The 115,343-nt window shown below is 70.4% G+C and carries 102 protein-coding genes (2 of these 102 running past the window's edge); 70 read left to right on the plus strand and 32 right to left on the minus strand.

Going from position 1 to position 115,343, the window contains the following annotated elements; all coding sequences use genetic code 11:
* Positions 1-270, minus strand: the 5' end (the start) of a protein-coding gene (locus tag WA670_RS23000) for an alpha/beta hydrolase-fold protein (RefSeq protein WP_037806819.1). 966 nt of this gene lie to the left of the window's left edge; only the first 270 of its 1,236 coding nucleotides appear in the window; its start codon is at positions 268-270; the stop codon falls past the left edge of the window.
* A gap of 285 nt (positions 271-555) precedes the next feature.
* Entirely contained in the window at positions 556-1,995 is a 1,440-nt protein-coding gene (locus WA670_RS23005) for a bifunctional phosphatase PAP2/diacylglycerol kinase family protein (RefSeq protein WP_439098624.1), read from the minus strand.
* 205 nt (positions 1,996-2,200) lie between these two features.
* On the opposite strand from WA670_RS23005, the gene pafA reads away from it, so the two are divergent.
* The 13 genes from pafA (at position 2,201) to WA670_RS23070 (ending at position 16,062) form a co-directional block, all read left to right on the plus strand.
* On the plus strand, positions 2,201-3,559 hold the full coding sequence (pafA, locus tag WA670_RS23010; protein WP_037806466.1) for a Pup--protein ligase: 1,359 nt from the start codon (positions 2,201-2,203) through the stop codon (positions 3,557-3,559).
* A gap of 192 nt (positions 3,560-3,751) precedes the next feature.
* Entirely contained in the window at positions 3,752-4,789 is a 1,038-nt protein-coding gene (locus WA670_RS23015; RefSeq protein ID WP_336158798.1) for a WD40/YVTN/BNR-like repeat-containing protein, read from the plus strand.
* 156 nt (positions 4,790-4,945) lie between these two features.
* Positions 4,946-5,938, plus strand: coding sequence for a helix-turn-helix transcriptional regulator (locus WA670_RS23020; protein WP_336158799.1), 993 nt, complete (start codon positions 4,946-4,948; stop codon positions 5,936-5,938).
* Positions 5,935-6,915 (plus strand): helix-turn-helix transcriptional regulator, encoded by a 981-nt coding sequence (locus WA670_RS23025; protein ID WP_134731985.1) that lies wholly within the window; start codon positions 5,935-5,937, stop codon positions 6,913-6,915. Before WA670_RS23020 ends, WA670_RS23025 begins: the two co-directional genes overlap by 4 nt.
* 10 nt (positions 6,916-6,925) lie before the next feature.
* The gene (locus WA670_RS23030) at positions 6,926-7,138 is read left to right on the plus strand and encodes a bacteriophage holin (protein WP_037806458.1); all 213 of its coding nucleotides are present in this window, start codon (positions 6,926-6,928) and stop codon (positions 7,136-7,138) included.
* A gap of 37 nt (positions 7,139-7,175) precedes the next feature.
* Positions 7,176-7,490, plus strand: coding sequence for a Sec-independent protein translocase subunit TatA (tatA, locus tag WA670_RS23035; protein ID WP_043830417.1), 315 nt, complete (start codon positions 7,176-7,178; stop codon positions 7,488-7,490).
* Between the two features lie 88 nt (positions 7,491-7,578).
* The gene (tatC, locus tag WA670_RS23040; RefSeq protein WP_336158800.1) at positions 7,579-8,553 is read left to right on the plus strand and encodes a twin-arginine translocase subunit TatC; all 975 of its coding nucleotides are present in this window, start codon (positions 7,579-7,581) and stop codon (positions 8,551-8,553) included.
* 2 nt (positions 8,554-8,555) lie between these two features.
* On the plus strand, positions 8,556-9,446 hold the full coding sequence (locus WA670_RS23045) for a diacylglycerol/lipid kinase family protein (protein WP_336158801.1): 891 nt from the start codon (positions 8,556-8,558) through the stop codon (positions 9,444-9,446).
* Between the two features lie 33 nt (positions 9,447-9,479).
* Positions 9,480-12,263 carry a DEAD/DEAH box helicase gene (locus WA670_RS23050; RefSeq protein ID WP_199817167.1) on the plus strand — a complete coding sequence of 928 codons (2,784 nt, stop codon included), beginning with the start codon at positions 9,480-9,482 and terminating at the stop codon, positions 12,261-12,263.
* A gap of 127 nt (positions 12,264-12,390) precedes the next feature.
* Positions 12,391-13,104, plus strand: coding sequence for a DUF4333 domain-containing protein (locus tag WA670_RS23055; protein ID WP_037806454.1), 714 nt, complete (start codon positions 12,391-12,393; stop codon positions 13,102-13,104).
* A gap of 51 nt (positions 13,105-13,155) precedes the next feature.
* On the plus strand, positions 13,156-14,358 hold the full coding sequence (locus WA670_RS23060; RefSeq protein WP_336158802.1) for a GNAT family N-acetyltransferase: 1,203 nt from the start codon (positions 13,156-13,158) through the stop codon (positions 14,356-14,358).
* Between the two features lie 37 nt (positions 14,359-14,395).
* Positions 14,396-14,788 (plus strand): DUF4333 domain-containing protein, encoded by a 393-nt coding sequence (locus WA670_RS23065; RefSeq protein WP_336158803.1) that lies wholly within the window; start codon positions 14,396-14,398, stop codon positions 14,786-14,788.
* Between the two features lie 56 nt (positions 14,789-14,844).
* Positions 14,845-16,062 carry a GNAT family N-acetyltransferase gene (locus WA670_RS23070; RefSeq protein WP_336158804.1) on the plus strand — a complete coding sequence of 406 codons (1,218 nt, stop codon included), beginning with the start codon at positions 14,845-14,847 and terminating at the stop codon, positions 16,060-16,062.
* 45 nt (positions 16,063-16,107) lie between these two features.
* On the opposite strand, the gene WA670_RS23075 is transcribed toward WA670_RS23070, so the two are convergent.
* A complete protein-coding gene (locus WA670_RS23075) occupies positions 16,108-17,052 on the minus strand; it encodes a 5'-3' exonuclease (RefSeq protein WP_037806813.1) in 945 nt (314 codons plus the stop codon).
* Positions 17,053-17,279: 227 nt separating this feature from the next.
* Here WA670_RS23075 and WA670_RS23080 point away from each other — a divergent pair, with 227 nt between their 5' ends.
* From WA670_RS23080 to WA670_RS23095, 4 genes are all read left to right on the plus strand, one after another.
* Complete coding sequence (locus WA670_RS23080) at positions 17,280-18,422, plus strand: M24 family metallopeptidase (protein WP_037806449.1); 1,143 nt, start codon at positions 17,280-17,282, stop codon at positions 18,420-18,422.
* A gap of 70 nt (positions 18,423-18,492) precedes the next feature.
* Positions 18,493-18,945: an Lrp/AsnC family transcriptional regulator gene (locus WA670_RS23085; protein WP_009078207.1), complete on the plus strand. Its 453-nt coding sequence runs from the start codon at positions 18,493-18,495 to the stop codon at positions 18,943-18,945.
* Positions 18,946-18,982: 37 nt separating this feature from the next.
* Positions 18,983-19,219, plus strand: a complete 237-nt coding sequence (locus WA670_RS23090; RefSeq protein ID WP_037806448.1) for a hypothetical protein — start codon at positions 18,983-18,985, stop codon at positions 19,217-19,219.
* Complete coding sequence (locus tag WA670_RS23095) at positions 19,206-19,505, plus strand: hypothetical protein (RefSeq protein ID WP_037806447.1); 300 nt, start codon at positions 19,206-19,208, stop codon at positions 19,503-19,505. The genes WA670_RS23090 and WA670_RS23095 overlap by 14 nt, the downstream gene beginning before the upstream one ends.
* 525 nt (positions 19,506-20,030) lie before the next feature.
* On the opposite strand, the gene WA670_RS23100 is transcribed toward WA670_RS23095, so the two are convergent.
* Together WA670_RS23100 and WA670_RS23105 are read right to left on the minus strand one after the other, a co-directional pair.
* A complete protein-coding gene (locus tag WA670_RS23100) occupies positions 20,031-21,107 on the minus strand; it encodes a GDSL-type esterase/lipase family protein (protein WP_051728554.1) in 1,077 nt (358 codons plus the stop codon).
* A 102-nt stretch (positions 21,108-21,209) separates the two neighbouring features.
* Positions 21,210-22,661 (minus strand): amidase, encoded by a 1,452-nt coding sequence (locus WA670_RS23105; RefSeq protein ID WP_336158805.1) that lies wholly within the window; start codon positions 22,659-22,661, stop codon positions 21,210-21,212.
* Between the two features lie 91 nt (positions 22,662-22,752).
* Between WA670_RS23105 and WA670_RS23110 the strand changes: the two genes are divergently transcribed.
* Positions 22,753-23,355 (plus strand): TetR/AcrR family transcriptional regulator, encoded by a 603-nt coding sequence (locus WA670_RS23110; RefSeq protein WP_275291069.1) that lies wholly within the window; start codon positions 22,753-22,755, stop codon positions 23,353-23,355.
* On the opposite strand, the gene WA670_RS23115 is transcribed toward WA670_RS23110, so the two are convergent.
* Genes WA670_RS23115 through WA670_RS23135 form a run of 5 tightly spaced genes read right to left on the minus strand, consistent with a single transcriptional unit; the run spans position 23,333 to position 27,324 of the window.
* Positions 23,333-24,541, minus strand: a complete 1,209-nt coding sequence (locus tag WA670_RS23115) for an RNA polymerase sigma factor (protein ID WP_336158806.1) — start codon at positions 24,539-24,541, stop codon at positions 23,333-23,335. The genes WA670_RS23110 and WA670_RS23115 overlap by 23 nt on opposite strands.
* Entirely contained in the window at positions 24,538-24,876 is a 339-nt protein-coding gene (locus WA670_RS23120; RefSeq protein WP_336158807.1) for a YciI family protein, read from the minus strand. The genes WA670_RS23115 and WA670_RS23120 overlap by 4 nt, the downstream gene beginning before the upstream one ends.
* A 14-nt stretch (positions 24,877-24,890) precedes the next feature.
* Entirely contained in the window at positions 24,891-25,601 is a 711-nt protein-coding gene (locus tag WA670_RS23125; RefSeq protein ID WP_275291065.1) for an SDR family oxidoreductase, read from the minus strand.
* Positions 25,598-26,452, minus strand: a complete 855-nt coding sequence (locus WA670_RS23130; protein ID WP_275291064.1) for an oxidoreductase — start codon at positions 26,450-26,452, stop codon at positions 25,598-25,600. The genes WA670_RS23125 and WA670_RS23130 overlap by 4 nt, the downstream gene beginning before the upstream one ends.
* Positions 26,453-26,493: 41 nt before the next feature.
* Positions 26,494-27,324, minus strand: coding sequence for a helix-turn-helix transcriptional regulator (locus tag WA670_RS23135; RefSeq protein WP_336158808.1), 831 nt, complete (start codon positions 27,322-27,324; stop codon positions 26,494-26,496).
* Positions 27,325-27,543: 219 nt separating this feature from the next.
* On the opposite strand from WA670_RS23135, the gene WA670_RS23140 reads away from it, so the two are divergent.
* Positions 27,544-28,434 carry a glycoside hydrolase family 16 protein gene (locus tag WA670_RS23140; RefSeq protein ID WP_051171934.1) on the plus strand — a complete coding sequence of 297 codons (891 nt, stop codon included), beginning with the start codon at positions 27,544-27,546 and terminating at the stop codon, positions 28,432-28,434.
* On the opposite strand, the gene WA670_RS23145 is transcribed toward WA670_RS23140, so the two are convergent.
* Positions 28,421-28,999: a hypothetical protein gene (locus tag WA670_RS23145; RefSeq protein ID WP_134662951.1), complete on the minus strand. Its 579-nt coding sequence runs from the start codon at positions 28,997-28,999 to the stop codon at positions 28,421-28,423. The two genes, WA670_RS23140 and WA670_RS23145, sit on opposite strands and share 14 nt — an antisense overlap.
* Positions 29,000-29,144: 145 nt before the next feature.
* On the opposite strand from WA670_RS23145, the gene WA670_RS23150 reads away from it, so the two are divergent.
* Positions 29,145-34,595, plus strand: coding sequence for an RHS repeat-associated core domain-containing protein (locus tag WA670_RS23150; RefSeq protein WP_336158809.1), 5,451 nt, complete (start codon positions 29,145-29,147; stop codon positions 34,593-34,595).
* Between the two features lie 19 nt (positions 34,596-34,614).
* Here the strand turns inward: WA670_RS23150 and WA670_RS23155 are convergent, their stop codons facing one another.
* A complete protein-coding gene (locus tag WA670_RS23155; RefSeq protein WP_336158810.1) occupies positions 34,615-35,511 on the minus strand; it encodes a LysR family transcriptional regulator in 897 nt (298 codons plus the stop codon).
* Positions 35,512-35,608: 97 nt separating this feature from the next.
* Here WA670_RS23155 and WA670_RS23160 point away from each other — a divergent pair, with 97 nt between their 5' ends.
* The gene (locus tag WA670_RS23160) at positions 35,609-36,451 is read left to right on the plus strand and encodes an oxidoreductase (RefSeq protein ID WP_336158811.1); all 843 of its coding nucleotides are present in this window, start codon (positions 35,609-35,611) and stop codon (positions 36,449-36,451) included.
* Positions 36,452-36,537: 86 nt separating this feature from the next.
* Here the strand turns inward: WA670_RS23160 and WA670_RS23165 are convergent, their stop codons facing one another.
* Positions 36,538-38,352, minus strand: coding sequence for a hypothetical protein (locus WA670_RS23165; protein ID WP_037806431.1), 1,815 nt, complete (start codon positions 38,350-38,352; stop codon positions 36,538-36,540).
* Positions 38,353-38,582: 230 nt separating this feature from the next.
* Here WA670_RS23165 and WA670_RS23170 point away from each other — a divergent pair, with 230 nt between their 5' ends.
* Together WA670_RS23170 and WA670_RS23175 are read left to right on the plus strand one after the other, a co-directional pair.
* Positions 38,583-39,425 (plus strand): lysozyme, encoded by an 843-nt coding sequence (locus tag WA670_RS23170; RefSeq protein WP_051728577.1) that lies wholly within the window; start codon positions 38,583-38,585, stop codon positions 39,423-39,425.
* 50 nt (positions 39,426-39,475) lie between these two features.
* The gene (locus WA670_RS23175; RefSeq protein ID WP_336158812.1) at positions 39,476-40,099 is read left to right on the plus strand and encodes a hypothetical protein; all 624 of its coding nucleotides are present in this window, start codon (positions 39,476-39,478) and stop codon (positions 40,097-40,099) included.
* On the opposite strand, the gene WA670_RS23180 is transcribed toward WA670_RS23175, so the two are convergent.
* The 4 genes from WA670_RS23180 to WA670_RS23195 all read right to left on the minus strand — a co-directional run bounded on the left by WA670_RS23180 (position 40,080) and on the right by WA670_RS23195 (position 44,137).
* The gene (locus WA670_RS23180) at positions 40,080-40,898 is read right to left on the minus strand and encodes an arginase family protein (protein WP_336158813.1); all 819 of its coding nucleotides are present in this window, start codon (positions 40,896-40,898) and stop codon (positions 40,080-40,082) included. The two genes, WA670_RS23175 and WA670_RS23180, sit on opposite strands and share 20 nt — an antisense overlap.
* A complete protein-coding gene (locus WA670_RS23185; protein ID WP_336158814.1) occupies positions 40,891-41,592 on the minus strand; it encodes a GntR family transcriptional regulator in 702 nt (233 codons plus the stop codon). Before WA670_RS23185 ends, WA670_RS23180 begins: the two co-directional genes overlap by 8 nt.
* A 123-nt stretch (positions 41,593-41,715) precedes the next feature.
* Entirely contained in the window at positions 41,716-43,218 is a 1,503-nt protein-coding gene (locus WA670_RS23190; protein ID WP_336158815.1) for an FAD-dependent oxidoreductase, read from the minus strand.
* Between the two features lies 1 nt (position 43,219).
* Complete coding sequence (locus WA670_RS23195) at positions 43,220-44,137, minus strand: AurF N-oxygenase family protein (protein WP_037806429.1); 918 nt, start codon at positions 44,135-44,137, stop codon at positions 43,220-43,222.
* A 193-nt stretch (positions 44,138-44,330) separates the two neighbouring features.
* On the opposite strand from WA670_RS23195, the gene WA670_RS23200 reads away from it, so the two are divergent.
* The gene (locus tag WA670_RS23200; protein ID WP_158714393.1) at positions 44,331-44,885 is read left to right on the plus strand and encodes a hypothetical protein; all 555 of its coding nucleotides are present in this window, start codon (positions 44,331-44,333) and stop codon (positions 44,883-44,885) included.
* Positions 44,882-45,379, plus strand: a complete 498-nt coding sequence (locus WA670_RS23205) for a GNAT family N-acetyltransferase (RefSeq protein WP_037806426.1) — start codon at positions 44,882-44,884, stop codon at positions 45,377-45,379. Before WA670_RS23200 ends, WA670_RS23205 begins: the two co-directional genes overlap by 4 nt.
* Here the strand turns inward: WA670_RS23205 and WA670_RS23210 are convergent.
* The 5 genes from WA670_RS23210 to WA670_RS23230 are packed head-to-tail and all read right to left on the minus strand — an operon-like array spanning position 45,371 to position 50,702.
* Positions 45,371-46,600, minus strand: a complete 1,230-nt coding sequence (locus tag WA670_RS23210) for a multidrug effflux MFS transporter (protein WP_078870225.1) — start codon at positions 46,598-46,600, stop codon at positions 45,371-45,373. The two genes, WA670_RS23205 and WA670_RS23210, sit on opposite strands and share 9 nt — an antisense overlap.
* Positions 46,597-47,571, minus strand: a complete 975-nt coding sequence (locus WA670_RS23215; protein ID WP_238606581.1) for an alpha/beta hydrolase — start codon at positions 47,569-47,571, stop codon at positions 46,597-46,599. The genes WA670_RS23210 and WA670_RS23215 overlap by 4 nt, the downstream gene beginning before the upstream one ends.
* On the minus strand, positions 47,568-48,545 hold the full coding sequence (locus WA670_RS23220; RefSeq protein WP_238606580.1) for an alpha/beta hydrolase: 978 nt from the start codon (positions 48,543-48,545) through the stop codon (positions 47,568-47,570). The genes WA670_RS23215 and WA670_RS23220 overlap by 4 nt, the downstream gene beginning before the upstream one ends.
* A gap of 50 nt (positions 48,546-48,595) precedes the next feature.
* Entirely contained in the window at positions 48,596-49,561 is a 966-nt protein-coding gene (locus tag WA670_RS23225) for an aldo/keto reductase (protein ID WP_336158816.1), read from the minus strand.
* 31 nt (positions 49,562-49,592) lie between these two features.
* Complete coding sequence (locus tag WA670_RS23230) at positions 49,593-50,702, minus strand: zinc-binding dehydrogenase (protein ID WP_336158817.1); 1,110 nt, start codon at positions 50,700-50,702, stop codon at positions 49,593-49,595.
* A gap of 104 nt (positions 50,703-50,806) precedes the next feature.
* Here WA670_RS23230 and WA670_RS23235 point away from each other — a divergent pair, with 104 nt between their 5' ends.
* Positions 50,807-52,162 carry an amidohydrolase gene (locus WA670_RS23235; RefSeq protein WP_238606577.1) on the plus strand — a complete coding sequence of 452 codons (1,356 nt, stop codon included), beginning with the start codon at positions 50,807-50,809 and terminating at the stop codon, positions 52,160-52,162.
* Between the two features lie 63 nt (positions 52,163-52,225).
* Here WA670_RS23235 and WA670_RS23240 read toward each other — a convergent pair whose 3' ends face one another.
* Complete coding sequence (locus tag WA670_RS23240; RefSeq protein WP_078870200.1) at positions 52,226-52,948, minus strand: SDR family NAD(P)-dependent oxidoreductase; 723 nt, start codon at positions 52,946-52,948, stop codon at positions 52,226-52,228.
* A gap of 86 nt (positions 52,949-53,034) precedes the next feature.
* Here WA670_RS23240 and WA670_RS23245 point away from each other — a divergent pair, with 86 nt between their 5' ends.
* From WA670_RS23245 to WA670_RS23290, 10 genes are all read left to right on the plus strand, one after another.
* Positions 53,035-53,991: an aldo/keto reductase gene (locus tag WA670_RS23245; protein WP_238606576.1), complete on the plus strand. Its 957-nt coding sequence runs from the start codon at positions 53,035-53,037 to the stop codon at positions 53,989-53,991.
* A gap of 88 nt (positions 53,992-54,079) precedes the next feature.
* Entirely contained in the window at positions 54,080-55,057 is a 978-nt protein-coding gene (locus WA670_RS23250; protein WP_336158818.1) for a methyltransferase family protein, read from the plus strand.
* A 172-nt stretch (positions 55,058-55,229) separates the two neighbouring features.
* The gene (locus WA670_RS23255; RefSeq protein ID WP_336158819.1) at positions 55,230-56,753 is read left to right on the plus strand and encodes an ABC transporter substrate-binding protein; all 1,524 of its coding nucleotides are present in this window, start codon (positions 55,230-55,232) and stop codon (positions 56,751-56,753) included.
* Positions 56,754-56,822: 69 nt separating this feature from the next.
* Positions 56,823-57,764, plus strand: coding sequence for an ABC transporter permease (locus WA670_RS23260; RefSeq protein WP_037806414.1), 942 nt, complete (start codon positions 56,823-56,825; stop codon positions 57,762-57,764).
* The gene (locus tag WA670_RS23265) at positions 57,761-59,587 is read left to right on the plus strand and encodes a dipeptide/oligopeptide/nickel ABC transporter permease/ATP-binding protein (RefSeq protein WP_336158820.1); all 1,827 of its coding nucleotides are present in this window, start codon (positions 57,761-57,763) and stop codon (positions 59,585-59,587) included. The genes WA670_RS23260 and WA670_RS23265 overlap by 4 nt, the downstream gene beginning before the upstream one ends.
* The gene (locus WA670_RS23270; protein ID WP_238606571.1) at positions 59,584-60,399 is read left to right on the plus strand and encodes an ATP-binding cassette domain-containing protein; all 816 of its coding nucleotides are present in this window, start codon (positions 59,584-59,586) and stop codon (positions 60,397-60,399) included. The genes WA670_RS23265 and WA670_RS23270 overlap by 4 nt, the downstream gene beginning before the upstream one ends.
* Before the next feature lie 111 nt (positions 60,400-60,510).
* Positions 60,511-61,101 carry a TetR/AcrR family transcriptional regulator gene (locus tag WA670_RS23275; protein ID WP_238606570.1) on the plus strand — a complete coding sequence of 197 codons (591 nt, stop codon included), beginning with the start codon at positions 60,511-60,513 and terminating at the stop codon, positions 61,099-61,101.
* Positions 61,102-61,634: 533 nt separating this feature from the next.
* On the plus strand, positions 61,635-62,363 hold the full coding sequence (locus WA670_RS23280) for an alpha/beta fold hydrolase (RefSeq protein WP_238606569.1): 729 nt from the start codon (positions 61,635-61,637) through the stop codon (positions 62,361-62,363).
* 44 nt (positions 62,364-62,407) lie between these two features.
* Entirely contained in the window at positions 62,408-62,914 is a 507-nt protein-coding gene (locus WA670_RS23285) for a hypothetical protein (protein ID WP_238606568.1), read from the plus strand.
* A gap of 587 nt (positions 62,915-63,501) precedes the next feature.
* Entirely contained in the window at positions 63,502-64,368 is an 867-nt protein-coding gene (locus tag WA670_RS23290; protein WP_336158821.1) for a helix-turn-helix domain-containing protein, read from the plus strand.
* Between the two features lie 163 nt (positions 64,369-64,531).
* Here WA670_RS23290 and WA670_RS23295 read toward each other — a convergent pair whose 3' ends face one another.
* The gene (locus WA670_RS23295; RefSeq protein WP_336158822.1) at positions 64,532-65,926 is read right to left on the minus strand and encodes a PKD domain-containing protein; all 1,395 of its coding nucleotides are present in this window, start codon (positions 65,924-65,926) and stop codon (positions 64,532-64,534) included.
* Between the two features lie 259 nt (positions 65,927-66,185).
* On the opposite strand from WA670_RS23295, the gene WA670_RS23300 reads away from it, so the two are divergent.
* The 18 genes from WA670_RS23300 (at position 66,186) to WA670_RS23385 (ending at position 86,599) form a co-directional block, all read left to right on the plus strand.
* Positions 66,186-67,277, plus strand: coding sequence for a helix-turn-helix transcriptional regulator (locus WA670_RS23300; protein WP_336158823.1), 1,092 nt, complete (start codon positions 66,186-66,188; stop codon positions 67,275-67,277).
* Between the two features lie 92 nt (positions 67,278-67,369).
* Entirely contained in the window at positions 67,370-69,448 is a 2,079-nt protein-coding gene (locus tag WA670_RS23305) for a hydantoinase/oxoprolinase family protein (RefSeq protein ID WP_238606564.1), read from the plus strand.
* Positions 69,449-69,459: 11 nt separating this feature from the next.
* Positions 69,460-71,385 (plus strand): hydantoinase B/oxoprolinase family protein, encoded by a 1,926-nt coding sequence (locus WA670_RS23310; RefSeq protein WP_134662921.1) that lies wholly within the window; start codon positions 69,460-69,462, stop codon positions 71,383-71,385.
* A gap of 8 nt (positions 71,386-71,393) precedes the next feature.
* Complete coding sequence (locus tag WA670_RS23315) at positions 71,394-71,654, plus strand: hypothetical protein (protein ID WP_134662920.1); 261 nt, start codon at positions 71,394-71,396, stop codon at positions 71,652-71,654.
* 5 nt (positions 71,655-71,659) lie between these two features.
* Positions 71,660-73,225, plus strand: coding sequence for a class I adenylate-forming enzyme family protein (locus WA670_RS23320; RefSeq protein ID WP_134662919.1), 1,566 nt, complete (start codon positions 71,660-71,662; stop codon positions 73,223-73,225).
* 28 nt (positions 73,226-73,253) lie between these two features.
* Positions 73,254-73,973 (plus strand): hypothetical protein, encoded by a 720-nt coding sequence (locus WA670_RS23325; protein WP_336158824.1) that lies wholly within the window; start codon positions 73,254-73,256, stop codon positions 73,971-73,973.
* A 13-nt stretch (positions 73,974-73,986) separates the two neighbouring features.
* Positions 73,987-74,790, plus strand: coding sequence for an SDR family NAD(P)-dependent oxidoreductase (locus tag WA670_RS23330; protein WP_238606561.1), 804 nt, complete (start codon positions 73,987-73,989; stop codon positions 74,788-74,790).
* 54 nt (positions 74,791-74,844) lie between these two features.
* Entirely contained in the window at positions 74,845-75,186 is a 342-nt protein-coding gene (locus WA670_RS23335) for a hypothetical protein (RefSeq protein ID WP_238606560.1), read from the plus strand.
* Positions 75,187-75,205: 19 nt separating this feature from the next.
* Positions 75,206-75,964 carry an SDR family NAD(P)-dependent oxidoreductase gene (locus WA670_RS23340; RefSeq protein WP_238606559.1) on the plus strand — a complete coding sequence of 253 codons (759 nt, stop codon included), beginning with the start codon at positions 75,206-75,208 and terminating at the stop codon, positions 75,962-75,964.
* A 50-nt stretch (positions 75,965-76,014) separates the two neighbouring features.
* Positions 76,015-77,469, plus strand: a complete 1,455-nt coding sequence (locus WA670_RS23345) for a helix-turn-helix domain-containing protein (protein ID WP_336158825.1) — start codon at positions 76,015-76,017, stop codon at positions 77,467-77,469.
* A gap of 107 nt (positions 77,470-77,576) precedes the next feature.
* Entirely contained in the window at positions 77,577-78,998 is a 1,422-nt protein-coding gene (locus tag WA670_RS23350) for an MmgE/PrpD family protein (RefSeq protein WP_336158826.1), read from the plus strand.
* On the plus strand, positions 78,995-80,353 hold the full coding sequence (locus tag WA670_RS23355; protein ID WP_336158827.1) for an aldehyde dehydrogenase: 1,359 nt from the start codon (positions 78,995-78,997) through the stop codon (positions 80,351-80,353). Before WA670_RS23350 ends, WA670_RS23355 begins: the two co-directional genes overlap by 4 nt.
* A 40-nt stretch (positions 80,354-80,393) precedes the next feature.
* Positions 80,394-81,050 (plus strand): TetR/AcrR family transcriptional regulator, encoded by a 657-nt coding sequence (locus WA670_RS23360; protein WP_336158828.1) that lies wholly within the window; start codon positions 80,394-80,396, stop codon positions 81,048-81,050.
* A 145-nt stretch (positions 81,051-81,195) separates the two neighbouring features.
* The gene (locus tag WA670_RS23365; protein WP_336158829.1) at positions 81,196-82,017 is read left to right on the plus strand and encodes an N-acyl homoserine lactonase family protein; all 822 of its coding nucleotides are present in this window, start codon (positions 81,196-81,198) and stop codon (positions 82,015-82,017) included.
* Positions 82,018-82,051: 34 nt separating this feature from the next.
* Entirely contained in the window at positions 82,052-83,641 is a 1,590-nt protein-coding gene (locus WA670_RS23370; protein ID WP_134662910.1) for a class I adenylate-forming enzyme family protein, read from the plus strand.
* Positions 83,638-84,747, plus strand: coding sequence for a zinc-binding dehydrogenase (locus WA670_RS23375; protein ID WP_336158830.1), 1,110 nt, complete (start codon positions 83,638-83,640; stop codon positions 84,745-84,747). The genes WA670_RS23370 and WA670_RS23375 overlap by 4 nt, the downstream gene beginning before the upstream one ends.
* Before the next feature lie 32 nt (positions 84,748-84,779).
* On the plus strand, positions 84,780-86,246 hold the full coding sequence (locus tag WA670_RS23380; protein WP_238606551.1) for an aldehyde dehydrogenase family protein: 1,467 nt from the start codon (positions 84,780-84,782) through the stop codon (positions 86,244-86,246).
* 89 nt (positions 86,247-86,335) lie between these two features.
* Complete coding sequence (locus tag WA670_RS23385; protein ID WP_238606550.1) at positions 86,336-86,599, plus strand: hypothetical protein; 264 nt, start codon at positions 86,336-86,338, stop codon at positions 86,597-86,599.
* 104 nt (positions 86,600-86,703) lie between these two features.
* Here WA670_RS23385 and WA670_RS23390 read toward each other — a convergent pair whose 3' ends face one another.
* The gene (locus WA670_RS23390) at positions 86,704-87,774 is read right to left on the minus strand and encodes a LuxR C-terminal-related transcriptional regulator (protein WP_238606549.1); all 1,071 of its coding nucleotides are present in this window, start codon (positions 87,772-87,774) and stop codon (positions 86,704-86,706) included.
* A 200-nt stretch (positions 87,775-87,974) separates the two neighbouring features.
* Here WA670_RS23390 and WA670_RS23395 point away from each other — a divergent pair, with 200 nt between their 5' ends.
* From WA670_RS23395 to WA670_RS23420, 6 genes are read left to right on the plus strand one after another with little or no spacing between them, the layout of a single operon-like run.
* On the plus strand, positions 87,975-88,958 hold the full coding sequence (locus WA670_RS23395) for an ABC transporter permease (RefSeq protein ID WP_167756454.1): 984 nt from the start codon (positions 87,975-87,977) through the stop codon (positions 88,956-88,958).
* Between the two features lie 35 nt (positions 88,959-88,993).
* Complete coding sequence (locus WA670_RS23400) at positions 88,994-90,070, plus strand: sugar ABC transporter substrate-binding protein (protein WP_238606548.1); 1,077 nt, start codon at positions 88,994-88,996, stop codon at positions 90,068-90,070.
* Between the two features lie 10 nt (positions 90,071-90,080).
* Positions 90,081-92,243: an ABC transporter permease gene (locus tag WA670_RS23405; RefSeq protein WP_336158831.1), complete on the plus strand. Its 2,163-nt coding sequence runs from the start codon at positions 90,081-90,083 to the stop codon at positions 92,241-92,243.
* Positions 92,240-93,298 (plus strand): hypothetical protein, encoded by a 1,059-nt coding sequence (locus WA670_RS23410; RefSeq protein WP_336158832.1) that lies wholly within the window; start codon positions 92,240-92,242, stop codon positions 93,296-93,298. Before WA670_RS23405 ends, WA670_RS23410 begins: the two co-directional genes overlap by 4 nt.
* Positions 93,295-94,782: a sugar ABC transporter ATP-binding protein gene (locus WA670_RS23415; RefSeq protein WP_336158833.1), complete on the plus strand. Its 1,488-nt coding sequence runs from the start codon at positions 93,295-93,297 to the stop codon at positions 94,780-94,782. The genes WA670_RS23410 and WA670_RS23415 overlap by 4 nt, the downstream gene beginning before the upstream one ends.
* A gap of 16 nt (positions 94,783-94,798) precedes the next feature.
* The gene (locus WA670_RS23420) at positions 94,799-95,848 is read left to right on the plus strand and encodes a zinc-dependent alcohol dehydrogenase family protein (protein WP_336158834.1); all 1,050 of its coding nucleotides are present in this window, start codon (positions 94,799-94,801) and stop codon (positions 95,846-95,848) included.
* Positions 95,849-95,902: 54 nt separating this feature from the next.
* Here WA670_RS23420 and WA670_RS23425 read toward each other — a convergent pair whose 3' ends face one another.
* Complete coding sequence (locus WA670_RS23425) at positions 95,903-97,297, minus strand: MmgE/PrpD family protein (RefSeq protein WP_336158835.1); 1,395 nt, start codon at positions 97,295-97,297, stop codon at positions 95,903-95,905.
* A 12-nt stretch (positions 97,298-97,309) separates the two neighbouring features.
* Positions 97,310-98,773 (minus strand): aldehyde dehydrogenase, encoded by a 1,464-nt coding sequence (locus WA670_RS23430; RefSeq protein ID WP_336158836.1) that lies wholly within the window; start codon positions 98,771-98,773, stop codon positions 97,310-97,312.
* A 161-nt stretch (positions 98,774-98,934) separates the two neighbouring features.
* On the opposite strand from WA670_RS23430, the gene WA670_RS23435 reads away from it, so the two are divergent.
* Entirely contained in the window at positions 98,935-100,104 is a 1,170-nt protein-coding gene (locus tag WA670_RS23435; protein ID WP_336158837.1) for a CaiB/BaiF CoA transferase family protein, read from the plus strand.
* A gap of 20 nt (positions 100,105-100,124) precedes the next feature.
* Entirely contained in the window at positions 100,125-101,018 is an 894-nt protein-coding gene (locus WA670_RS23440; RefSeq protein WP_336158838.1) for an HpcH/HpaI aldolase/citrate lyase family protein, read from the plus strand.
* Positions 101,019-101,070: 52 nt separating this feature from the next.
* On the opposite strand, the gene WA670_RS23445 is transcribed toward WA670_RS23440, so the two are convergent.
* Both WA670_RS23445 and WA670_RS23450 read right to left on the minus strand, forming a co-directional pair.
* Complete coding sequence (locus WA670_RS23445; RefSeq protein WP_205669900.1) at positions 101,071-101,769, minus strand: GntR family transcriptional regulator; 699 nt, start codon at positions 101,767-101,769, stop codon at positions 101,071-101,073.
* Positions 101,770-101,827: 58 nt separating this feature from the next.
* Positions 101,828-102,658: a thioesterase family protein gene (locus WA670_RS23450; RefSeq protein ID WP_336158875.1), complete on the minus strand. Its 831-nt coding sequence runs from the start codon at positions 102,656-102,658 to the stop codon at positions 101,828-101,830.
* 138 nt (positions 102,659-102,796) lie between these two features.
* Between WA670_RS23450 and WA670_RS23455 the strand changes: the two genes are divergently transcribed.
* Entirely contained in the window at positions 102,797-103,948 is a 1,152-nt protein-coding gene (locus tag WA670_RS23455) for a CaiB/BaiF CoA transferase family protein (protein ID WP_336158839.1), read from the plus strand.
* A gap of 17 nt (positions 103,949-103,965) precedes the next feature.
* On the opposite strand, the gene WA670_RS23460 is transcribed toward WA670_RS23455, so the two are convergent.
* Positions 103,966-104,952 carry an AraC family transcriptional regulator gene (locus WA670_RS23460; RefSeq protein WP_336158840.1) on the minus strand — a complete coding sequence of 329 codons (987 nt, stop codon included), beginning with the start codon at positions 104,950-104,952 and terminating at the stop codon, positions 103,966-103,968.
* Between the two features lie 152 nt (positions 104,953-105,104).
* Here WA670_RS23460 and WA670_RS23465 point away from each other — a divergent pair, with 152 nt between their 5' ends.
* From WA670_RS23465 to WA670_RS23475, 3 genes are read left to right on the plus strand one after another with little or no spacing between them, the layout of a single operon-like run.
* Positions 105,105-105,581 carry a MaoC family dehydratase gene (locus WA670_RS23465; protein ID WP_134662885.1) on the plus strand — a complete coding sequence of 159 codons (477 nt, stop codon included), beginning with the start codon at positions 105,105-105,107 and terminating at the stop codon, positions 105,579-105,581.
* Positions 105,582-105,598: 17 nt separating this feature from the next.
* Complete coding sequence (locus WA670_RS23470; protein WP_336158841.1) at positions 105,599-107,548, plus strand: AMP-binding protein; 1,950 nt, start codon at positions 105,599-105,601, stop codon at positions 107,546-107,548.
* Positions 107,545-108,705 (plus strand): acyl-CoA dehydrogenase family protein, encoded by a 1,161-nt coding sequence (locus WA670_RS23475; protein WP_336158842.1) that lies wholly within the window; start codon positions 107,545-107,547, stop codon positions 108,703-108,705. The genes WA670_RS23470 and WA670_RS23475 overlap by 4 nt, the downstream gene beginning before the upstream one ends.
* Positions 108,706-108,772: 67 nt before the next feature.
* Here WA670_RS23475 and WA670_RS23480 read toward each other — a convergent pair whose 3' ends face one another.
* Positions 108,773-110,113 carry an MFS transporter gene (locus tag WA670_RS23480; protein ID WP_336158843.1) on the minus strand — a complete coding sequence of 447 codons (1,341 nt, stop codon included), beginning with the start codon at positions 110,111-110,113 and terminating at the stop codon, positions 108,773-108,775.
* Between the two features lie 309 nt (positions 110,114-110,422).
* Between WA670_RS23480 and WA670_RS23485 the strand changes: the two genes are divergently transcribed.
* A complete protein-coding gene (locus WA670_RS23485; protein WP_336158844.1) occupies positions 110,423-111,361 on the plus strand; it encodes an alpha/beta hydrolase in 939 nt (312 codons plus the stop codon).
* A gap of 159 nt (positions 111,362-111,520) precedes the next feature.
* On the opposite strand, the gene WA670_RS23490 is transcribed toward WA670_RS23485, so the two are convergent.
* Complete coding sequence (locus tag WA670_RS23490; protein ID WP_336158845.1) at positions 111,521-112,159, minus strand: TetR/AcrR family transcriptional regulator; 639 nt, start codon at positions 112,157-112,159, stop codon at positions 111,521-111,523.
* A 111-nt stretch (positions 112,160-112,270) separates the two neighbouring features.
* Here WA670_RS23490 and WA670_RS23495 point away from each other — a divergent pair, with 111 nt between their 5' ends.
* The 3 genes in view from WA670_RS23495 to WA670_RS23505 are tightly spaced (at most 11 nt apart) and all read left to right on the plus strand, a layout consistent with a single transcriptional unit that may run on beyond the window.
* Entirely contained in the window at positions 112,271-113,815 is a 1,545-nt protein-coding gene (locus WA670_RS23495) for an acyl-CoA synthetase (RefSeq protein WP_336158846.1), read from the plus strand.
* An 11-nt stretch (positions 113,816-113,826) separates the two neighbouring features.
* Entirely contained in the window at positions 113,827-115,017 is a 1,191-nt protein-coding gene (locus tag WA670_RS23500) for an acyl-CoA dehydrogenase family protein (protein WP_336158847.1), read from the plus strand.
* On the plus strand, positions 115,014-115,343 hold the 5' end (the start) of the coding sequence (locus WA670_RS23505; RefSeq protein WP_336158848.1) for an MFS transporter. It continues 993 nt past the right edge of the window; the window shows 330 of its 1,323 coding nt (coding positions 1-330); it begins with the start codon at positions 115,014-115,016; its stop codon lies off the right edge, out of view. The genes WA670_RS23500 and WA670_RS23505 overlap by 4 nt, the downstream gene beginning before the upstream one ends.

The raw sequence follows: 115,343 nt of genomic DNA on the forward strand, positions 1-115,343 counted from the left end.
GCCGAGGTCGCTGGGCGTGCGGACATAGCCGACGTAGCTGTTCACCGCGGTGACCGCGGCGATCAGGAACAGCGCGATCGACCCGCTGACGCCCCAGCGGCGCACGCGGCGGCGGTGCGCGAGCGCGATGGTGACGGCGAGGACCGCCACGGCGGCACCGGCGAACGCCAGCCACAGCAAGGGGGATTCGAGCGGCCCGAGGTCTCGCGCCTGCGAGGTGACCGACGGGGGCAGGACCGGGTCGACAGCCTGCGGGAACAGCCGGGTCATCCGCGGCCTGCCGGAGACGGGCAGCTGCGACCGCGGGAGGAAAAACGCACCGAGAAGACCCCTGCCGTGAACTGGTGCGGACAGGGCAGTCCGCACCTCGAAGATCACGCTATTGAGGGCTCGCTGTGGATTCGTTGAGAAAAGGTAAAGAAACGATCAAGACCCGCCCCCAGTGCGGCGAGCCGACGGCAAAAGCGCAGGTCAGCGCGGGGCCGGCCGGGCACTGCGGCGAAGAACACGGTGCCCGGCCGAACGCCGGCGAAGGGACCTTAGGGCATCGCGCGGTCAGGCGTCGCTGTCCGGATTCCGGTAGACGGTCAGCGCGCTCGGCCGCGACCGGAACCGGAACTCCCGCCCGAGCGGCCCGACCTCCCCGTCGGTGGCGACCCGGCGGTTCCCGTCGAGCAGCCGCACGTGCAGCTCCGGCAGGTCCCGCTGCCGGTAGACGTGGCTCGCGTGCAGGCTGTTGGTGAGGCTCGCGGCCACGAACCGGATCCGCGACCAGCGCACGTCCGCCCGCACGTACCGGACGTCGAGCAGGCCGGTGTCGAGCGCCGGGCGCCGCGACGGCGCGAACCCCTTCGGCGCGTACGTGCCGTTGCCGACGAAGATCAGCCACACCTGCGTCGGCTTCCCGTTCAGCTGCACCCGCAGCGGTTTCGCCCGCCGCATCGCCCGTACCAGCGCGATCGCCGCGGACGGCCACTTCGGGAACCGGGTCTGCAGCTTTTCCCGCAGCCGCACCATTTCCGGATACCCGCCGAGGCTCGCGGTGTTGACGAACCAGCGGTGCCCGGCCTCGCCGGAGCCGTCGATCTCGACCTCGGCCAGGTCGATGCCGACCGCGTGCCCGCCCTCGGTCGCCTCGTCCGCGTCCGGCATCGACCGGACCCCGACGTCGCGGGCGAAGTGGTTGAGCGTCCCGGCCGGGATGAGCGCCAGCGGCAGCCCGCGTTCGGCGGCGACCGACGCCACGGCCGCGACCGTGCCGTCCCCGCCCGCCACGCCGAGCGCGCGGACCGAACCGTGCGCTTCGATCTCGTCGGCGAGCTGCTCGCGCAGATCCCGCGACGGGTCCGGGTAAATCAGCGACGCCTTCGGCCACGCGTAGCGGACGTCCTCCGTCGGGTCCTGGCCGTTGACGCCCGAATGCGGGTTGACCAGCGCCAGCATGTCCTCGCCGTCGCGCATCTCCGGCGCTTCCGCCGCGTGCGCGGTGCGGGCGCGGACATCCGGGTGCAGCGGCCACCAGTGCCGGGTCAGCACGGCGATCCCGGTCCCGATCGCGAGCCCCGCGGCGACGTCGCTCGGCCAGTGCACGCCGGTGTGCACCCGCGAGTAGGCGACCGCGCCGGCGAGCGGCACGATCGCCAGCCCGGCCCGCGGCGACTCCATCGCGACCGCGGTCGCGAACGCGGCGGCCGAAGCCGAATGCCCGGACGGGAACGACGACGACGTCGGCCGTTTCCGCAGCTGACGGTGCGCCGGAACCTCTTCCTCGGCCGGACGGCGGCGCGGGAACAACGGCTTCGCGACCAGGTTCGCCGCCGCGCTCGCCCCCGCGATGGCGGCGATCCCGCGCAGCGCGCCGCGGCGCGCCGGGCCCTTCCGGACCGCCAGCACGGCCGCCACGCCCCACCAGAGCCGCGATTTGTCCGCACTTCGGGACAACGCGGTCACGATGTCGTCCGCCCGGGTGCGGGGGAGCGCCGCACTGCGCCTCATCAGGGCCCGATCCCTCCGCCCTACCTGCCGGAACGCCCGGCCGACCTGCTGGAACACTCTCGTCCACCTCCGCTGGCCGCGCCGGATCGCCCACCGGTCCCGGCGACCGGTTTCCGCCGCAATGTCACCACTTGCAACGTACCGACCGCGTGTCGCCGCCCGAACGGCGCACCTTCCGCGGGGGTCCAGCGCCTACTCTGGTGGGATGCAGCGGCGGATCTTTGGCATCGAGACCGAGTTCGGGGTCACGTGCACCTTTCACGGCCAGCGCAGGCTCTCGCCCGACGAGGTCGCGCGCTACCTCTTCCGGCGGGTCGTCTCGTGGGGACGCTCGTCCAACGTGTTCCTGTCCAACGGCTCCAGGCTCTACCTCGACGTGGGCTCGCACCCGGAGTACGCGACAGCGGAGTGCGACGACCTGACCCAGCTCGTCACGCACGACAAGGCAGGCGAGCGGATCCTCGAGGACCTCCTCGTGGACGCCGAGCGCAGGCTGGCCGACGAGGGCATCGGCGGCGACATCTTCCTGTTCAAGAACAACACCGACTCCGCGGGCAACTCCTACGGCTGCCACGAGAACTACCTGGTGACCCGTGCCGGGGAGTTCTCCCGGATCGCCGACGTGCTGCTGCCCTTCCTCGTCACCCGCCAGCTCATCTGCGGCGCGGGCAAGGTGCTGCAGACCCCGCGCGGCGCGGTGTACTGCCTCTCCCAGCGCGCCGAGCACATCTGGGAGGGCGTCTCCAGCGCCACCACCCGGTCCCGGCCGATCATCAACACCCGCGACGAACCGCACGCCGACGCCGAGCGCTACCGGCGCCTGCACGTCATCGTCGGCGACTCCAACATGGCCGAGCCGACGACGATGCTGAAGGTCGGGTCGGCGCACCTCGTGCTCGAGATGATCGAGGCCGGGGTCCAGTTCCGCGACTTCACCCTCGACAACCCGATCCGCGCGATCCGGGAGATCAGCCACGACCTCACCGGACGCCGCCAGGTCCGCCTCGCCGGCGGGCGCGAGGCGTCCGCGCTGGACATCCAGCGGGAGTACCACGCCCGCGCCGTCCAGCACCTGAAGGAGAACGGGTCCACGCCCGCCAACGAACGCGTGGTGGAGCTGTGGGGCCGCGCGCTCGAGGCGGTCGAGGAGCAGGACTTCAGCAAGATCGACACCGAGATCGACTGGGCGATCAAGCACCGCCTGGTCGAGCGCTACCGGGCCAAGCACGACCTGGACCTGTCCAGCCCGCGCGTGGCCCAGCTCGACCTCGCCTACCACGACATCCGCCGCGGCCGGGGCATCTTCGACCTGCTGCAGCGCAAGGGACTCGTCCGGCGCGTCACCGACGACGGCGAGATCGAGGCGGCCAAGGACACCCCGCCGCAGACCACCCGGGCGAAACTCCGCGGCGACTTCATCGCGGCGGCCCAGGCGGCCGGACGGGACTTCACCGTCGACTGGGTGCACCTGAAGCTGAACGACCAGGCGCAGCGGACCGTGCTGTGCAAGGACCCGTTCCGGTCGGTCGACGAGCGCGTGGAACGGCTGATCGGCTCGCTGTAATTTCCGCGCCGGAACACCGGCTCGATGTTCGCGAGGGGCCCCTGAGGGAATCAGATTTTGTCAGGGGCCCTCTCCCGAACCTCCCTCGGCGTTCCCGCGTCGGGGTTGCGCGAGCGGTTCGGGCGCGGGAAAACGTTGCTGCGGGCGCATAAACCGACGAAAGTCGTCACCCGAGTGCGGCAGGATCTCCGCATGCGTGCGTTCCGGAGGGTCCTGGTCCTCATAGCGGTCCTGTCGATGTCCCTGGGCGGAGTCGCTGCGGCCTCCTCGCTGCCGTCGTGGCGGCTTCTGCCCACCGGCACCGCCGCGCAATTCCGCGGGCTCTCCGCAGTGAGCGAGCGGGTCGCGTGGGTCAGCGGGACCCAGGGCACCGTGCTGCGGACGGTCGACGGCGGGCGCAGCTGGCGGCCGGTCGGGCCGCCGGACGCCGGGAAGCTCGAGTTCCGCGACATCGAGGCCTTCGACGCCGACCACGCCGTCGTGTTGTCGATCGGGCCCGGTGCGGATTCCCGGATCTACCGCACCGACGACGCCGGGAAGCACTGGCACCAGACGTTCAGCAATCCCGATTCCGCCGCCTTCTACGACTGCCTCGCCTTCTTCGACCCGTGGCGCGGTCTCGCGATGAGCGACCCGGTCGACGGGAAGTTCCGCGTCCAGGCCACCTTCGACGGCGGCCGCAGCTGGAAGCAGCTCCCGGACGACGCGTTCCCGCCCGCCGAGCCCGGCGAAGCCGGATTCGCGGCCAGCGGCCAGTGCATCACCACGTCCGGACCGTTCGACGCCTGGCTGGCCACCGGCGGCGGAGCGCACGCCCGCGTCCTGCACTCCGGAGACGGCGGGCGGCACTGGACCGCGGCTGAAACCCCGTTGCCCAGCAGCGCGTCGGCCGGAGTCTTCGCGGTGGCGTTCCGTACGCCGTGGCAAGGCGTCGCGATCGGCGGCGACTACGCGAACCCGACCGCACCCGGCCCGGCGGTCGCGCTCAGCCATGATCGCGGGAGCAGCTGGCGCACGCCGCCGGAGCATCCCGCCGGTTACCGTTCCGGGCTCGCCTGGCGCGGCGGCGCGGTGCTGGCCGTCGGGCCGGGCGGGAGCGATCTGAGCCGCGACGGGGGACGGCACTGGACCTCGTTCGACAGCGGCAGTTTCGACACCGTCGACTGCACGTGGTCCGGCGCGTGCTGGGCCAGCGGAGCCAAGGGCCGCGTCGCGAAGCTGGTTCCGTAAGAGGGAACCCGTTCCGGGCAGGGAAGCCGCCCGGAACGGCGGTGCGTGACCGGGCGCGCACGGCGGGTCCGTTCGGTCGCACACGGGCTGACCAGGCGCGACGCGCGAGGGCTGGACCTGACGATCGCGCGCGGCCGGGAGAGCTAGAGTCGTCTGGTGTCCACCGCACGCGCCGAACGGCTGGTCAACCTCGTGCTGGCCCTGCTCTCCACCCGGCAGTACCTCACCGCGGAGCGGATCCGCGGGATCGTGCCCGGGTACGCCGACGCGGCCAGCGACGACGCCTTCTTCCGCACCTTCGAGCGGGACAAGACCGAACTGCGGGAACTCGGCATCCCGCTCGAAACCGGCCGCAACTCCGTCTTCGACCCGGTCGAGGGCTACCGCATCGCGCGCCGCGACTACGAACTCGGCGAGATCGACCTCGCGCCGGACGAGGCCGCGGCGGTCGGGCTCGCCGTCCGGCTCTGGGATTCCCCCGAGCTCACCGGACAGGCCCAGGGCGCGCTGGTGAAACTGCGCGCGGCCGGCGTCGAGGTCGACGACCAGGCCCCGACCGTGATCGAACCGCGGGTGCGCGCGGAACCGGCGTTCGCGCCGATGCTCGCCGCCGTCCAGGCCGGGCAGGCGGTCCGGTTCGAGTACCGGCGCAGCGGCTCGCCCGAACGCCGCATCCGCACGCTCGAACCGTGGGGCGTCGTGTCCTGGCGCGCCCGCTGGTACGTCGTCGGCCACGACCGCGACCGCGACGCGCCCCGCTGCTTCCGGCTCTCCCGCGTCACCGGAAAGGTCGCCGCGATCGGGAAACCGGGCGCGGTCGCGCGGCCCGAGGGCGTCAACCTCATGCAGCTCGTGTCGGTGACCGGCGGCAGCGAAGACCCGGCCCCGGTCACGACCGCCCGGCTGTGGGTCGCCGACGGCCGCGCAGCCGGAGTTCGCCGCCGCGGCGACATCGTGGGCCGCGAAACCGTCGCGGGCGAGGAAGGCGACGTCATCGAGATCGGCCTGTACTTCCCGGAATCGGCCGCCGACTGGATCGCCGCGCAAGGCCCGGACGTGCTCGTCCTCGAACCGGACGTGCTCGCCAAATCCGTGCAGCACCGGCTCGAGGCCGTGCTCGCCCGCGCCGGGCAGGGGAGCGCCCGATGAGCGCCTCCGGCGAACGCATGCCGAGACTCCTCGCGCTCGTGCCCTACCTGCTGGCCCGCCCCGGCATCCGGATCGACGAGGCCGCGCAGGACTTCGACGTCACCCCGCGCCAGCTGCGCAAAGACCTCGAACTGCTGTGGATGTGCGGCCTGCCCGGCTACGGCCCCGGCGACCTCATCGACCTGTCCTTCGAAGGCGACACCATCGTCGTCACCCACGACGCCGGGATGAGCCGCCCGCTGCGCCTCACCGGCGGCGAGGCCACCGCGCTGCTGGTCGCGCTCCGCGCGCTCGCCGAAACCCCGGGCGTGGCCGACGGCGACGCGGTCCGCCGCGCCATCGCCAAGATCGAGGACGCCGCCGGGCAGGCCCGCCCGGCCGGAGTCGTCGTCGGGGGAGGAGTGCGCGAGGGAGCCCGCGCCGCCCGCACCCGCGAGACCGTCTCCGGCGCGCTGCAGGACGGCCGCGCGCTGCGGATGCGCTACTACACCGCCTCGCGCGACCAGATCACCGAACGCACCGTCGACCCGATGCGGCTCGTCATCGTCCAAGGCGTCGGCTATCTCGAAGCGTGGTGCCGCCGGGTCGAAGGCGTCCGGCTCTTCCGCCTCGATCGGGTGGACGCGCTCACCGTATTGGACGAACCCGCAGCTCCGCCCGCCCACGCGCGGCCCACCGACCTGTCCGACGGGGTCTTCTCCGCCCGTCCCGATCAGCGGGTCGCCCATCTCGTGCTCGACCCCGACGCGCGCTGGGTCGCCGAGTACTACCCGTGCGAGGAACTCGACGAGCTCGACGGCGGGCGGCTGCGCATCGCGATGCGCTACAGCGACGAGCCCTGGATGGTCCGCCTCGTGCTCAGCCTCGGCGGGGAAGCCCAGGTGGAGAGCCCCGCCACACTCGCCGAGGCAGTCGGTCGCCGGGCCGCCGACGCGGTGGCGCGTGCCCGTCACCTCATGTCCATCTCCGACCGATAAGGTGGTTTCAGTGCCGTACCTGCCCGTCTATGTGCTGCTCGCGGCCGGCCTGCTCGTCCTGGCCCTGCTGCTGGTACGGACCGCCGGAGTCTTGCGCCGCTTCCGCCGCACCATGAGCATGGTCAGTGCGGACACCCACGACCGGACCGGACTCCTCCGGGCCCGGTCCGCGGCACTCCGTGTGGCCGTGGCCGAACGCCGCCCGGCGACCGGCAACAAGTAACATCAGCACAGACCCCAGACAAGGAGGGCAGACGACCATGAACGCGCTGCAGCCGTGGCACATCATCGTTCTGGTGCTCGTGGTGGTTCTGCTGTTCGGAGCGAAGCGGCTCCCGGACGCGGCCCGGTCCATCGGCAAGTCCATGAAGATCTTCAAGGCCGAGACCAAGGACCTGACCGGCGAACAGAAGGCCGAAGCCGAGGCCGAGTCCGCCGACACCCGGCACATCGCCCCTCCCGCGCCCGCGCAGACCGCGCAGGACAAGCAGGTCGCCGACCTCCAGCGCCAGCTCGACGAACTGAAGAAGCAGCAGGCGGCCTCGGCCGACCAGCCGCAGAAGAACGCGAGCTGACCCTCCGCGCGCACCACCCGGTCCCCGGTCCACGGCGGCGCGCCGGTGCGGCGCGCCCCGGCGGGCTCTGACGAGAACGGAACGACCAGTGGCGGAAGCCGCCAACGGCAACGGCAGCCGGTCCAGCAAGCGGAGCCGGCGCAGCCGTCGGAAAAACCCCGACGGCACGATGACGCTCATCGAGCACATCTACGAGTTCCGCCGCCGCCTCGGCTGGGCGGTCGTTTTCGTCGTCATCGGCGCGATCTTCGGGTTCATCTGGTTCGGCCAGCGGTTCGGGCCGATCCCGTCGCTCGGCGACATCATGACGCACCCGTACTGCGCCATCCCGAAGGAACAGCGGTTCGGCGGCGAAACCGGCTGCCGCCTGCTGCAGACGGTCCCGTTCGAAGTCTTCATGCTCCGCCTGAAAGTCGGCGTCGCCGCGGGCGCGGTCCTGCTGTCCCCGGCCTGGCTGTACCAGCTGTGGGCGTTCATCGCCCCCGGCCTCTACGCCAAGGAACGCAAGTACGCGCTCACCTTCGTCGGCTTCGCCTCCGTGCTCTTCGCCGCCGGCGCGGTACTGGCCTACCTGCTCGTCCCGCACGCCCTCGCGCTGCTCGCCGGGTTCGGCCAGGACCAGTTCGTCACCGCCCTCACCGGCGACAAGTACATCTCGTTCATCCTCTCCCTGCTGGTGATCTTCGGCGTCAGCTTCGAACTGCCGCTGCTCGTCGTGATGCTCAACCGCGTCGGCGTGCTCAAGTACCAGCAGCTCAAGAAGTGGCGCCGCGGCATCGTGTTCGCGCTGTTCGTGTTCGCCGCGTTCGCCACCCCCGGCTCGGACCCGTTCTCGATGCTCGGCCTCGCCGCCGCGCTCACCCTGCTGTTCGAGATCTCGATCCAGATCGCCCGCTTCCACGACCGCAAGCTCGACCGCGTCCGCCAGGACGAGGGCTGGGACCAGCTCGCCGACGACGAGGCCGCGCCGTTCCACTACACGCCGAGCACCGCCGACGGCGAGGAACCGGCCGCGCAGAAACCGGCGTCCGGCCGCGGCGGCTCGACCGACGACATCACCTGACCGTGGGCCTGAACGCAGCACTGGCCGTGCACCCGGCCTCCGGCCGCGGCGCCGCGGCCCGCCTCGCCGAAGCGGTCGCGGCACGGCTCCGGCCCGCCGTCGACCGGCTCGACCTCCTCACCGCCACCAGCGTCGAGGAATCCCGCGCGCTCATGCGGTCCTCGCACGCCGAAGGCCTCGACGTGCTGATCGTCCTCGGCGGCGACGGAGCGGCCCACCAGGGCGTCCAGTTCTGCGCCGACCACGGCGTCGCGCTCGGCCTCGTCCCCTCCGGCACCGGCAACGACTTCGCCCGCGCCCTCGGCGTCCCGGCCGACCCGCGCGCCGCCACCGACGCCCTCGCCAAAGCCCTGCAGGCCGGGCACCGCCGCAGCGTCGACCTCGGCCGCGTCGGCGACACCTGGTTCGCCACCGTGCTGTGCGCCGGATTCGACGCCGCCGTCAACGCCCGCGCGAACGCGATGCGCTGGCCCGCCGGACCCCGCCGCTACGACCTCGCGATCCTCGCCGAACTCACCGCGTTCAAGCCCAGCCCGATCGTCGTGCACACCGACGAAGGCACCTTCTCCGGGGACACGAGCCTGATCGCCGTCGGCAACACCCCGTACTACGGCGGCGGCATCCCGATCTGCCCGGACGCCGACCCCGGCGACGGCCTCTTCGACGTCACCGTCATCGGCGCCCCCGGCCGCGCCCGCCTGCTCCGGATGCTGCCGCAGCTGCGCACCGGCGAACACGTGCACAAGCCCAGCGTCGAAACCTTCCGCACCCGCACGCTGCGCATCGAAGCACCCGGCTGGCCGGTGTACGCCGACGGCGAGGACCAAGGCCAGGCGCCGGTCGAAGCGACCTGCGTGCCGTCCGCGCTCACGGTCGTCGCGCCCCCGCGGTGACCGGCGGCACGCCGCGTGCGGAATGTCGGGGGCATGTGGAACCCTGACGGGGTGGCCACTAGCCCTTCACCATCGCCGGCCGAGGCCTACGCTGCCTCCCGTCGCCGCGCCAAGCACCCCCAGCTGACCCGGTTTTCCGCCGAATCGGCCTTCGAATTCGACGATTTCCAGATCCGCGGCTGCGAAGCGCTCGAAGAGGGCCACGGCGTCCTGGTCTGCGCCCCCACCGGGGCGGGCAAGACCGTGGTCGGCGAGTTCGCCGTCCACCTCGCCCTCGCAGAGGGCCGCAAATGCTTCTACACCACCCCGATCAAGGCCCTGTCCAACCAGAAGTACGCCGACCTCGTCGAACGCTACGGCAACGACGCCGTCGGCCTGCTCACCGGCGACACCTCGATCAACGGCAACGCCCAGGTGGTCGTCATGACCACCGAGGTGCTGCGCAACATGCTCTACGCGGGCAGCTCCGCCATCCCCGAACTCGGCTACGTCGTCATGGACGAGGTCCACTACCTCGCCGACCGCTTCCGCGGCGCGGTCTGGGAGGAAGTGATCCTCCACCTGCCCGAGCACGTCCGCGTCGTCGGCCTCTCCGCCACCGTCAGCAACGCCGAGGAATTCGGCGAATGGCTCGTCGAGGTCCGCGGCGACACCACCGTCGTCGTCGACGAGCACCGCCCGGTCCCGCTGTGGCAGCACATGCTCGTCGGCAACCAGCTGCTCGACCTGTTCGCCGGCCAGAACGAGGCCGACCCGGGAGAACAGCTCCGGATCAACCCCACGCTGCTGCGCAAAACCGACGACATGGGCCGCTTCGCCCCCAACTTCCGCGGCCCGCGCGGCGGCCGCCGCGGAGGACCGCCGCGCGGGCCGAGGTTCCGGCCGCCGTCACGCGTGGACGTGGTCGAACGGCTCGACCACGCCGGGCTGCTGCCCGCGATCGTGTTCATCTTCTCCCGCGCCGGCTGCGACGCGGCGGTCGCCCAGTGCGTCCGCTCCGGCCTGCGGCTCAACGGCCCCGAACAGGTCGAGGAGATCCGCCGGATCGTCGACGAGCGCACCGCTGAGCTGCCCGAGGGCGACCTCGGCGTCCTCGGCTACTGGGAATGGCGCGAGGCGCTGGAGCGCGGCTTCGCGGGCCACCACGCCGGGCTGCTGCCCGCGTTCAAGGAAACCGTCGAGGAACTGTTCGTCCGCGGCCTGGTCAAGGTCGTGTTCGCGACCGAAACCCTCGCGCTCGGCATCAACATGCCCGCCCGCACCGTCGTGCTCGAACGGCTCGTGAAATACAACGGCGAGGCGCACGTCGACCTCACCCCCGGCGAATACACCCAGCTCACCGGCCGCGCCGGCCGCCGCGGCATCGACATCGAGGGCCACGCCGTCGTCGCCTGGCAGCCCGGCGTCGACCCGAAGGCCGTCGCCGGTCTCGCGTCCACCCGCACGTACCCGCTGCGCTCGTCGTTCCGCCCCGGCTACAACATGGCGGTCAACCTCGTCGCCCAGGTCGGCGCGGACGCCGCCCGCGACCTGCTGGAACAGTCGTTCGCGCAGTTCCAGGCCGACCGGTCGGTCGTCGGCACCGCACGGCGGATCGAACGCAACAAGGAAGCCCTCAAGGGCTACACGGCCGCGATCTCCGGCGACTTCGACCAGATGCTCGAGTACGTCGAACTCCGCGCGCAGATCTCCGCCCGCGAGAAGACGCTGTCGCGGCAGAACACCTCGTCCCGCCGCGCCGAGACCGCGCAATCGCTGGAGAAACTGCGCAAGGGCGACGTCATCCCGGTCCCAGCGGGCCGCCGGGCCGGGCTCGCCGTGGTCGTCGACCCCGGCCTCGACCCGATCCGCGAACCCCGCCCGGTCGTCGTCACCGAGGACCGCTGGTCCGGTCCGCTGTCGGTCGCCGACTTCCCGGCCCCGGTCGAAGCCCTCGGCCGGATCAAGCTGCCCAAGCACATCGAACTGCGCTCGCCCAAGACCCGCCGCGACATCGCCTCGTCGCTGCGCAACGCCGGCATCGCGCTCCCCGGCCGCCAGCGCCGCCGCACCGCGGCCGCAGACGACGCCGAACTCGCCTCGCTGCGCCGCGCCCTGCGCGCCCACCCCTGCCACGGCCTCGCCGAACGCGAGGCCAACCTCCGCTGGGTCGAGCGCTACCAGCGGCTGTCGGCCGAAACCGAACAGCTCGAACGGAAGGTCGCGGCCACCACGCACTCGCTGGCCCGCGCGTTCGACCGGATCCTGCGGCTGCTCGGCGAACGCGGCTACGTCCGCCCCGGCGACGGCGAGGACCGCGTCACCGAACACGGCCGCCGCCTCACCCGCCTCTACAGCGAATCCGACCTGCTCGCCGCCGAATGCATCCGGCACGGCGTCTGGAACGGCCTCGGCCCGGCCGAACTCGCCGCCGTCGTGTCCACCCTCGTGTTCGAAGCCCGCCGCGACACCGCGGGCGAACCCCGCCTGCCCGGCGGCGCGGTCCCCGGCGCGTGGCAGGAAACCAGCAGGCTGTGGGTCGAACTCACCGAGGACGAACGCCGGCACCGCCTCGACCGCACCCGCGAACCCGACGCCGGGTTCGCGTGGCCGGTCTACCGCTGGGCGCGCGGCGAATCCCTGGAGAAGGTCCTCACCGCGGCCGAGACCAACGGACAGGAACTGTCCGCGGGCGACTTCGTCCGCTGGTGCCGCCAGGTCATCGACCTGCTCGACCAGGTCCGCGACGTCCTCGGCAAGGAGGACCCGGTCGGCGCGGCGGCGGCACAGGCGGTCCGGGCGCTGCGCCGCGGCGTCGTGGCGGCGGGCGCGGCGTGAGCGCGAGGGCACACCTTGGTAGCGACTGCGCGCGGACACGTGTGCCAGGTCCAGACCTGTGGTTGGATCGCGCACGACACCCGCGGCCCGGCCTGCGGATGCGGACAGACGAAGGCGGAGGCTAACGATGAGCACGCCGTATGGCGGCAACGACCCGCGGCAGCAGCCCCAGTACGGGCAACAGCCCTACGGCCAGGACCCCGGCTACGGGCAGCAGCCGGGCGGCGCGTACCCGCAGAGCGGGCCGCAGCAGCAGCCGTACCCGCCCCAGCAGTACGGCCAGCAGCCCTACGGTCAGGACCCGAACTACGGCCAGCAGCCCGGCGGCTACCCGCAGCAACAGCAGCCGCAGCAGCCCCAATGGGGACAGCAGCCGCCGCAGTACGGGCAGCAGCCGCCCTCCTACGGCCAGCAGCAGCCCTACGGCGATCCGCAGCAGCAACAGCAGTACGGCGGCCAGCAGCCCGGCCAGTACGACTACGGCCAGCCCGGCGGGGCCGCCCCGGAATCCTCCGGCGGGTCGAAGAAGGGCCTGTTCATCGGGATCGGCGCGCTCGTCGTCGTGGTGGCCGTCGTGGCGATCCTCGGCTTCGTCGCGCCCGGCTTCTTCAAGACCCAGGTCTTCAACAACAACCAGATGCAGACCGACGTCGCGAAGCTGCTCACCGACACCTACAAGATCCAGGGCGTCAGCGGGGTCACCTGCCCGGCCGAGCAGAAGGTGGAGGACGGCGCGAAATTCGAGTGCACCGCCACCATCAACGGCAAACCCCAGCAGGTCCCGATCACCGTCAAGGGCAACGACGGCAACTACGAGGTCTCGCCGCCCGCGGCCAAGTGACGCCCCGCAATTCAGTGGCGGGCAAGCAGCCGCTCCCGCAATGATCGGGGCATGAGCGACCGCACCGTCCGCATCCTCCGTCCCGACGAGCAGCGCGCGGCCTGGGACCTGTTCCGGGCCGCGCTGCACGTCCAGCCCGGCACCGACGAGGAATGGGACCGCGTCTCCGCGGCCTACGAGGCCGAACGTAGCTGGGGCGTCTTCGAGCCGGACCTGGTCGGCACCGCCCGGTCCTTCGCGGCCGAAATGGTCGTCCCCGGCGGAAAACGGCTCCCGCTGGCCGCGGTCACCGGCGTCGGAGTCCGCGCCGGACGCACCCGCCGCGGCGTGCTCAGCGCGCTGCAGGCCGCACAGCTGGGCGACCTCGCCGAACGAGGTGTTGCGCTCGCGCTGCTGCACGCGTCCGAGGGCGCGATCTACGGCCGCTACGGCTACGGCGTCACGACCCTCGCGAACCAGGTCGTGGTGAAAAAGCACCGGGCGCAATTGCGCCCCGACGTGCCCGCCGGGGGAGAAGTCACCGTGCTCGGCATCGACGAGGCCGCCCCGCGATGGCCGGAACTCTATGCCGCGACCGCAACCGGCCACGTCGGCGCGATGACCCGGCCGGAGATCTACTGGCCACCGTTCGAAGGGCACCTGCGCCGCCGCGCGAAGCTCGTCCAGACCGCCGTGCACCGCGGCCAGGACGGCACCGACGGCTACGTGATCTACCACGTCGAAGAAGGCGCCGCGCACGACAACGGCAAGCTGCAGGTGGTGGAGTTCAGCTACGCCAACCCGGCAGCGTTCGCCGGGCTGTGGCGGTTCCTGCTGTCGGTCGACCTGGTCGACGAGATCGTGCTCCCGATGCGCCCGCTCGACGAACCGCACGCGCTGCTGTTCACCGACCCCCGAATGGCGAAAACCGAAAGCATCGACGACGAGAGCTGGCTCCGGCTGGTCGACGTGCCCGCCGCGCTCGCCGCCCGCACCTACGGACCGGCCGAACCCGTCGTCATCGAGGTGTCCGACCGGTCGCTGCCCGCCAACGACGGCCGCTACCTCGTCGGACCCGACGGCGCCACCCGCACCGACGCCGAACCCGCGCTGCGGCTCTCCGCGGACACCCTCGCCATGCTCTACTTCGGAACGTGGCGAGCCTCAGCGCTTGCGGACACCGGCCGGATCGAGGTGTTCGACCCGGCCGCGCCCGAAGCCGCCGACGTTCTCTTCGGCACGCGCGAATCGGTGTGGTGCGGTACGTTCTTCTGACCGTTGACCAGACGTTTCGCGCAGAGGAGCGGGTTTGATGCGCGCCGTGCGGGTGCTGTTGTTGTGCGGCCTGGGAATGCTCGCCGCCGCGGGCTGCGACAGCGGCACACCCCCGCCCCCGGCCCGCACCGTCACCGTCACACCGGACAGCCCCGCCGAGCCGGGCGTCGCGTCGTCCTCGGCGGCGGCGCCCAGCTCTTCCTCGGCGATGCGCGTGTTCGACTCCCGGGTGATGGCCACGGCCGTCACCCGGCTCCTCACCACCGACTACAAACTCGCGGACGTCGGCGCGGTGTCCTGCCCGGACCGGCAGCCCGTCGCCGACGGCTCGCGCTTCCAGTGCACTGTGGACATCGCGGGCACGACGAAACACGTCCCCATCACGGTGACCGGCGCGGACGGCAAGTACCGCGTCGACCCGCCCCAGTAACTCGGCCGCGCTAAATCCGATAGCCGCGCGGCCGCGGAAATTGGTTGAATCGGGACATGAGCGACTACGTGGTACGCCAGATCACCGACGACGAAAGCCGCGCGACTTTCGACCTCCTGGTGCGGTCCCTGCACGGAAACCCGCCCTCGGACGAGCGCTGGGCCCGGGTCGGCGATTCCTGGAAGGCCGACGGCCGCACCGGGGCGTTCCACGACGGCGAACCCATCGGCATCGCCAGCTCCTTCGCCACCGAGCTCGCCGTCCCCGGCGGCGCCACCGTGCCGATGGCCGCGGTCGACGGCGTCGGCGTCCGCGCCGACTGGACCCGCCGCGGCGTGCTCACCGCGATGATGGACCGGCAACTGCACGACTTCGTCCAGCGCGGCCACGTCGTCGCCGCGCTGCACGCGAGCGAAGCGCTGATCTACGGCCGCTTCGGCTACGGAGTCGCGACCCGCATGGCCACCCTGCAGGTCAAGCAACCGGCCCCGCTGCGCGAAACCGTCGCCGCCCCCGGCCGCGTCCGGCTGCTCTCCGCCGACGACGCGATCGCGACGATTCCCTCGCTGTACCAACGGATCGACACCGGCCGCCCCGGCCGGATCGCCCGCCCGGAACTCTGGTGGCCGATCGCGTTCAACTGGCATCTCCACCCCGACGGCGGCAACCACCGTGTCGCTGTCCACAGTGGACCGGACGGCGACGACGGCTTCGCCGTCTTCCACGTCGTGCCGCAGAACAGCTACCTCGACCCGGAACGCGGCGCCGCGCTCGAAGTCCACGAACTGCACGCGGCGTCGCCGGAAGCACTGGCCGGACTGTGGCGGTTCCTGCTGTCGGTCGACCTGATCGAGGTCGTGCACGCGCGCTGCCGTCCGGTGGACGACCCGGTGGGCCTGCTGCTCGTCGACCCGCGCCGGGCGCACACCGTCGCCGTCGACGACGAACTCTGGCTGCGGTTGATCGACGTCCAGGCGGCGCTCGCGGCCCGCGCGTACGGCTCCGCGGAACCCGTTGTGCTGGAAGTGAACGACCGGATGCTGCCGGACAACCGCGGCCGGTACCGCGTCAGCAGCAACGGGGTCGAGCGCACCGACGCCGACGCCGATCTGCAGCTGGACGTGGACACGTTGGCGATGCTGTACCTCGGCGCCTGGGAAGCCGCGCCGCTCGCGTTGTCCGGCCGGATCACCGGCGCGACCGCGGAAACTCTCGCCCGGGTGGACGCGCTGTTCCGGACCGGCACGCAACCCTGGACCGGCACGCACTTCTGATCCTCAGGGAGGGTTCCGCCGCGGGCTGGAACCCTCCCTGGCAAGTCAAGCTCCGGGCAGTGCTGCCAGCAGGCGCTCCACCGAACGGCCCAGGTTCCACCGCTCGGCCAGCTCCGCCACCCGATCCGGATCGGCGGGCGCGGACGGCACCGCATCCGGCCCGGACTGCACCACCGGCGCGTCCACCGCGACCCGCACCACGGTCGGTGCGACAGCCAGGTAATCCGCGGCGTCGGACAGCCGCAGCCGGGTCTTCAACGGCACCCGCGAATCCCCGGCCGAGGCCGCGGCGACGAGTTCCTCCAGCGAACCGAACTGCGTGATCAGCTTCGCCGCGGTCTTCTCGCCGATCCCCGCCACGCCCGGCAGCCCGTCCGACGGGTCGCCGCGCAACGCGGCCATGTCCGCGTACGCGGGTCCGGCGTGCTCGGCCGGAACGCCGTACTTCTCGGCGATTTCCCGCTGCCCCAGCACTTCCGCCTTCGCCCAGCCCTTCCCGACGTACACCACCGACGTCGGCGTCGGCTCCTCGCGCACCAGCTGGAACAGGTCCCGGTCGCCGGTGATCACCTCGACCGGCGCGTCCTTCTCCCGCGTCGCGAGCGCGCCGATCACGTCGTCCGCCTCGTAGCCGTCCGCCTCCGCGACGGCGAACCCGAACGCCTCCAGCACTTCCAGGATGATCGGCACCTGCGGGGTCAGCGTGTCGGGCACCTCCTCGACGTCCGCCCCGCCGTCCCCGGGCTCCGCGACCCGGTGCGCCTTGTAGCTCGGCAGCAGATCGGTGCGGAACTTCGGCCGCCAGTCCGCGTCGAGACAGGCGACCAGCCGCGCCGGACGGCGGTCGGTGAGGATGCGCGCGATCGTGTCGGTGAACCCGCGCACGGCGTTGACCGGCGTCCCGTCGGGCGCGGTCATCGAATCGGGCAGCGCGTAGAACGAGCGGAAGTAGAGGCTCGCGGAATCGAGGAGGGCGAGTGGTCCGGTCACCCGCACAGCCTGCCACGTCCGGCCCGGATCGCCCCGAAAGCGGCGCCGGGCGCGTCCGCTCCCGCGAAGGCCGAAGCCCGTGAAGGACTCCTTGAGGGAATCAGATTCCCCCAAGGAGTCCTTCACGGACGGTGCCCACACGCGGCTTCGGCGAGGTGGCCGGGGCGGCACGCCGGTTCGGGAGGACGGGCGGGCCGCGCCGCGACGCCGGTACTAGGCTCGGCGTCATGTCGAGCCGATCCCTCCACACGCCCGCTCCCGACGCCGCCGCGCTCCGCGCCCGTCTCGACCGCGCCGCGAAAGCGGCCGCCGCCGCGAACACCGACGCGCTGCTCGTCGCGCCCGGTTCGGACCTGCGGTACCTGCTCGGCCAGGCGGGCGGTTCGTTCGAGCGGCTGACCACTCTCGTCGTGCCCGCCGACGGCACCCCCGCGCTCGTCGTGCCGAAGCTCGAGGCCCCCGGCTACGCCGGCGTGCCCACCGACGACCTCGGCGTCGACGTGCTCACCTGGGTCGACGGCGACGACCCCTACCGGCTCGTCGCCGACCGGCTCGGCAAGCCCGGCCGGATCGCGGTCAGCGACTTCACCCCGGCGCTGCACGTGCTCGCCCTGCGCGCCGCGTTCGGCGACGCCGAGCAGACCCTCGCCGGCCCGATCGTGCGCGAACTGCGGATGCGCAAGGACGCCGCCGAGATCGACGCCCTCCGCAAGGCGGGCGCGGCGATCGACCGCGTGCACGCGCGGATGGGCGAATGGCTGCGCGCCGGCCGCACCGAAGCCGAGGTCGGCGCGGACATCACCGCCGCCATCGTCGAAGAGGGCCACACGCACGCCGACTTCGTCATCGTCGGCTCCGGCCCCAACGGCGCCAGCCCGCACCACGACGTGTCCGAGCGCGTCATCGAACGCGGCGACGTCGTCGTGATCGACATCGGCGGACCGGTGCCCGAGGGCTACAACTCCGACTCCACCCGCACCTACTCGATCGGCGAACCCCGCGACGCCGACGTCGCCGAGACCTACGCCGTGCTGCAGCGCGCGCAGCAGGCCGCCGTCGACGCGGTCCGCCCCGGAGCCACCGCCGAGAGCATCGACCAGGCCGCGCGCGACGTCATCGACGCCGCCGGATTCGGCGAGTACTTCATCCACCGCACCGGCCACGGCATCGGCCTCGACGTGCACGAAGAGCCCTACATCATCAAGGGCAACGCCCTGCCGCTCGAGGCGGGCATGGCCTTCAGCGTCGAGCCCGGCATCTACCAGCCCGGCCGCTGGGGCGCCCGGATCGAGGACATCGTGCTCGTCACCGACTCGGGCGTCGAGCCGGTGAACACCCGGCCGCACGAACTGGTCGTGCTGGACGCATGAGCGCAGCCTTCCGGCGAACCATCGCCGCCGCCCGACCGGCCCGTGCGCGACTCCTCGCGGAGGTGGCGGCATGAGCGGACCGCTGGAACCGCTCGACCAGGCGATCGTGCAGGAGCTCGCCGCCGACGGACGGCGCAGCTTCACCGACCTCGCCGAACGGGTCGGGCTGTCGGTCTCGGCGGTGCACCAGCGGGTGCGCCGCCTCGAACAGCGCGGCGTCATCCTCGGCTACACCGCCCGGCTCGACGGCGAGCAGATCGGCCTCCCGCTCACCGCGCTGATCTCGCTCACCCCGAACGACCCGGCCGCGCCCGACGACTACCCGCAGCGGATCCAGCACATCACCGAGATCGAGTCCTGCTACTCGGTGGCCGGCGACGAGTCCTACATCCTGCTGGTCCGCGTCGCCTCGCCGCTCGGCCTCGAAGACCTGCTCCGGCGGATCCGCGAGGCCGCGAAGGTGTCCACCCGGACGACGGTCGTGCTGTCCACGCCGTTCGAGGGCCGGTCGCCGACGTTGTGAGAGCTTCCGGAGCGGTGGGAGTGGTACGGTAAAAGGTATGGCAACACGTAAGGTGACACTCTCGCTCGACACCGGTGCGCTCGAGTACGCCGAGCGGGCCGCGAAAGCACACGGGATCTCGGTCTCGTCCTGGCTGTCCAAGGCGGCTCGGCGCGAGGCGGTCCGGACTGGGTATACCCCGCAGCGGGCTCCGGTCGCCCCTGCCGCTTCGTCGGCGGAAGCGGATGAGGCGGAGCGGGCGGCTGCGGAGAAGGAGATGCGTGCGCAGGGGTGAGGTTTGGACTTACCACCCGCCTACTGATCCTGCTCGGCAGCGGACTGTCGTTTTGCTGTCTTCGGACGGGGTGAACGAGTCGGAGCGGCCTTGGTTGCTCGGGACTGAGTTGTTGGATCGGGATCCGCAGGACATTCTCGGGGTTGCGGTGGATGCCCGGTATTGGGTGTCCACGTTGAATCTCACGCGGTTGTATCGGCCTTGGCTGGCGGAGCGGATCGCGGAGGTTGACGGGGAGGTTCAGGAGCAGATCGATGTGGCTTTGAGGGCTGCGTTGGATTTGTGAGTTCTCGTTTTTCGGCTCGTCGCCTGGCGGCGACATTGCGCCCAGATGGTTGCGTGGGGCACCCCGAAGCTTGATTGTGATGACGGACGGCGGGTGCTTGTCAAGGCGGGAAAGATGCCTTGACAAGCACCCGCCGTCCGCATTTGGGCTTCGTATCGGGGTGCGGGGGAGGGCTGGGTGCTTCGCTCGTTGGGTGCATTGGCTGCGGTTTTCGGGCGCGCGGGGTGGGTGCGTGGTTGCGATGGGGTGTGCGGGCGGCGGTTGGGGTTGGCGTTAGCGCCCCAATGTGGCATTGGGTGCGTGGGACGCACCGAACGCCACATTGGGTGCGTCAGATGCACCCAATGCCACATTGGGGCGCATCCCTGGCGGGGCGGCGGAGCGGACGGGCCGTGAAGGGCTCCTTGAGGGAATCTAGGTCCGTGAAGGGGTCCCTCACGTACGCCGCCGGAGGGTCGTGAGGGGAACCCTGAGGGAATCAGAGTCAATGAGGGTGGCCCTCACGCAAACGCAGGAGGGGGAGGGTCAGCTCACGGGTTCGGGGATGGCATGGAGTTTTCCGTCTGGGCCTGCCAGGCAGGAGGCGTTTCCTCGTTGCGTCGTGAGGAAGTCCGTGAGGCAGTCGGCGATGGCGGCGTGTCCTGCGGCGTTGGGGTGGAAGGATTCCTGCAGTGCGTGCGTCGCCCGGTCGACTTGGGTCAGGTCGTTCAGGTGCAAAGTCAGGCGGGTGAACCATTCCGTGGCCGGGTTCGGGCCGCCGGAGCAGGCTTCGTGGTTTTCGCCTGCTCGGGCCAGATCCAGGAAACGGGCGCCGGATTGGGTGGCTGCTTGTTTGATTCCTGCGGACAGGGTGCTGATTCCCGTGGTCGAAATCCACTGGAGGTCGTCGGTGCGGAAGGGGCAGCCGTTGAGGCTTTGCAGGTCTGCTGGGATGTCCGGGCCGACCGGGGTGGCGTAGGACTGGAGCACCAGCTGGTAGTCCGCGGGGACGTAACCGGCGTTGGCCAGTACCTTTTTCACGTCGCCTACTGCGTTTGCGACCTTCGGGACCATGGCGTCCACTTTGGACTTCCAGCTTTGCTTCAGTGCGACGTTGCAGGACGGGCCGTCGGCGGAGAACCAGGCCTTGAAGCATTCGCTGACTTGGGCGGAGAACTTCGGGTCGTCGTTCGCGCCCACTGCGATGACCACCGCGGCTACCCGGTGGTCTTTCACCACGTCGGCCAGTTGGGCGGCTTGCGAGCGTTCGCCCCACTGTTTGGCGTCGCCCAGGGCGACTTGGGCGGCGGGGGCGCCGGAGCAGGCCAGGTTGACCCGGGCGGTGATGCCGGGGATGCGGACCTTCTGCACGAAGGCCGCCGACGAGCGGTGGCACCAGTCGCCGTTTCTGCCGTCGGTGTCGGGGCTGTAGGCGCCGGCGCCTTCGCCCGATACGGTGCTGTCGCCCATCGACACGATGGTCAGCGGGCCGCGGCCGGGCGGGCCCTGGCGCGGAAAAGGCTGTCCTGGCCTGCTCTCGGTGCCGAAAAAGACGAAGAAGCCCACGAGCACAGCTACGCAGGCGAGGACCAGCGCCCCCCACCACCACCGGAATCGTCGCATCGCTCGCCAAGTCTAGCGAGAACCCGGACGGCCTCGTCAGGGTCGGCAGGGGGTGCGACGCGGGTCACCGGGCGGCGAGCGTCCACTGTGGACTTCAAGGGGCTATTCGCCCGCCCAGAGCGGGGGCTTGCGGTGGGTCCACGGGGCGGCCTGTTCCAGCTGTCCGGCCAGGCGGAACAGCAGGTCTTCGCGGCCGAACGCGGCGGTGAACTGCATGCCGATCGGGAGTCCTTCGTCCTCGGCCAGCGGGACGGACATCGACGGAACCCCTGAAACGTTCGCGGCCGCGGTGTAGGGGGAGCGGTCCAGGAGGCGGTCCAGCCAGCCGAGGCCGTCCAGTTTGTCCGCGTCTTCGCCGTACACGCCCAGCGGGACCGGCGGCTCGGGCAGCGTGGGGGACAGGAGCAGGTCGTAGCGGGCGAAGTGGCGGGCGAAGGTTCGCGACACCTGGTTGCGGATCGCCAGGGCGCGGACGAACTCGTCGGCGGTGACCCGGCGGCCGTAGCGGTAGCTGGCGAGGGTGACCGGTTCCAGGGTGGTTTCGTCGACCGGGCGGCCGGTCGCGGCGGCGATGCCGTCGATCCACGGGGTCAGGTTCGCGGTCCACATCCGGGCGTTGCCGAGGACGAATTCCTCCCAGGAGACGCCTAGGGCCAGTTGCGTCTCTTCGACTTCGTGGCCCAGGGATTCCAGCAGGCGCATCGTCGCGGACAGGGCGGCGGAGACCGGTTCGGTCGGCTGGCGGCCGCCCCAGGGCTGGCGCAGGACTGCGATCCGGAGGCGGCCTGGATCCGTCGCGACCTCCGCGGCGTAGGGGCGCTCGGGGCGCGGGGCGAAGTACGGGTCGCCGGGTTCGGGGCCTTCGATCAGGTCCAGCAGGACGGCGCTGTCGCGGACGCTCCGGCTCAGGCTGCCTTGCACGGCCAGGCCGCTGAACACCTCGTCGGCGCCGGGGCCGTGCGAAATCCGGCCGCGGGTCGGCTTCAGGCCGAACAATCCGTTGCTGGAAGCGGGAACTCGGATGGAACCCGCGGCGTCGGTGGCGTGGGCGAGAGGGACGATTCCGGCGGCGACCGCCGCGCCGGAACCGCCGCTGGAGCCGCCTGCGCTTCGGTCAGGGGACCACGGGTTGCGGGTCGCGCCGTAGAACTCCGGTTCGGTGGTGGTGCTGTAGGCCATTTCCGGCGTGGTGGTGCGGCCGATGGTCACCAGACCGGCTTCGCGGAAGCGGCGCATCAGGAACGAGTCTTCGGGCGACACGGCACCGGCGGCCAGGCGGCTGCCCAGTTCGCTGCGTTTGCCTGCCATGGTGACGCCGAGGTCCTTGATCAGGAACGGCACGCCTGCCAAGGGTGCGGAGCCGGGGGCGTCCTCGGGCGGCCAGGTTTCCACTACGGCGTTGATCTGCGGGTTCACCGCTTCGACCGCCCGGGCGGCCGTGTCGGCGACCTCGGCCGCGGTCACCTCGCCGCGGGCGATCAGCTCTGCCAGGCCGACCGCGTCGCAGCTCGTGTATTCGGAGATTTTCACCAGCACGTCCTTCGCGAGACTCATCAGTATTAAGTGATACCGAGCGGTATCACCGGAGACGGTTGTGTACCGTAGCCGGGACGAACCGCATTGCCAACCCCCGTGGGAAGGACCGATGACGAGCACCTCCGCCCGGCGGCCGACGCGGGTCGCGACCTTGCCGCCTCGCGAGCGGATCCTCGACGCGGCCGAGGAGCTGTTCCTCAACGAGGGCGTCGTGCGGGTCGGGGTCCAGGCGATCGCGGACCGCGCCGGGACCACGAAGATGGCGATCTACCGGCACTTCGGCACCAAGGACGCGCTGATCGCGGAATGGCTGCGGATCGTCGTGCACGACTACTCGGCCGCCTTCGACGCGGCCGAACAGGCGCATCCGGACGATTACGCGGAGCAGATCCGCGCGGTGGGGCGGTTCATCGTCGACGGGCTGCCCGATTTTTCCCATCGCGGCTGCCCGTTCACGAACTCGGTCGCCGAACTGCCCGATCCGGACCATCCCGCGCGGCGGCTGATCAGCGAGCACAAGACCCGCCAGTTCGGCCGGCTCCGGGCGATGTGCGCGGGGCTCGGGCTGCCCGACCCGGAGCTCGGCGCGGCGGAGCTGACGTTCGCGATGGAGGGGGCGCAGATCGCGGTGCAGAACGGCGGCGTCGAGAACGTCGGCGCGCACCTGACGAAGATCGTCGAGGGCGTGATCAGTCGCGGGAAGCCGGGCTGAGAGCGGCGCGTTTTCGGTGCAGCAGAAGGCGTTCCGCCTCGTTCGAGACCAGCCGGAGAGCGGCGTCGTAGGACTCGACGGCTTCGCCGGTCCGGCCCAGACGGGCCAGCAGATCGGCTCGGACCGCGTGGAAAAGGTGCCGGTCGCCGAGGTCCAGACCGTCCACAATGGTCAGTGCGGCGGCCGGGCCTTCGACCTCGGCGACCGCGACGGCGCGGTTCAGCGCGACGATCGGGGTCGGAGCAAGAGCGAGCAGTTGGTCGTAGAGGGCGAGGATCTGCACCCAGTCGGTGCCGTCGCTGTGCACGGCGTTGATCGCGGCCTGGATCTGGTACGGGCCCGGGCGGTCGAGCCGCAGGCAGCGGCGGACGAGGTCCTGGCCTTCGGCGATCAGCGTCCAGTCCCAGCGAGCGCGGTCCTGCTCGGGCAGCAGCACGGGGATTCCGTCGGCGTCGACCCGGGCCGCGCGGCGTGATTCGGTGAGCAGCTGCAACGCGAGCAGGCCCAGTACTTCGGGTTCGTCGGGCAGCAGGGCGGCCAGGAGCCGGGTCAGGCGGATCGCTTCGGACGCCAGGTCCGGGCGGGTGAGGCCGGTGCCGCTGCTGGCGGTGTGGCCTTCGGTGAAGATCAGGTAGAGCACGGCGAGGACGGCGTCGAGCCGGGCCGGGAGGTCGGCCGCGTCGGGTACGCGGTAGGGGATTCGGGCGGCGCGGATTTTGGCTTTCGCGCGCACAAGCCGTTGCGCCAGCGTCGATTCCGGGACCAGGAAGGCGTGCGCGATCTCCGGGGTGGTGAGGCCGCCCAGCAGGCGCAGGGTGAGCGCGACCCGGGCGGCCGTGCCGAGAGCGGGGTGGCAGCAGGTGAAAATCAGCCGCAGCCGTTCGTCGGGCACCGCGCCCTCGTCGAACGGTTCGCTCGCGTGCAGGAGCGCGGCCTGCGCGTGGCGGTCGGCGCGGGTGGATTCGCGGCGGAGGCGGTCGATGCCGCGGTTGCGGGCAGTGGTGACGAGCCAGCCGGCGGGACTCGGCGGCAGGCCTTCCGCGCGCCATTTCACGGTGGCGATCGCGCAGGCCTCCTGGACGGCGTCCTCGGCGAGGTCCAGGTCGCCGAAGACCCGGGCCAGCACGGCGACCGCGCGGCCGTGCTCGGCGCGGAAGACCCGCTCGAGCACGGCCGCCGGGATCACTGGAACTCCCGGACTTCCACCGGCAGCGTGGTGATCTCCGAGATCCGCCGCGCCCACTCGGTCGCGGCCTCCGGGCCGGGCGCGGTCACGACGGTGAAGCCACCGAGGTGTTCCTTGCCCTCGGCGAACGGGCCGTCGGTGCACAGGACGCCGCCGCCGGACGCCCGGACCACCTTCGCGGCGGCCGCCGGACGCAGCCCGCCCGAGAACACCCAGACGCCTTTCGCCTTCATCTCGTCGGTCACCGCTTCGAGGCGCGCCGCGATGTCCGCCAGAACTTCGGGATCCGGGGTTCCGCCGTCGGGCTGGCAGATCCCGAGCAGGTACTGCGGCACGGCTCCTCCTCGGCTCAGCGTTGCCGGGCCGGCCGCACGATCATCTCGCTTACGTCCACGTCGGCCGGCTGGTCGAGAGCGTAGGCGATGGCGTCGCCGATCGCTTTCGGGTCGATGGCGTCCTTGCGGTAGATCCGCATGAACTCCTGCGTTTCCGGGTCGCTGATCGTGTCCGCCAGCTCCGAGGTCACGACGCCGGGGGAGACCGTGGTGACGCGGATCGACGGGTCGCATTCCAGCCGCAGGCCCTCGGTGATCGCCCGCGCCGCGTATTTCGTGCCGCAGTACACCGCCGCGGTCGGCGTGACCTGGTACGCGCCGATCGACGCGATGGTGACGAAGTGGCCCCGGCGCTGGCGGGTGAAGTGCGGCAACGCCGCGGCGATGCTGTGCAGCAGGCCCCGGACGTTGACGTCGATCATCCGGTCCCACTCCTCGACCAGCCCGGCGTCCAGCCGGGACAGCGGCATCACCCCGGCGTTCGCGACGAACGCGTCGATCTCGCCGTGGTCGCGCACCGCACGGTCGACGAACTCGGCGACGTCGGCCCGGTCGGTCACGTCGAGACGGTGGACCTCGATCCCGTCCGCGCTGGCGGCGAGCCGCGCGAGCCGGTCTTCGCGGCGCGCACCGGCGACCACGCGCCAGCCGTCCGCGGCGAGTCTGCGGGCGGTGGCCTCGCCGATTCCGCTGCTGGCACCGGTGATCAGGACAGTCTTGTTCATGCGGATTCCTTCGGGAAGTCGGCGGACAGGGTGACATCGCGCCAGTCGTCGAACGTCTTGCGGAGGGTGTCGAGGCGCGCGGTGGCGATGTCGTAGGCGGCTTGGCCGAGCAGCAGGCGGAGCGGCGGTTCGGCGGAGGCGACGGCGTCGATGACGGCCGTCGCGGCTCGGTCCGGGTCGCCGGGCTGCTTGCCGTAGGTGGCGAGCGTCGAGGTGCGGCGCGCGCCCGCGGTGCCGGCGTAGTCGTCGATGCGGATCGCGGATTCCCGCATGGACGGGCCCGACCAGTTGGTGCGGAACGCGGCCGGTTCGACGATCGTGACGCCGATGCCGAGCGGACCGACCTCCGCGGCGAGCGATTCGCTGAAGCCTTCGACGGCGAACTTGGTCGCGTGGTAGTAACCGGTCGCGCCGAAGGCGGCCAGTCCGCCGAGCGACGAGACCGAGACGATGCGCCCGCTGCGGCGGGCCCGCATTCCGGGCAGGACGGCGCGGGTGAGCGCCATCAGGCCGAATACGTTCGCCTCGAACAACGCGCGGATCTCGGCGTCTTCGCCCTCTTCGACGGCGGCGAGGTAGCCGTAGCCGGCGTTGTTGACGAGGACGTCGATCTGGCCGAAGACACGGTGTGCCTCGGCGACCGCTTCGGTGATCTGCTGCTGATCGGTCATGTCGAGCGCGACCGCCAGTGCACGTCCCGGATGCGCGGCGACGAGGTCCGCGACACGTTCGGGATCGCGGGCCGTGACGACCGCGCGCAGGCCGCGTTCGAGAACGGCGGTCGCGAGTGCGCGGCCGAGGCCGGTGGAACACCCGGTGATCAACCAGACGGGTGCATTGTTTTCAGACATGGCTCTGCCCCTGAAGGAATTCGATAATTGCGGAAAATGCGTCAGCGGTGCGGGCGGTCGCCGGCGGCGAGACTGCCGAGCAGCCCCAGCGCGGCCTCCGACGGACTGCCCGGATCCGCTTGGTACACCACGAGTTGCTGGCCGGGAGCGCTGTTCACGGTCATCGATTCGTAGTGCAGGGTGAGCATTCCGACCAGCGGATGCCGGAACCGTTTCGATTCGTGCGTTTTCTGCCGGAGCTCGTGGCGCGCCCACAACCGGCGGAAATCGGCGCTCTTGAGCGACAGTTCGCCGACCGCCTCGATCAAGAGCGGATCGTCCAGATCGGTGCCCGCCGCCGACCGCAGTCCGCCGACCGTGTTCACCGCGACCCGCTCCCAATCCGGGTAGAAATCGCGGGCGTCGGGGTCGAGGAACGCGAGCCGCAGCAGGTCGCCGCTGTGCTCGTGGCCGGCGAACAGCGCTTCGCCGAGCAGATTCGACGCGAGCACGGTCATGCACCGCCCGAGCACGACTGCGGGAGTCTGCGGCCACGCGTCCATCAGCTGCACCAGCCGCGGACTGACGCGTTCCTTGGCGGGCCGTCGCTTAGGCCGCTTCGGCCGGGCCAGCGAATGCAGGTGGGCGAGCGCCTCGTCGTCGAGTTGCAGCGCCCGGCCGAGCGCGTCGACGACCTGCGCGGACGGGGTGCGCTCGCGGCCCTGTTCGAGCCGCACGTAGTAGTCGGTGCTCACCCCGGCAAGCTGCGCGACCTCCTCCCGGCGCAGGCCGCTGACCCGCCGCCGGGTGTCGGCGAGCAGCTCCGCGTCCGCCGGGACGGTGGTGCCGCGCCGGGCCCGCAGGAACTCGCCGAGGAGGTTGCTGTCGCTCATGCACCCAGGCTAGATCGCGCACGGCGGCCGCGGGGCACGGAAAGGGGGTGTGGTTCTCCCACCCTGTGCGGTACCCCTCGGCGCAGTGGTTCAAACCTTTCCGGCTGCGCTCTGCCCGCGCGCACCGCCGCCGCGGAACCGGCAGGCAGACTGTTTTGACTGGTCAACGGCGCGAGCGGAGCCTGCTGAGACCACCCCCTCCACCGGAAAGGCGAACCCATGCGCCGAACCCCGCTGATCCTGGCCGCCGTCGCCGCCGTGTCGATGGCCGCCGCGCCCGCGCAGGCAGCCGAAACCTGGACCACGGTGTTCGAGGACACCTTCGACGGCCCGGCAGGCACCGGTCTCGACCCGCAGAACTGGCTCTACGACAAGGGAACCGGCTACCCCGGCGGCGCCGCGAACTGGGGCACCGGCGAGATCGAAACGTCCACCGACTCGACCGACAACGTCTACCACGACGGGGCCGGGCACCTGGTGATCAAGCCGCTGCGCGACGCGAACGGCGCGTGGACGTCCGGCCGGATCGAAACCCAGCGCACCGACTTCGGCGCGCCGGCGGGCGGGCAGATGGAAATGAGCGCGACGATCCAGCAGCCGAATCCGGAGCACGGTCTCGGCTACTGGCCCGCGTTCTGGGCGATGGGCGCGGACGCGCGGCCGGTCGGCGCGACGAACTGGCCGAGCATCGGCGAACTGGACATCATGGAGAACGTGAACGCGCTGGACAAGCATTCCAGCACGTTCCACTGTGGACAGTGGGCGGGGGAGTGCCACGACCCGGACGGGATCAGCAGCGACCTGCAGGACTGCGCCGGCTGCAAGACCGGTTACCACACGTATTCGGTGGTGGTGGACCGCCGGGACGCGGCCGCGGAGGAACTGCGGTTTTCCTTGGACGGCAAGGAAACTTTCGCGGTGAAGCAGAACCAGGTGTCCGACGCCACCTGGAAGGCCGCGGTGGACCACGGGTTCTTCGCGATCTTCGACGTGGCGATCGGCGGGTCCTATCCGAACAAGGTGTGCGGATGCACCAGCCCGGGAGCGGACATCACGCCGGGGGCGGGGATGAGCATCGACGCGTTTTCGGTGAAGGTCAGCGAAAGCTGATTTTCGGCCACGGATCGATCCGGACGCGGCCGAACCGCGGCGTCGACCACCCGACGCGCTCGGCCGCGTCCGGATCGGTGAACACCAGGACCGACTCGTCGAACCGGCAGAACCGCAGCCTTGCTGCGTACTCCACCAGTTCGCCCGCGACCAGCACCAGCGGCCTGCCGCCGACGCGCAGACCGACTTCGGCGAGCACGCCTCCTTCAGCGAAGACCACGACGTCCTCGACCGGGCCGGTCGGCAGTTCGCTCAGCGCCGTCCAGCGGTAGATGCCGTCCCACAACTCGCGGTTCGCGAAGCGGGGGTCCGCCCGGCGGTGCGGCCACAGCCCGAAAAGGTCGTCGTCTTGGTAGGTGCCGATCATCAGCGCGCGGCCGTCGTCCAAGTGCGCCTGCGCGCCCCACAACTGCAGACAGGGCACCGAGGGGTCGGTGAACTGGGGGTCGCCGTCCGGTCCCTCCTCCCACAACGCCATTTCCACGCCGGCCCACGACTCGATGCTCCTGCCGCGCAGCGAATCGAAATCCTGCGCCCGCTCGACCAGCCACTCGGTGTGCGTCACGGCACAAGTATCCCGAAGAAGTCCGTGCTCAGTGCCTCTCTGGACTACCGCTCTTGCCCTCCCGGCCAGGCCGCCGCGTGCCGCGGGCGGTCGCGGGTGCGGATAGGTACCGTGATCACCGCAGCAGCGGGAAGAGGGGAACTAAGTGAGCAATCCATTGGTCGCGCCGGTGAAGGAGACCTCGGCGGTGGCCGGGGTCCCGTTGCTGGAGGACGCCACCGGGCTCAAGGAGGCGATCGAGAGCAAGAACTGGGCCGCGGTCGCGATCGGGGCCGTCGGCACCGCGATCGACGTGCTCACCGCGGTCATGGACCCGTTCGGCGCGATCTTCGCCGCGGGCGTCGGCTGGCTGATGGAGCACGTCGGCCCGCTCAAGGAAGCTCTCGACGCGCTCACCGGCAACGCCGACCAGATCAGTTCCCAGGCCCAGACCTGGACCAACGTCGCCAAGGAACTCGAAGGCGTCTCCGCCGAACTCGGCGAGCTGGTCAAGAAAGACCTCGAGAGCTGGCAGGGCGACGCCGCCGACAGCTACCGCAAGCGGGCCGAGGACACCTCCGCGCTGATCGCCAGCGCCCAGAAAGGGTCCGAGGGCGCGGCGAGCGGGGTCAAGACCGCGGGCGAGGTGGTCGCGGCGGTGCGGTCGCTGGTCCGCGACACCATCGCCGACCTCGTCGGGCACCTCATCTCGTGGGCGCTGCAGGTCCTGCTCACCGCGGGGATCGGGATGGCCTGGGTCGGCCCGCAGGTCGCCGCGGCCGTCGCGAAGACCGCGTCCCGGATCACCCAGATCACCACCAAGCTGGTCAAGGCTCTCAAGGCGCTCATCCCGCTGCTGAAGAAAGCCGGGACGCTGTTCGAGGACGCGGGCAAGGCGCTGAAGGGGCTCAAGGGCGGCAAGAACGCCCCGGCTCCGAAGCCCAAGGACATCAACGTCAAATCCGAGGGCGGCGGCACCCGGTCGCATCCCGGCGGCGACGACAGCACGCACACGTCCGGAGCCGGAGGCGGCGGAGGACACCAAGGCAACACCGGCAATACCGGCAACACCCACCCCAGCGGCTCGGAAGGCGGCGGGCACGAAGGCGGCCAAGGCGGCGGCGGGTCGCACGAGTCCGGCGGCAACGAGGTGCATCCCTCCTCGACGCAGCAGCCCAGGGGCAACCAGAGCCAGAACCCGGCCGAACACCACACGGACCCCAACGAGATCAAGGGCTGCGGCGACCCGATCGACGTCGCCACCGGCGCGGTGTACCTGGTCCAGGAAGACCTGAACCTGCCCGGAGTGCTGCCCCTGACCGTCGAACGCACCCACCGCTCGACCTACCGCTCCGGCGGATTCTTCGGCCCCACCTGGTCCTCGACGCTGGACGAACGCCTGGAGGTCGGCGACGACGGCCTGCACTACGCCGCCCCGAACGGCGTGCTCGTGCGCTTCCCCTTCCCGCAAGGCATCGAGGCCGTCGCCACCGACGACGGGCCTTACCTCGCGCTGCGCCGGGTGACCACCGGGTTCATCGTCGGCGACCCGCAGAGCAGCGTCATCCGCCACTTCACCGGCGAACCCGGCGACCGCGTCCTGCGGCTGCACGCCCTGGCCGACAGCTCGGGCAACCGGATCGACTTCCGCTACGAGGACGGCGTGCCGGTCGCCATGGAGCACTCCGGCGGCTACCGCGTGACGGTCGAATCGGCGGACGGCCTGGTCACCGCGCTGCGCGTGCCGGACGCGCCGGTGGCGGTCCGGGAATACCGCTACGACTCCGCCCGGCGGCTGACCGAGGTCGTCGACGCGGTCGGCACCTCGCACAAATTCCGCTACGACGCCGACGGCCGGATGGTGCGCTGGGACGACGTCAACGGCCGCTGGTACAGCTACCACTACGACAGCGACGGCCGGTGCGTGCGCGCCCAGGGCGACGGCGGCTACCTCGACACCGAACTGTCCTACGAAAACCTCGTCACCACGGTCACCGACTCGCTCGGCTCGGTCACCCGCTACCAGCTCAACGAGCAGCTGAAGGTCGTCGCCGAAACCGACCCGCTCGGCAACACCTCGACCACCGAGTACGACGAGTTCGGCCGGGTCGTCGCCAGGACCGACGCGCTCGGCCACGTCACCCGCTGGGAGTTCGACGAGGTCGGCAACGTCGCCGCAGTGACGCGGCCGGACGGCTCCCGGCTGGTCAACGAGTACGACGAGCGGGGCCTGCCGGTCTCTACCACCGGACCCGCGGGCGACGTCTGGCGTTACGAGTACGACGAACAAGGCAGCCTGGTCAAGGAAACCGACCCGGCGGGCGGGGTCACCGCCTACACCTACCACCCGGACACCGGCGCGATCGCGACGCGGACCGACGCGCTCGGCGGCGTCACCCGGTTCGAGTCCGACGCGGCCGGCCTGCCCACGAAGATCACCGCCCCCGACGGCGCGGTGACCCGCTACTCCTACGACGCGCTCGGCGCGATCACCTCGATCACCGGCCCGACCGGCGCGTCCGTGGAACGGGTGCGCGACGCGGCGGGCAACCTGGTGCAGCAGCGCAACGCCGACGGCACGGTCAGCAAGTTCGGCTTCAAAGCCGCGGGCAACGTCGAGGAGTCGGTCGACCCGCGCGGCGGCGTGCACCGCGTCGAGTACGGCGCGTTCGGCCTGCCGCTGTCCGCGCAGGACCCCGACGGCGGCGTCCGGCGGTTCGGCTACGACACCGAACTGCGGCTGACCACGGTCACGAACGAACGCGGCCTGGTCTGGCGCTACGAGTACGACCAGGCAGGCCGGGTCGCGGCGGAAACCGACTACAACGGCCGGGTCCTGCGCTACGGCTACGACGCGGCGGGCCGGCTCGTGCGCCGGGTCAACGCGGCCGGGCAGGCGATCGACATCGAGTACGACGCGCTCGGCCGGCTCGTGCGGCGCACCGCCGCCGACGACGTCGCCGAATTCGCCTACGACCACGACGGCCGGATGGTGCTGGCGCGCAACGGCGAGACCGAGGTCCGCTTCGAGTACGACGCGCTCGGACAGCTGGTGTCCGAGTCGATCAACGGCCGCGTAGTGCGGTCGGAGTTCGACGCGCTCGGCAGGCGGGTCGGCCGCCGAACGCCCACCGGCGCGGAATCGTCGTTCGGCTACGACTCCGCGGACCGCCCGACCGCGGTCACCACCGCGGGCCGCACCCTGCGGTTCGAATACGACGCCGCCGGACAGGAAACGGTGCGCCGCCTCTTCGCCGGGACCGCGCCGGTGGCGGAGCTGCGGCAGGACTGGACCTCGACCGGGCTGCTGCGCGGGCAGACCGTGCTGCGCGGCGCGGCCACCGTGCAGCAGCGCGACTACCGCTACCTGCCCGACGGAAACCTGTACACGACCGGAGACCTGCTGTCCGGGCCGCGCGCGTTCGAGGTCGGCGCGGGCGGACGGGTCACCGCGGTCCGCGGCCCGAAATGGCAGGAGAGCTACCGCTACGACGCGGCCGGCGCGGTCGCCGAAGCCGGCTGGCCGGGCGACCCGGCCGCGGCGGGCCCCCGCGCCTACCGCGGCACGCTCATCGAGTCCGCCGGCGAAACCCGCTACACCCACGACGCCGAGGGCCGCGTCGTGACGCGGGAACGCCGCGGGCAGCGGTGGGAATACCAGTGGAACTCTGCGAGCAGGCTGACCGGCGTGCGCACCCCGGACGGCACGGTCTGGCGCTACCGCTACGACGCGCTCGGCAGGCGCGTCGCCAAGCAGCGCCTCGACCCGGCGGGCGCGGTGGCCGAGCAGATCGAATTCGCCTGGGACCACTACCGGCCCGCCGAGCAGGTGCACAGCGCGCCCGGCCGCCCGCAGGTCGCGACCGTGTGGGACTGGCTGCCCGACTCCGACCGGGTGCTCGCGCAGACCGAGCGGAAGCTCGGCGAACGCGTCGACGAACGCTTCCACGCCATCGTCACCGACCTGGTCGGCGCGCCCGCCGAACTCGTCGACAGCGCCGGCGCGCTCGCCGGGCACCAGCGCACCTCGCTCTGGGGCGCGGTCGTGTCCGAAGGCGGGAACGCGCGCACCCCGCTGCGTTTCCCCGGCCAGTACTACGACCCGGAAACCGGGCTGCACTACAACATGCACCGCTACTACGACCCGGAAACCGGCCGCTACCTCTCGCACGACCCGCTCGGCCTCAACCCGTCCCCGGACTCGCAGGCCTACGTGGACAACCCGACCGCGATGATCGACCCGCTCGGCCTCAACCCGCTGCCGACCGGGCCGTGCCCCAAGAAGCTGAAGGAAATGGAGGAGCAGCAGGCCGGCAACAAGCGCAAACGCGACGACGACGCCGCGCCCGACGCGCCCCCGGCCAAGAAAGCGTCCACCGAACCGTCGAATCCGCCCGGCACCTACGGCGACCGCAACCCCGAAGCGGCCCGCGTGGGGAAGAACCACGGCTACCAGTTCGACGGGCACCGGACCAACCAGCACGAGCACGTCGGCGTCCACCAGGCCGCCGCGGACAACGGCAGCGGCCTCCCGCGGAAGCGTTCCGACGAAACGGACCTCGAGCACGCGGCCTACAGCTACACCGAAACCCACGACCTGCACCGCAAGCACCCGGGCACCGGGAGCGGCAACCGGATGCACACCTCCGGCTTCACCAGCGGGAAAGCGCACGACGAACACCAGCTGAGCTACGCCTACGCGCAGCGGCGGGCCTACGAGCGCAAGGACACGTCGGACCTGCTGCAGCTCAACCAGATGGGCTACGCGCACATGGACGGCAAGTACACCCGGCCGACCTATCAGGTGCCGGGCCGCCAGCCGCACAACACCTATCTGAGCCCGCAGGAAAAGGTCTACCACGGCGACGACCCGAACCACGTCCACCATCCGGATTTCCACGACCCGAAACACGGCATCCACACCTACGGGAACAAAACCAAACCGGTCCCCGGCGAGCATTACCCGGACGGTTCCGAAGTGCGGCACCGGATCGAGAACACCGACAAGCAACGGGAGGATTCGGCCGCCGCTTACAAACAGCGGGCCGAGGACGCGAAGGCCGAACAGGAACGCCGCGACTACCTCGCCGAGCACCGCAGCGAAATCGAAAACGGCAACGACGCCAAGCTCAAAAAGGACCTCAGCGACTTCGACGAGGAGCAGAAGTACCTGCGCGGGTCCAAGGACTCCTACCAGCACATGGTCGACGAGATGTACGGCACCGGCAAGGGCATGCCGTACAACCCCGCTCCGGGCACCAAGGAGTACGACGACATGGTCAAGAACGGGGAGTCCTTCGCGCGCACCGACCCGCTCACCGCGGGCGGCCGGGCCGAGGCGCATCTGGCCTACGAACAGCGTCAGACCGGCCAATACCCCCAGGGAACCGCCGACGAACTGCTCGACAAATGGGGATTCCAGGCCCCGAAGGACAAGAACGACCCGACGTGGCAGCGGTGGCAGAACGGCGATTACGACCCGCCGGAGCTGCGCAAATACGACGGCGAGACACCCATTTCCGCCGAGAAGCGCGCGGAGATGAAGGAAATGGAGGAAAGGGCGATCGCGCAGCGGATGCGGACCCTGGACCTGGACCGGAGCGAGGGCAGGAGCTGACGCGTTTTCCGGCGCGGGATCAGCCCGCGCCGGAAAGATCCGTCGTCTCGGCCAGCCGGGTCGCCACGTCCAGCAGCGCGGCCGGGCGCGGGCCGTCCGCGCGCCACACCACGACCGTGTGCGCGGTTTCGCCCTCCAGCGGCACGAACACCACCCCGGTGCGGCGCAGGCTGTGCGCTGAGCCCGCCAGCCGCGTCACGCCGACCCCGGCCGCGACCAGCCCCAGCAGGCCCTGCACGGTCGCGGTGCGCTGCACGACGTCCGGAGTGAATCCGGCCGCGGCGAAATCGGCGTCGTACTTGCGGTGCCAGGGGCCCCACGACGCGCGCGGCGTCAGCACCCACGGCTCGTCCGCGAGGTCGGCCAGGCGCAGCGTCGGACGGTCGGCCAGGCGATGGCCCGAGGGCAGGACCGCGCAGACCTGCTCGGTCAGCAGGACGTGCGTCGCCAGACCGTCGACCAGCGGCGGACGAGTGAAACCGGCGTCGAAGCGGCCGTCGAAGACCCCGTCGACGAGCTCCGCGATCGAGACTTCCGCGGTCGTGACGGTCAGCTCCGGAAGCTGCTCCCGCACCGCGCGCACGACCGGCGGGAGCAGGTAATTCGCCGTACTGGCAAGGAAACCCAGCCGCAGCGCGCCGATCTCGCCGCGGACCGCGCGAGCGACCGTCGCCACCGCGGCGTCGGCACGGGCGAGCACCGCGCGCGCTTCGGGCAGGAACAGTTCGCCGACCGGGGTGAGCCGGGTGCCGCGGGCGTCGCGGTCGAAGAGCTGCGCGCCGAGCTGGCGTTCCAGCACGGAAATCTGCTGCGACAGCGACTGCTGCGCGATGTGCAGAGCCGCGGCCGCACGCGTGAAGCTCGTCGTCTCGGCGACGGCGACGAAGTAGCGCAGCTGCCGCAGCTCCGGGGTCACAGGCTGAGACTGTAGCCCGCCAGCGAACCGGTGTTGGCGGACCCCGGCAGGCACACGCCACGATCGGAGGCGGAAGAACCACTGGAGGGACTGCTCAATGACCGAGGAAACCGACGGCCGCGTCTGGCTGATCACCGGGTGCTCGAGCGGCTTCGGCCGCGAACTCGCCCAGGCCGCGCTGGCCGCGGGGGACCGGGTTCTCGCGACCGCACGCGACCCGGAGACGCTCGCCGACCTCGCCGAGGCGGGCGGGGACCGGGTGCGCACCGCCGCGCTGGACGTCACCGACCCGGCCCGGATCGACGCCGCCGTGCGGACCGCGCTGGACGAGTTCGGCCGGATCGACGTGCTGGTCAACAACGCCGGCCACGGTTCGGTCGGCGCCGTCGAGGAACTGACGATGCCCGAACTGCGCGCGGTGCTGGAGGTGATGTTCTTCGGCGCTGTCGCGATGACCAAGGCCGTCGTCCCGCTGCTGCGGGAACAGGGGAGCGGCACGATCGTGCAGATGAGTTCGATGGGCGGACTGCTCGCGCCGCCCGCGTTCGGGGCCTACTGCGCGGCGAAATTCGCCCTGGAGGGCCTGTCCGAGGCGCTCGCGGCGGAGGTCGAACCGCTCGGGGTCAAGGTGCTGATCGTGGAGCCGGGCGCGTTCCGGACGTTGTTCGGCGGCGCCGCGATGCACCGCTCCCGCAAGATCGACGCCTACGCCGAATCGACCGCCGCCACCCGAGCCGCGATCGAGGGGATGGACGGAACGCAGCCCGGTGATCCGGCGAAGGCGGCAGCAGCGATCTTGCAGGCGGTGGACGCGCCCGACGCGCCGCTGCGGCTCGCGCTCGGCGGCGATGCGGTGGACGCGATCCGCGGCAAAATCGGTGCGCTGACTCAGGATCTCGACTCCTGGGAGAAGGCCAGCCGAGCCACCGCGCTGGACTGAGACGCGGGGTTTCGGTCCGTGAAGGACTCCTTGGGGGAATCAGATTCCCGCAAGGAGCCCTTCACGGACGCAGGGACCCGGTCGAGTCACGGATAATTCGGGACGTTGACCGGCTTGGTGCCGTCCGGGGTCACGTCGCCCGTGTCGTTCACGACGTGGGTGATCGTGCCGCGGTGGTTCAGCGACACCGTGAGCAGGCTGTGCAGCTTCACCCCGCCGTTCTGCGGCACCTCGAACGCGTGATAGCTCGAAACCGCCGGGTTGGTGTCGAAGAAGCAGTAACTGCCCAAGCCCCACGCCTCGTGCGACGTCACGTCCGGGCCGACCTTGTACGCGGCGTACCCGGCGGTGCCGGGCGCGGAGTTCCACGAGGCCTGATCCGGGACGTCGTAAGGCATTTCGTTCTGGAAGAAGATCGTCTTTCCGTTCTGGCCGTTCCACACCACCTGGAACTTCTGGTAATGCTCCACGAACAGCCCGGTCGCGGTCACGTTGTCGCCGTTGACGAGCACTCCGGTGTCGGCGGTGTTCGTGGTCCAGCCGACCGTGCCGCTGTTGCCGTGGTCGGCGCGCCACGCCCAGACATGGTCGACGATGGTGTTGTCGCTGTTCACCACGAGACTGTTGGTCGCCTTGCCTGCCAGATCGCCGCCGACGCGGAAGAACACGTCCTGCAGCGACGTCGGATTCGCCGCGTGGCTCGTGTGCTTCCCGCTTTCGCCGACGGTCAGCAGCGCCTGCGAATTCTGCGTGCCCGCGTCGAACAGCAGGCCCTTCACCCGCACACCGTCCACATCGGACACGTGCATCGCGTCGACGCCGTTGTCCGGGACCAGCGTCGGGTAACCGATGCCGAGCACCGTCGTGCCCGGGCGGGTCACGTTCAGCGTCTGGTCGAGGTGGTACGCGCCGGGGGTGAAGAACAGGTTGCAGCCGGCGTCGAGGGAGCTGTTGATGCTCTCCGCGGTGTCGCCGGGCTTCACGACGCGGAACTGGCTCATCGGGACGGAATCGCCGGGCGTGCCGCCGTTCGCCCAGCTCGGCCCGGACGCGTTCGTGCGCAGGGACGGCAGGAAGACGCGGTAGTTGCCGCCGTTGTCCACGTACAGGTACGGCACGTCGCGCGAGACCGGCGTGGTGTCGAGCGTCGTTTCCGGCGGGTTCGGGAACGAATTGGCGGGCGCGCCGGTGGTCCCGGAGAAGACCATGTTCCACACGCCGCCGTCCCAGCTGCCCAGCGCCGAATCCCGCGTGTACCACTGCTGTTGCGACACCGACGCGGCCTGCCCGGACACGCGGGTGTCGGCGACGTAGCCGCCGCTCGCGTACCCGTAGCTGGCCGGGAACAGCTGCAGCCCGCCCTTGATGTCCATCCGGCGGAACGGCGCGGCCTGCGACACCGCCCACCGGTCGCTGCCGCTGGAAGGCGTGACGGCCATGTTCTCCGCCGAACGCCAGAAGTTCTGCAGCGCGGAGCCCTGGTCGGACTCGTTGAAGGCGTCCACGGTGATGTCGCCGTTGATCTGGACGTCGTCCGGGTTCTGGCCGAGCCCGGCGACGGAGGTGTAGAAGCCGACGTTGTCGTGCACCGCGTAGGCGCCCGGCTTGAACAGGTGCGCGACGCGGCCCGAGCCGAACTGCGCGGTCTGGGTGTCCTTCTGCGCCTCGAAGTCCTTGTCCAGCTGGGCCTGGATGGTCGCGGAGGGCATTCCCGGGTCGAAAATGTGCACGTTCGGCCCGAAGTCCGGCTGATCGGACTGGCCGGTGCAGCCCGCCTGCCCGGACGCTGGGGCCGCGGCGGCGGGGACGGCGATCCCGGCCGCGGCGAGCAGCGCCAGCGCGATCAGTGCTGGTCCGCGGGATCGGGACGGCCGCCCGGGTGGTCGATGAGTCCGGTTCACGTGGGGACACCTCCGCCGGTAGGGAAATTGCCAACCAGTTTGTGGTCGGCCACAACAAATTAAACGCCCAGCTCGGCACCGCCGGTCACAACTCGGTCACAGTTGTCTGGACCACTGGCGGGATTCCGGCTATCGGAAACTCGTTCACGTCCGGGTGACGCAGCCAGCCTCGCGCCGCGTTGTGCCCCACGATGGGCCGTGGACCTGCCGCCGTGAAGATCGGAGTCTCGGTGACCCGGACAGCAACGGACAACCCCTGGCGGCTCGGCTTGGCCGCCGTCGTGTCGGTCGTGGCGCTGGCGTGCGGCGTCGCGACTGCCGGACCGGCCGCCGCCGCGGACTACTCGAAGGCCGGCGAGAACGTTGCCGGTTCACAAATTCTGCGGCACGAGGGCGTGCAAAGCGGGAGCCCGCGGTTCGACCCGGCGACCGGGCAGACCCTCGGCCACGACGTGAGCGGGCACCAGGGCGCGGTCGACTGGGGCCAGGCCGCGGGCGCGGGCGCGCGGTTCGCCTACGTCAAGGCGACCGAGGGCACCGGGTTCGTCAGCCCGCAGTTCGACCAGCAATACCACGGCGCGCACAACGCGGGCCTGATCCGCGGCGCGTACCACTTCGCCCGCCCGGACGTCTCCAGCGGCGCACAGCAAGCCGACTACTTCATCGCCCACGGCGGCGCGTGGCGCGGCGACGGCACTACGTTGCCGGGCGCGCTGGACATCGAATACAACCCCTACGGCGACGCCTGCTACGGCAAGAGCCAGGCGGACATGACCGCGTGGATCGCCGACTTCACCCACCGGTACCTGGCGAAACAGCGCCGCAGCGCGATCATCTACACCTCGACGTCGTGGTGGAAGCTCTGCACCGGCAACGCGGGCGGGTTCGGCGACACCAACCCGCTGTGGCTCGCCCGGTACGCCCCGCAGATCGGCGAACTCCCGGCGGGCTGGGACAAGCAGAGCATCTGGCAGTTCTCGCGCACCGGCAGCCTGCCCGGCGACCAGAACTACTACAACGGCCCGATGAACCGCGTGCAGGCGCTCGCCAGGGGAGGCGGTTCGTCGGCGTGATCGCCTGAAAAGCCGTACCGGCGGGGGTGCGGCCGGTGTTGGATCACCGGGTGACTTTCGCGATCGGACTCTTCGACCTCTTCACCTACGCGATCCCGGGCGCCCTGCACCTGGTGGTCCTGGCCTACCTCGCCGGACGGCTGCACTGGATCGACCTCGCCGCCGTCTCGCACGGCCCGGGCGTGGTGCTGGTGATCGGGATCGCGGTGGCCAGCTACCTGCTCGGATACCTGGCGTACCCGCTCGGCGCGCGGGCCGGGCGGTGGCTGCCGCGGCGGCGGAAGCGGAACCCGCGCGAGGAGTTCCTGCGCCGCAACCCTTCCGCGCGCGGCCAAGCGTTCGTCGAGGCGGATCCGTTCCTGCTGCTTTCGGCCCTGCAACTGCACGACGCCGACGCGGCCCTGGAGGCGACCCGGCTGCGCACCGCCGGGCTGATGCTGCGCAATTCCAGCCCGGCGATGGCGTTCGGGTTCGTTGCCGCGGTGGTCGAGCTGATCGTCGGGCCGCATCCGGTGTTCGCGGCGTGCGCGGCGGTCCTGTTCGCGGCGGCGTTTCCGGCGTTGGTCGCGCAGGGGAGGTTGCTGTCGTATTGGGCGAGTGTGAAGACGCTGGAGCTGAGTTTCTGGGTGCCGGAGGTGGAGGAGACGCTGGCGGCTAGGCAGAAGACGGAGTGATGGCGGCTTCGTGCCAGGCGACGTTGGCGCCGAGCGCAGCAGTGAGCCGGGAGATGGTCTCGCGGGTGCGCTGGTCGTTGACGTGCTCCGGAAGCCAGGCGCAGGCGAGGTAAGCGCCAGCGACGTCGGCGGACGCGTACGCAGCGGCGAGGCATTCTTCGATCCGGGCGAGGGAAGGGCCGGGACCGGACGGGAAGCGTGCGCCGCGGAGTTCGGCGCCGTCGATGACGTCGATGTCGAGGTGGAGGTAGACGGGAACCGGGCCTAGCTCGGCGAGTGCGGTGGTGATGGCGGCGGGGTCGGCGGGCACGCGGCGGACGCGGCTGGCGGTGAGCGCGTCGCGTTCGGCGGGGTCGAGGTCGCGGGCGTCGGCGAGCACGACACTGGTGTCGGGGACGGGGCGCAGGCCGAGCGGGTCGTCGAACAGGCCCTCGGTGCGGCCGGTGAGCATCGCCAGTGCCATGCCGCCGATGTAACCGCTGGTGGAGATCTCGGGGGTGTTGAAGTCGCCGTGCGCGTCGAGCCACAGGACGGCGAGGTCGTGGTGGCGTCGCTGCAGCGCGGCCACCGCGGCGCGGCTCGTGGGGCAGTCGCCGGAGAGCACCAACGGCTTGGCGGTCCGGGCCACCGCGTCGGCCGTCGCCTGGTGCAGCAGGTTCATCCGGGCGGGGACGGGCTCCGCGGGCAGGACCGGCGGGACGACCTGGGTCGCGGAGGCGGGCACGGGGAAGTCCGGGAGGTGCTGGTCGAGGTGCCAGGGCGTGACGATCAGGTCCCACAGGCCGTCGGGGTCAGCCACGAGGTTTCTCGCTTTCGTCGTGGTGGGCGAGCAAGTCGAGCAACCGCCCCAATTCGGCGGCGCCTGCTTGCAGATGTGCGGTGATTTCGGCTCTGGCTTCGCTCCGGGTGCCGTGCAGGGCGTCCAGCAACTGGCGGTGGTCGTCGGTGACGCGGCCGAGTTCGCGGCGCGAGCGTTCGGCCAGTGCGAGGGCGAGGCGTTGTTCTTGCTGGAGCTGCGCGTGGAAGCGGCACAGCCGGGGACTGCCGGTGGCGGTGACGAGGGTGGCGTGGAAGAGCCGGTCGCTGTCGAGCGCGGTGGCGGTGTCGTCGTGGTCGAAGGCTTGCTCGATCCGGGTGACCAGGTCGGCCAGCTGCCGGTAGATCTCCGGGTCGCGGTGCTCGGTGAGGGCGTCGGCCGCGGTGAGTTCGACGGACGTGCGGGCGGCGTAGATGTCGGCGACGTCCGGACCGGTGACGTCCGCGACGACGATGCCGCGGTTCATCCGGTACCGGACCAGTCCCTCGCTTTCGAGAGTCCGCGCGGCCTCGCGGAGGGTGCTGCGGGAGACCCCGAGTTCGGCGGCGAGCGCGGCCTCGCGCAGCGGAGTGCCTGGCGGCAGCCGAAGGGACAGGATCGCCTGCCGGACGGCTTCGGCCGCCTGCTCGGCGGTGCTGCGCCGCTGGATGTTCGCACCCAGGCCCTCGATCGTCATCAGTCCCCCTGCCCGCCTCGGTGTGCGCACCAGATTGCCAGATTGTCCGACAATCGGGCAAGGCTCGACGCATACGAAAAGTCCCGGCCGCGAACCGCGACCGGGACTTCCGGATGAACCTTCTCAGCGACCCCTGAACCGCGCCGCCAACGCGGCGATCGGCGACCGGCGGCCCCGCAGCGGAACCTCGCCGGAGGTGATGTCCGCCAGCAGCGTCGCCACGGTTTCCTTCGCGCACGTGCGGTTCGCGCCGATTCCGCCCGACGGGCCGCGCTTGATCCAGCCGACCACGTACGTACCGGTTCGGCCCTCGACGCGGCCCGCGGTGTTCGGGATCGTGCCGGTGGCGTCGTCGAACGGGAGACCCGGCACCGGGCGGCCGCGATAGCCCACGGCGCGCACCACCTGACCAGCAGCGATCTCGACCGGTCCCGAAGGTCCCTCGACGCGCAGTCCGCGCACCTGCCGGTCGCCGGTGATCTCGACCGGGGCCGAGTGGAAGCGCAGCACGATCCGGCGCGGACCGTCCGCGGGAGGGGCGGTCCAGTCGACGGTTTCGCGCGCTAAGTCCTTCAGCAGCGCGGCTTTTCCGGTGCCCGCGTCGATCGCCGCCGCGGTGCGTGGGTCTTCGGTGTCGACGACGAGCGGCACGTTCTCCCGCTGCGCCAACGCGATCAGCTCGGGCGAGGTGTACGCGGCGTCTTCCGGGCCGCGCCGGGCGAGCAGCACTACCTCGCGGACCTTGCTGGAGCGCAACCGTTCCAGCGCGTGCGGGGCGATGGTCGTGCCGTCGAGATCGTCCGGGTCGGCGGTGAGGATCCGGGCCACGTCGAGCGCGACGTTGCCGGTGCCGATCAGCACGACCCGCTCCGCGGAAAGGTCGACCGCGTGCGCTGGGACGTCCGGGTGGCCGTTGTACCAGGCGACGACCGTCGTCGCGGCGAGGCTGCCGGGCAGGTCCTCGCCGGACAGGCCGAGGGCGCGCGCGGAAGAAGCGCCGACTGCGTAGATCACCGCGTCGTGCCGCTCGGCCAGCTCGTCCGCCGTCACGTGACGGCCGACCTCGACGCCGAGCTTCAGCTTCAGCCGCGGGTGGTCGTGGAACCGGGAGAACGTCTCGCCGATCCGCTTGGTGTCCGGGTGGTCCGGGGCGACCCCGAAGCGCACGAGACCGCCCGCGACCGGCAGCCGGTCGATCAGCGTGACGCGCGCGTTGGTGTGCAGCAACAGGTCTTCCACCGCGTACATCCCGGCCGGGCCGGTGCCGACGACGGCCACGTCCGCGGGCTCGAGGTCGCTCGGGATCTCCCGGTCGAACGTCGGCGGGCCCCAGCGGTGGAAGTTCGGCGCCGGGTTCGCGGCGACCGGCGGGCGGTCGGCGAAGAAGTCCGCGTTGATCCCCGCGTAGACCTTCATCGAATCGGTCAGCAGGTCCACCGGGAAGATCGCGTCGACCGGGCACGCGTCGGCGCACGCGCCGCAGTCGATGCATGTGGCCGGGTCGACGTAGAGCATCTCGGTGGTGCCGAAGTCCGGCTCGTCCGGCGTCGGGTGGATGCAGTTGACCGGGCAGACCGACACGCACGTCGCGTCGTTGCAGCAGGTCTGGGTGATCGCGAAGGCCATGTCAGATCAGATTCGCCCGCTTGTAGAACACCAGCGCCGGCTTCGTGAGCAGCCCGCACGAGCCGAGGAACTCCATCAGCCCGGCACAGCTCGAGCGCATCATCGACTTGTGGTGCTCGTTGTTCTTCGCCTCGCGCAGCGCGCGCTCGGCGTCCAGCCCGGCGTTCTTGTACACGTCGCGGTTGACCATGCTGCTGACGATGAAGTACGACGCGATCGCGATGACCAGCGCGTTGATCTGACGGCGCACGGCTCCCGCGCCCTCCAGTTGCTCGCGCGTCTCCTCGCGGGCGAACTTCATGTGCCGCGACTCTTCCACGACGTGGATGTTGTTGATGGTGCGCACGAACGGGACCACGCGCTCGTCGCGCATCCAGTCGCGCTGCATCACGTCGAGGACCTCTTCGGCGACCAGGATCGCCGCGTACGCCGCTTCGCCGCTGGCGACCGCCTTGAAGACGCGGCCCAGTTCGACGGCGAGCTTGCGCGGCCGGTACGGGGGAGCGCCGAGCTTCTGCGCGCCGCGGGCGAACATGATCGAGTGGCGGCATTCGTCGGCGATCTCGGTGAGCGCCCACTGGAACGCCGGGTCGGTCGGGTCCTTGGCGTAGAAGTCGCGCAGCACCATCTGCTGCAGGATCATCTCGAACCAGATCCCGGTGCTCGCGACCGACGCCGCCTCCTGGCGGGTCAGCTCCTTCTGCTGCTCCGGGGTCATCTCGGCCCAGTAGCTCGTGCCGTAGAGCGTGCTCCACTCCGGGCTGGCCCCGTGGAAGTCCTTGTCCAGCGGGGTTTCCCAGTCGACCTCGGTGGCCGGGTCGTACGACAGGGTCGCGGAGGAGTCGAGCAGCCGCTGCGCGGTCTCGTGCCGGCCGGACGGGGCTGCTTCCGGTGCTCGTTGCACGTCTGCGCTGGTCATTCGGTCCTCCCTGAGCGACATTGGTTAGGCGTTACCGCGATTCACTGTTACCTAAGGTAACACCTATCTGGCCGTATCGCGAGAGGCACCGGCGAACCGCGTGTCGCCCGTTCGGGCAATCGGGCCGGGGAAAGGCCGCTGACCTGGCAGGATGAGCCGAAAATGTCTTCCTGACCTCGGAGGAACCGCCGTCGTGACCCCAGGGCCTTATCCCGGCATGGAGCCGCAGCCGTACTCGCCGCTGCCGCCCGCTTACGGCGCGCAGCTCCCGCCACAGCAGCCGCCGCCGACCGCGTACTTCGGGGCTACTGCGGTCGCCGCGGCGACCTTGGCCTCGGTCATCGGACTGGTGGGCACGATCGGCTTCGTCGTGGCGGTGCTCCGGATGGTCGGCCATCCCTCCTCGAGCAGGCTGTTTTCCAGCGGCATCGTCGGCGCCGCGGACCTGGCGATCGCGGCACTGAGCGTCGCCGGCGCGATCGGGCTGTTCAAGCGTTCCCCGGCGGGCCGGGTCTGCGTGCTCGTCGGCAGCAGCCTCGCGGTGCTGGACATCGTCGTCTTCATGATCGTCGGCCTCGGTTCCAGCTTCGTCCGGAAGAGCGCGCCGCCGACCCTGCAGATGACCTTCCCGAGCGGGTTCCTGTGGCTGATCGTCCCGGTCGCCGCGCTCGTGCTGGCGGCACACCGGGCGACCGGCGCGGGGCTGCTGCCGAAAACCCCGCCGATGCCGTACCACCCCGGCTGGTGACCGGCCGGGAAGAAATCCTCCGCACGGCTCGGCTGCGCCTGACCACCTGGTTGCCCGAGGATGTGGACGATCTCGCCGCGCTGCACGCCGACCGCCAGGTCATGCAGCACATGACGAGCGGCCCGCAGACCCGCGAGGCGACCCGGGAACGGCTGGAGCGGTTCATCGCCGAACACCGGGCGCGCGGCTGGTCGAAGTGGCGGGTCGAAGGCGCATCGGGCTTTCTCGGCCGGGCCGGGTTCGGCCTCGCCCATCGCAGCGGGCACCGGGAAGTCGGCTACCTGCTGGCCCGCGCGGCGTGGGGCGCGGGGCTGGCCACCGAGCTGACGCGGGCGCTGCGGCAGTGGCACGAGGACCACCCGGAGCCCGCTCTTGCACCCGAGCTGCGGGCGTACGTGCTGCCCGGCAACGCGGCCAGCTGCCGGGTGCTTGAGAAGGCGGGCTTCCGGGCGGTCGGGGAGGAGGACGGCCAGCTCGTGTTCGAGTCAGGCTGATCGACGCAGCCGCGGCAGTACCGCCAGCCACAGCAGAACGGTCGCGACGCCGTACGCCACCGTCATGGTCAGGCTCATCGACAACGGCGTCGTGCCGCCCAGCGACACCAGCGGCGCGACGATCGGCCCGACCGCGAACGACGACGTCCCGAGCAGCGCCGCCGCGGTCCCGGCCCGCCGGCCGTGGTCGGCGAGGGCGAGCGCGTTGCCGTTCGCCTGCGTGGTCCCGCCCGCGAACATCAGCAGCGCCAACGGGATCAGCAACGCCGCCAGCCCGGCCCCGAACACCACCGCGCCCAGCATCGCCACGGCCGCCGCCGCGGTGAAGGTCGTGCCCAGCACGTACATCCGGACCGGTCCCGCCCGCCGCACCGCTGCGCGGTTCACCTGTGCGCCGAGCACCGACATCACCGCGTTCGCCGCGAAACACGCGCTGAACAGCTGCGGCGACAACGAGAATCCGTCCTGCAGCACGAAACTGATCGACGCCAGATAGGTGAAGAACGCTGCTCCGCCGCAGGTGCTCACCAGCAGGAAACCCAAGAACAGCGGGTCTTTCAGCAGGATCCGGAACTCGCCGCGGCCCTTGCGCGGATGTCGTGCGTCCGGCGGCAGGCTCTCCGGCAGCGCGGTCGCGGCGACGAGCAGCAGCGCCGCCCCGATCCCGGCCAGGACGCCGAAGATGCCGCGCCATCCGATGACAGCCGCCAGCTGGCCGCCGATCACCGGAGCGACGATCGGCGCCAGCGCCCCGACGGTGGTCAGCAACGCCAGCAGCCGCACCAGTTCGACGCCCTCGGCGAGATCCCGCGCGACGGCCAGCGAAAGCACGATTCCGGCCGAACCGCACAGCCCTTGGAGGAACCTCGCCGCGAGCAGCACCTCGATCGACGGCGCGAACGCGCACACCACCGACAGCACGGTGAACAACCCGATCCCGGCCAGCAGCGGACGCCGCCTGCCGAACCGGTCGCTCAGCGGGCCCACGACCAGCTGGCCGAAGGCGAGACCGAGCATGCACACCGACATGGTCGCCTGCGCGAGGCTCTGCCCGGCCTGGAGATCGTCGGCGAGCTGAGGGAGTGCCGGCAGGTAAAGGTCCATGGAGATCGGGCCGAAGACCTCCAGCAACCCCAGCACGACGGCCATCCGGAGCGCGCCTGGCCGTTTTTTCGGCAACACCGCGTCGACCAGGCTCGCTTCGGTGTGGAGCGGCTTCATCCGGCACGCAGGATCCGGCGCAGCCACGAAAGCCGGGTCGCGACCGCGGAGCGGGAGACTTCCGCGTCCGGGGAGAAACCGGCGAAGCCGTGGTAGCCGCCCGCCCAGACGTGCAGTTCCGCCTGCCCTCCGGTAGCCCAGATCCGCAGCGCGTACTCGGTCGTCTCGTCGCGGAAGATCTCCGCGGCGCCGACGTCCAGGTACGCGGGCGGGAGACCGGACAGATCGGTCATCCGGGCCGGGACCGCGTACGGGGAAGCTGCGTCGGTGCCGCGCGCCGGGCCGAGCAGTGCGTCCCAGCCGGTGTCGTTGTTGTTGCGGTCCCAGGCGCCGATTCCGTTGTACTGCCGGGTGGACACGGACTCATTGCGGTCGTCGAGCATCGGGCACGCCAGCAGCTGTCCGGCAATGGCCGGGCCGTTGCGGTCCCGCGCCAGCAGGGCGACGCCCGCCGCCAGGCCGCCGCCCGCGCTGGCACCGGTGACGACGATGCGCGACGGGTCGATGCCGAGTTCGTCGGCGTGCTCGACTGTCCACAAGAGACCGGCGTAGCAGTCCTCGACGGCGGCGGGTGCCGGGTTTTCCGGAGCCAGCCGGTATTCCACCGAGATGCCGACCGCGCCGAACCGCAGGACGTCGTCGATCAGGCCGTCGAGACCGAAGAATCGGTTGCCCAGCACCATTCCGCCGCCGTGGATGCTGTACAGGGCGGGTGCGTTGACGACGCCCGGGGCGGGACGGACGACGGTGAGCACGATGTCCGGCGCGCCCTCGGGGCCGGGAACGGTGTGCTCGGTCAGCTCGACCGGGCGGTCGCCGACGATCTGCTCGGCGGGCGGGATGATCGTCGCGAAATGCGCGCGGTTGGCCAGGATCGTGTCCGCGCGCAGCGGGATCCTCTCGACCAGATCGAGGAACGCGGCGAGACCGGGCTCCAGTTCCGGGTCGTAGGGCACCGGAGGGACGCTCATTTCCCGGCCTTCCCGAAGATCCGGCGCAGCCACGAGTTCCGGGTTTCGAGAGCGGCCTTGCTGATCGGCCAATCCGGGACGTACATGTCGAACCCGTGGAAGGCGCCCGCCCACACGTGCAGTTCGGCCTGTCCGCCGGTCGCCCAGATGCGCAGCGCGTACTCGGTGTCCTCGTCGCGGAACGGTTCCGCGCTGCCGACCTCGATGAACGCCGGGGGCAGCCCGGACAGGTCGGTCGCGCGGGCCGGGGCGGCGTAGGGGGAGACGTCGTCGGTGCCGACCGCGTCGCCCAGCAGCGACTGCCAGCCGGCGAGGTTGGATTCCCTCGTCCACGTGCCCAAGCCGGGGTACTGCTGGCTCGCGACGGTGGTGTTGCGGTCGTCGATCATCGGGCACAGCAGCAGCTGGCCCGCGATGGCGGGGCCCTTCCGGTCGCGCGCGAGCAGCGAGACCGCCGCGGCTAGACCGCCGCCCGCGCTGCCGCCCATCACCACGACGCGCGACGGGTCGATGCCGAGCTCGTCGGCGTGCTCGACTGTCCACACCAGACCGGCGTAGCAGTCCTCGACCGGCGCGGGGTGCGGGTGTTCGGGGGCGAGCCGGTACTCGACGTTCACCGCGACGACGTTCAATTCCAGCACCAGTGCCAGCAACCGGCCGACGTCCATGTTGCGGTGGCCGACCATCATGCCGCCGCCGTGGATGTTGTAGAGGACGGGAAGCGCGCCGTCGCTCTGATGCGGGGACAGAATGGTGATTTCCAGGTCCGGCGCGCCGTCCGGGCCGGGAATGGTCTGCTCGACGACGGTCACCGGGGCGTCGCCGACTACTTCCGCGGCGGGCGGGAACATCTCGGCCATCGCGCGGCGCAGGCCGGGGATCGTCTCTGGGGTGAACGGCGGCGCGTCGGCCGGGACGATCTCGGCGAGCGCGGGCTCGATCTCCGGGTCGAACGGGACGGGGGGATAGGTCAAGGCAGTCTCCTCGGCGAGGGCGGGGTTAGGGAGCGGGGAGGTCGGCGGGCTCAGGGGCCTTCGGGATCGACGGCGTCGCGGTCGGCCCAGAACGGCTCCACCAGCGCGCGGATCTGCTCGGCCCCGACCTGCTCGACCAGGTCGACCGCGGCCAGGTTGTCCTCCAGTTGCTCCATCCGGGTCGCGCCGAAGAGCGTCGTGACGTTCGCTGGATGCGTGAGCGTGAACGCGACCGCGAGCCGCGCCGCGCTCGTGCCGAGTTCTTCCGCGGCTTGCACGACCTTGGGGGCGTCGCGGGTGATCCGCTTGCGGACGTCGCCGGGGTCGCGGCCGATCTCGCGGGTCAGCTTGGTGCGCCCGGCGAGGATGCCGCCTTCCAGCACGTCCGACGCCTGCATGACGAACCCGTCGGCGAACAGCCGGGCGAACGGCGCGCCGTCCGGAATGGACCGGCGGCCGATGCTGTACTTCAGCTGCGCGATCTGCGGACCCGGAACCTGCAGTGCTTCGGCGATTTCGCGCAGCCGCGCGATGTTCCCGGCCGACCAGTTGTTGACGCCCCACGCCCGGATCAGCCCGGAGCGGGTGAGCCCGGCGAGATCCTCGACCAGGTCCTCCAGCGCGACGTCGTCGCGGCGCAGGTCGCCGAGGATCACCAGGTCCGCGACGTCGAACCCGCCGCGCAGGAACGCGTTTTCCAGCTGCGGCCGGAATCCCTGGTCGCCGAAGCCTTCGATCCACAGCTTCGCCGAGACCAGGTAGTCGTCGCGAGGGATGCGGGCGGCGCGGATGATCGCGCTCCAGAGCACGTCGGTGAACACCGGCGGGTGGCCGGGCATGCCGTAGACGCCGACGTCGAACAGGTTCACGCCGCCCTCGACCGCGGCGCGGATCATCGCGACGGCGTCGGCGAAGTCCATCCGGTCGTAGGTGTGCCACGAACCGAGCGAGAGCAGCGAAACGTCCAGACCGGACGTGCCGATCTTGCGGCGGGGCAGGGGCGAGGATGCGGACACGAGACCTCCTTGGCTCGTAACGGGAAAGGGATCAGGGAAGACGGGGGTCGACGACGGCTTTCGTCTCGTCGAGGCGGTGCATGGCCTCGATCCGCTCGCTCGCGCCGGAGAGCCCGACCGGGGTGCCGAACAGCCGGTCCCACGGCATCCGGGAGGCAAACGAACCGAAGAACTCGATCGCGTGGTGGTAATCGGCGATGTCGCCGTTGAGGGAGCCGACGACGGTCAGTTCCTTGCCCATCACCGTGCCGAGCGGGACCGGTGTCGGCTCCGGTCCGGTGCTCCCGACGATCACGACCCGCCCGCGTTGCGCCGCCATCGCGACCGCCTCGCGGCCGATCGACGGCGCACCGGCGAAGTCCAGCACGAGGTCGCCGCCGTGGCCGCCGGTCAGCTCGGTGACGCGCTCGACGATCGCGTCCGAACCGCCCGCGACTTCGACCACGTCGTCGGCCCCGAATTCCTTCGCGAGCTCCAGCCGCGACGCGGGCGCGCCGACGGTGATGACGCTGCCCGCCCCGCTCAGGTGCGCGACCGCGGTCGCGAAGAGGCCCAGCGCGCCGGACCCCTGCACCACCACGCGCGATCCGGGCCGGACGCCGCCGACGCGGTCGAACGCGCGCAGCACGGTTTTCGCCGCGCATCCGGCCATCGCGGCCCAGGTGTCGGGCACCTCGGCGGGCAGCAGCAGCTTCGCCGCGCCCGGGACGACGTAGGCGTATTCGCACAGTCCGGCGGTCGCGAACGGCGCGACGTCCGACCGCTGCAGGAAGCCGTAGCCGCGCCGCGAGCACGCGACCGGTTCGCGCAGCACGGTGCAGCCGTAACACTCGCCGCAGGTGGATTCCGACCAGCCGATCCGGGACCCGGCCTGGATCGCGCGGCCGAGCGCGTCGCGCGTGTCCGGTCCGGCGGCCACCACTTCGCCGACCATTTCGTGGCCCAGCACCATCGGCAGCATGCCCGGGAAACTCATCTTCCCGGACCAGATCTCCACGTCCGTGCCGCACAGCGTCGCGCACGAAACGCGGACCAGCGCCGCGCCCGCTTCGAGCTCGGCGGGCAGCGGGAGTTCGGTCAGCTCCAGCGGCGCGCCGTGCTCGGTCAGCACCGCGGCGCGGGTGGAAGTCGGGACGGTCATGGGAAACCTTTCCGGGGACTGGCGGGCCCTGCGGGGCCGGACGATGGGTTAGTCTACGGACGTCGACAAAAATGTCGAGTCCCCGAATCCCTCCAGGAGCGCCTGTGCCGACCTCAGTTGCGGACCTCGTCTTGCGGGCAGCGGCGGTGCACGCCATGGCCGGTGCCGCGCCCGCGACCGCGCTGGCGGTGCGGGACGGACGCGTGCTGCGCGCCGGAACCGACGCCGACCTGCGGGAGCTGATCGGCCCCGGCACGAGAGTGCTCGACCTCGGCGACCGCGCGGTGCTGCCGGGCATCAACGACGCGCACCTGCACGGCGCCTGGCTCGGCGCGCTGTGGCCGGACACCCTGTTCGCCGACGACGGCGCGCCCGGACCCGGTCCGGAAAAGCCTCTGCGCACCGCCGCCGAACGCCGCGCGGCCATCCTGCGCGCAGGCGAAATCCTTGCCGCGCTGGGCATTACGAGCTACACCGAACCCGGACTCGGCCCGGGGGAGGACGACGGGCACATCGGCGCGTTCGGCATGTCCGTCGTCGAGCAGTACCGCGAACTGGCCGCCGAAGGACTGTTGCGGGCACGGGTCACCGCGCTCTGGCTGTACGGCGAACTCGACGGCCCGAGCACCTTCGACCGCTTCCGCGCCGGACTGGCCACAGTGGACGGACCGGGCGCCGACCCGCGCCGGCTGAACTTCCGCGGGGTCAAGATCTTCGCCGACGGCATCCCGCCGATGCGCTCGGCCTACACCCACCACTGCTACGCCGACGGCAGCCACGCCCACCTCCTCGTCGGCGGCGCGGACGACCCGGAGCGCGAGGAAAACTTCACCCGGATGGTCCGCACCGCGCACGAAGCCGGACTGCAGGTCGGCGTGCACGCGACCGGCGACCGGGCGATCGAGCTGATGCTGGACGCCGTCGAACAGGCCCGGGAGGAACGCGAGGTCGACCTCGGCCACTACGTCATCCACGGCGACCTGGTGAACGCGGCGCAGCTGAAGCGGATGGCCCGGCTGGGGGTCGGGCTGTCCGCCCAGGCCGGGATCGCCGTGCGCACCGCAGGAGTGGTCGACGCGGCGCTCGGCGCGGGCAGTTCGGCCGCCGCGTGGCCGCTGCAGGAGGCGCTGGACGCCGGGGTCCCGCTGTGCCTGACGTCCGACGCGCCGGTGCTGCCGCCGGACTGGCGCAAGGAAATCGCCGCCGCGGACCAGTGGATGGGGCCCGCCGAGGACGTGCGGCAGCGGATGGAAACGCTGCTCCGTTGCTACACCGTGCACCCGGCCCAGCAGGACGGTGCGGCTTCGTGGAAGGGCACCCTCGAGCCGGGGATGGCGGCCGATCTGTGCGTGCTGTCCGCGGACCCGTTCACGGTGACCCCCGCCGAGCTGCCCGAGGTGGACGTCGATCTGACCGTCCTAGGTGGACAGATCGTCTTCGACCGCTCAGCCATCGCCTAACGGCCGTGAAGGGCTCCTTGAGGGAATCAGATTCCCTCAAGGAGCCCTTCACGGACAGCTGGATCAGGTGAGCAGCTGGCCGCCGTCCACGGGGAGGCTTGTCCCGGTGATGTGGGCGGCGGCCGGGCTCGCCAGGAACACCACCGCGGCGGCGACGTCCTCGACCGAAGCCATCCGGCCGTCCGGGATCCGCGCCACCCACGCGGCGTGCGCGGGCGATCCCGGCGGCATCGCGGTGGCGAGCATCGGCGTCGCGACCGGGCCGGGGGCGACCGCGTTCACCCGGATCTTGTGCTCCGCCAGCTCGATCGCCGCCCACCGGGTCAGCGCGTCCACTGCGGCTTTGCTGCTTTCGTAACCGCCCATTCCAGGGGTCGGCTGCCGCCCGCCGATCGAGGACAGGTTCACCACGACGCCCGGCTCGCCGCGCGCGACCATCCGGCGGGCGACCAGCTGCGTCATCAGGAACGTGCCGTGCACGTTGGTCGAGAGAATGCGCAGCAGGTCCGGGCCGGGCAGGTCCAGCAACCGGCCGTGGACGCTGAGCAGACCGGCGTTGTTGACCAGGACGTCGACCGGGCCGATCTCGTCGAGCGCCGCCGAGATCGCGGTCTCGTCGGTGATGTCGAGCCGGATTCCGCGCCCGCCAACCGGTTTGGCGGCTTCTTCGGCGCCGTCGAGGTCGGCGAGCACCACGGAATCGCCTGCCTGGGCGAAGGCGGCGCCGATCGCGCGGCCGATGCCGCCGGCACCTCCGGTGATCAGCACGGTACGGGCAGCGGGCATCGTCGTTTCCTTTCGCCGGGAGCGAGGTTCGCGGGCTTATAGTATACAAGCGTAGAAAATAAATCCCTTGAACCGCAGGAGGAATCGTGGCGACGGATCGACCTGGACTGGGCCCGGCGTTCCCGCGCGTGCCGGCGTTGTCGCTCGGCTCGTGGAACACCTGGGACCGGATGGAGTTCGGCGACGCGGTGGCGCTGATCGCCCGCGCGGCCGAACTCGGGCTCGCCTTCTTCGACGTCGCGCACTACGACATGGGCCCGCACGCCGAGGGTTCCACGACCGACCGGATCTTCGGCCGCGCGGTGCGCGAGGCCGGTCTCGCCCGCGAAGACTGGCTCTACTGCGGGAAACTCTGGCTCTGGGACTATCCGAACGTCGGCTTCGCGCAGCAGATGAACACCTCCCTCGAGCGCGTCGGGGTGGAGTCGGCCGATCTGGTCGTGGTCGGCGACTACTTCGGGGAAGTCGACCTCGAACGGGTCGTCGCGGACGTCGCGGAGCAGATGGAAGCTGGCCGGTTCCGCGCGTGGGGCGTGAACAATTGGCGCATTGACGATCTGCGCAAAGCTGTTGCCATTGCGCGCAAACGTGGTGTGGAGCCCCCGGTTTTCGCGCAGCTGAAGTACGGGCTCGCGCGCCGTTCGATGGCCGAGGGCGAGTTTTACGCGCCGCTCTTCGCTTCCGGCGAGCTGACGCTGCAGGCGTCGGACATTTTCGAAGGCGGGCTGCTCGTGGGGAATCTGCGGCCGAATCGCAAGATCGGCGCGGATGTCGGAGGCATCCGGGAGAAGATCGCCGCCGCTTGGCCTGCGGTGCAACGGATTGCCGAGGAGCTGGAAGCTTCGCCCGCACAGCTGGGAATTGCCTTCTGCCTGGCCAATCCCGTGACCGCGAACGTCCTCGTGGGCGTATCGCGGCTGGCGCAACTGGAGGACAATGCGGGCGCGCTGGCACTGTTGGAACGCGTCGGCGCGGACCGGATTCGCGAGCTGACCAAGGAGTTGTGGCTCGATCGCGCAGTCGCCGCCGACGGAACCTGGTGAAGGGGCTGGTGTTTTTTGTCGACGTGCGTAGACTAAAGCTCCCCGGGGTGCCCGGAGAGGCACCCCCGACGCCGTGAGGAGCCGCCACATGACGAAACCAGCGCCGGACCGCATCGTCGACATCGCCATCGGGTACATGGGCGCGAAGCAGTTGTTCGCCGCCTCGCGGATCGGCTTGTTCCGCGCGCTCGCCGACGGTCCGCGCACGGCGCCGGAACTCGCCGCCGCCACCGGCAAGGGCGAGCAGTTGACCCGGATCCTCGCCGACGCGATGAACGCGCGCGGCCTGCTGGAGCGCACCGACGGCCGCTACGAGCTGGCCGCCGACGCGCGGGAGTACCTGGGCGGGGACGGCGCTACGGATCTGGCGCCGTTCCTGACCTTCCTCAACGAAATCAGCTACGGGCACTGGCTCCAGTTCGACACCACTGTGGACAGTGGCAAACCGGGCGACCTCCAGATGGACGAGGGCCGCTGGGCGACGTTCATGGCGGGCGTGATGCGCTACAACGCGCTGCACGCGTCGATGCTCGCGCGCGCATTCGATTTCTCGCCCTACCGTTCGATGCTCGATCTGGGCGGATTGTCGCCGGAATTCGCGATCGGAGCGCTGCGGGCGAATCCCGCACTGACCGCTCGTTTCGTTTTCGGACCCGAGTCCACGCAAGGGATCACCGACGCGGTGAATGCGGCCGGGTACGCGGATCGCGCGAGCATCGACCCCGCGCCCACGGAATCCGCGGAACCGGGCGGGGGGCACGATCTGGTGATGGTGAACCACGTGGTGCACCGGTTCACCGCGGAGCAGAACCGGAAGATCCTGGCCAACGCGCGCGCGGCCGCCGGGGACGGAGCGACGTTGCTGCTGCTGGACTTCTTCCTCGACGACGGCGAACGGCAGCGCCCGATCGACGCGCTGCACGCGGGGGAGTACTTCGTGATCGACGGAACCGTCGTCTATCCGGAGGCGGAAGTCCGCGAATGGCTGGACGGTGCAGGATGGCGCGTATGCGATGTTCTCGCACTGCCCGGAAGCCCTCGCGTTCTGGTCGCCGACGCCGTCTGAAAACGGCCGCCGGGCCGGGAGATAACAAACGCATCCGGCCCGTTGATTTTTTAGCCGACAATCGTAGACTATCCCGCACCACGGCGAGCCGGGCCGCACTCGCAGGCCCGCCGTTCCCGGCGGGGCGCCGAGCGACCCCGCCGGCGGTCCAGCACCCTGAGAGAGGGACTCAATGACGAGGACAAGGACAGCGGCGTTGTTCGCGGCGGCCGCCGCGGCGCTGCTCGGCATCGCCGGATGCACCGGCTCGGGCGCCGCCGGGGCGGGCGCGGGCACCGACGAGCTGAAGGCGGGCGTGTTCCTCGACGTGACGTCGTGGGACCCGGCCAACGCCGACATCGGCTTCGACGGCCCGTACCTGTCCGCGGTCTACGACCCGCTGGTCGCCTTGGACAAGGACGCCAAGCCGATCCCGGCGCTCGCGAAGTCGTGGGACTGGTCGGCCGACCGGCTGACCCTGACCATGCACCTGCGCGACGACGTCGCGTTCGACGACGGCCAGAAGTTCGACTCCGCCGCGGCGGTCGAGAACCTCAACCACCTCAAGGCGGGCACCCGGTCCGGGCAGGCCTACATCGACGTGAAGAGCGTCGAGGCGAAGGACCCCTCGACGGTCGTGCTCCGTCTGTCCGAACGCGACGACGCGCTGCTGTACTTTATGGGCCTCGGGCGCAGCTGGATGGCCTCGCCCAAGGCGATCAAGGCCAAGTCGCTCGCCAACGGCCCGGACGGCTCCGGCCCGTACACCTTCGACAAGGCATCCTCGCAGCCGCAGTCGCAGTACGTCTTCAAGAAGCGCGCGAAGCACTGGGACAGCGCCACCTACCCGTTCCCGACGGTGCGGCTGTTCCCGATCACCGACCAGGCGGCGAGCTTCAACGCGATGCTGTCCGGTCAGCTGAACGTCCAGTTCGCCAACGCGGCGAACCTGCCGAAGGCGCAGCAGAACGGCTGGAATGTCGCGAAGAAGCCGGCGTCGTGGGTCGGCGTGCAGTTCGCCGACCGCACCGGCAGCCAGGTGAAGGCGCTCGGCGACCAGCGCGTGCGGCAGGCGATCTCCTACGCCTTCGATGCGGCCGGGATCCTGAAGGCGGTCGGCAACGACGCCGGCACGGTCACCGACCAGCTGTGGCCGAGCGGCAGCCAGGTCTACGACCCGGCGGGCAACGGCAAGTACAAGACCGACCTCGGCAAGGCCAAGCAACTGCTCGCCGAAGCCGGGTATGCGGGCGGGTTCAGCCTCAAGATGCCGATGTCCACGATCTTCCAGGCGTGGCAGCCCGCCGCCGAGCAGACCTTCGGGCAGCTGGGCATCAAGGTCGACTGGCAGAACATGTCGATGCCGGACTACCAGAAGAACGCGCCGACGTACCCGATGTTCCTCGCGGTGATCGCGATGGACGGCAACGACATGGCCACGCTGACCGACCAGGTCACGTCGTCGCAGTGGTACAACCCGAAGCCGTCGGTGGACGCCTTCCCGGAGGTGAAGGCGCTCGTGCAGAAGGCGGAACAGGCCCAGCCGGGCGCGGACCAGACCGCGGCGCTCAAGGAGCTCAACACGAAGCTCGTGGACCTCGCCTGGTGGAACGTCTGGTACCAGGCCGACAACCTCTACTTCAGCGTCAAGGGCATCACCGTCACGCCGATCACCGGCATGATGTTCCCGACGCTGCGGTTCATCCAGCGCGGCTGACGCGCCCGTCGTCCCCGGAGCCGTCCGAAGATTCCACTGTGGACGGCTCCGGGGGAGGAGCCGAACGACATGCTCACATTCATCGTCAAACGCCTGGTGTCCGGGATCCTGCTGCTCGTGCTGGTCACGAGCGGCACGTTCTTCCTGGCGCACACGGCGGTGGGGGACCCGACCGCCGGGCTGCTCGGCAACAGCGCGACCCCCGCGCAGCAGGCGGCGCTGCGCGCCCAGATCGGGTACGACCGGCCGCTGCTCGTCCAGTTCTGGGACTGGCTGTCGCACGCGGCCACCGGCGATTTCGGGACTTCCTGGCGAAATTTCCAGCCGGTCGGCGAACAGATCGCGCTGCGCGTGCCGGTGACACTGTCGGTCGTCGTCGCCGCGACGCTGCTCGCGGCGGTCCTCGGCGTGCTCGTCGGGGTCATCTGCGGCCTGCGTCCCGGCGGAGTGGTCGACCGCGTGCTGAAGCTCGCCTCGGTGGTGCTGTTCGCGCTGCCCGGGTTCTGGGTCAGCCTCGTGCTCGTCACCTGGTTCGCGATCCAGCTCCAGTGGTTCCCCGCGGTCGGCTACGTGTCGCCGGACCAGTCGTTCGTCGGCTGGCTGCGGTCGATCGCGCTGCCGTCGATCTCGCTGTCGCTCGGCGCGATCGTGATGATCGCCGAACAGCTGCGCAACGGCTTCCTCCAGGTCGCCAACCAGGATTTCGTCCGCACGCTGCGGGCGCGCGGCCTGTCGTCGCGGCGGGTCACGACGCACGTGCTGCGCAACGCCTCGCCGTCCGCACTGACCGTGCTGGCGCTGATGTTCGTCGGGCTGCTCGGCGGCGCGGTGGTCGTGGAGATCGTGTTCAACCTGCCGGGGATCGGCAGCCTGACGCAGTCGGCGTCGCAGATCGGGGACATCCCGGTGCTGCTCGGCCTGACCGCGGTGACCGTCGTGTTCGTCGTGATCGTCAACTTCCTGCTCGACCTCGTGCTCGGGTGGGTCAACCCGAAGGTGCGCGACCGATGACCGCTGCCCCGTTCCCCGCCACGCTCGCCCCGGTGAAGCGGATTTCCTTGCTGCGCCGGTACTTCCGCCGTCCGGTCGGCGTCGTCGCGCTGGTCGTGTTCGCGCTCGTCGTGCTCGCCGCGGTGTTCGCGCCGTGGCTGGCCCCCTACGACCCGAACCACGTCGACTTCGCGCTCACCCACGCCGAACCCGGCAACGGGCACCTGCTCGGCGGCGACTCCGCCGGACGCGACCTCTTCAGCCGGCTGCTCTACGGCGCGCGGACCACGCTGTACGGCGGCGTGATCACCTGCGTCACCGGCGTCGTGCTCGGCGTCCCGACCGGGGTGGTCGCCGGGTACTTCGGCGGCGCGACCGACCGGATCTGCTCGTGGATCAGCGACGCGCTGCAGTCGGTGCCCGGGATGATCGTGCTGCTGGTCGTCGCGGCGGGCACCGGCCAGGACTTCACCGTGCTGATGATCGCGCTCGGCGTGTTCCTCTCGCCCGGCTACTACCGGATCACTCGCGCCCGCGCCCTCACCGTGCGCCGGGAGCCGTACATCGACGCCGCCCGCGTGGCCGGCGTCGGCACGCTGCGCATCCTGCGCACGCACCTGCTGCGCGCGGTGTACGCGCCGATCATCGTGCAGACCGCGCTCACCGCCGGGCTCGCCATCGGCATGCAGGCCGGCCTGCAGTTCCTCGGCATCGGCTCGGCGTCGACGCCCAGCTGGGGCCAGACGATGAACGACGGCTTCCTGAACATGCTGACGTACCCGCTGATCCTGCTGTGGCCGTCGATCGCGCTGGGCGTGACGATCGCCGCGCTGGCGTTCATGGGCTCGACGCTCGCCGACCTGGTCAGCGTCCGCGGGGAACAGCCGACGCGCCGGAGTCGGGCTCGGGTGCGGGAAGCCCTCGCGGCACCGGCGCCGGACGCGCTGGGCGAGGGCGCGGCCTCGGGCGCTCACGAACACGCGGCCGCGGATTGCGCGCTGCGGATCGAGAACCTGCGGGTCGGATACGCGACGGACAAGGGCGTCAAGGAGGTCGTGCGCGGGGTGTCGCTGGACGCGGCGCCCGGCGAGGTGCTGGGGATCGTCGGCGAATCCGGGTCGGGCAAGACGCAGACGGTGTTCTCCGTGCTCGACCTCCTGCCGCCCGGCGGGACCGCGGTCGCCGACGGGATCTGGGTCGGCGGGCGCGAGGTCGGGAGCGCGGCGGAGCGGGCGAAACTGCTCGGCCGCGAGATCGGGTACGTGCCTCAGGAACCCATGACGAACCTCGACCCGTGCTATCGGATCGGGCAGCAGCTCGTCGAGCCGCTGCGTCGGGTGCACGGGCTCGACAAGGCCGCGGCGAAGAAGCGGGCGCGCGAGGTGCTGGAGCGGGTCGGCCTCACCGACCCGGACCGGGTCATGGCGAGCTATCCGCACCAGATCTCCGGCGGCATGGCGCAGCGCGTGCTGATCGCCGGCGCGGTGGCCGGGCGGCCGTCGCTGCTGGTGGCGGACGAGCCGACGACCGCGCTGGACGTGACGGTGCAGGCCGAGGTGCTGGAGCTGCTGCGCGAACTGCAGGCCGAGTACGGGATGGCGCTGGTGATCGTCACGCACAACTTCGGCGTCGTCGCGGACATCTGCGACCGCGTCGTGGTGATGAAGGACGGCCGGATCGTGGAAACCGGGCCGGTGGAACGGATCTTCCGCGCGCCGGAGGACCCCTACACCGCCGAACTGATCAGCGCGTCGCTGGACGACACCGAAGGACGGGACGAGTTGGACGAAGCCTGGGAACGGCGCGGTCTTGCCCACGCGGCCGGAGAGGAGGCCGGGCGATGACCGCTCCGCTGCTCGCGATCGAGGACCTCGTCGTCGACTACCGGCTCAGCCGCCGGGTCCGGTTCCGGGCGCTCAAAGGGATTTCGCTGGACGTGCGGCCGGGCGAATGCGTCGGGCTGGTCGGCGAAAGCGGGTCGGGAAAGTCCACTTTGGGCAAAGCTGTGCTGGGCCTCGCCGCGCCGGAGTCCGGCCGGATCACCTTCGACGGCGAGGACATCACCCACGCCCGGGCCACGACGCGACGTCGGCTGGCCAGCGACATCCAGGTGGTGTTCCAGGACCCGTACGGCTCGCTGGACCCGACCATGACCGTCGGCGAAGTGCTTGCCGAACCGCTGGTGGTGGCCGGGACTTCGCGTGCGGACGCCCGGACGGTGGTCGCGGACATGCTCGACCGCGTGCGCCTGCCCGCCGACGCGGTGCACCGGTATCCGGGCGAGTTCTCCGGCGGCCAGCGGCAGCGCATCGCGATCGCGCGGGCACTGGTCCGCCGGCCGCGGCTGATCGTGTGCGACGAGCCGGTGAGCGCGCTCGACCTGACCACCCAGGCGACGATCCTCGACCTGTTCCTGGAACTGCAGCGCGAGACCGGGGTGTCGTACCTGTTCGTGTCGCACGACCTGGGCGTGGTGCACCGGATCTGTCACCGGGTTTCGGTGCTGTACCAGGGAAAGATCGTGGAATCGGGCCCGACGGCGACGGTCACGCGGGCTCCCGAGCACCCCTACACCCAGCGGCTGCTGCTGGCCGCTCCGGTGGCGGACCCGGCACGGCAGGCGGAGAGACGGGCGACTCGTCTGGGACTCGGGTGAACGATTTTCGGGCCATGGCTTGTGCGTCCGCATTCCCGGGCTCGCCGCTCCCGCGGACGGTCGAGCAGGGTCACATCCGTCGCGGGAGAATACGGGTTAGAGTCTGTAACCATGCCGAAGGTCATCGATCACGATCAGCGACGACGGGAGATCGTCGAGGTCGCCAAAAAGCTGATCATCGAGGGCGGGTTCGAGGCTGCCACGATGCGCAGCATCGTGACCGCGGCCGGGTTCGCGAACGGTGCCCTCAAGCATTACTTCCCCAGCAAGGACAGCATCATCGCGGCGACGTTCGAGAGCGTGCTGCAGGAGACTTCGCAGCGGATGTCCGAACTGGATCCTTCGCTCGGGCCTGTGGAGTCGCTGCGGGGGTTTGTCGAGGCGGCGATTCCGTTCGACGAGCATCAGATCGCGTCGGCTCGGGTTTTGCTGGTGTTGTGGGAGCATTCCGTGGCTAATCCGGAGCTTGCTCGGCAGTATCGGGATTTGCTCAATAGCTGGCGGGGGGAGTTGACGGTTCGCATCGCTGCTGCTCGGGGGAAGGGGGAGGCGGCGGATGCTCCAGTGATCGGGGTGCTGGCGGATGAGATTATCGCGGTTTCCATCGGGGCTAATGTGACTAGTTTGATGCATCCGGTGGGGGAGGTTGCGGAGCGGTATCGGGGGTATGTGGACGGGTTGATGGCTCGGATTGGGGATTGAGTTCTCTTCTTTTTGGCTCGTCGCCTGGCGGCGACATTGGCCTCTTGGTTGCGTGGGGCACCCCGAAGCTTGATTGTGATGACGGCCAGGGGGTGCTTGTCAAGGCGGGAAAGATGCCTTGACAAGCACCCCCGGACCGCATTGTGGCTTCGTATCGGGGTGCGGGGGAGGGCTGGGTGCCTCGATTGTTGGGTGCATTGGCTGCGGTTTCGGGCGCGCGGGGTGGTTGCGATGGGGTGTGCGGGCGGCGGTTGGGGTTAGCGCCCCAATGTGGCATTGGGTGCGTCAGATGCACCCAATGTGGCGTTCGGTGCGTCGCATGCAACCAATGCCGCATTGGGGGCGCATCCCCGGCGGGGCGGCGGTGCGGGGCGGGCCGTGAAGGGCTCCTTGAGGGAATCTAGGTCCGTGAAGGGGTCCCTCACGTACGGCGGCGGGCGGGTCGTGAGGGGAACCCTGGGGGAATCAGAGTCAATGAGGGTGGCCCTCACTTAACGCTGGACCAGGTGACGGGTTTTGTCTACGATTGTAGAATGACTTCCGCGTTTCCGGTCACCCGTACGCTTTCCCGTCGTCCTGTCACCGGGCCTCCGGTCGTGTTGATTCATGGGTTCGCGTCCTCGGCCGCGTGTGATTGGCCTGCGGAGTACTGGGCCGATCCGCTGGCGGCTGCCGGGCGGGAGACGGTTGTGGTGCATTTGCCGGGGCATCCTGGCGGGCCCAAGGTCGCGGAGGCCGAGGAGGTGACCTCGACCTTGGTGGTCGACGCGTTGGCGGAATGTGCTGGTGCGGAAGAGGTCGACGTCGTCGGGTATTCGCTCGGGGCGCGGCTTGCGTGGGATCTCGCGGCGCATCCCAAGGTGTCGGTGCGGCGATTGGTGCTGGGCGGGTTGAGTCCGCAGGAACCGTTCGCGGCGGTTGATCTCGGGGCGGCGCGGCTGGCCGTCCAGGGCGGGCCGGCGCCGGACGATCCGCTTACTGGGGCGATCACGGCGATGGCGGCGGCGGGGGACGCGGAGTCGCTGCTGAATCTCGTCGAGGGGTTGGCTAGCGAGCCGTTCGATCCGGGGGCGGGGGTTCCGCGGGTGCCGACGTTGTTCCTTGCGGGGCGGCAGGACTTCATGGCGCACGGGATCGAGCAGCTCGTGGCGCGGGTGCCGGGTGCGCGGCTGCGGCAGGTCGCGGGGGATCACCGCGGTGCGCTGGTGGGGGTCGAGCTGCGGGAGGCGGTGTTCGACTTCCTCGGGGCCGAGGCCGGCTGAGGGCCGAAATGGCCTGAGCGGGCCAGTCGTGCCAGCCTGGGGCCATGACGACACCGGCGCAGCTCCGCAGAACCGCCCTGTCCTACCCGGAAACGGCCGAGCTGGCCGTTGACGGCACGGTCGCGTTCACGGTGCAGGGCAAGGAATTCGCCGCCCTGCGACCGGATCGGCAGGTCGTGCTCCGGATGACCCCGTCCGATGTGGACGAACTGCGCGCCGCCCACCCGAGCGCCCGCCGCGTCGCCAGGGCGGGGGCCCGGTTGCCGATCGGGGACCTCAACGGGCAGCAGCTCAACCACTGGGTGCGCCGCGCGTGGCTGGCCCGGGCACCGAAGCGCCTGGCGGCCCCGGTGGCTGCGGCCGGGACCGCCGTGGCAGGGGAGGTGGGGGACTTGCCGAAGGCGATCGGCAGCCCAGCCACCCGGGCCCTGCACGGTGCGGGGATCACGACGCTGGCACAGACCGCAGAGTGGACCGACGCGGAGTTGCTCGCCCTGCACGGCGTGGGTCCGAAGGCGGTGCGGCTCCTTCGCGAGGAGGCGCGGGGCTGAGCTGTCGCGCGGCGGGCAGGTGTTCCGGACCCGGTTCGACACCGAGGTGTTGCTGCGGGCCTACCTGGAGTGGGACGAGCGGTTCACCGGCAGGTTCGCGTTCGGTATCTGGGACCACGCGCACGATATTGCGTGGCGGTCCGGAAGAAGCGCTGCGGACTCGAATGGCTCGGCCGGTGGGCTGAGTGCGCGGACGGGACCGGCTCACGCCTTCAGGTGTTGTCCGAAGAACGCTTTCAGTTCGTCGCGGGCGTCGACTCGTCCACGGCTTCCAGCACGGGACCGTCCGGGCTGGCCAGATAAGACACTGCGTTGCCGAAGAGGTCGTCGGCACGCTGCACCGGGTCTTCCGGGCCACGGGGGAGTAGGCCGCGTCGAAGGGGAGAACGAGGTATCCGTCCTCAGCGAGCCGCGGCGCGTAGTCGGCGGACGCCTGTTCCTTGCCGTCGCTGGGGGGCCGGACTTCCGTCATGGTGTCAGCTCGGTAGCCGGGACCTCGGTGGTTCGCACGCGCTGGAAGAGAGAGACTTATCCTGGGAAGGATTCATCCCAGGATCGAAAGCAGCATTCGCCGTATGGTGGAACGCATGGCCGACACCCCGACAGAGCTGCGCGAGCTGGGACAGTTCTTCCAGCATCGCCGCGCTGAGCTGCAGCCGCGGGAGGTCGGGCTCGACGTCCCGGCGGGGGAGCGCCGCCGCGTCCAGGGACTGCGCCGCGAGGAAGTGGCGCAGCTGGTCTCGATCAGCACGGACTATTACACCCGGATCGAACAGGGCCGCCTCGCTCCGTCCGAGCCCGTGCAGGCCGCGTTGGAGCGTGCCTTGCGGTTGGACGACGAGCAACGCGACTACGTCCGCACGCTGCTCACCCGGTCTGGTCCGGCTTCCGTGCCGCGGGAGCCGGGCCGGCGCAAGCGTGCGGTGCGTCCGCAGTTGGAGCGGTTGCTGGGGCAGCTGGACCGGGTGCCTGCGCTGGTTTTCAGCCGGTATCTGGACATCTTGGCGTGGAACGACCTCGCCGCCGCGCTGTTGCTCGATTTCGGCGAGATTCCGGAGCGGGACCGCAACTACATCCGGCTGGTCTTCGCGAATCCGCAGATGCGGGCGCTGTATCCGGAGTGGGAGCAGGTCGCGCGCACGTGTGTCGCGGTGTTGCGGATGAACGCGGCGGACAACCCGACGGATCCGGCGTTGTCGCGGCTGGTGGGGGATCTGTCGTTGACGAGCCCGGACTTCCGCCGCTGGTGGGCCGAACGCCGGGTGGCGCACCAGAATTTCGGCACGAAGACCGTCGCGCATCCCAAGGTGGGGGAGATGTCGCTGGACTGGGACAGCTTCCACCAGGCCGGGAACGGCGAACAGCATCTGGTGATCTGGTCGGCCGAGCCCGGTTCGGAGTCGGCGGAACGGCTTGCTCGGCTGCGGGACACAGTGCCGAAACAGGACGGCTGACCGGGCAACGGCGATCCGTCCAATCCGGCTGGATTGGACGGTCACCGCGCCGGGAAGTCAAGAGGTGCAAGGCTTTCTGCTCGCGGTGCCGAGGCCGGAACGCGAACGAATCGAGCCAGCGACTGCGGGCCAGCCGGTAAGCACTCCGCTCCAGCCTCGAGCGCTAGGTCGTGACTGTCGTTCGTGCCTGCGCGCGCGGGCCGCCACCGCAGGTGACCGTCGTTCCCTCGTAGATCAGGTCGGTGGAACAGCCTTCGTCATCGGTGACCCTCACCGTAACGGTCCAGGTTCCGGGCTTGGCGTACGTGTGCGAGACGTCGGGCGTAGTGGTCAACAGCCGCTGTCCGTCGCCGAAATCCCAGGCGTACTGGGACACTGTGCCGTCCGGGTCTGACGAGGCTGCGGCGGAGAATCCGCGCGTGCCGCCGGACGTGGGCCCCGTTGCGGTCAGTGCGGCGAGTGGGCCTTGGTTCGGGGTGAGGAAAGCGTTCGAGCCGTCGTGCCAGACCAAGCCCGTGTCGGCGGGCGGGAGGCCGCTGGGGACTGGCTGGCCGTCTGGTTGCAGCACATAGCTGTACACCTGACTGTGCAACGTCGGGTTGTCCACCGCGATCGCCTGGATGACGAACAGGTACTTGCCGTCCGCGCTGAGCGTGACCCGGCCCGGCATCGTTGGCATTGGGTACGGCGAGCCGGGCAGCGGGGTCAGGTGGCCGCCGGTGCCGATGGTCCATCCGGTGACGGTGTTCGAGGTCGTGTTGGGCACGTAGAGCCGGTGCGAGTCGGGTGTGATGACGACACCGTGTGTGGTTCCGCCGCTGGGGTACGGCGATCCGGCGATTGCTGTCAGCGCACCGTCCCGGCCGACCGCGTAACCCGAGAGGTCGCCGCTGCCTTCGTTGCTGACGTAGAGGTGTTTCCCGTCCGGCGTGAACGCGGGGATGACCGGCTTGTTCCCGGCGGCTACCGGTGCGCCGACCTGGGTCAGCGTCGCATCGGGGGCGATCGCGAAGGATGTCACGCTGTTCGCGAGGTAGTTGGTGACGATGAGGTGGCCGGCGTCCGGGGAGATCGCATACGAGCGCACTGATCCCGCGCCGGCGCCGCCGCCCAGGGTGACGAACAACCGCGAGCCGTCTGGAGTTATCGCCGCCCCGACGACGGGCAGGCCTACCAGGACGGTGCCGCCTTCGAACGGGCTCAGCGTGCCGTCCGTGCCGATGCGGTAGCCGATGATGGTGCCCGATCCGCTGTCGACGGAGTAGACCTTCTGCGCGTCGGGCGTGATCGCCATGCCCAGCGAACCGAGCCCTCCGGCGAACGGGGAGCCGGGCACGGTGGTCATCGCGCTGTCCCGGGTCACGCTGACCGAGCTGATGCCGGGCGAGGCGAATCCGCCGACGAGGAGGTAATGGTGCAGGGGGAGGGGAGTGTCCGCTTGCGACGGCGGCGCCGAGAGCCCCAGCATCAGCACCGAAGCCATCGCGACACAGCCGGCGGTCCGCCGCCTGCGAGCCGTGCGGTTGCGTCCTCCCAGTGGGGCATTGCCGGTCTGCATCGCTGGTTTCCTTCCGCCGGAACAGAGTGTCCGCAAGGGCGATCAGTCGCCGAATTCGCATTGGCGGCCGGGAAACGACGTTAGGCGGGTTCCGGGAGCCGGACTGTCCATCTTCTCGGACAGTCCGAGCGGCTCTCCCGGGAGAATCCCGCTCCGACCACGGCGAACTGGCCGGGAGGCCCCGCGTCGTTTGAACCAGGGCTCATCAGCGCATATATTGTGCTTCAGCGCGGCAGCGAGGAAGCACCAGAGGTGACCGATGGACGTGGACAGCACCGTCTCGGCCGCCGCTGGGCTGGGCGGGCGGTACCGGGACCTGTGCGCGGACGTCGGGGCCACGCTCGGTCTCGACGTGCCCGTGCCGACGCTTGACGGTCCGTGGGCCGACGAGGCGGCCGGGGCGCTGGGCCGGTTGTGGAACGCGGTGCTGGCCGAAACCCTGCACAGCGCGGACGAAACCAGCGTCACCGCCGCGCGGCGGAGAGAGCTGGCCGAGTTGCTGGCCCGGATCCGCGCGGTCGAGGCCGAACTGGCGGAAGCGCGGCTCGCCGACCAGCACCTCCTGTTGCGCCGCGTGGCCGTCTCGCTGGCGTCGGTCCGGGACGCGAAGTCCGTGGACGAATTCCTCGGCCGGGTTCCCGAAGCGGGCTGCCGGCTCGGATTCGACCGAGTGTTGGTCTCCCGCGTGGTGGACTCGGTGTGGCGGCTGCACACGATGTGCGTCGTGCGCGAGCCGCGGTGGGCGGACGAGATCGTCGCCGTCGGGAAAGCGTCGCCGCCTGCCTTGCGCGGCGGACTGATCGAAGCGGACGTGGTCGACCGGGCCGAAACCCGGCTCATCTTCGACACCCAGCACAGCGAACGCGTGGACCGCGACCTGATCCGGGTCACGAGGTCCACTTCGTACGGAATCGCCCCGCTGACAGTGCAGGGCCAGGTCGTCGGGCTGTTGCACGGCGACCGCTACCACCAGCGCCGCGACGTCGACGAAACCGACCGGGCGCTGCTCACGCTCATGGCCGAGGCGCTCAGCCATTCCCTCGGCCGCCTGACGATGCTGGAAGGGCTGGCGTTCCTGCGCGACACCGCCGACGGCCTGATGACCCGTCCGGCGGCTCTGCCCGCACCGGTCGCGCCGCCGCCGTCGAGCCCGCAGATTCCGCTGACAGCAAGGGAAAACGAGGTGATGGAGCTCCTGGCGGCGGGCCGGTCGAACCGGCATATCGCGCGTGAGCTCCTGATCACCGAGCGCACCGCCAAGTCGCACGTCACGCAGATCCTGCGCAAGCTCGGCGTCGCCAGCCGCACCGAGGCGATCGCGCTCTGGCTGCGCGGCGGGGCACTGTCCTAAGGTCCCAGTCCGGCTCGGACTCTTGGCCGATGTGACCGCGGTCGCACCGGCCGCAGAATCGCCTCACACACCACGACCCGTGGAGGCATGAGGTGACTGAGCAACGAGGCTCGGCAGGCTGGCTGGTCGGCATCGACGTCGGCGGGACCTTCACCGACATCATCGGCCTGGACCGGACCACCGGGGAGATCCGGGACGGCAAGGTGCTGTCCACGAAGGAACAGGAACACGGCGTCCTGGAGGCGCTCGCCGCGATCGGCGTCGAGCCGCCCGAGGTCGCGGAGATCGTGCACGGGCACACCGTCGGCATCAACGCGCTGCTGAGCCGCGCGGGCGCGAAGACCGCGCTGCTGGCCACGCGCGGGCACCGGGACCTGCTCGACATCGGCCGGATGCACCGCGAGTTCGGCGACCGGTTCTACGACCCGACCTGGCTGCGGCCGCACCAGGAACGGCCGATCGTGCACCGGCGCGACCGGATCGGCGTCCCGGAGCGGATCGGCTACGACGGCACGGAACTGCTGGCGCTGGACGAGGACGCCGTCCGCGCGGCGGCCCGCGGTTTCGCCGCGCAGGGTGTCCAGGCGGTCGCCGTGTGCTTCATGAATTCGTACCGGGAACGCGGCCACGAGCGGCGTGCGGCGGAAATCCTCGCGGAGGAGATTCCGCACGCCTACGTGCAGACCTCGGACCTGTATCCGGTCACGAAGGAGCACGAGCGAACCACGACCGTCGCGCTGGACGCGTACGTCGGCCCGGCCGTGGTCGGCTACCTCCAGCGGCTCACCGTCGCGCTGGAGCAGCGGAAGTTCGGCGGCACGCTCTGGATCATGACGACCAACGGCGGCGTCGCGACCGTGCAGGACGCGGGCAAGGCCCCGGTGTTCCAGCTCGTCTCCGGGCCGGTCGGCGGCGTGACCGGGAGCCTGCAGCTGGCCAGGGAGTCGGGCAAGCGGAACCTGCTGACCATGGACGTCGGCGGCACGAGCACCGACGTCGCGGCCATCGTCGACGCGCAGACCCCGCTCACCGACCTGTGGACGCTGGAAACCGGCCTCACGCTGACGTTGCCGCTGGTCGACGTGGAGAGCGTCGGCTCGGGCGCGGGCAGCGTCATCGGGCCGAACGCGCTCGGGCAGGTCGCGGTCGGCCCGAAATCGGCGGGCTCGAATCCCGGTCCGGCGTGCTACGGGCGCGGCGGCACCGAGGCGACGCTCACCGACGCCTGCCTGCTGCTCGGCGTCCTGCAGCCCGATCTGTTCGCGAACGGCCGCATCTCCCTCGACGTCGAGGCCGCGCGCACCGCACTGGCCCGGACCGGCGAGCAGTGGGGGCTTTCCGCGCTCGAGCTGGCCGAGGCCGCCTACCAGATCGCGTGCGAGGACATCGCGGCGAAGATCCGCACCATCTCGGTCTACCGGGGACTGGACGTCCGCGAGTTCGCCCTGCTCCCGTTCGGTTCGGCCGGTCCGATGCTCGCCGACCGCGTCGCGCGGATCCTGGGACTCGACACGGTCGTGGTTCCGTCGACACCGGGCCAGTTCTCCGCGCTCGGGCTGCTGCGAAGCGACCTGCGGACCACCCGGGCGCAGTCGCTGATGGTCCCGCTCGCCGCCGGCAACGCCGAGACCGTCGAAGCGGAATTCGCCGCGATGGAACAGAGCCTGACCCGGGAGCTGGCCGCCCAGGGCGTCGAACTGGACGGCCTTGCCTTCGACCGCGCGGTCTTCGCCATGTACCGCGGGCAGACCTGGGACAACCGGCTGCCGCTGGCGCCCGGCCCGATGACCGCGGAACGCGTGCCGGACGTGGTCGCCGATTTCCACGCGTTCTACCAGGAATCCTACGGTTTCTCCGCGGCGGAGATCCCGGTCGTCGTCTCGACGATCGAAGTGACCGCGGTGATCCCGAGGCCGAACAAGGTGCCGTCCACCGCGGCCGAGGGAGGCGAATCCCTGCTCGGCGAACGCGATCTGCGCGTCCCCGGGTCCGGGGAAACCACGAGGGTCCCGGTGCACGTCCGGGAACGGCTCGCCGCGGGCGCGGTCGTCGACGGACCGGCGATCGTCTCGGAGAAGTTCGCCACCACGGTGGTGCTCCCGGGCCGCCGGGCCCGGGTGGACGCCGACCGTCTCCTGATCATCGAAAACATCATCGAGAACCAGGACTGAGGAGCGCCGCCATGACTATTTCCGCGGAACCCGCCGCCGGGACGGCCGAGTTCGAGCTCGACATCCTGCGCTACGGCCTGATCGAGGTCGCCCGCGAGATGAACGAGGCGCTGATGCGCAGCGCGTTCTCCCCGGTGTGCCGCGACATCCTCGACTGCACCACCGCCATCCACGTCCGCAGCGGCGACGGCTGGGAAACCGCGGCGCAGTGGGAAGGCTGCATGCAGCACGCGTTCACCTCGCCGCACATCGTGAACTTCGTGATGGACGAGTTCGACCTGGACTCGCTGCAGCCCGGCGACGTCATCTTCGTCAACGACCCGTGGCGCGGCACCATCCACCAGTCCGACGTGAACCTGCTCCGGCCGGTGTTCGTGGACGGCCGGGTCGAGTTCATGCTGCACTCGACCTCGCACCTGGTCGACCTCGGCGGCCCGATCCCCGGCGGGTTCTCCAACGGCACGCAGACGTCGTTCGAGGAGCAGATCAAACTGCCGCCGTCGCTGCTGTACGCCAACGACGTGCCGGTGCGGCCGCTGTTCAACTTCATCCTGGAGAACAACCGGGTGCCGCACCTCGTCCTCGGCGACCTGCGCGCGTTGCACGGCTGCCTGGTCGTGGGGGAGCGGCAGTTGCAGGCGCTCGTCGCCCGCGGCGGGCTGGACAAGGTGAAGGCGGCCGGGCGGTACGCGATCGAGGCCACCGAAGCGAGCATGCGCCGCGGCATCGCGGGCATCCCGGACGGCGACTACACCGTGGAGGACTTCCTCGACGAGGACGGCGTCACCGACGAACCGATCCCGGTGCGCGTGACGGTCAAGGTGCGCGGCGACAGCATGGAGATCGACTTCTCCGGTTCCGGCAGGCAGCCGCTGGGCAACTGCGGCACGGCGTGGTGCGAGGCGGTCCGGTGCATCGAAGCGGTCAAGCTGATGGTCGATCCGGGCACGCCGGTCAACAGCGGCACTCTCCGTCCTATTGAGACACTCCTGCCGCAGGGCAGCGTGGTGTGCGTGCTGCCGCCGTCGAGCTGCTCCAACCACGCCGACATCGGTGCGCGCGGCATCAACGCCGTCGCGAGCGCGCTGAGCCAGGCCGTCGGAGATCGCGCGATCGCGTGCGACACCGGGACCGCCCTGGTGATCAGTCTCGGCGGCATCGACACCCGGCCCGGGCACGAGGGCATGCCGTGGGGCGCGTTCGCGCTCACCGGCGGAGGCTGGGGCGGAACGTGGAAGGAAGACGGGATTTCCTTCTGCGTCACGCCGATCGGCAACTGCCGGACCTCGGTGCAGGAACACGTCGAGATCGAAAGCCCGTTGATCGTGGCGCAGCACGAGATGGTGCTCGACACCGCGGGCGCGGGCGAATACCGTGGCGGGCTCGGCTCGGTGTATACGCTCACCGCACAGTCGGACACGATGGTCACCGTCACCTGCGACCGGGTACGCGTCGGTGCACCGGGTGCCGCCGGGGCAGGCCCGGGCGCGCCCGCTTTCGGTTGGTACATCGAGAACTTCGACCTGGCCACGCACGCGGATCCGCTCGATCTGCGCGGTACTGAACCGCTCTTCGGCATGTTCGACGACGACGGCCGCCCGGACCCGAACAACGGCGGCTTCTGCCGCGGCGCCCGGTACCAGACCGGCAAGTTCTCCGGGCTGGTGCTCAAGGCGGGCGACGCGATCCGCTTCCTGATCGGCGGAGGCGGCGGCTGGGGCGACCCGCTCGCCCGCGACCTCGACCGGCTCGGCCGCGACCTCGCCGACGGTCTGTACAGCGAGGAATTCGCCGCCAAGGCGTTCGGCGCCGTTTTGCGCGACGGCCGGATCGACGAGGCCGCGACCGCCGAGCGGCGCGCCGAACTCGCCGCCCGGCGCGCCGCGGGCACCTGGTCGGTGCCGGTCGCCACGCCCGTCAACTGGATCCTGGGATAGGAGCACCCATGTCTGTCGACCGACTTCTCTTCCCCCGTCCGGAAACCCCGCGCGTGTCCGTCGAGCGCACGCCGGTGGATGCCGTCTGCCCGTCGTGCGGAAGCACCGACGTCGCGCGGTACCCGGTGGCCAACTACCTCGGCCCGCGCATGGTCGTGAAGTGTCAGGACTGTTTCACGCATCTGTCGGTGACCCGTCCGGAGCCCGAGGACAACTGGCCCGCGTGGCGTTCGCCGACGCGCGACTGGGCGCCCTCGCGGCTGGGGTGACGCGGATGTCCCCGACCCCATTGGCCCGGCTGTACACGCGGGCGTACGCCGAGTTCGCCGACCGGCCCGCGATCCGGGACTCCCGGCGCGAGCTGACCTACGGCGAACTCGGCCGCCGCGCCCGGCGCGTCGCCCAGGCGTTCCGGGCGCTGGGCGCGGAACGCGGCACCCGCGCGGTGCTGCTCGGCGCGAACAGTTGCGAATGGGCCGAGGCGTACCACGGGCTCGTGCTCGGCGGCGGGGTTCGCGTCGGGCTGCTGCCCCGGCTGCACCCCGCCGAACTGGCCCAGATCGCCGCGGACGCGGATCCGGCCTTCGTGCTCGTCGACGGCGCGTGGCTCGCCGAGCACGGCACGGCGTGGATCCCGCCGCGGGTCAAGGAAATCATCGTGCTCGGCGAGAGCGCCCAGGGCGGCATCCCGTTCGAGGAGTTCGTCGCGTCGGGCTCGGAAGATGAACTGCCGCTGCCGGACGCCGAGGACGACGCGTGGCTGCTCTACACCTCCGGCTCGACCGGGCTGCCCAAGGGCGTGCGAGTGCCGCACCGGACGGTCGGTGCGCTCGTGCGCAACGCCCGCGAAGTACTGCCTCGGCTCGGCCCGGGCGACGCCGCCCTGCACACTGCGCCGATCAGCCACTTCAGCGGCGGCATCGCGGACGTGCTCACGGCGAGCGGCGGCCTGAACATCTACGCGCCGAAGTTCGACGCGGCGGAGGTCGCGGACGCCGCCGCGGGCGGTGAGGTGACGGTGCTTCCGCTGGTCCCGACGATGATCACGATGCTGCTGGAGGAGCTAGCCCGGCGCGGAGCTCCCGCAGGCCGGGTCGGCACCGTGCGCGTCCTCCCGTACGCGGGTTCGGCCATCCAGCCGGACCGGGCGGCCAAGGCCCGCGCGTACTTCGGCGAGGCGATGCAGCAGCTGTACGGCGCGAGCGAAGCCCAGCTGCCGATCGCGACGCTCCGCCCGGAGGACCACGTCGAAACCCTCAACGAGCGCGGATTGCCCCGGCTGGCGTCGGCGGGCAAGGTGACCGCACACGTCGAGGTCGAGATCGTGGACGCGGACCGCCGTCCGGTGCCACCAGGGGAGACAGGCGAGATCCGGACTCGCGGCGCGCACGTGAGCGCAGGGTACTGGCGGAAGCCGGAAGCGACGGCTGAAACCTTTTCGGACGGCTGGGTGCACACCGGCGACGTCGGCTGCCTCGACGAGCACGGGTACTTGTTCATCCTCGACCGGCGCAAGGACATGATCATCACCGGCGGGTTCAACGTCTATCCCCGGGAGATCGAGAACGTCGTCTCCGAACTGCCCGGGATCCGGGAGGTCGCCGTCGTCGGCGCTCCGGACGAGCGGTGGGGCGAGGCGATCACCGCGTTCGTCTCGGCCGAACCCGGGAACGCCGTGTCCGCCGACGGGGTGCTCGCGCACTGCCGGGCCCGGCTCGGGGGCTACAAGGTGCCGAAGAAGGTCGTCTTCGTCGAGGACCTGCCGAAGACCGGCACCGGCAAGATCCAGAAACAGATCCTGCGCGAGAAATTGTGGACCGGCCTGCAGCGCCGCGTCTGAATTCAGCGTGAACCGAAGGAGAAAACACATGGCGGCGCCGACTTTCGACAGCCGGAGTCTGTTCTTCGCGTGGAGCACCTACACCACGGACTACGACACCTACGCGAAGTGGTACGACGACGAGCACATCCCGCAGGTGATGGACGTGCCCGGAATGGTGGGCGCGCAACGGTTCCTGCTCTCGGAGACCAAGCCGCTGCCGGGGGTGCGCGCGCTCGATTTCGGGCACCTCGCGATCTACGAGATGGAAGGCTCGGCGCAGCCGTTCCGCGAGGAGGTCAAGCGGAAGCTGATCTCCGGGGAAATGGTGCTCCCGGACTTCATGAACCGCCCGTTCCAGGCGTTGTTCCTCGACGCGGTGAGCGAACCGTTCCTGTCCGAGCAGTTCGCGAAGGCGGAGAACCTGGACGACCGGCATCTGTTCTTCGCGTGGAGCCGCCACACCGGCGACGACGCGACCTTCGCGAAATGGTACGACGAGGAGCACATCCCGCAGGTCATGTCCGCGCCGGGAATGCTGCGCGCGCAACGGTTCGAGGTCTCGGCTCTCAAGCCGCTGCCCGGCGTCGAAACCCCGGATCTCGGTCATCTGGCGATCTACGAGATCGCCGGGAGCCTGGAGGGATTCCGCGCGGAGGTCAAACGCCAGCTGATGTCCGGGGAGATGGTGCTGCCGGACTTCATGATCCCGCCGTTCGCGGCGATGTTCCTGAAGCCGGTCAGCCCGTTCTTCCCGGCCGCGAACTGAGAGGGAGCTGCTCATGAGCTATCCACCACGGCGCGCCAAGCCCGAGTCGGCGCTGATCACCGGCGCGGCGGGCGGCGTCGGCTCCGCGACCGCGCGGCGGCTCGCCGAGGGCGGCGCCAAGCTCGTCGTCACCGACATCGACGAGGAACGGCTGGCGAAAGTCGCGAACGACACGGGCGCGATCGCGGTCCCGGCTGACGGCACCGACCGCGAAGCGATCCGCGCGGTGGTCGCGCGAACGGTCGAGGAACTCGGCGGCCTGGACACGGTGATCGCGATACAGGGCGCGGCGATCGGCGGGGGAGCGAACCCCAAACACGTGGACTCCTACCACCGCGCGCTCGACGTCAACCTGCACGGATCCTTCTACCTGGCCGGGGAAGTGCTCCCGCATCTGGCGGCCGCCGAAGGCTCCCTGGTCCTGTTCGCCTCGACCGCGGGGCTGATCGCCGGCCCGCCCGGAGCGGCGGGCTACACCGCGGCGAAGGCGGCGATCATCGGCCTCACCCGGTGGCTCGCCCGGGATTACGGGCCGAAAGGCGTGCGCGTCAACGCGGTGTGCCCGGGTTTCGTGCGGACCGCGCTCGCCGCGGGCAGCATGGCGCACCTCGCCGAGCGCGAAGGCATCAGCCTGGACGAGGCTTACGCGCTGAGCGCGGCGCACGTTCCGCTGCGCCGGGTCGCGGAGCCGGAGGAAATCGCCGCCTGCTGTGCGTTCCTGGCTTCGGGCGACGCCTCGATGGTCACCGGGCACGTGCTGGTCGCCGACGGCGGCGGCGCGGCGGTGGACGCCTCGACGGTGGCTTTCGACAGCTGAAGTGTCCAAGTATCCGGACAGTCGCGCGGCCGGCGCGCGCTTAGCGTTCTCCGCATGTCAACGACGACTCATGAAGAACTGGCCAAGGGCTGGATCCGCGCGCTCTCGGACGTCGACGTCTTCTACTCGCTGTGCGCCGACGACTGCAAGGTCTGGCACAGCGCCGACGACAAGTGGATGACGGTCAAGGAAGCAGTCGACGCCGTCAAGGAACGCGGTGGCCTGCCGCCGTTCGAAAACTCCCGTTACACCCTGACCGGCAAGGGTTTCTTCGTGCAGACCTCGGCCACGCTGGCGGCCGCGCGAGTGCACTTGATCCAGGTGGTGACGGTGCGGGACGGCAAGGCGGTCTCGGCCGAGGAGTACATCGGCCCCGAGATGGACATCGCCGTCTAGGCGGGAAACGGAACTTTCGATGAGTGCAATCGCAGGACGCTCGATCATCGTCACCGGCGGCGCCAGCGGGATCGGCGAAACGGCCGCACGGCTCTTCGCCGAGAACGACGCGCTGGTGACGATCGCGGACATCAGCACCGAAGCAGGCGAGGCGCTGGCCGAGGAACTGTCGGGCAAGGGCTACGAGGCCCAGTTCGTCGCCACCGACGTCACCGACGAGGCGCAGGTGGCGGCGATGGTGGCGGCGGCGGAATCCGCGTACGGCAGGCTGGACGGCGCGTTCAACAACGCGGGCGTGCCGAACAACGGCAAGAAGCTGGCCGATCTCACCCGCGCGGAGTTCGACCGGGTCTTCGCGATCAACGTGACCGGCCCGTTCCTCTGCATGAAGCACGAGGTGCCGGCCATGCTGCGGGGAGGCGGCGGGTCGATCGTCAACACCGCGTCGGTCGGCTCGTTCATCTACATTCCGCTCGCCGCCGAGTACACCGCGTCCAAACACGCGCTGATGGGCCTGACCAAAGCGGCGGCGGCCGAGTACGGCGAGCACGGCATCCGGGTCAACGCCATCGGCCCGTCCACCGCGCGCACGCCGATGTACCTGGAGTACCTGAAGCTCAACCCGGAGTACGAGAAGACCGTCGCGGCCACGCACGCGCTGCGGCGCGGCAGCGAACCGGTCGAACAGGCGCAGGCGGCGATGTGGCTGCTGTCGGACGCGGCGTCGTTCGTCACCGGTGTGACGGTCCCGGTCGACGGCGGCTACACCCTGTACTGAGCGGTGCCGTTTCATTGACCAGCAGACGGCCGCATGAAATATTATGTTCTATGAGTGCGGTGCCGACCCGCGGCGCGCTGGCCCGCGCCGCGGGGCCGGTGCTCGACCGCGTGCAGACCGAGCTGCGGGGCAGCCCGGTCGCGGTGCTGCTGGCCGACCATCGGGCCCGGGTGGTGGACATCCGCTACGGCGAGCGTTCCTTCGGCCGGGAGGTCGCCTCGCTCGGCGTGCTGCCGGGGGTGCGGCTGGGGGAGGACGACGTCGGCGTGAACGCGATCGGCACGCCGCTGGAAACGCGCAAGAGCCTCCTGTTGCGCGGCGCCGAGCACGCGATGCCCGCCTTCCACGGGTTCACGTGCTTCGGGCAGCCGATCGTCCATCCCGGAACCCGGCGGGTCGCCGGGGTGCTCGACTTCGCGGTGCCGGTCAGCCGGGACGAACGGCTCGCCCCGGCGCTGGTGCGGCATCTGGTCGCGGAGATCGAAAGCAGGCTGCGGACGGACGCGGCGGAGGCTCAGCAACGGCTGCTCGCCGCGTTCCAATCCGCCGCCCGCAGGCGGGACCGGCGGGTGCTGGTGGTCGGGCACGGCCTCGTGCTGGCGACTCAGCCCGCTCTCGACCTGTTGGCGCCGGCCGATCATGCCGCGGTCCAAGCCTGCATCGAGGACGGCAGCGGCAACGCGCGGATCACGTTGGCGTCCGGCGAGCCGGTGCGGCTTGCTTGGACGCCAGTGGACCGCACTGACGGGACCATGGTCGACCTCGTTGTCGAGACGCGGCCCCGCCGTCCGCGCGCCGCGGCCCCGGTGCGCTGGCCGTTGCTGGTGGTGGGGGAGCCGGGCACCGGCAAGACGACCCTCGCGCGGGAGGCCGCCGGGGAGGGCGCGGCGGTACTGGACGGGGTCGAAACGGTCCGGATCGGTGAGGCGGAATGGGCCGAGCGGGCCAGCCGCCTGCTGGACAGCGACGGACCGGTCGTGATCGTCGAGAACGTCCAGCTGCTCTCGGGGCGGCTGGCCGCATTGGTCGCGGCACGGGCGCGGACGTCGAGGCGGAACCTCGTGCTGACCTCCGCCTTGGGCGAACCGCACCCGTCGATCACGGCGTGCTGCGGCGAGCGACGGGACTTGGCTCCGTTGCGCGCCCGCCGCCACGAGATCCCGCCGCTGGCACAGCGAATGCTCGCCGAGGAGTGCGCCGCCCGGTTCACGCCGGAGTCTTTGCGGTTGCTGGCGGCTCAGCCGTGGCCGGGGAATCTGGCCGAACTGCGCCGGGTGGTCCGCGCGGTGGCGGAGCTGCGTTCGGCGGGGGACGTCGTCCCGGCCGACCTTCCGCCTTCGCATCGAGACGGATCGGCGCTCGCTTCGCCGTTCGACCGGGCCGAGCGCGAGGTGATCGTCGCGGCGATCGCGGAGGCGGGCGGCAACAAGCTCGAAGCTGCCCGTGCGCTGGGGATCAGCCGTTCGACGTTGTACAACCGGATGAAGGCCTTGCGCATCCGCTGACCGCGGACCCGCGCTCCGGGCGCTTGACCCTGCCTGTTATCTAGATATTATATATTTCATGCGCGCTGCCGGGTGCGCGGCCGATTCAGCATCGACGAGGAGCAGGAATGGCGACGATCATCGAGCAGCTCGCGGGATTCGCCGCGGGCGCGGACGCCCGGGAATTCCCCGACGAGGTGATCCGCGAATCCCAGCGCATCCTGCTCGACTCGCTCGGCTGCGCGGTGGCGTCCCTCGGCGACGAAGGCGCGCAGCGCGGCGTCGACTACGCGCGCTACCTCGGCGGCGCCGAAGGACCGGCATCGATCCTCGGCACCGGCACGAAGACTTCGGTCCCCGCCGCGGCCTTCGCGAACGCCGAACTGATCAACGCGCTCGACCAGGACGCGGTTCTGCCGCCCGGACACGTCACGCCGTACGTGCTGCCCGGCGCGCTCGCCACCGCGGAGTCGTTGCGGGTGTCCGGCACGAAGCTGCTCGAAGCGATCGCGGTCGCGCACGAAATGTCGTACCGGATCGGGAAAGCGACCGACTACCTGCGCGACATCAAGGACGGTGTCGTCACCATCCCCGACGTCATCGGCTACAGCAGCACGCTCTTCGGCGCGGCCGCCGCGATCGGAGTCGCGAAAGGACTGGAGCGGGAAACCCTCGCCGACGCGCTCGGCATCATGGGTTCGACGGCGCCGACGAACACGCAGCGCGCGTGGATGATGCACGCGCCGTCGACCACGATCAAATACCAGCTCGCCGGCGGGCTGGCGCTGTCGGCGGTCACGGCCGCGAACCTCGCCGAACGCGGCCACACGGGCGACCGGCAGATGCTCGACGACCGCGAATACGGGTTCCCGCGCTTCATCGGCACCTCCCGCTGGGAACCGGCGCCGATCACCGCCGGGCTGGGCACGGAGTGGACGTTCACGCCGTTCCAGTCCTTCAAGCCGTACCCGCACTGCCGCGTCATGCACGCACTCTTCGACGCGCTGACCGAGATCGTCGAAACCCACGACATCCGGCCGGACGAGATCGACGCGATCACCGCCTGGGGCGAGAGTTTCGTGCTGCAGCCGGTGTGGCAGAACGAAACCATCCGCAACCCGCGCGACGCGCAGTTCAGCATGACCCACGGCCTCGCCCTCGCGGCGCACCGGGTCCCGCCGGGCAAGGACTGGCAGACCCCGGAGACGGTCTTGGACCCCTCAGTGCTCGACCTGACCAAGAAGGCGTCGTTCCAGGCCCACCCGGACTACACCGAGGCGCTGAAGAGCAACCCGGCTGCTCGCCGGTCGAGGGTCGAGGTTCAGGCGCGCGGCACGACATACCGCGGCGAGCGGGCTTACCCGAAGGGCAGCCCGTCACCCGATCCGGCCAGCTATATGACCGATGACGAACTGGCCGCCAAGTTCCGGCACAACGTGGAAGGCGTGGTAGTGGACCCGGACGCGATCGTCCAAGCCGTTTTCGACCTGCGGAACGTGCAGGACGTCTCGGAGCTGCTGAACCAGCTGAAGCCGGAGGTGCGGGCATGATCGAGGTGATCAACCCGGCCACCGAAGAGGTGATCGGGTCCATTGTGGACAGCGACCCGGCAGCCGTCGACGCGGCAGTGTCCGCTGCGGCCGAGGCGCTCGGCCCGTGGTCGGCGTTGTCGCCCGCCACCCGCGCCGGTTACCTGCGCGCGCTGGCGGACGAGTTCGAAAAGCGGTCCGACGAGATCTCGGAACTGGTCACCCGGCAGAACGGCACGCCGATCAGCATCACCCGCGCGATGCAGAGCCAGGTGCCGGTCTGCTACCGGTACTTCGCTTCGCTGGCGGAGAAACTCTCGGTCGAGGAACACGTCGAAACCGCGAGCGGCGACGCGATCGTGCTGCGCGAACCGGTCGGCGTGGTCGCGGCCGTCACTCCGTGGAACGGCCCGCAGCCGCTCATCGCGTGGAAGCTCGGCCCCGCGCTGGCGGCGGGTTGCACCGCGGTGATCAAACCGGCTCCCGAGACGTCGCTGGACGCGTTCGTCTTCGCGGAAATCGTTGCCGCGGCGGGCATTCCCGAGGGCGTGGTGAACATCGTGACCGGCGGACGCGAGACCGGCGCAGCGCTGGTCTCGCATCCCGGCGTGCACAAGGTGGCGTTCACTGGCTCGACCGTGGCGGGCAAAGCGATCGCCGCCGAGTGCGCGAAGCAGCTGAAGCACGTCACCCTGGAGCTGGGCGGCAAGTCGGCGGGCATCCTGCTCGACGACGTCGACCTCGAGGCATTCCGGCCGCTGGTGCTTTCCGCCTGCGCGCCGAACACCGGGCAGACGTGCCGGGCGCTGACCCGGGTGCTGGCTCCGGCCTCGCGCTACGACGAGGTCGTGGAAATGCTCGCGGCGACGATGACCGGGATCCCGCAGGGGGATCCGCTCGACCCGGCAGTGTTCTTCGGCCCGCTGGTGAACGCGGCGCAGCGGGAGCGAGTGGAGTCCTACCTCGAACTCGGCCGCGCTGAGGGCGCGGAACTGGTGATCGGCGGCGGCCGCCCGTTCGACCGCGGGTACTACGTCGCGCCGACGATCTTCCGCGGGGTCACCAACGACATGCGCATCGCCCGCGAGGAAATCTTCGGCCCGGTGCTGACCGTGATGCCGTACCGGACCGTGGACGAAGCGGTCGCCATCGCGAACGACTCGGAGTACGGACTGGGCGGCGGAGTGTTCTCGCCGGACCGGGACCGCGCGACGGAAGTGGCCCGCCGGATCGTGACCGGCAGCGTCGGCGTGAACACCTCGACCCTGCCGATCGAGACGCCGTTCGGCGGCGTCAAGAACAGCGGGATCGGCCGGGAGCTGGGGCCGCAGAGCGTGGACGCGTACCTGGAGTACAAGACGATTTTCCGGGCGTAGCAGGCGCTTCCTGCGTCGTCCGGCACGGAGGAGAGTGACGGTGCGCGAGGCCTTTCCGCGGCGCGGGGACGACGCTGACCCGGCCGAGACCCGCGCCGCGCGCAAGCGGGCGATCCGGATGCGGCTCATCGAGCACACCGCGGCCCGGTTGTTCGCCGAGCGCGGGTACGAGGCGGCGAACTTCGAGGACATCGGCGCGGCCGTCGACATGCGCGGGACCAGCCTCTATTACTACTTCTCCTCGAAGGAAGAGCTGTTCCTGCGCTGCATGGAGCACGCGGCCGCCGAGGTGTTTCCCCGGCTGCGGGACATCGCCCGGTCCGAAGGCCCGCCGTTGGCGCGGCTGAGGGCGATGTTCCGGGAGGAAGTCGTGATCACGCTTCGCGAGTACCCCGAGTTCATCCCGCTCTTCCTCAAGGTGCGAGTGCCGATCGAGGCGCTCGAACGGCGCCGCCGGGAACTGCGGCGCGAGCAGACCGCCATCTTCCGCGAAGTCGTCGACGAACTGGACGGCCGCGCGGCCTCGGACCGGCCGCGTCCGACGCTGAACCTCGCGCTGGGCGGGATGGCGCTCGTCGGCGAGTGGTACGACCCGGAAGGGGAGCTGAGCGTCGAAGGGTTCGCCGACGAGGTGTCCCTGACTCTGGTCAGGATGTTCGCGCCGCGCACGGAATTCGAGGCACGGGTTGAAAACTGAGCGGAGAATAGAATATATTATCCGCAGTTGAGGGCGGACGGCCGATGTCGCGCGGGTCCCGGATCCGCGGTACGCGACCGGCGCGGCCCCTGCCGGAACTCCGCTCGGCTGAATCCGTTTCCCCGCACACCCTGGGAGCCATGCGATGCCCGTATCTTCGACCGTGCGCCGCGTCTGGGCGCTCGACGCGCCGGAACTGACCGTGGACTGCGGCATCCTGATGCTCGGCACCGGCGGCCAGGAGGACACGATCCCGTCGCCGTCCTTTCTCGTCGAGCACGCCGAGGGCCTGCTGTTGTTCGACACCGGACTGGCGACCTCCGGCGCGGGCGACCCGGCGGCCGCGTACGGGCCGCTCGCCGACGCTTTCAAGATCTCGATCCCGGAGCACTGCCGCCTGGACCGCCAGCTCGGGTCGATCGGGTACAAGACGGCCGACGTGCGCCGGATCGTCTTGTCCCACATGCATTTCGACCACACCGGCGGGCTCGACCTGTTCCCGGGCGCGGAGGGGTTCATCGGCGCCGGCGAGCTGCGGTACGCGCGCACGCCGTCCGATCTCGACGCGGGGTTCTTCCGCGAGGAGGACATCGCGGCGGCGGGGAAGATCGCCTGGAACGAGGTGCCGGCCGGGTACGACCACGACGTGTTCGGCGACGGCAGCGTGGTCTTGCTGTCCCTGCACGGGCACACCCCCGGCACCCTGGGCTTGAAAATACGGCTGCCGGACGAGAGCACGTTGGTGCTGACCAGCGACGCGGCGCACAAGCGGGCGAACGTGGCGGCGACGGTCGGGATGCCGTTCGACGTCGACCGGCTGAACAAGAACGCTTCTCTGCAGAAGGTGAAGCTGCTGGGCGCCCAGCCGGGCACGACGGTCTGGATCAGCCACGATCCGCAGGACTGGGCGGAGTTCCGCCCGGCCGAGGGAGAAATCACGAGCGCGGCGGACCTGAACCGCGCGTGAGAGTGCCTTTGCCGATGCGGACGGAGCGGTGGACATGAACATCTCGTGGATTACGGACGCGGTCGCCGGGCAGGTCCCGAGCGTCCCGCCGGACAGTCCGGCGCTGGCGATCGGCACCGCGGACCCGCTGTCCTACGCGGAACTGCGGGAACGCGAGCTGGTGCTCGCGACAGCTCTCCGGCGCGACGGCGTGCGCCCCGGCGACCGGGTCGCGCTGCTGCTGCGCAACTGTACCGATTACGTGGCGCTCTATCTCGCGCTCGGCCGGATCGGGGCCATTTCGGTGCGGCTGAACTGGCGGCTCACCGCGGCCGAATTGAGCTACCAGTTGCGGGATTCCGCCGCGAGCACAGTGATTTTCGACGCGGAGTTCGGCGACCGGCTCGCCGGGATCCGCGACGAGGTGCCTGCCCGGACGTACGTAGCGCGGGCCGGCTCGGACGCTGCCGCACCGGGTTGGGCCGTGCCGCTGGAGGAATTCGCCCTCGGCGGGGCGGACGGCGAGTTCCCCGAGGTCGGCGCGGACGAGCCGCTCACCCTGATGTACACCTCCGGCACCACCGGCCGCCCGAAGGGCGCGCTGCTTTCGCACCGCAACGCGGTGTGGATCGGCACGATCCAGGCCCTGAGCTGGAAGTTCGACCGCACCACGGTCGCGCTCACCCAGGGCCCGCTGTTCCACGCGGGCGGTTTCGAGGTGCTGCTCCTGCCCGCGTTGCTGAGACACGGGACCGCCGTCACCTTCCCGTCCGGCGGATTCACCTTGGAAGCGATGCTCGCGGCTGCCCGCCGCCATTCGGCGACGGCCATGCTGGTCTACTCGTTCATGCTCGCCGAATTCGGCGGGATCGACGGGCTGGAGGCGCTGGTTCCGCCGTCCCTGCGCCGGATCGTCACCGGCGGCGACACGATCATGCCGTGGGTGTACGACGTGGTCGAGAAGCGGCTGCCGGGCGTGAACCTGACCCAGTCCTACAGCCTCACCGAAGGCGGGGCGGTCGCGCTGCACCTGGACCACACGGTCGCCAGGGGCAGGGAAACGAGCGTCGGCGTGCCGCAGCCGATGACCCAGGTGCGCATCGTCGACCCGCTCGGGACGGAGGTGCCGACCGGCGAGGTCGGCGAAATCCACCTCCGCAGCCCTGGGGTCGGCATCGGCTACTGGAACCGCCCGGAGGAGACCGCGGAGACGTTCGCGGGCGGCTGGTGCCGCACCGGCGACCTCGGCCGGGTCGACGCCGACGGGTTCGTGACGCTCGCCGGGCGGGCCAAGGACATGATCCGCACCGGCGGCGAGAACGTCTATCCGGCCGAGGTGGAGAAGGTCCTCACCGGTCATCCCGGAGTGCACGACGCCGCGCTGATCGGCGTGCCCGACGCGAAACTGGCGGAGGTCGGCTGCGCGGTCGTGGTAGCGGAACCCGGTGCGTCGCCGTGCGAAGAGGACCTGCGGCGCTACCTCGCCGAACGGCTCGCGAAGTACAAGATCCCCCGGTACTTCGCCTTCGTTCGCGAACTCCCGCGCACCGCCTCCGGAAAAGTTGTGAAGTACCTGATGAAGGAAACCTACGCGAACCTCGGCGAGCGCCCCGGCGCTCCCGCGGGAGGAGAAGACCCGGCATGACCCAGACCGGCCGAGCGGCCCTGTTCTTCGGGCCCGGCGCGAAACTCGAACTGGCCGAACTCCCCGTTCCCGAACCGGAGCCCGGTGCGCTGGTGATGCGCGTGACCCGAGCGAACATCTGCGGTTCGGACGTGCACATCTGGCGCGGCGACGGAGCGCTCGCCGACCGGGGCCGCCGCGAGGACGGCCGGGTGATCGGCCACGAGATGACCGGCGTCGTGCACAGTCTCGGGCCGGGCGTGGACCGGGACTGGTCCGGTGCGCCCCTGCGGCCGGGCGACCGGATCGTGTGCCAGTACTTCGCGCCCTGCGGGCGGTGCCGGCCGTGCTTGCGGGGCCGTACCGAAGCGTGTCTGCGGCAGCACCGCGCGTTCGTCGGCAAACCGTCGGAGTTCCCGCACTTCCGCGGCGCGTTCGCGGACTATTTCTACGTGCGCCCGACGATGGCCGTGTTCAAGGTCCCGGACGAGGTCGGCGACGTCCTGGCCGCTGGAGTGAACTGCGCGCTCGCCCAGATGGTGATGGCGTTCGACCGCGCCCAGGTGTCGATGGGGGACCGCGTTGTCGTCCAGGGCGCGGGCGGACTCGGTCTCTACGGCGCCGCGCTCGCGCGGGAATGCGGCGCGGGCCAGGTCGTCGTGATCGACGGAGCGGACGAGCGGCTGGCTCTGGCGCGGCAGATGGGCGCCGACGAGACAGTCGACTTCCGCGAGTTCGGGTCGCCGGAGGACCGTGCCGCCCGGGTGCGGGAACTCACCGACGGCGGCGGCGACGTCGTGTTCGAACTCGCCGGGCACCCGTCGGCGATCCCGGAGGGGATCCGGATGACCGCACGCGGCGGGAAGTACCTGGAGCTGGGCACCTTCTACGAGGGCACGCCGGTCGAGGTGGACCCCGGTTACCTGGTCATGAACAACATCACGCTGCAGGCGGTGTCCTTCTACGACGCGCGCAGCCTCGCCGGGGCCCTGGCTTTCCTCGCGCGCCGCGCGGGGGACCTGCCCCTGGCGCGGGCCGCCGCGGATTACCCGCTGGAAGCGATCAACGAAGCGCTGGCGGACCAGGCCGCGGGCAAAGCTGCCCGGGCGTCGCTGGTCATGTCCTGAGCCGGCGACCGGACGAGAACGGAGACGGCGAGTTGTCGAACTCGATCGAGATCGCGGGTGCCGAGGTCGGGCACCTGGACGAGGTGTACGTCGGCGGCGAATGGCTGCCCGCGAGCGGCGGCCGGTACGAGATCGTGTCGCCCGCCGATGAAAAGGTCGTCGCCGAAGTCGGGCTGCCGGGAACGGATCAGGCCGAGGCGGCGGTGACCGCGGCGCACGAGCAGGGATTGACCTCGTGGGCCCGCTTGCCCGTCGCGGAACGAGTCGAGGCCGTCCGGCGTTTCTGTGCGGCCATGGAAGAACGGCTCCCGGAGATGGGCGCGGTGTGGGCGGTCGAAGCCGGGATGCCGGTGCGCTACAGCGCGACCCTGCACCGCTTCGGCGCCGTCGGGGCGTGGACCGCGGCACTCGACCAGGCCGAGGACGCGCTGCGGCCGGAACGGCGCAGCACCCCGCTCGGCGACGTGCTCGTGACGCACGAACCGGCCGGAGTGGTCGCGGGGATCATGGCCTACAACGGCCCATTGGTCACGATGGCCACCAAGATCATTCCCGCGCTGCTCGCCGGGTGCCCGGTGATCGTGAAAGCGGCGGTGGAGTCGCAGCTGATCATGCGCCTGGTCGCCGAGTGCGCCGAAGCAGCAGGCTTCCCGTCCGGGACACTGTCCATTCTGGCCGGGAACACTGACGTCGCTCGTGCGCTGTCGGCCGACCCGCGCGTCGACCTGGTCTCCCTGACCGGCGGACGTGTGGCCGCGCAGGACATCATCGAATCGACCCGCGGCCGGTTCGCCCGCACGCATCTGGAGCTCGGCGGGAAATCGCCCGCGCTCATCCTGCCGGACGCCCCGCTGGAGAAGGTGCTGCGCAGCCTCGTCCCCGGCGCGACCGGCGGGACCGGTCAAGTCTGCGCCCTGCTCACCCGCGTGCTCGTCCCCGAATCGAGGCACGACGAAGTCGTCGACGCGATGACCGCCGCGTGGTCGCGGCTGAAGATCGGCGATCCGCTCGACTGCGGCACCGACATCGGCCCGCTCGCCAACGCGGCTGCCCTCGCGCGCACCGAACGGGCCGTCGAGCGCGCCGTCGCGGAAGGCGGCCGCGTCGTGGCCGGGGGAGAGCGCCCGCCTGGCCCCGGGTGGTGGTTCGAGCCCGCCATCGTGACCGACGTCCAGCGGGGGTCGGACCTCGCCCGGAACGAGGTTTTCGGCCCGGTCACGGCGGTGCTGACCTACACGGATCTGGACGACGGCATCGCGCTCGCCAACGACACCTCCTACGGCCTCGCCGCGACGGTCTACACGACCGACCTCGAACGCGGCCAGTACTGCGCGGACCGCATCACCGCGGGCTCGGTCGCGTTGAATTCGTTCGGCCCGAGCGTCGCCGCGCCGTGGGGAGGACGGAAGGGGTCCGGCTGGGGACGGGAAGGCGGGCCTGAGGGAATCCGGGAATTCGCCGAGACCAAGCAGATCCTCCTCGGACCTGGCCTCTCCTGACCGCGGCCGTCCGCCGCCGCTGCCGCGCTTGACGTACCTCTACTCGAAGCTTAATATAAAATATTATTTCGACGGCGAGGAGGTGCGCGATGGCGCCTCGGACAGATCCGGACCTGAGCCGCCGGGCATTGGCCCTCCTCCGCGTTGTGGCCGCCGGGCGGGCCGAGATCACGTGCAGCCGCGAGCCAGACATGTTCGTCGACGGCGTGGCGTGCTGCGACCAGTACGCCGCGCACGCGCTCGCCCATCGGGGGCTGATCGTCCAAACCGGACCTGCGGCGCTCGGGAAGCGGGTCCGCGCCCGCCTCACACCGGCCGGTGCGGCGGCGCTGGGGGCGGCTCAGGCGGCCTGAAAAAGCAACGGGCAGTACCGCGGTTGAACGGGCCGCGGTACTGCCCGTCTCCATGTCCGCCCCCGTAATCGCCATCGCCTCGCGGAAAAGGGATGAATATATTCTCAACAGTTCCGCAGCCAGTACGCCACCGCCTCCGCGCGGTTCGCCGCGTCGAGCTTGCGCAGGATGTGCGTGATGTGCGTCTTCACGGTCCCCTCCGAGATCGAGAGCTTCCGCGCGATCGCCCGGTTCGCGTCGCCGCGGGCCATCAGGTCGATCACTTCCGCCTCCCGTGCCGACAGCAGCGGGTGCGGCGCCGGTCCGGGAGGCGGGGGGCCGATGCGCACGTCGGCGGCCAGCCGGGACATTCCTTGCTGCAGCGACGCCAGTCCTTCGAGGACGGACACCCGGGCCAGCGTCTCGCTCACGCCTTCCGCGTACAGGTTCAACACGGCACGGTCGGTGGCATCGACCTCGCGGCGAGGAGAGTAGTAGCTGTCCGCGTGCAGCAGTCCGACGACCTTCCCGTACGCCTGCAGCGGCGCGACGGCATACGAGGTGCAGCCGGACATCGAGACCAGCTGCCGGTTCACGCGCGGGTTCTCCTGCACGTCGTAGACGAGGCCGGCGCGGGCCTGGTGCACGACGTCGGATTCGACCAGCGAGCCGTCGAGCCGCGGCGGGGCCTCGCGGCCGGCGGCGAGCATTTCCGCCGCCAGTCGGGGATCCTGCTCGATCACCATGCGCCGCAGCATCCAGGTCGCGTCGTCCACTGTGGACACGAGAACCCGGTCGAACCCGATCGTGCAAGCTTCCTCGGCGGCGCGCGAGAGCACCTCGTCGGCGGTCGGGCAGGCGTGCAGGCGGGTCAGGGCGCGGCGGACCCGGCGCATCGTCGCGACCCCGTCGGCGACGCGGGCATCGTCCACCCGGGACTCCAGGTCTCGGACCCGGGCCAGCAGTGCGGTCAGCCCGGGCAGCCGCTCGGGGGCGGGAGCCGAGCCGAGTTCGGCCATCGTCGCGTCCCACACCTGGCCCAGCAGCCGTTTGGCGGGCAGCACCTCCGCGCAGCGGCCGACCGGCAGCATCCGGTCGAGCGCGGCACCCGCGTCCCGTCCCAGTGCGCGCACCTCCTCGGCGAGTCCGGCGTCGAGACGGACGCTGTCGAGCCGCGGAAAGCCGGTCGCGTTCATGGGCAGCTCCCTTGCCGAAAGTGCGCATATTATATATCGGAGGCTTCGAGCGGGCCAGCCGAGCGATCGGCCGTACGGGGTAGCGGAATACGACCGGCGGCAGATGCGGCGGCCCGGTGACCGCGGACACACTGGCCGCGCTGTCCACCCATCGAACCGGGAATCCCATGACTACCGCATCAGTGGCAACGAAGCCACGCGTGTCCCTGCGGGCACGCCTCGGCGGCTTCGACCAGACCTATCTGGTACTCGTCATCACCGTGCTGCTCGCGCTCGCCGCGGGAGCCACGACGACGAATTTCCTCACCGCAGGCAATTTCGGCAGCATTCTCAACCTGTCCGCCGCGTTCGGCATCCTCGCGATCGGCGAGGCGATCGTCATCCTCGGCAAGGGGCTGGACCTTTCGGTGGCGGGGATTGGGCTCGGCTGTGCGCAGGCGACGCTCGCGTTCGTCAGCGAGGGCATGCCGGAATGGCAGGCGATCGCGCTGATGACCGCGCTCGCGCTGGCGATCGGGCTCGTCAACGGCGTGCTCGTCGCCGTGTTCGAGGTGCCCGCGCTCTTCGTGACGCTCGCGACCGGGATGCTGGCGATCGGCGGGATCGACATCCTGTTCCTCACCCAGAACGTCTACGGCGTGCCGGCCGGGTCGTTCCTGGCGCAGCTCAGCGGCGGGTCCGTGCTCGGCGTGCCGCGTCCCGTGCTGATCGCGGCGGGTGCGTTCCTGCTCGCCTGGCTGTTCGTCGCCTTCACCTCGCCCGGGCGGCTGATCCGCGCGATGGGCGACAACTTCGAGACCGCCCGGTCGACCGGCGCTCCGGTGCGGCCGCTGCAGATCCTCACCTACGTGCTGTCCGCGCTGCTCGCCGCGCTGGCCGGGTTCGTGACGGTGTCGATCCAGGGCAGCGTGCAGACGACCGTGACGTCCTTCGACCCGATCCTTTTCACCGCGCTGACGGTGGTGGTGATCGGCGGAGTCTCGCTGTCCGGCGGGCGCGGCACGATCCTGGGCGTCCTCGCCGGGGCGCTGTTCGTGGGCGTGCTCAACAACCTGCTGGTACTGCACGGGCTGAGCACGGCCGTGCAGGACCTGATCCGCGGCGCGGTGCTGGCGGCCGCGATCGCGTTCGACGCGTGGCTGCGTCCGCGCAACGAGGAAACCGAGAAATCCGGGGAACTGTGACCGGCAATGCCGCCGGGGAACGGAAGAAGAAGCACATGAAGATCACCAGGAAACTGCTCGTGCTCGCCGCGTCGGCGGCGCTGGTCGCGGCGGGCCTGTCCGCCTGCTCGGTCGGCGGCGGGTCGTCGGATTCGGCGGCCGCCGCGACGAACGCGGTGTTCGGCGCGAACGAGCAGTTGATGCCGATGCGGCAGAAATCGCACGACGCGCTGAAGGGCAAGCGGATCGCCTTCGTCCCGATTCTCTACAAGGGCTACAAGCTCACCGAGAACTGGGGCACCACCATGCAGCGCACGTTCGACAACCTCGGGGCCGAGTTCAAGGTCTACGACTCGAACTTCAGCAGCGACCGGATGATCAGCACGATCAACGACCTCATCGCGCGCAAGGCCGCCGACGTGCTCGTGCTGCAGAACCAGGATCTCGGCCTGCTCGACAACGCGATCGACCGGGCGCAGAAGGCGGGCATCTACACCGTGGTGCTCAACATGCCGTCCACCCGGCTCGGCGACTCGTTCGTCGGCGTCGACGTCTACGGCGCGGCGCAGTCGATCGCCAAGCGCGCGATCTCCGATTGCGACGCCCGGCACGCGCCCAAGACGCTGTCGGTGATCGACGGCCCGGGCAACGACCCGGCGTCGATCCTGTGGGGCCAGGGCATCAAGGACGTCGCGCAGGCGCAGGGCTACCAGGTGCTCACCGCGCACTCGCAGTTCCAGAACGCACAGGCGCAGGCCGCGGCCGAATCGGTTCTGCAGCAGCACCAAGGGAAACTGTGCGGTTTCCTGGTGACGTTCGACCTGAACTCGATCACCGTCGGGCAGACAGTGAAGGCGGCGGAAGGCCGGGGCCAGGTGGCTCCGGGCGCGGTCGGCGTGTACACGCTCGACGCGGACGCGGACTGGTGCAATGCGCTCAAGCAAGGCCTGGTGACCGCCTCGGCTGCCTACGACGTCCAGGGCATCGGCGCGGCCGGCGCGGTCGCGGTGCAGAACCTGCTCACCAACGGCGCGAAGCCGGGCAGCGCGCATTCGGTCGGGTACGTGTCGAGCACGGTGGTCGACAAGGCGAACATCGACCAGACCACCATCGCGTGCTACCAGAGCAAGTGAGCGGGGACCGATGACTACGTCTCCGTTCCGGCGCGGGCTGGACGCCTTCGGCATGACCGGCGGCCGGCCGACGGAAAGAATCGCCCGCTACCGCACCGTCTCGGATCTGTTCGAGAAGCGGTGGATGGAAGGCGCGGTGCCGCTGGTGCTGGCGCTCGCGCTGTGTTTTTACGTGCTCGCCACGACCAATGTCGGGGCGGCCAACGCGCCGCTCGTGCTGGACGAGGTGTCCGAGTACGGGCTGCTCGCGATCGGCCTGACCGTGGTGCTGGTCGGCGGCGGCATCGACCTCTCGGTCGGCTCGGTGGTCGGGTTCTGCGGGCTGGGCGCGATGGTCGCGGACCGGGTGTGGCTGTGGCCGACCGCCCTGGTCGTGCCCGCGGCGATCGTCGCGGGTGCGGTGCTCGGGGCGGTGAACGGGTTCCTCATCGCGATCCTGCGGATGCGCCCGTTCATCACCACCCTGGTCACGCTGATCGCCTTCGGCGGCGCGGCCTCGGTGCTGCAGAACGCGAACAGCACGCAGATCGGCGTCACGAAACCGTCGCTCGTGTGGGACTTCCTCAGCGAGGGCCGGGTGCTGGGCGTCCCGACCGCGTGGTTCCTCTTCGCGGTGGTGCTGATCGTGGTCCACCTGGCGCTGACGCGGTCGCGCTGGGGCTGGTGGGTCACCGCGACCGGCTCGGACCGCCGGTCCGCGCGGCGCAACGGGATCCCGGTCACCGCCGTGACGTTCTGGACCTACGTGCTGTCTGGCGCGCTCGCTGGGACGGCGGCGATCCTCACCTCGGCGCGGCTGGCCCGGACCGACCCGAACGTCGGCAACAGCTGGGAGATCATCGCGCTGACCGCGGTGGTGCTCGGCGGCGTCAGCATCAAGGGCGGACGCGGTTCGGTGCTCCGCGCGGCGGTCGGTGTCGCGGTGGTGACGATCATCGAGCAGGCGACTGTCTCGGACGGTGCGCAGGGCTCGTACTACACCGTCATCCTCGCCGCGGTGCTGCTCGTGTTCACCGTGCTGGACCTCAAATGGGGCAAGTACCGGCAGCGTGCGGTGGAGAAGCTGAAGATCGACCCGGCACGGCTGCGGCTCGGCCCGCTGGTCGATGTCACGAAGCCGGGCACGGTCTGGTCGCTCAACCGCAGGCTGACCGACGCGCCACCGGTCGGGCTCGGCAAGATCCGCGGCGCGGAGGACTGCGCGGTGGACTCAGCGGGCAACGTCTACTGCGGCGACCAGCGCGGCTGGGTGTGGCGGTTCCGCGGCCTGGACGACACCGAAGGCGAGATCTTCTCGCGCACCGGCGGCTTCCCGTGCGGACACGCGTGGGACGCCGAAGGGCGGCTGGTCGTCGCGGTCGGCGGCATGGGCATCTACCGCATCGGCGCCGACGGCGAGCCCGAGCTGGTGGCGAACAAGGTCAAGCGCAGCCCGCTGTCGCTGATCGACGATTCGGGGCTGCGGGCGATCGACGACCTGGACATCGCGCCGGACGGCTCGATCTACGCCTCGGACTTCTCCACCCGCACGAACACCGCCGACTTCCTGCTGGAACTGGTGGAATTCCGGCCGAACGGCCGGGTGATCCGGGTGACGCCGGACGGCAAAACCGAGGTCGTGGTGTCGAACTACGTGTTCCCCAACGGCATCTGCACCGCGCACGACGGAGAATCGATCCTGATCGCCAGCACCGGGCTGTGCCGGGTCGACCGGCTGTGGATCGCTGGGCCCAAGAAGGGACAGCTGGAACCGGTGCTGGAGAACCTGCCCGGCTACCCGGACAACATCAACCGGTCCTCCGACGGCAATTACTGGATGCCGTTGTGCGCCATGCGCACGCAGATGTCCGACCTGCTGGGCCGCTATCCGGCGGTGCGGCGGCGGATGACCCGCGAGGCGGCGGTCGACAACTGGGTGGTGCCGCAGCTCAACACCTCCTGCGCGATCAAGTTCAGCGACCGCGGCGAGATCCTCGCCGTGCTGTGGGACGAGACGATGGAGAACTACCCGATGGTGACCGCGGTCAAGGAACGCGACGGCCACCTGTACCTGTGCGGCGTCAGCAACAACCGGATCGGCCGGCTCGAGCTGGACCCGAGCGAGATCGGCGACATCGATCCCGCCGCGGTCCCCGGGACAGCCGTGCGCGCGGCGGCGGAGGCAGTGCGATGAGCCCGGTACTGGACACCGTGAAGGAATGGCTCAACCCGAACTGGGGGCGTGCCCGCACGGTGCCCCCGATGGACACCGGGCTGCGGCCGAACCTCCGCCTCGACGCAGCGGCTGAGCTGTTGCCCGCGGGCGAGTACGAGCCGGACGACGTCGTCGCAACGGCCGCAGGTCTGGCTTTCAGCAGCGGCAACGACGTCTTCGCCGTGCGCGCGGACGAAGTGACGCGGCTGGTCTCGTTCGGCGGACCGGTGACGGCGCTGACCGTGCGAGACGATCAGATCGTCGCTGCGGTCGAAGGGCGCGGCCTGGTTTCGGTGGCGCAGTCCGGCGAAACCGAGGATCTCTGCACGGACGCGCCGGTCACCGGCTGCGTTACCGCGCTCGCGACCGACGGGGCCGCGCTGCTGGCGACTGTCGGCTCGACGAAGGTTTCGGAATGGTCCCGGGCGCTGGTCTCCGGAGACCGGTCCGGGCTGCTGGTGCGGGTCGACGGTGCGCGGGCGGAGGTGGTCGCGGAGCGTCTCGCCTGGCCGTCGGGCGTTGGCGTGGCGGCGGGTGAAGTGCTGCTGTCGCTGAGCCTGGACCACCGCATCGAAGCGCGCTCCGCGCCGGGCGGACGTGGCCGGGTGCTGAGCGCGAATCTGCCGGTCTATCCGGGACGGGTGCACGTCGCCGGGGACGACTGGTGGTTCGCCGCGCCCTACATCCGCAACCGCGTCACCGAACTGCTCCTGGACGAACCCGGGCTGCTGGCGGAGATGACGGAGAAGATCAGCCCGGAGGAATGGTTCGTGCCCAGGCTGCGCGCGGGCGACCCGTTCACCGACACGATGCAAATGGGGCAGCTGCGTGTGCTCGGCGTCGTCAAGAGCTGGGCCCCGGCGCGCTCGTGCGGTCTGGTGTTCCGGACGGACTCGACTGGCCGGGTCGCCGACAGCGCGCACGCCCGGGTCGACAGCCCGCGGCACGGCGTGACCGGCCTGACCGTCCACAACGGACACGTGATCGCCGCCGCCCGCGGTGGCCGGAACCTGCTGCGGCTGGAGGACGCATGAGCACGGTGTTGCGGCTGAAGAACATCAGCAAGCGCTACAGCGGAACGTATGCGCTCGACGGCGTCGACTTCGACGTGCGGCCGGGCGAAATCCACGCGCTGCTCGGCGAAAACGGCGCGGGGAAGTCCACGATGGTAAAGATCGTCTCCGGGGCGGTCGCGCACGATTCGGGCACGCTGGAGGTCGACGGCGTGCCGCGGGCTTTCACCACCCCGCGCGAATCGGTCGAGGCCGGCGTGGCGATGGTCTACCAGGAAGGCTCGCTCGTCGAGTCGATGACCGTCGCGCAGAACCTGTTCATGGGTGACGAGAAGGTGTTCAACAACCTCGGCCATCTGAACGTGGTCGCACGGGAGCTGCTGGAATCGCACAACTTCCACATCCGCCCGGACGTCCCGGCCGGCGCGCTCGGCGTTGGCCAGAAGCAGATGGTGGAGATCGCCCGCGCGGTGCACCGCAACGCGAAGCTGGTGATCCTGGACGAGCCGACCTCCTCGGTGACACCGGAGGAACGGCTTCAGCTGTTCCTGTCGATGCAGCAACTCAAGAAACGCGGCATCGGCGTCATCTTCATTACGCACATGCTCGACGAGGCGTTCGAACAGGCGGACCGGATCACCGTGCTGCGCGACGGCGTGGTCCAGGGAACGCTGGAGAGGCCGGAGTTCAGCCGCGATCGCGTGGTGAAGATGATGGTCGGCCGCACCGTCGAGATGGGGCGGGTGGAACCGAATCGCACGCCCGAGCCGGTGCCGACACTGCAGGTCGAGGACGTGACTCTGCTGCCAGTGGTGCGCAACATGGCGTTTTCCGCCTACGCCGGGGAAATCGTCGGCATCTACGGCCTGGTCGGCGCGGGACGCAGCGAGACCGCGATGATCGTCAGCGGGATCCTGAAACGGCGGCGGCTGCGCGGCGGCCGGGTGCGGCTGAACGGCGAGCAGGTGCGGTTTCGCACGCCGCGGCAGGCACGCAAAGCCGGGATCGTGTACATCACCGAGGACCGGAAAGCGTCCGGTTTCTTCAGCCATCTCACCATCGCCGACAACATCTACCTCGGGCACCTCTGCGGTGCGCGGCGCCTGCCGTTCCTCTTCCGGCCCGGCTCGCGCAAATCGGTCGCGAAGCGGTTTGTCGAACAGTTCCAGGTCCGCACGCTGCAGCCGACGAAGGCGACCGTCGAGGAGCTGAGCGGCGGGAACCAGCAGAAGATCGTGCTGGCCAAGGGACTGACCCGGAAACCACTGGTCGCGATCATCGACGAGCCGACCCGCGGCGTGGACCTCGGCACGATCCCCGAGATCCACGCGATGATCCGGGCGCTGGCCGACGACGGGGTCGCGGTCGTGGTCATCTCCTCGTACCTGCCGGAAATCCAGGCGCTGTCCGACCGCGTGCTCGTGGCGCGTGCGGGCAGCATCGCCGCGGAGTTCTCGCCGGAGGAAGCCGACGAGGAAAGCCTCATGTTCGCCGCAGTGCACTGACCAGAACGGAAATCTGATGCGCGGAGCAATTTTCCAGGGCGACCGGGTCGTCGAGATCCAGGAGTTCGCCGATCCCGAACCAGGCCCGGACGACGTGGTGCTGGAGATGAAGGCGTCCGGCATGTGCGGCAGCGACCTGCACTTCTACCGGGCTCCCGCCGGACAGGCGCTGGCCGCGTTCGGCATGGCCGGCGACGGCGCCGGGTTCATCGGCGGACACGAGCCCTGCGGCGTCGTCGCGGCGATCGGCTCGGCGGTCGACCCGCGCGCGGTGCGGGTGGGGGACCGGATGATGGTCCACCACTACGACGGCTGCGGGTTCTGCGACCTGTGCCGCACCGGCTGGCCGCAGATGTGCGAACGCGGCAACGTCATCTACGGCGCCACCGCACACGGCGGGCACGCGGACTACCTGAAGGTGCCCGCGCGAACGCTCGTGCCGCTGCCCGACGAGCTCAGTTTCGCCGCCGGGGCCGCGATCTCGTGCGGCACCGGCACCGCGTACGGCGCACTGACCCGGCTCGAAGTGAACGCGCGCGACACGCTGGCTGTCTTCGGCCAAGGCCCGGTCGGTCAGGCCGCCGTGCAGCTCGCCGCGGCGATGGGCGCGGAGGTCATCGCCGTCGACATCGCCGCGGAACGGGTGGCGCGGGCGAAGGAGTTCGGTGCGGCGCACGCGATCGACTCCACCGCCGCCGATCCGCTCGAAGCGATCCGGGAGCTGACCGGAGGCAAGGGCGTGACCAAGGCGCTCGACTGCTCCGGCGCGCCGCCCGCGCGGGCCGCGGCGGTGAAGTCGGCGGCGAAGTGGGGCGCGGTGGCGTTTGTCGGCGAAGGTTCGACGGTGACGCTCGACGTCAGCCCGGACCTGATCCGCAAGCAGCTCACGGTCATGGGCTCGTACACGTTCTCGCCGGTCGGCCAGGCGGACTGCGCCCGGTTCATCGCCCGGCACGGCGTCGAGGCGGACCGGGTCTTCACCGATCGCTGGCGGCTCGACGACGTGGTCGAGGCTTACACCGCGTTCGACAAGCAGACCGGCGGCAAGGCGGTCATCGAGTTCTGAAACCACGAAAGCGCCGACGGGTTCTTGAAGACCCGTCGGCGCTTTCGTGTCGCTTCAGACCCGCAGCAGCTTGGCGAATTCGGCGGCCGGCTGGTCGAGGTCGCCGTCCTTGATCGCGTGCAGCAGTTCGGCTCGCCGGTCCGCGGGCAGCGCCGAGGAGAGCACGTCGTGGAACTTCGCGTCCAGGTCTTCCTGGGACATCGGGTTTTCCGCGGTGCCGACGGGATTGTCCACGAACACGTGCTCGGTCGTGCCGTCCCGATAGGACACGGTCAGGTCCGCGACCCAGCGTCCGGCGTACTGCTCGTCCAGGTCCGGTCGCACCTCGATCTTCACCTTGCGGGCCAGCGCGGCGACGTCGCTGTTCTCGCCGAGGTCCAGCTGACCGGCCAGGTAGGCCTGATGCGTGGAGAAGCCGTTGCCGCGGCCGAGCATCGAGAGCGCGAACTGGAACGGCAGGCTGTACTGCAGGTGCTCGATGATCGTCGGGGCGTAGGCGTGCCGGTTCTGGTTGCCGATGATGACGTCGCCGCCGGTCTGGATGCCCAGCAGCACAGACTCGACCTGGTCCGGATTCCCGGTCAGCTGCCGCGCGCCATCGACGTACGCGTGGTTGATGCCGCAGCAGCAGTAGGGCTTGAGCCAGATCCGGGACACCTCGAAGGTCCGGTCGAGTCCGAAGTGGACAGCCGCCTCGTCGCCGACGTCCAGCCCGGCGAAGGCGCGGAAGAATCCTTTGCCTCCGGTGAGGAAGGTCGTCGGACCGGTGATCCCGGCGGCCGCCAGTTCTGCCGCGCGGATGCCGTTCCGGGTGCCGATGCCGGAGTGCACGCGCTTGATGGATCCGCCGCCGGAGGTGTACTCGGTGGTGCCGGAGGCGTGGCTGAGCGCGATCGACAGCGCGTGCCCGGTGGTCTCCCCGTCGAAGCCGCGCAGCTTGGCGACCACCGCGGCGGCCCCGAAGGCGGACAGGAGCCCGTGCGGGTGGAACCCGCGGATCAGGAGGTCCGGGTTGGCGAGCGTGCCGATCCGCGTGTAGACCTCGTAGCCCGCGACGACGGCGGTGAGCACGTCGCGCAGGTCCGCGCCGAGCTCTTCGCCGACGGCCAGCGCCGCCGAGACCACGCAGCTGCCCGGATGCGCGGAGCTGGCGCGATGCGCGTCGTCGTACTCGAAGCCGTGCCCGAACGTCGCGTTGACGAACGCCGCGTCGGCCGCGCTCATCGCGTCGCCGCTCGCGACGACGTGCGCGGTCCCCGGCGCGTGGGACGCCCGGGTCACGTCGAGCACGGCCTGGCTCCACGGCAGAGCTGCGCTGCCGACCTGCAGGGCGAGCTGGTCCTGCAGCAGCCTGCGGGCCCCGGCGAGTGCTTCGGCCGGGATCGCCTCGAAGGTCAGGTCGGTCACGAGCCGGGCGGCGGCTTCTTCGACCGGGGAGAAGGTGCTCACTGTGGGTGCCTTTCAGGAGAGGGGCAGGCCGTAGGATTTGAGTTCGACGTAGGCGTCGAAGCCCTCCGGACCCGCCTCGCGGCCGATGCCGCTGTTTTTGAATCCGCCGATCGGCGCGGTGAAGCCGACCGGGTTGCCGTTGACCTCGACGGTGCCGGTGCGGATCCGCCGGGCGACGGCCAGCGCGTGCTCCGGATCGGCGGAGAACACCGACCCGTTGAGTCCGTAGTCGGAGTTGTTGGCGATGGCGACCGCTTCATCCTCGGTGTCGAAGGTGTGGACGGTGAGGACGGGGCCGAAGATCTCCTCCTGGGCGATCTTCGCGTCCGGGTCGACGTCGGCGAAGACCGCGGGGGAGACGTACCAGCCGCGCTCGAGCCCTTCCGGCCGTCCGCCGCCGGTCAGCAGCGAGGCTCCGGACGCCTTGCCGTCGGCCAGATAGCCCTCGACGCGGGTGCGCTGGGCCGCGCTGGCGAGCGGACCGATCTCGGTCGCCGGGTCGAACGGGTCGCCGACCGGCATCGACGCGACGAGGTCCACCAGCCGGTCGTGGAGTTCGTCCCGGCGCGAGCGGGCGACGACGATGCGGGTCTTGTTGCTGCAGACCTGGCCGGCGTTGCGCAGCGACACGGCGCGGACGGCGGCGATCGCGGCGTCGAGGTCGGCGTCGCCGAGCAGCACCGCCGCGGACTTCCCGCCGAGTTCGAGGGTGCACCGGCGCAGGTCCTGCCCGCACAGCGCGCCGATCCGGCGGCCGGCCGCGGTGGAGCCGGTGAACGACACCTTGTCCACGCCGCGGTGCCGGACCAGGTATTCGCTGACCTCCCGCCCCGCCGGAACGATGTTGACCACCCCGTCGGGCAGCCCGACCCGTTCCAGCAGGTGGCCGAGGAGGTACGCGTCCAGCGGCGTCTCCGGGGACGGTTTGAGCACCACGGTGCATCCGGCCAGCAACGCGGGGGCCAGCTTGATCATCGTGATCAGCAGCGGCGCGTTCCACGGCACGATCGCGGCGACCACGCCGACCGGCTCCCGCGTGACGAGCGCGTGCCCGGTCGCCGAGCGGCGGGTGTCCTGCCACGGGTAGTCCGGCGCGAGGTCGAGGAACGCGTCGAGGAGAAGCCGCGGGCCGATCGCCTGCATCTTCGTCGACAGCGTGATCGGGCAGCCCATCTCGGCGCTGACCAGATGCGCGATGTCGGTTTCGTGCTCGGCGAGTGCGGCGCTGAGCTTGCGCAGCACGGCGATGCGCTCGCCGAGCGCCATCCGCGGCCACGGACCGTGGTCGAACGCCTGCCGCGCGGCGGAGACGGCGGTGTCGATGTCCGCTTCGGTGCCCTCGGCGACCTGGGCGAGAACCTCCTCGGTCGAGGGGGAGACCACGTCGAAAACCCGGCCGGACGCGGGTGCCGCCCATTTGCCGTCGAGGAAGAGCTTGTCGTAGTGGCCTTGCCACAGCGGGGGTTGCGCGGGCATCAGGGCACGCTCCTTGCCGGTCCGGGGAAGTCTTCCGGAAGCATACGTAATATAAAATATCTAGACCAGGTTTTCGGGCGACCGGTCCCGCAGGTTGACGCGCGTACCGCTAGATAATATAAAATATTATCTAGACCCACCCCTGAGCGAAGGCGGGCGACATGCAGCACAAGCCACTCGACGGCATCCGGATCCTGGAGATCGGGGGCTACATCTCGCTCCCGTTCGGCACCTCGATGCTGTGCGGCCTCGGCGCGGAGGTCGTCAAGGTGGAGAAGCCGGTCCACGGCGAGGACTTCCGGCGGCGGATGAACGACGGCAGCCCGTACTTCCGGCAGTACAACGCGGGCAAGCGCAGCCTGTCGGTCGACCTCAAGACCGCCGAGGGGGTCGAACTGGTCAAGGCGCTGGTGCCGCGTTTCGACGTCGTCCTGGAGAACCTCCGCCCCGGCAAACTGGCCGCGATGGGCCTCGGCCCGGAGGACTGCCGGGCGCTGCGCCCGGACCTCGTCTACGGCTCGGTGACCGGGTTCGGCACCACCGGGCCGCTGGCCGACCGGCCCGCCTACGACACGATCGGGCACGCGTTCGGCGGCCTCTACTCGCTGTTCAGCGACGACGGGCAGCCGCAGCTGGCGGGCGGGCTGAGCGCGGACCTGGTCACCGGGCTGACCACCGCGGCCGGCGTGCTCGCCGCGCTCGTCGGCCGCCTGAAGACCGGACAGCCGCAGCGGATGGAAACCTCGATCATGGAAGCGGTCAGCACCCTGACCGCCGACGGCATCACCCAGGCCTTCGAACTCGGCCGCGACCCCAGCCGCACGAGCAGGCATCCGCAGGCGCAGAACTTCTGCGTGCCCACGTCGACGGGGGAGTACCTCGCGGTGCACCTGTCGTCGTCGCAGAAGTTCTGGCAGTCGCTGTGCCGCGCGCTGGAGCGCACCGACCTGCTGGAGGACCCGCGGTTCGCCGAATACCGGCCGCGCGAGGCGAACTACTTCGAGCTGGTCCCGATCGTCGAGGCGGAGTTCGCGCGCAAGCCCAAGGAGCACTGGGAGCGCGTGCTGACCGAGCACGACGTGCCGTTCGCGCCGGTGCTGTCCATGACCGGCTACCTCGACCACCCGCAGGTGCGGCACCTGGACATCGCCGACCGCCAGCCGGACGGCCTCGCGCTGCTCCGCCCGCCGTGGACGTTCGACGGCGCGCGTCCGGACCGCTCTTCCGCCGCGCCGAAGGTGGGCGCCGATTCCCGTGCGGTCGCCAGCGAGGTGCTGGCGGCAGAGGACGTCGAAAAGCTGTTCGCGACCGGCGTCCTGTACGAATCCTGACCGACAACTGGAGAACACTGATGAAGCCGTATCGTTCCATGCTTTTCGTGCCCGGCCACAAGGCTTCGTGGGCCGACAAGGGTCTCGCGTCCGGCGCCGACGCGCTGATCCTCGACCTCGAGGACTCCGTGCCCGTCGCGAGCAAGGACGACGCGCGCCTGGTCGTCGCGGAGACGATCGACCGCCTGCACGCCCAGGGCGTCCGCGCGGACGTCTGGGTGCGGCCGAACGCGTCGGTCAGCGGCCTTCAGGGCGCGGACCTCGAAGCTGTCGTCCGGCCCGGACTGGCCGGGCTGTTCCTGCCGAAGGTGTTCGACGCCGAGGAACTGATCCGCATCGACGCGGTCGTGACGCATCTCGAAGCGCGCGAAGGGCTGCCTGCCGGGAGCGTCGGGCTGATCGTCAGCTACGAGACCGCGGCGTCGATGGCGCACTGCGAGGAGATCGCCGCCGCGTCGCCCCGGGTGTCCAGCCTGCTCGGCGCGACCGGACCGAGCGCCGACGTGGGCCGTGAACTGGGCTTCGAGTTCACCCCGGCCGGACTGGAGACGCTTTACCTGCGCAGCCGGATCGTGCTCGCCGCCCGGGCGGCCGGGCTGCACCATCCGGTCGCCGGGGTCTGGCAGGACATCCGCGATCTCGACGGCGCCCGCCAGTTCTGCCTGGACAACAAACAGCTCGGCTACCGCGGCATGGTCTGCATCCACCCGTCGCACGTGGCGATCGCCAACGAGGTGTTCACGCCGACGCCCGAGGCGGTCGACCACTCGCGCCGGTTGATCGACGCCTTCCGCGCGGCCGAGGCGACGGGCAGCGCGGCGGTGGACTTCGAAGGGCAGCACGTGGACATCGCGCACGTGAAGACGGCGGAGGGGATCGTCGCGCAGGCGGAGGCGATCGCGGCGAACGCTTGATCGGGCACGGTGCCGGTTTCCCGCGCGGGAAACCGGCACCGTCTTGTGCGGGCTATTCGGTCTCGTCGTCGGCCCAGAGGCCGCGTTCTTCGAGCATGCGCACGACGTTGTCCGCGCCGTCGAGGATGTGCCGTTCGGCGATCGTGCGCGCCTTGCGGACGTGCCTGCCGCGCAGCGCCTGCAGCAGTTCCGCGTGGTCGGCGAGCGTGTGCTCCACGTGGCCTTCGATGGAGGCGTAGAAGCGGTTCGGCAGGTGCTTGACCACCGAGCTGAGCAGCAGCGTGAGCCGGTGGGAGTCGGCGGCGAGGTTGAGCTGGCGGTGGAACTCGTGGCCGAGGCGGGTGATGGCGTCCTGGTCGCCGGCGTCGGCGGCCTTCGCGAAGTCCTCGTTGATCGCTTCGAGCCGGGAAAGCTGATCCGGCGTGATCTTCTTGGCGGCTCGCGCGGCCAGCTCCGCGGAGAACTGGGCCTGGGCCCAGAACAGGTCGCGCACGTCCTGGCGCGACACCGGCGCGACGACGAACCCGCGGCGCGGCACGAGTTCCACGAAGCCCTCGCTGCGCAAGGAAAGCAGGCCTTCGCGCACCGGCGTGTTGCTCACCCCGACCGCCTCGGCGATCGGTTCGGTGCGGAGGAATTCGCCTGGTTTGACGTCCCCGGACATGATCAGTTCCCGGACGTAGGTCGCGACTTCCTCCGGCAGCTGCTGGCGGCGGTCGCCGCCGCGCAGCCGGGTCAGTTCGTCGGCCACGGGCCACCTCCGTAGAAGAACCGTCCAGTAAAGAACATGATATATGGATTGCGGGCGATTATGGCACGGCGGGCAGGCTCGCGGGCGCACCGACCTGCCGGGGATCGACCGGCGCGGCGGCGAGCAGCGCGGTCCCGCAGACCGTGCCGAGCGGCCCTCGGCGGTCGAACACCGCGGCGGTCGTGACCGCCACGCCGTCGTGCTCGACGCGGTGGTCGGCGGTGAGGCCCAGCTCCAGGTCGTCCGCAGGAACGCGGCCGAGGGTGAGGGTCAGGTCGGCGTTGATGAATTCCAAGCCCGTGTCACCCCAGTTGGTCACGAGGTTCACCAGATCGGCCACGGTCGCCGCGTGCTGGAACGGGGTGGGCCGTTCGCCGCGCACGATCTCCTGCGGGAACACCCAGATTGTCTTGCGCGCGGAGTTCTGGTGCGGCTCGGGCGATCCGGTCCAGCCGACGCCTTCGCTGTGGAACACGCGCGGTTCTTCGGTCGCGGGACGCAGGTCCGGCGGAGGTGTCAACGGGCGTTCGCTCTGGGCCCATACAGTGCCGGTGGCGGGGGAGCCCGCGGCGAGGAACAGCCCGGACGCCTTGCCGACGAGAATGTCTCCCTGCCACAACGTCGCTTCGACAACGCAAAGCCGACGGCCGCGACGGACGATCTCCGCGCGCGCGACGGACGGGACGAAACCAGCCGGGCGCAACAGATCGACCGTCCATCGGGCAGGACGGAACACTCCTTGGCCGACCGCGCTCTCGGCGGCGCGGGCGAGCGCCCCGCTGGTCGCCATCCCGCGCAGCTGACTGCCGCCGCCCCAGCTGGCGCGTGCTTCGGGCAGGGGGTGCAGGAGTTCGCCGCCGGGGCCGGGCTCCGCGGTGAAGAAGGCCATGGTCACCTGGTAAATATAACATTTTATATGTGATGTTGTGAAGAGTGTTGGCGTGCCGCGGGCTCGACGACCCTTGCCGTGCCCGGTGAATAATACATAATATGCAATCATGCCGAGGTGGATCCCCGAGGAGTGCCGATGAAGACCGAGACCGCGCCGCCCGGACCGCTGGCCGGGGTGCGAGCCGTCGCGCTCGCCGGGATGGGCCCGACGCCGTTCGCGAGCATGCTGCTGGCCGATCTCGGCGCGGAGGTCGTGCGGGTGGCGCGTCCGGCCGGCCGGTCCGGCCGCGCGCTCGGCCAGACCGAGGGCATGGCCGCCGAGCACGATCTCGCCAACCGGGGCGTCGGCACCGTCCAGGCTGATCTCAAATCGGCCGACGGCGTGCGCGCGGTGCGGCGGCTGGCCGAAGCGGCCGACGTGTTCATCGAGGGGTACCGCCCCGGCGTCGCCGAGCGCCTCGGGCTGGGGCCGGAGGTCCTGCTGGCCGGGAACCCCGCGCTCGTGTACGCGCGCCTGACCGGGTATGGCCAGTCCGGGCCGCTCTCGCAGCAGGCAGGCCACGACATCAATTACGTCGCCCAGAGCGGCGCGCTGCACGCGATGGCCCGGGAAGGCGAGGCGCCGCGGCCGCCGGTCAACCTGCTCGGCGACTACGCGGGCGGGGCGCTCGTCGCCGCCTTCGGCATCGTGAGCGCACTGCTCGAAACGCGGTCGTCGGGCCGGGGCCAGGTGCTCGACGCGGCGATGCTGGACGGTGTCGCCTTGCTGACCGCCAAACTGCAGGGCCTGCGCGCGGCCGGCCGCTACTCCGACGAACCCGGTACGAACTACCTCGATTCCGGCGCGCCGTTCTACGACACCTACCGCTGCGCCGACGGCCGGTATGTCGCGGTCGGCGCGCTGGAGCCCGATTTCTACCGGGAGTTCGTCTCCCGCCTCGGCGTCGACACGACCGAGTGGCCCGACCAGGACGACCGCACGGCCTGGCCTCGGCTGCGCTCGCTCATCGCGTCCGCGTTCGCCGCGAAGGACCGGGACGAATGGGCTCGCATCTACGCGGGGACCGATGCGTGCGTCACGCCGGTGCTCACCTTCGACGAGGCGGCCCAGCATCCGCACAACGCCGAACGGGCAGTGTTCGACCGGGTCGGCGACGTCCTCCACCCGCGTCCGGCCCCGCGGTTCAGCCGGACTCCGGCGCGCGAGCCGTCCGCTCCCGAGGCCGCGGTACTGGACCTGGACCGGCTGCTGACGGCGTGGACGCGACCCCGGGCGCAGTCGGCCTGACCGCGGGAAACCGCCCGTCAGCCGCGCGGGCGGGCGGTTTCCGACGGCAGCATCCCGAACCGCTCGCGATACTGCTGAGCGAACCGGCCGGGGTGGTAGAAGCCCCAGCGCGCCGCGACGTCCGTGACCGAGTCCGCCGCGCCGGACAGCAGCTCCCGGTGCACCCGGTCCAGCCGGACCGCGCGGAGGTAGGCCATCGGGGATTTGCCTACCGCCTCCTGAAAACCCGCCTGCAGCGCCCGGGGGCTGATGGCGGCCATGGCGGCCAGGTCCGCGGTCGTGAGGGGCTTCTCGGGATTGCGGTCGAGATAGTCGACGATTTCCCGGATGCGCGACCCCCGGGTGTGCGCGGGGCGGCTGTGCAGCCTCGCGCTGAGGCTGCTGGGCACGGTCATGAGCAGCTGGGTCATCAGCGCCGATTCGAACTCGTGGCACGCGGCGGGAACGGTGGCGAGCCCGCCGTCGCGGCTCAGTTCGGCGTAGAGGAAGCCCACTGTCGCGAGGAACGCCTGTGCGGTGCTGGACCGCAGGGAGAACGTGAGGTCGAAGTCGATCTCCTCGCGGACCGGTTGCCCGGTCAGTTTCGCCGCGTGCGCCTCGAGCAGGTCTTTCGGCAGTTTGACGTGGTACTGCCACGAATCCGCGCTCCACCGCACCAGGACCGGGGACTGCGGCACGAAGGCCACTCCGGCCTCGCCCGCCGCGAACGTCCGGTGCGCGCCGTGCTGCTCCGCCGTGCTGGTGCCGGTGGCGGGCAGGTTGACGTGATAGCACAGCCGCATCGGCGGACCGACGATCGTGGTTTCCGCGCCGTAGGCCATCCGGCCGATCGTGAGGTGCGCCGACGGTGCGAGGTCGAGCCGGAATCGCATGCCCGCGCGGTCCGAGACGCGCACGTCGTGGCTCGCGAAGGCGCGCGTCACCTGCTCGCGCGCGGTTTCGAGGTCGGCGGTGCGGAAGCGGACCGGTCCGGGCGGCACGGCGGGCCGCGGGCGATCAGGCATCGGCGCCTCCTCGGGTCGTCCCAGACGAACGTCAAGAATATATGATATGCACAACGCGGCTAGACGGTGACCAGTCGAGAGTATATTTTATATTTGTTGCGAGACGATCGACCAGGAGCCGCGCCCCGCGCGCGGCGGGGAGAGGACACCGGATGGCAGGCCTGTATTTCGAGGAGTTCGAACCGGGGATGGTCATCGACCACCCGACCCGCCGCACTGTCACCGAGGCGGACAACACGCTGTTCAGCGTCATGACGCTGAATCTGGCTCCGCTGCATCTGGACGCGGAGTACAGCAAGGACAGCATTTACGGCCAGCGGCTGGTGAACTCGCTGTTCATTCTCGGCCTGGTGTCCGGGGTGACGGTGCCGGAGACGACCCAGGGGACGACTCTGGGCAACCTGGGTTTCGAGAAGATCACCTTCCCGAAGCCGGTGTTCCACGGGGACACGATCCACGTGCGGACCGAGATCGTCAGCAAGCGCGAGTCGAAGAGCCGCGGCGATTCCGGCATCGTGATGTTCCGCCACCTCGGCATCAACCAGCGCGACGAGATCGTGTGCGACGCCCTGCGCGCGGGCCTGATGCTGAAGCGGTCCGCCGCCGAGGCGTCCGCCGCGCAGAGCTGAGCGGGAAGGGACCGGACATGGCCGAGGACGAGACGGGCTTCGCCTGGGTGCCGCCGGAAGAGGTGCGGGACCGCAGCCGCTACCTCGCCGCGGTGCGGAAGTGGGGCCTGCCCGGAGACGCGGATGGCGTGTCCGAGGCGAACCGGCGGGCGATCGCCGACCCGGAGTGGTTCTGGCGCGCCGTCGTCGAGGACCTGGACGTCGCCTTCGCGGAGCCGTTCGAGCGGGTGCTCGACGAGTCCGAGGGGAAACCGTTCCCTCGCTGGTTCGCCGGGGGCCGGATCAACGTCGCCGAACTGTGCGCGCACCGGCATGCCCGCGGCGAACTCGCCGGCAAGACCGCCGTGGTCTACGAAGGCGATTCCGGGCAGCGGCGCACGCTGACCTTCGGCAAGTTGGACGAGCAGGTCCGCCGGTTCGCGGCGAACCTGGCCGCGCTCGGCGTCGCCCGGGGCGATCGCGTCGTGCTGTACATGCCTGTGGTGCCCGAAGCGGTCGTGGCGTTCCTGGCGATCGCCATGCTCGGCGCGATCGCGGTGCCGACGTTCAGCGGATACGCGGCAGACGCGCTCGCCACCCGGCTGCAGGATTCCGAGGCGGTCGCGCTGATCACCGCGGACGGGACGACCCGGCGCGGCAAGGAAGTCCCGCTGAAGGCGACCGCGGACGCGGCACTGGCGGACGCGCCGTCGGTGCGCACGGTCGTGGTGGTCCGCCACCTCGGCATCGACGTGCCGATGACGGCCGGGCGGGACACCTACCTCGATGAGCTGGCCGCTTCGCCCGCGCCGGTCGAGACCGCGGCGACGGAGGCGAACGATCCGCTCACCGTCGTCTACACGTCCGGCACGACCGGCAGGCCGAAGGGGATCGTGCACTCCCACGGCGGGTTCGCGGTGAAGACCGCGGTCGACTTCGCCTACGGCTTCGACGTGCACGCCGACGACGTGGTCTGCTGGATCACCGACCTCGGCTGGCTGGTCGGGCCGATGCTGATGACCGGCCCGCTGCAGCTCGGTGCGACCATCGTGATGATCGAGGGCCTCCCGACGCATCCCACGCCGGACCGGATGTGGGACGTGGTCGAGCGCAACGGCGTGACCGTGCAAGGCATCGCGCCCACCGCGGCGCGCGCGTTGCGTGCCGCGCACGAAAAGCCCCGGCACGAGCTGTCCACTCTGCGCTCGTTCGTCTCCACCGGCGAAGCCTGGGACGAGCCGACCTGGTGGTGGCTGTTCGACGAGGTCGGCAAGCGCCGGGTGCCGATCGTCAACTACAGCGGCGGCACCGAGGTCGGCGGCGGACTGCTGATCGGCTACCCGTTCCTGCCCGCCGAGGCGGCCGCGTTCACCGGACCGCTGCCCGGGGTGGACGCGACGGTGCTCGACGACGAAGGCCGGCCGGTGGCCGGCGCGATCGGCGAACTGGCCGTGCGCAACACTTTCCCCGGCATGACGCACGCGTTCTGGCACGACCGCGAGCGCTATCTCGAGACCTATTGGGCACGGTTCCCGGACGTGTGGGTGCACGGCGATCTGTCCAGTGTGGACGAACGCGGGCAGTGGCGGATCCACGGCCGGTCCGACGACACGCTCAAGCTGGCCGGCCGCCGCGTCGGACCCGCGGAGATCGAGGCAGCGCTGCTGCGGGACAAGCGGATCGCCGAGGTCGCCGTGATCGGCGCGCCGGACGAACTGCGCGGCCAGCGCGCGGTGGCGTTCGCGGTGCTGCGCACTGCCGGTCCGGAACCCGAAGATCTGCGCGAGGTCGCGCTGGAGAACGCGGGGAAGTCGTTCGCCCCGGAGGTCTACGTCGTGCCGACGCTGCCCAAGACCAAGAACGGCAAGATCATGCGGCGCGCCATCCGGGCGCGGTTCGTCGGGGCGCCGGTCGGCGACCTGTCGTCGCTGGACCCGGCCACGCCGCTGGAAGACATCCCGGTACTCGCGGAGGAGAACGCGCAATGACCGACCCGGAAAGCAACGTCGAGATCGTCCGGAAGGCGACGCGGGAGCTGGCCCGCAAGTTCGACCACGACTACTGGCTGGACAAGGACCGCAATCACGAATACCCGTGGGAGTTCGTGAAGGCGTTCGCGGCGGGCGGCTGGCTGGGCGCGATGATCCCGGAGGAGTACGGCGGCATCGGCCTCGGCCTGGAAGAAGCCGCCGTGATGATGGGCGAGATCTCCGCGTCCGGAGCCGGGATGGCCGGTGGTTCGGCCATCCACTTCTACGTGTTCCCGCCCGCTCCGATCGTCAAGTACGGCTCGGAGGAGATGAAGCGCGAGTACCTGCCGCAGCTGGCGGCGGGGGAGTTGCTGATGGCGTTCGGGGTGACCGAGCCGGACGCCGGGGTGGACACGTCGCGGATCAAGACCAAGGCGACGAAGGTCGACGGCGGGTGGAAGATCAACGGCAAGAAGGTCTTCATCACCAACGCGCAGAACGCCCAGAAGATCCTCCTGCTCGCGCGCACCTCGCCGCGGCGGGAGGACAAGCCGCTGTACGGGATGTCGCTGTTCTTCGCGGACATGGACCGGGATCGCATCACCGTCCGGGAGATCGAGAAGCTCGGCCGCGCCGCGATCGACACGAACGAGCTGTTCATCGACGACCTGTTCGTGTCCGAGGACCGGCTGGTCGGCGAGGTGGACAAGGGGTTCTACTACCTGCTGGACGGGCTGAACCCGGAGCGGATCGTGGTCGGCATGGAAGGCATCGGCCTCGGCCGGGCCGCACTGGACATCGCCACTGAGTACGCGAAGAACCGGGTGGTGTTCGACCGGCCGATCGGGCAGAACCAGGCCGTGGCGCACCCGCTGGCGGATTCGTGGATCCGGCTGGAAGCCGCCGAAGGCATGGTCATGCGGGCGGCGAAGCTGTTCGACGAAGGAAAGCCGTGCGGGCCGGAAGCGGCGGCGGCGAAATACCTGGGCGCTGAGGGCGGTTTCGAGGCCTGCGACCGAGCGTTCTCGACGCTTGGCGGCTACGCGTACGCGAAGGAGTACCACGTCGAGCGGTTGTGGCGAGAGGTTCGCTTGCTGCGCAACGCGCCGTTCTCGCAGGAGATGGTGCGCAACTACATCTCGCAGCAGGTTCTGGGGCTCCCGCGCTCGTACTGAGGTCGCAAATAGTGCGGGGCTCCCGGCAGATCTGCCGGGAGCCCCGCACTTCTCCGTATTGAGCGACTCATCCGGCGACGAGTTCGCCCCGGTCCATTTCGTAGTGGCGGGTTTCCTTGAGCCCGAGGGTGCACACCGCGCTGATCAAGGCCAGCACCGCGAGGAATCCGCCCAGCGCAAGGGATCCGGCGACGCCGATGATCGGGGCGGCCACGAGAGGCGGTACCGCGCCGCCGAGGATACCTGCGACGTTGTAGCAGAATCCGGCCGCCGTGTACCGGTAGCGGGTGATGAACAGTTCCGGCATGAACGCGCTGACCGGACCGAACACGAGCCCGGCGAAGACCAGCGTCAGGCAGACCCCGGCGCCGTACGAAAAGGCGGTGCCGATGTCCAGCACCGGGAACAGGGCGAGTGCCCACGCCACCGAGACGAAGGTGGAGACGAGGATGACCCGCCGCCGGCCGAACCGGTCGGAGAGCACCGCGCCGAGGATCATCGAGATGCACCACACGACGCCGGCGAGCACGCCGATCGAAAGCACGGTGGTCTTGGCGAGATGCAGGTGGGCGGTGCCGTAGGAGGCGAGGAAACTGCCGCTGAGGTAGAAGAAAGCGAAGACCATGACCAGCACCCCGGACCCGAACAGCATCTGGCGCGGCTGGTTGCGGAACGCTTCCGCGAGCGGTGCGGACGAGGTGCCGGACCGGCTGGCTTCGCGGCGGAACACGGGCGACTCTTCGATCTTCAACCGCACGACGAGGCCGACGGCGATCAGGACGACGCTGGCCACGAACGGGATGCGCCAGCCGTAGCTGATGAAGTCCTCGTTGCTCATGGTGAGCCCGGCGATGAGGAACGTCAGGTTGGCCAGCACGACCGCCACCGCGCCGCCGAGCGAGCCGAACATCGAGTAGAAGCCGCGCTTGGCCTTGGGCGCGCTTTCCGCGGCCAGGAGCGTCGCCCCCGCCCATTCGCCGCCGACCGCGAGCCCTTGCAGGATGCGCAACAGCAGCACCAGCAGGGGAGCGGCAACGCCGATCTGGCCCGCGGTCGGCATGAGTCCGATGAGGACGGTGGAGAGCCCCATCAGGAAAAGCGTGGTGATCAGAGTCTTCTTGCGGCCGACCCGGTCGCCGAAGTGTCCGAACAGGATCGCGCCGAGCGGCCGTCCGAGAAAAGCCACGCCCTGGGTGGCGAACGCGGCTACCGTGCCCGCGGCGGGTCCGAGGGCGGGGAAGAACACGTGCGGGAACACCAGCGCGGAGGCGGTCCCGTAGATCAGGAAGTCGTAATACTCGATCACCGTGCCGGTGCTGCTGGCGATCGCGATGCGGCGCATGTCCTTCTTCGACGCCGCGACGGTGCGGGGCGGCTGGACGCCGGCGGTCTGCTGAGGCTGGTCCATAGCTCTTCCTTGAGGGGCCGAGTGTCAGTCAGAAGTAAAATATAAAATGCAGAGTCCTACTCTCTGTGCCGCGGGCGCGCGTGTCAACCGGCCCGGCGGGATTCAGCGGAAGGCGCTGTGCCAGGTAGTTTTTCGCGAGGTGTGCGCCGGTGCGGAAAAGCGTGCCCCGGTGGCCGCCGAGGCCAGGTCGCGCACGGATCCTGGGAGAGATCCTTCCTGGGAAAGAACCCGAACTGGTACGTCTCCGTGCCGAGGGCGAGTGTGGAAGTCAGACCGGGGAAACGCCCCGGGCCGGACAGAGGAGGCTTCGTGGCCACCGTCGAGCACGTCAAGTTCCGCAACCGCGACATGTACTGGGACATCGCCGCGGACCTGCACTTCCCGCCGGACTTCGACGAGTCCGAGACCTATCCCGCGATCGTCGTGGCCCACCCGATCGGCAGCTGCAAGGAGCAGACCTCCGGCAACGTCTACGCCCCCGCCCTCGCGGAGGCCGGAAACGTGGTCATCGCGTTCGACGCCAGCTTCCAGGGCGCGAGCGGCGGCGAACCGCGGTTCCTCGAGGACCCCGCCCAGCGCGTCCAGGATTTCAGCCGCGTCGTCGACTACCTGGTGACCCTTCCGTACGTCGACGTCGACCGAATCGGCGTGCTCGGCATCTGCGGAGGCGGCGGCTACACCCTCGCCGCAGCGAAGACCGAGAAACGCTTCAAGGCGGTAGTGTCCGTCACGGGCGCCAACTTCGGCCGCCTGCAGCGAGAGATGGCGAGCCAGAACGGCGGCGTCCTCAAGGCGCTCGCGACGATCGGCCAGCAACGCACCGCGGAGGCACGCGGCGAGCAGAGCGCAGTCGCCGGCTTCCTGCCCGAGACGGCCGAGGCCGCGCAGGCGACCGGCGACATCGACATCATCGAGGCGTTCGAGTATTACCGCACCGACCGAGGCCAGGCGGACCACGGCTGCGTCCTGTTCGAAGCGGCACACGGCACGGCCGCCCTGGGCTGGGACGCGTTCCAGCTGGCCGAGGAACTGCTCGACCAGCCCCTGCTGATCGTGATCGGCGACAAGAACAAGCAGGGCGCGTTCGGCGCGTACCGCGACGGCCACGAGATCTACAAGCGGGCCGCGTCCGCCGACAAGACTCTGCTCGAACTTGACGGCGCCTCGCACTACGACCTGTACGACCGCCCGAACGGGGCTGGCGAGGCATTGAAGACGATCGTGCCGTTCTTCACCGACAAGCTCTGAGCACGCGATCGGATGCGGTCCGGGCCAGACCTCGCTCCTCGTGCGGTGTGGCCGAACCCCAGGTCTCCGGAACCGGCGACCTGGGGTTTCGTGCTGTCGAGACGAGTTTCCCGTCGTAGACCGGAAACTTTACTCGACCGCGGCGCGGTGCCGAAAGCCTTAGTGCTGCGGCGAATCCGCCCCAGTAGGCGCGGGATCCGGCGGGTCTCCCTCGAAGCCGTTCGCCCAGTAACGGCCGCGCAGCGAGAGGTTCTGCAGCATCCCGGTGGCCTCTTCCGCCGACATTGGCGCGGGGTCCGTTTCCAGCCACCACCGCAGAACGGCGAGCTGTTCCCCGACCCACGCCCTGGCCAGCACCCCGAGGTCGATGCGGGGCTTGACGTCGTGGTGGTCAGCCCGGGACTTGAACACCGAGCACACCGCGTCGATGCGCGCGTCGGTGAACTGCCGGAGCGCCCGGCCGTCGCCCTCGCCGCGCAGGATGAGCAGGTACAGGTCCCGGTTCTCGCGGGCGTGGCGGAACAGTTCCAGCGCCGGTTTGCCGGTGAAGCCGACTGAGGACGCCGGGACCAGCGGGCGCAGGCGTTCGTCCAGTTCCTCCTGGAGTTCGGTGACGACGTGCCGCAGCAGGGCGTCCTTGTCCGGGTAGTGGCTGTAGAACGTCGCGCGGCCCAGGTCGGCCCGTTCGGTGATGTCCTCCACCGTCACGTTGGCGTATCCGCGTTCGAGCACCAGCGACACCAGCGCGTCGCGGAGCAGCCCGCGGGTGCGGCGGGTCCGTCGGTCAGTCGTCGGCAAGGGGCCCCCTTCGGTCGTTGCCGGCCCGAGTGTAGCGAACTGTTGACACCGCGACTGTTAATAGACACAGTGTTCAGCATTGGTCAATCTGACGGAAAACAGGGAGTCGGCGTGAACCTGGGCAGCTATGTCACCCGTGCCAGCACGTTCTGGCCCGATCAGCAGGCGCTGGTGTGCGGGGAGCGGCGGTGGTCCTACCGCGAGCTGGAGGAGCGGACCAACCGGCTGGCGTCCGCGCTGCTCGCGTCCGGCGTCGAGCCCGGGCAGGCGGTCGCCACCTTCTCCGGCAACAGCGCGGAGCTGGTGGAGACCGAGATCGCTTGCTACAAGGGCGGTTTCCTGCGCGTGCCGATCAGCGCGCGGCTGTCCGCGGGCGAGGTCGAGCACATCGTGGCGGACGCGGACGTGCGGGTGCTGCTGGTCGACGCCGAGCACGCCGAAGCGGCACAGAAGGCGGCTGCCGGGACGTCGTGCGCGCTGATCGACTACGACGGCCGCACGCCGGATGCCCGCTCCTATGCCGACGTGCTGGCGGCGGGGTCGCCGGAGCCGGTCGCGGTCGAGGTGAGCGCGGACGACCCGTCGGTTCTGCACTTCACTTCCGGGTCCACCGGGAAGCTCAAGGCCGCAGTGCAGACGAATGGGAACCGGCTGGCGAACATGCGCAAGCGGCTGATGAGCCCGGAAGGTGCGCCGTCCGCGGCGGAGCGCTATCTCGCGGCTGGTCCGATCACGCACGCCACCGGAATGGGTTTGCTGGCGGCCTTTTCCCGCGGGGCGACCGCGGTGGTGCTGCCGCGGTTCGGTGCGGTGGAGTTTCTGGAAGCGGTCGAGAAGGAGCGGATCACCTCGACCTTCCTGGTGCCGGTGATGCTGAACATGGTGCTGTCGCATCCCGGCCTGGGCGATTTCGACCTCTCCTCGCTTCGCTGCCTGCGGGTGGGCGGCGCGCCGGTGTCGCCGCAGCGGTTGCGCGACGCGGTCGCGGCGTTCGGCCCGGTGGTGATGCAGGGGTACGGCCAGGGCGAGACCACGAGCGGCGTCACGGTGCTGACCTGCGCCGACGTGGTGCGCGGGATCGAGGAGGACCCGGAGCTGCTGTCCTCGGCCGGGCGGCCGTTGTTCGACTCCGAGGTCCGGGTGGTCGACGACGAGGGCCGTCCGGTGCCCGCCGGGGAGCTCGGCGAGGTGGTGGTGCGCGGGCCGGACTGCGTGACCGAGTACTGGCACGAACCGGACCTGTCGGCGGAGACCTTCCGCGACGGCTGGGTCTACACCGGCGACATCGGCTACCTGCGCGCCGACGGCTATCTGTTCATTGTGGACCGCAAGAAGGACATGATCATTTCCGGCGGCTACAACATCTTCTGCACCGAAGTGGAATCCGTGCTCTACGAGCACCCCGCCGTTTCCGAGGCGTGCGTGGTGGGCGTGCCCGACGAGAAGTGGGGCGAGGCGGTGAAGGCGGTCGTCGTCCGCCGTTCCGACGCCACCGTCGAGGAACTGATCGAGTTCTGCGCGGAACGATTGGCACGCATCAAGAAACCCCGCTCGGTGGATTTCGCCGACGAACTCCCGGTGAACCGCAACGGCAAGATCGACCGGCGCGCGGTGCGGGACCGGTATTGGGCGGGCGAAGCCCGGAAAGTCCACTGAGGAGGCCCCGCATGTCCTTCACCCTCACCCCGGCCTACGACGACAACCCGCGGCTCGCGGAACTCGTCGGCCGGCTGCGCGAATACCTGGCGGGCGAACTCGCCGACTACGAGGCCACGCTCGGGCTGACCCCGGAAACACCGCTGACCCGGGCCATGATCGAACCGGTGTGGAAACGCTGCCGCGAACTGGGTTTCTACGGCGTCCACCTGCCCAGCGAGTACGGCGGCCTCGACCTGAGCTACACCGAACTGGCCGCGCTCAAGGAGGAGGTCGGCGCGTCCGGCCGGATCCTCTACCACTGCGTCCTCGGCGACTTCGGCGGCCCGCTGCGCGCCGGCGCGATCTTCACGACGGCCACCGAGGAACAGCGCGAGCGGTATCTGCTGCCGGTCGTCCGCGGGGAACGCGCGTGCTGTTTCTCGCTCACCGAAACCAATGCCGGGTCGGACGTGCGGGCCATGCGCACCACGGCGACCCCGGACGGGGACGGCTGGCGGATCAGCGGCCACAAGGTGTTCTCCTCGGCGGGACCGATCGCGGACTTCTCCGTGCTGGTCGCCCGGATGGCAGGGAAGGACGAGAGCTACTCGGCCTTCCTGGTCGACCTGGATTCGCCGGGCTGCACGGTCGCCGACGGCGAGGTTCCGATGTCCGGCCAGCATGTCGAGTCCGACATCATCCTCGACAACTGCTACGTCGGCCCGCAGCAACTGCTCGGCCGCGTGGGCGACGGGCTGCGCATCGGGCTCGGCCGGGTCACCACGAACCGGCTGCTGCACTGCCCGACGGTCCTCGGCCACGCCCGTCGCGCGCTGGAACTCACCATCGAATTCGCCCGCACCCGCCAGGTGTTCGGCGGCCCGCTGGCGGCGCTGCAGTCGATCCAGCACAAGATCGCCGACATGGCCACCGCGTACTACGCGGCCCGCGCGATGACGTATGACGCACTGTCCGAATTGGACTCCGGGAGCAAGCCGAGCACGGAGGCGTTCATGTGCAAACTGTTCGTGGCGGAGAACGCCTTCCGCATCGCGGACGAGGCGGTGCAGATCCACGGCAAGACCGGACTCGTGCGCGGGGCCGAGGTGGAGTGGCTGTTCCGGCGGCTGCGGATGTTCCGCGTGCTGACCGGATCGTCGGAGATCCAGAAGAACGGCATCGCCAAAGCCCTGCTCCAGCCGTCCGGGACACAGCGGTGAAGCCCGCCGGGACCCGGCCGCGTCCGGCCGCGCCGGCGGACGGGGCCGCGGGGAGCACTTGGCTGCGCCGCTGGTCGGTGGTGGGCATGCTGCTGCTGTTCATGCTGATCAACTACGGCGACAAGACCGTCCTCGGGCTGGCCGCGCGCCCGATCATGCACGAGTTCGGGCTGAGCCCGTCGCAGTACGGGTTGCTGTCGAGTTCGTTCTTCTTCCTGTTCAGCGTGTGCGCGCTGGCGGTCGGCCTCGCGTCGAGCCGGATTTCGACCCGGTGGATCCTGCTGGTGCTCGCGCTGGTCTGGGCGGTCACGCAGGTTTCGGTTGTC

Source organism: Amycolatopsis sp. VC5-11, assembly GCF_037034185.1.
Classification (GTDB): Bacteria; Actinomycetota; Actinomycetes; order Mycobacteriales; family Pseudonocardiaceae; genus Amycolatopsis; species Amycolatopsis nivea.

What these genes read in the sequence shown, in the direction of transcription:
- WA670_RS23460 (WP_336158840.1), bottom strand. Translation starts at nt 104,952, where the DNA reads ATGCCTGATCGCCCGCGGCCCGCCGTGCCGCCCGGACCGGTCCGCTTC.
- WA670_RS23440 (WP_336158838.1), top strand. Translation starts at nt 100,125, where the DNA reads ATGAAGCCGTATCGTTCCATGCTTTTCGTGCCCGGCCACAAGGCTTCG.
- WA670_RS23500 (WP_336158847.1), top strand. Translation starts at nt 113,827, where the DNA reads ATGTCCTTCACCCTCACCCCGGCCTACGACGACAACCCGCGGCTCGCG.
- WA670_RS23435 (WP_336158837.1), top strand. Translation starts at nt 98,935, where the DNA reads ATGCAGCACAAGCCACTCGACGGCATCCGGATCCTGGAGATCGGGGGC.
- WA670_RS23295 (WP_336158822.1), bottom strand. Translation starts at nt 65,926, where the DNA reads ATGCAGACCGGCAATGCCCCACTGGGAGGACGCAACCGCACGGCTCGC.
- WA670_RS23465 (WP_134662885.1), top strand. Translation starts at nt 105,105, where the DNA reads ATGGCAGGCCTGTATTTCGAGGAGTTCGAACCGGGGATGGTCATCGAC.
- WA670_RS23270 (WP_238606571.1), top strand. Translation starts at nt 59,584, where the DNA reads ATGACCGCTCCGCTGCTCGCGATCGAGGACCTCGTCGTCGACTACCGG.
- WA670_RS23275 (WP_238606570.1), top strand. Translation starts at nt 60,511, where the DNA reads ATGCCGAAGGTCATCGATCACGATCAGCGACGACGGGAGATCGTCGAG.
- WA670_RS23215 (WP_238606581.1), bottom strand. Translation starts at nt 47,571, where the DNA reads ATGAGCGTCCCTCCGGTGCCCTACGACCCGGAACTGGAGCCCGGTCTC.
- WA670_RS23160 (WP_336158811.1), top strand. Translation starts at nt 35,609, where the DNA reads ATGACCGAGGAAACCGACGGCCGCGTCTGGCTGATCACCGGGTGCTCG.
- WA670_RS23390 (WP_238606549.1), bottom strand. Translation starts at nt 87,774, where the DNA reads ATGAACGCGACCGGCTTTCCGCGGCTCGACAGCGTCCGTCTCGACGCC.
- WA670_RS23005 (WP_439098624.1), bottom strand. Translation starts at nt 1,995, where the DNA reads ATGAGGCGCAGTGCGGCGCTCCCCCGCACCCGGGCGGACGACATCGTG.
- WA670_RS23070 (WP_336158804.1), top strand. Translation starts at nt 14,845, where the DNA reads ATGAGCGACTACGTGGTACGCCAGATCACCGACGACGAAAGCCGCGCG.
- WA670_RS23105 (WP_336158805.1), bottom strand. Translation starts at nt 22,661, where the DNA reads ATGAGTCTCGCGAAGGACGTGCTGGTGAAAATCTCCGAATACACGAGC.
- WA670_RS23125 (WP_275291065.1), bottom strand. Translation starts at nt 25,601, where the DNA reads ATGAACAAGACTGTCCTGATCACCGGTGCCAGCAGCGGAATCGGCGAG.
- WA670_RS23255 (WP_336158819.1), top strand. Translation starts at nt 55,230, where the DNA reads ATGACGAGGACAAGGACAGCGGCGTTGTTCGCGGCGGCCGCCGCGGCG.
- WA670_RS23100 (WP_051728554.1), bottom strand. Translation starts at nt 21,107, where the DNA reads ATGCGACGATTCCGGTGGTGGTGGGGGGCGCTGGTCCTCGCCTGCGTA.
- WA670_RS23050 (WP_199817167.1), top strand. Translation starts at nt 9,480, where the DNA reads ATGTGGAACCCTGACGGGGTGGCCACTAGCCCTTCACCATCGCCGGCC.
- WA670_RS23130 (WP_275291064.1), bottom strand. Translation starts at nt 26,452, where the DNA reads ATGTCTGAAAACAATGCACCCGTCTGGTTGATCACCGGGTGTTCCACC.
- WA670_RS23325 (WP_336158824.1), top strand. Translation starts at nt 73,254, where the DNA reads ATGGCGGCGCCGACTTTCGACAGCCGGAGTCTGTTCTTCGCGTGGAGC.
- WA670_RS23365 (WP_336158829.1), top strand. Translation starts at nt 81,196, where the DNA reads ATGCCCGTATCTTCGACCGTGCGCCGCGTCTGGGCGCTCGACGCGCCG.
- WA670_RS23340 (WP_238606559.1), top strand. Translation starts at nt 75,206, where the DNA reads ATGAGTGCAATCGCAGGACGCTCGATCATCGTCACCGGCGGCGCCAGC.
- WA670_RS23140 (WP_051171934.1), top strand. Translation starts at nt 27,544, where the DNA reads ATGCGCCGAACCCCGCTGATCCTGGCCGCCGTCGCCGCCGTGTCGATG.
- WA670_RS23385 (WP_238606550.1), top strand. Translation starts at nt 86,336, where the DNA reads ATGGCGCCTCGGACAGATCCGGACCTGAGCCGCCGGGCATTGGCCCTC.
- WA670_RS23475 (WP_336158842.1), top strand. Translation starts at nt 107,545, where the DNA reads ATGACCGACCCGGAAAGCAACGTCGAGATCGTCCGGAAGGCGACGCGG.
- WA670_RS23015 (WP_336158798.1), top strand. Translation starts at nt 3,752, where the DNA reads ATGCGTGCGTTCCGGAGGGTCCTGGTCCTCATAGCGGTCCTGTCGATG.
- WA670_RS23420 (WP_336158834.1), top strand. Translation starts at nt 94,799, where the DNA reads ATGCGCGGAGCAATTTTCCAGGGCGACCGGGTCGTCGAGATCCAGGAG.
- WA670_RS23025 (WP_134731985.1), top strand. Translation starts at nt 5,935, where the DNA reads ATGAGCGCCTCCGGCGAACGCATGCCGAGACTCCTCGCGCTCGTGCCC.
- WA670_RS23055 (WP_037806454.1), top strand. Translation starts at nt 12,391, where the DNA reads ATGAGCACGCCGTATGGCGGCAACGACCCGCGGCAGCAGCCCCAGTAC.
- WA670_RS23210 (WP_078870225.1), bottom strand. Translation starts at nt 46,600, where the DNA reads ATGAAGCCGCTCCACACCGAAGCGAGCCTGGTCGACGCGGTGTTGCCG.
- WA670_RS23065 (WP_336158803.1), top strand. Translation starts at nt 14,396, where the DNA reads ATGCGCGCCGTGCGGGTGCTGTTGTTGTGCGGCCTGGGAATGCTCGCC.
- WA670_RS23330 (WP_238606561.1), top strand. Translation starts at nt 73,987, where the DNA reads ATGAGCTATCCACCACGGCGCGCCAAGCCCGAGTCGGCGCTGATCACC.
- WA670_RS23405 (WP_336158831.1), top strand. Translation starts at nt 90,081, where the DNA reads ATGACTACGTCTCCGTTCCGGCGCGGGCTGGACGCCTTCGGCATGACC.
- WA670_RS23265 (WP_336158820.1), top strand. Translation starts at nt 57,761, where the DNA reads ATGACCGCTGCCCCGTTCCCCGCCACGCTCGCCCCGGTGAAGCGGATT.
- WA670_RS23285 (WP_238606568.1), top strand. Translation starts at nt 62,408, where the DNA reads ATGACGACACCGGCGCAGCTCCGCAGAACCGCCCTGTCCTACCCGGAA.
- WA670_RS23410 (WP_336158832.1), top strand. Translation starts at nt 92,240, where the DNA reads ATGAGCCCGGTACTGGACACCGTGAAGGAATGGCTCAACCCGAACTGG.
- WA670_RS23240 (WP_078870200.1), bottom strand. Translation starts at nt 52,948, where the DNA reads ATGCCCGCTGCCCGTACCGTGCTGATCACCGGAGGTGCCGGCGGCATC.
- WA670_RS23250 (WP_336158818.1), top strand. Translation starts at nt 54,080, where the DNA reads ATGACGAAACCAGCGCCGGACCGCATCGTCGACATCGCCATCGGGTAC.
- WA670_RS23320 (WP_134662919.1), top strand. Translation starts at nt 71,660, where the DNA reads ATGTCCCCGACCCCATTGGCCCGGCTGTACACGCGGGCGTACGCCGAG.
- WA670_RS23185 (WP_336158814.1), bottom strand. Translation starts at nt 41,592, where the DNA reads ATGACGATCGAGGGCCTGGGTGCGAACATCCAGCGGCGCAGCACCGCC.
- WA670_RS23400 (WP_238606548.1), top strand. Translation starts at nt 88,994, where the DNA reads ATGAAGATCACCAGGAAACTGCTCGTGCTCGCCGCGTCGGCGGCGCTG.
- WA670_RS23335 (WP_238606560.1), top strand. Translation starts at nt 74,845, where the DNA reads ATGTCAACGACGACTCATGAAGAACTGGCCAAGGGCTGGATCCGCGCG.
- WA670_RS23280 (WP_238606569.1), top strand. Translation starts at nt 61,635, where the DNA reads ATGACTTCCGCGTTTCCGGTCACCCGTACGCTTTCCCGTCGTCCTGTC.
- WA670_RS23370 (WP_134662910.1), top strand. Translation starts at nt 82,052, where the DNA reads ATGAACATCTCGTGGATTACGGACGCGGTCGCCGGGCAGGTCCCGAGC.
- WA670_RS23430 (WP_336158836.1), bottom strand. Translation starts at nt 98,773, where the DNA reads ATGCCCGCGCAACCCCCGCTGTGGCAAGGCCACTACGACAAGCTCTTC.
- WA670_RS23310 (WP_134662921.1), top strand. Translation starts at nt 69,460, where the DNA reads ATGACTATTTCCGCGGAACCCGCCGCCGGGACGGCCGAGTTCGAGCTC.
- WA670_RS23315 (WP_134662920.1), top strand. Translation starts at nt 71,394, where the DNA reads ATGTCTGTCGACCGACTTCTCTTCCCCCGTCCGGAAACCCCGCGCGTG.
- WA670_RS23080 (WP_037806449.1), top strand. Translation starts at nt 17,280, where the DNA reads ATGTCGAGCCGATCCCTCCACACGCCCGCTCCCGACGCCGCCGCGCTC.
- pafA (WP_037806466.1), top strand. Translation starts at nt 2,201, where the DNA reads ATGCAGCGGCGGATCTTTGGCATCGAGACCGAGTTCGGGGTCACGTGC.
- WA670_RS23470 (WP_336158841.1), top strand. Translation starts at nt 105,599, where the DNA reads ATGGCCGAGGACGAGACGGGCTTCGCCTGGGTGCCGCCGGAAGAGGTG.
- WA670_RS23090 (WP_037806448.1), top strand. Translation starts at nt 18,983, where the DNA reads ATGGCAACACGTAAGGTGACACTCTCGCTCGACACCGGTGCGCTCGAG.
- WA670_RS23345 (WP_336158825.1), top strand. Translation starts at nt 76,015, where the DNA reads ATGAGTGCGGTGCCGACCCGCGGCGCGCTGGCCCGCGCCGCGGGGCCG.
- WA670_RS23135 (WP_336158808.1), bottom strand. Translation starts at nt 27,324, where the DNA reads ATGAGCGACAGCAACCTCCTCGGCGAGTTCCTGCGGGCCCGGCGCGGC.
- WA670_RS23085 (WP_009078207.1), top strand. Translation starts at nt 18,493, where the DNA reads ATGAGCGGACCGCTGGAACCGCTCGACCAGGCGATCGTGCAGGAGCTC.
- WA670_RS23455 (WP_336158839.1), top strand. Translation starts at nt 102,797, where the DNA reads ATGAAGACCGAGACCGCGCCGCCCGGACCGCTGGCCGGGGTGCGAGCC.
- WA670_RS23300 (WP_336158823.1), top strand. Translation starts at nt 66,186, where the DNA reads ATGGACGTGGACAGCACCGTCTCGGCCGCCGCTGGGCTGGGCGGGCGG.
- WA670_RS23415 (WP_336158833.1), top strand. Translation starts at nt 93,295, where the DNA reads ATGAGCACGGTGTTGCGGCTGAAGAACATCAGCAAGCGCTACAGCGGA.
- WA670_RS23230 (WP_336158817.1), bottom strand. Translation starts at nt 50,702, where the DNA reads ATGACCGTCCCGACTTCCACCCGCGCCGCGGTGCTGACCGAGCACGGC.
- WA670_RS23480 (WP_336158843.1), bottom strand. Translation starts at nt 110,113, where the DNA reads ATGGACCAGCCTCAGCAGACCGCCGGCGTCCAGCCGCCCCGCACCGTC.
- WA670_RS23260 (WP_037806414.1), top strand. Translation starts at nt 56,823, where the DNA reads ATGCTCACATTCATCGTCAAACGCCTGGTGTCCGGGATCCTGCTGCTC.
- WA670_RS23190 (WP_336158815.1), bottom strand. Translation starts at nt 43,218, where the DNA reads ATGGCCTTCGCGATCACCCAGACCTGCTGCAACGACGCGACGTGCGTG.
- WA670_RS23060 (WP_336158802.1), top strand. Translation starts at nt 13,156, where the DNA reads ATGAGCGACCGCACCGTCCGCATCCTCCGTCCCGACGAGCAGCGCGCG.
- tatA (WP_043830417.1), top strand. Translation starts at nt 7,176, where the DNA reads ATGAACGCGCTGCAGCCGTGGCACATCATCGTTCTGGTGCTCGTGGTG.
- WA670_RS23195 (WP_037806429.1), bottom strand. Translation starts at nt 44,137, where the DNA reads ATGACCAGCGCAGACGTGCAACGAGCACCGGAAGCAGCCCCGTCCGGC.
- WA670_RS23450 (WP_336158875.1), bottom strand. Translation starts at nt 102,658, where the DNA reads ATGGCCTTCTTCACCGCGGAGCCCGGCCCCGGCGGCGAACTCCTGCAC.
- WA670_RS23375 (WP_336158830.1), top strand. Translation starts at nt 83,638, where the DNA reads ATGACCCAGACCGGCCGAGCGGCCCTGTTCTTCGGGCCCGGCGCGAAA.
- WA670_RS23290 (WP_336158821.1), top strand. Translation starts at nt 63,502, where the DNA reads ATGGCCGACACCCCGACAGAGCTGCGCGAGCTGGGACAGTTCTTCCAG.
- WA670_RS23350 (WP_336158826.1), top strand. Translation starts at nt 77,577, where the DNA reads ATGGCGACGATCATCGAGCAGCTCGCGGGATTCGCCGCGGGCGCGGAC.
- WA670_RS23110 (WP_275291069.1), top strand. Translation starts at nt 22,753, where the DNA reads ATGACGAGCACCTCCGCCCGGCGGCCGACGCGGGTCGCGACCTTGCCG.
- WA670_RS23355 (WP_336158827.1), top strand. Translation starts at nt 78,995, where the DNA reads ATGATCGAGGTGATCAACCCGGCCACCGAAGAGGTGATCGGGTCCATT.